The sequence below is a fragment of the Saccharophagus degradans 2-40 genome, assembly GCF_000013665.1.
Lineage (GTDB): Bacteria > Pseudomonadota > Gammaproteobacteria > Pseudomonadales > Cellvibrionaceae > Saccharophagus > Saccharophagus degradans.
The window spans coordinates 922,742-1,038,084 of record NC_007912.1; the positions used below are offsets into that span (position 1 = coordinate 922,742).

The following is a 115,343-nucleotide window of genomic DNA, read 5'->3' on the forward strand; positions in this document are numbered from 1 at the left end:
TTCAAAGTCTGAAGCTTTCTTGTTGTTTATTTCAGTATTTTTGAAAGTATACAAGTGGTTCTTCCTGATTTCTTAAGCTTCGATCTCTAGTAATGACTGTATTAAGCTAATAGCCTTGATCATCAGTAAATTGCGAGCGCAGCGAGTAATTTATCCGAGAGCTGCAACTTGCTATACCTATCTAGTGCTCAACCTTAGCTATCCACTGAGTGTGCTCTCTTGAAAAGGCATTTTCCGCATCTCTAACGAATTCAGAGAACAATTCGTCCGTATCTGGCTCAGTTATTTTACTCTCGATTATGCCGATTTCGTGCGCAGTTAGCGCATAAGCTGTACCAATTTCTTGAAACCGTTTTAATTGCATCCATGCTGTTACGGAACCGGCAGCGACCACAAAAACTTCTGTAGGCCATATTTTCCATTCAGGGAATGCAATTCTTGATAGAACTAAGCCAACAGCAATTACTTGAAACATAACTAGCAATACGAAAAAAAAAGTGCTTCTTTTTTTATTATATTTTGATTTTTCTGCATACCAGTTTCTTTGCTCTCTAATTCTACTTGCTAGATACAGTTGCCGTCTTTCAACAATTGGCTTTGCCCTTGTATCGCGCATAAATTGCGTAATTTGATCTCGCGCACAGTCATCTCCCCCAAGTAAATCACCAATTTGATTATTTGAAGATAAAATTCCCTCAAGTAAACGCCGAAAAATGTTATTTACTTCGCCGACAGATGATGTATCTAAAAAAGGATCAGCTCGCATCATGTATCGCCAAGTTGATGTTTTCACTGACTCAGCTACCGCTCGAGCGCTGTACCATGATTTTTCGTACCGTTTTGCAGCTATAAGTACTGATATTCCAAGAGCTGCCAGAAATACGCCAGCGTTTACTAGCGAGTACAGAGCCGTTGGTACAGGATTTATTGCAAGTGCAGCACCCGTAATGAGAGTAACTATATGCCACTGGAATGAGCTTAGATAAGCCGATTGTGCTTTAGCTGAGGCAGAATCTGCAGCTCTATATAAACCGGGATAATCCTGATGTTCCAAATGAAAGCCTCTTATCTTGTAGCTAAAGCTTGTAGATTAGCCTCGCTCCATGGGTGTACCTTTATGCCATTTTGGGATAAACAGTTAGGTATTTTTCCTTGGACACCGTTAAGTCTGATTGCATAAACAGGCTTGCGCCTATCCAATGTCATTTGAACCTCATGTGGCACCCAATAGCTTTTCCAAGTATCAGCACCGACAAAAACAATAGTTCTCGATGTTCCTGCTATACTTTTGGATATAGCTTGCTTAATTACGCTCTCATTTTCTGTTTGCCACCTTTTTAATAAATCTTTAACGCGGAAATTGAGAGGTGTATATTGGGGATTTACCGCACGCCCCTTAACGGTAAGAACAACTCCGCGATCCTGTTCCTTGAAACTAAAAAAAACAACGTTTGGCATCTGTTATTATCTCCTTGTTTTGAGAGGGCCATTGGATTCTGTGATTGGTATAACGCCTGTAGCGCTTGCACGAATTGCGCAGTACTTTAGTGTGTGAAATTGAGCGTAGTAATTTAAGTCGGGTGGCTACATTTGTTAGGTGTTTTCTCGTAGCTACAATGCACTATTAAGATCGATGTCCAGCCCAGCTGATTTCATTTCCCTTGCTAGTTTGAAGTGCCAACTATCACCACTGCCAAAAGGCATATAAATGACGCCCAAATAGTCGCTAGGTATTTCTACTTCATCTTTATATAGAACGCACACTTTATCTCTGCCAAGCGATCCACAAAAGTACCCAAGCTCTAAGACAACATTTTGCCTTGCTCGAGGCATAGTGTCTTCGGGGGTTGCTTTAGATGAAGCTATATCATCAGGTGTTAGTAAAACAATTGCAAAACCTACGTTAGAGGCATTGCTTTCGAATTTTTCAATTATTGTCTGCCCTTTGTCGGGTTGCTCATGAAGAATTATGGCTTTTAATCCAAGCTTCTCCACAAACCGTGCAACAGTAACTTTTGCAGCATCATCGTGACCATGAACGATAAACACTGAGCTTAGATCACCACTAGAAGTTTTAGTGGCTTTTTGAGAGAAAGAGGCTGTTGAACTCGGCTCAGGTATTAGCTCGAGCCTTTCTAAAATTGATTCCAAACTTGTAATCTGCTTGCCAATGCCATCTTTGAACATTTTAATTCGTTGCAGTGGACTTGGATTCATTACCAGCGCTGCCCAGCCCGACACGTTTGAATGCTCCTCAGAAATTGTTGGGACATCAAAACACCGTGATAAATATTCTATATTGTAGTCATTCCACTTATCCTGTTCGGCACGAACATCGCTAAGCTGCTCTATAGACTGGAAATTGGTTTCCTGAAGAGCACGACCTTTATCTATTCTTTCCTGAAGGGCTTTGGCTGCATTATCACGTGGCACTAGCAGATTTGGCTTTTTCTGTGAAAAAGGTTGCTCCTTCATTGGTCTTTTTCTTGCCACTTATATTTTCCCCTAATCTTTATCCATTAATGATGACGTATTAAATACGAATACCTAACATTGAATAAATCCCATTGCAGGTATTGCTATATGTGGCCGTATGCCTAAATGTAGGCATCCTTCTTCCCTCTTAATGCCTACATTATTAACGTATTCAATAATGTGAACAAGCGCAAAATGTTGTTAAGTGATTGTTGGTCGAAAGTGTTGAGTTTGCTGTGACGTCTAAAACATCGTATTGGCGGGCGGCGTTGTTTGTTGGGGTTGTGGAGAGCGGTCTTCCCAGAGTTAATTCAAATACCCTAAGGGGTATTTGAACCCTTCGGGCAGCGTCGCTGCGCTCCTTGTTCAAATTGCTTTCGCAATTAGTGAACTGGCCAGGGCGAACGAAGGCTAGGAAGGCCCACCATACACGCAAAAAAAAAGGCCACCCCTTCGGGTGACCTTTCTTTTTACTTGTATGGTGGGCCTTCCCAGACTTGAACTGGGGACCTGCCGATTATGAGTCGGATGCTCTAACCAACTGAGCTAAAGGCCCTTCTTTAAACTTGCCGCTAAGTGAAAGCTGTATAGTTTCAATCGCTTAGGGCGCGCAATATTACAAGGTTTGTTTTGTAATATCTAGCCTTTATGGCCCTTTTTGTGGGTATTGGGCTTTGTTTGCGTGAGGTTGGTTCTATTTTGTACGGGCAATAAAAAGGGCGCCGTTTGGGCGCCCTTGGGTTTTGCTGTTGGTTGTGTGCTTACTAGTCGTCTAGGAAGCCGCGCAAGTGGTCAGAGCGGCTAGGGTGACGCAGTTTGCGCAGGGCTTTGGCTTCAATTTGACGGATACGCTCACGGGTTACGTCAAATTGTTTGCCCACTTCTTCCAAGGTGTGGTCGGTATTCATATCTATACCAAAGCGCATTCTTAGTACTTTTGCTTCGCGGGCGGTTAGGCCTGCAAGTACCGAGCGAGTGGCTTCTGTTAGGCCTTGGATGGTGGCAGAATCGACGGGTGAGTCGATGGTGGTGTCTTCAATGAAGTCGCCTAGGTGGGAATCTTCATCGTCGCCAATTGGGGTTTCCATAGAGATAGGTTCTTTGGCAATTTTAAGTACCTTGCGAACTTTATCTTCTGGCATTTCCATGCGCTCGCCTAGCTCTTCTGGTGTGGGCTCGCGGCCCATTTCTTGAAGCATTTGACGAGAGATACGGTTTAGTTTGTTTATGGTCTCTATCATGTGCACTGGAATACGGATAGTGCGGGCCTGATCCGCAATAGAGCGGGTAATGGCCTGACGAATCCACCAAGTGGCGTAGGTAGAGAACTTGTAACCGCGACGGTATTCGAATTTATCTACGGCCTTCATTAGGCCGATGTTGCCTTCTTGGATAAGATCTAAGAACTGCAAACCGCGGTTGGTGTATTTTTTAGCAATAGAAATTACCAAGCGAAGGTTGGCTTCTACCATTTCCTTCTTAGCGCGACGTGCACGGGCTTCGCCAATGGACATGCGACGGTTAATTTCTTTAATGTGGCCAAGGCTTAAGCCAGACTCTTCTTGAATTTGCTTAAGTTTACGCTGCGCACGAATAATGTCCTCTGCGTAGGGCTTTAGCGAATCGGAGTAGTCGCGGCCTTTGCCAATGGTAGCTGGAATCCAATCTTCATCGGTTTCTTGGCCGGGGAATTCTTTCATGAAGGTTTTGCGTGGCATACCACCTAGGCGGGTACACAAGCGCATAATTTCACGCTCTTCTGCACGTACGCGGGTAAGTATTTGACGAATACCTTGGTAAATAGGGTCGAACTGGCGCGGTGGCAGTTTGAAATATTTGAATATTTCGCCCAACGCTTCCATTTCTTTGCCTGCTGCTTTGCTTTCGAAGCCGTGCTTGGCAATGGCTTTTTCTACTTTAAGCAGGGCGGCTTTTAGCTCGTCGAAGCGCTCGCGTGCGTATTCGGGGTCGATACCGGTGGACTCTTCTTCGTCCTCGGTGTCGGTATCGTCATCGTCGTCATCATCATCGTCGGAATCGGTGTCTTCTGCGGTTTCGGCGGCTACAACGGGGGGGGCTACGTCTTCGGCGGGGTCGAGCCAGCCGCTAATGACGTCTGCTAGGCGGCGCTCTTCTTTTTCGACTAGATCGTATTCGTTTACGTATTGCTGTACTGCCTCTGGCCAAAGGGCGATGGCGTGGTTTAGTTCGCGCAGGCCTTCTTCTATGCGTTTGGCAATTGCTATTTCGCCTTCGCGAGTAAGCAGCTCTACTGTTCCCATTTCGCGCATATACATACGCACAGGGTCTGTGGTGCGACCAGCTTCGGTTTCTACCGCCGCCAGTGCTGCGGCAGCTTCTGCTGCTGCTATTTCGTCCGCGGAAGAATCGCCATCGGTCATTAACAGCTCATCGGCATCGGGTGCAACTTCGTACACGCGAATACCCATGTCGTTAATCATTTGGATGATGTCTTCAACCTGATCGGGATCAGAAATATCGTCGGGTAGATGATCGTTTACTTCATCGTAGGTGAGATAGCCCTGTTCTCGGCCGCGGTTGATCAATTCTTTGATGCGGGACTGCTTTTTCGCCTGTTCGCTCATTCAGTTTCCTGTAGCGGTTTGGGGGGTGGTATTTAGAAAGCCGGCAATTATAACGATTAATGGTGTTAGTCGCTAGAAAATCAAGGGTTGCTGGCGGTTTTTTGTGCGTGTTTGTTATGTTTGTTGGTGTTGAAGACGCACTAGCTCGCGAAAGCGTTCTTTTTCTTCGTTATTTAGGTTGCCTAGGCCCTTGGCTTGTAATTTGGCCAATTCTTTTTGGTTGTTGGCTTTTTGTAGTTTTTGACCAATTCGGGCCAGGCTTTGTTCCAGTTCTTGTTCTGGGTTGTAGTTTTCTACACTGCGCACGCTGCCCATAAGCTGGTTTGCTACTAGGTCGGCGAGGGCTTGTTGTTGTTCTATGCCGTAGCGACCGCCCCAGTAACCCAATATGCTGTTAAAGCTGCAGTTTGGGCGCTGCTGTATGTATTCAATTAGGTCAAAAAGCCTTGTTAGCTCTTCGTCTTCGGTTTCGGCGCGCGCTGGAATGTTGTTAAGTGTAGCTACCAGCTTGGGGTATTCCAGTAGCAGTATGGTGCAAAGCCTTACAGGGTTAAGCGTTATGGATGAGCGCTTAACGGGCGCGGATTTTGGGGCGCTGGTTTGCGCTGTGCGGGCGACGTAATCTGGCTCTAGCGGTGGAATATGCGCGTAGCTTTCGTCTATATGGGGCGGCGTGCTGGCGCTTATGCTAGTGCCAATGTTGGCGCCCAAGTGCGCTGGCAGTTCGGGTTCGGGCTGCGGCTGCTGGCTTGGGTCGGGCTTTGCAGGCTCGGCAACTAGGCTTACTTTTTCTTTGGTTAGTTCTAGTAGCAAGTCTAGGCTTAGGCCGGTGCGCTTGGCCAGGTTGGCAAACATTAATTCGCGATAAATGCCGTTGGGCAGGGTGTTTAGTAGTGGCGCGGCCAGTTTGCCGAAGCGGGCGCGGCCTTCCATGCTGTTTACATCTATGCCTTCGGCTACGGCATCGAATAAAAATTCTTCTAGGGGTACGCCGTTTTCTATTTGTGCGGTAAAGCGCTCGGCGCCTATTTGGCGTACTAGGGTGTCTGGGTCTTGGCCTTCGGGTAAAAACAAAAAGCGTATTTGGCGGCCGTCTTCCATGGCGGGTAGCGCGTTCACCAATGCGCGTTTGGCGGCGGTGCGGCCGGCGTTGTCGCCATCAAAGCAAAATACCACTTCGTTTACATAGCGAAAGGCTAGTTTTAGGTGGTCTTCACCGCAGGCGGTGCCCAGTGTGGCTACGGCGTTGCGCATGCCGTATTGGGCGAGGGCTATTACATCCATATAGCCTTCTACCACTAGCAGCCGTTCTAATTTGCGGTTGCTTTGGCGCGCTTCGTATAAGCCGTATAGTTCGCGCCCCTTCGAAAACACCGGGGTTTCTGGCGAGTTGAGGTATTTGGGTTTGTCGTCGCCCAATACGCGCCCGCCAAAGCCTATTACGCGGCCGCGGGTATCTTTAATGGGGAACATTATGCGGTGGCGGAAGCGGTCGTACAGTTTGCCTTCGCCTTCTTTGCGAATAACTAAGCCGCTTTCTACTAGTAGGTGGCGATCTTCTTCGTTGGTGCCCAGTTTTACTAGTAGGTTATCCCAGCCGGGTGGGGCGTAGCCCATGCCAAAATCGCGTGCAATAGCGCCAGATAAGCCGCGGCCTTTAAGGTAGCTTACGGCGCGTTCGCGGCTGGAGTGTTCTTTAAGTTGTTTTTGGTAGTAGGTGCTGGCTAAACCCAGTATGTCGTATAGGCCGCGTTGTTTTTTTGCGTGCTTTACGTCTTTTTCGGTGGTTTCTTTGGGTACTTGCATGCCCGCAACGCGGGCGAGGCTTTCTACTGCATCTACAAACCCTTGGCGCTCGTATTCCATTAAAAAGCCAACAGCATTGCCATTGGCGCCACAGCCAAAGCAGTAGTAGAACTGTTTATCGGGGCTTACGGTAAACGAGGGGGTTTTTTCTTCGTGAAAAGGGCAGCATGCCGAGTAGTTTTTGCCCGCTTTTTTTAGCTTTACGCGATGATCTATCACTTCGACTATGTCGAGGCGATTAAGAAGGTCGTCGATAAAGGATTGCGGGATGCGGCTCATGGTTGGATTCTACAGTGTGCGGTAGAGGTGCTCTAGCGGTGAGCGCTACAAATCGCTATACCATGAGTGTACGAAGGCGTGTGGTGCAGGCTTACAGGTTAAGCGAAAGCGGCTTTAACTAGCTTGCTTACTTCGCCCATATCGGCACGGCCTTGTACCTGTGGTTTTACTACGCCCATCACTTTACCCATGTCGCCCATGCCTGCTGCGCCGGTAGAGGCAATGGCATCGTTAACTATTTGGGCTATTTCTTCGGCGGTTAATGCCTGGGGCAAAAAGTCAGAAATAACAGCAATTTCGGCGTGTTCGGTAGCGGCAAGTTCTTCGCGGCCGGCTTCTTCATACTGTTTAGCAGAGTCGCGGCGTTGTTTAACCATTTTATCCAATACGGCAAGCACACGTGCATCGTCGAGCTCTATGCGCTCGTCAACTTCAATGCGTTTAAATTCTGCCATTACCATACGTAAAACGCCCAAGCGGTCCTTTGCTTTTGCGCGCATTGCGTCTTTAACAGCGTTACTTATTGTGCTTTTTAGTTCACTTGCCATAACTGGATTCGCTTTGGTTCTGTCGCTGTAGCTTATTGGAGAGTCGTTTGACTCTCCAGCATACAGGTTTCGAGACTAAGTGGCGGGGTACGCGGAATTACCTAGTGCTTGAATGGTGGTGCTTTAAAACTGCAAAACGTTGTGTTGGCGTAAAACCTAGTACAAACGTTGGAACTTGCGGTTTTCGCGCTGAACCTTTTTAGCGTGACGCTTAACAGCAGCAGCTGCTTTACGCTTACGAACAGAAGTTGGCTTCTCGTAGAATTCACGACGACGTACTTCAGCAAGTACACCAGCTTTTTCGCATGAACGCTTAAAACGACGTAATGCTACGTCAAATGGCTCGTTTTCTTTCAGTTTAACTGAAGGCATTATTTCTACCTGTTGTTTGTATGGGTGTTACTTTGTTTGCTGCCGTAGATAAATGCGCCAAAGCGCGGTCAGCGGCCTGAAACAAAGCGTTGTAATTCAGGGGTGCGAAATTCTATACATATAGATCATAGCCTGCAAGCACTTTGTTTGCTTATTAACCATTAACATGCCATTGATTAGGCTATTGCTAGGGCGTTTGGCGTTGGTGCTCAGGTTTGCGCGGGCGGCAGTATAGAGAGGCTTGCCCGCGAAGGCAATCGCTTAGGTGCATGCTGTGGTGTGGGTGGGGTAATTAATGCGCATTATTTGCGTTACTTGGCGCATTTGTTGGGCTATGGTACTTTGCGCGCGCTAATCTTTTAGCCGTTAACAAATCCACTGAATGTAGTTAATTATTATGCGAGTTTTGGGAATAGAAACCTCCTGCGATGAGACCGGTGTAGCTATTTACGATAGTGAAGCGGGCTTGCTTGGCCACACCCTGTACAGTCAGGTGGCGGTGCACGCCGAGTATGGTGGCGTGGTGCCAGAGTTGGCCAGCCGCGACCATGTGCGCAAGTTGTTGCCGTTGGTGGATGGTTTGCTAGATAACACCGACTCGCGCAATAAAATAGATGCCATTGCTTATACGTCTGGCCCGGGGTTAATTGGCGCGCTTTTGGTTGGCGCGTGTTTTGGCCGCGGTTTGGCAATGGCGTGGGGTTGCCCCGCAATTGGCGTGCACCATATGGAAGGCCATTTGCTGGCCCCAATGTTGGAAGATGCTCCGCCGGCCTTCCCGTTTGTGGCGCTGTTGGTGTCGGGTGGCCACACCCAGCTGGTAGAGGTGCAGGGCATTGGTAAATATGTGCTGTTGGGCGAGTCGCTAGATGATGCTGCCGGTGAAGCCTTCGATAAAGCCGCCAAAATGATGGATTTGGATTACCCCGGTGGGCCAAATATTGCCAAGCTTGCTACCAAGGGCGATGTTTCGCGGTTTAAGTTTCCGCGCCCTATGACCGATCGCCCAGGGTTAGATTTTAGTTTTAGTGGTTTGAAAACTTTTACCCTTAATACCGTTGCCAAGTATGCAGATGAAACCGGCTTGCCGGACGATCAAACCTGCGCCGATATTGCCTGCGCGTTTCAAGAAGCCGTGGTGGACACGTTAGTTATTAAATGCCGCCGCGCGCTGCAGCAAACTAAATTAAATACTTTGGTTATAGCCGGTGGTGTATCGGCTAATGTTCGCCTGCGCGAGCGTTTAGAAGCCGCTTTGGCAAAAATTAATTCACAGGTTTACTATGCTCGCCCAGAGTTTTGCACCGATAACGGCGCAATGATTGCCTACGCCGGTTGCCAGCGTTTGCTTGCGGGGCAGGTAGAGCCGTTAGCTATTAACGTTTCGCCGCGTTGGGCGCTAGATACCTTGCCTGCTATTTAGCCAATATTAACTGCTGTTAATAATAAGCAAATCAATTTTGTTTTCTTCTATACCTATAAAGCGGTGTTTTGCTTTAAATCTTGTTGTGTTGCGCAAGGCTAGGTTAACTTTCTAGCTTTGCTGTGCATGTGTGTTGCTATTAATTGCCTGCTTGTTCCTCACTGTTAAAATTTTCTACTCCTTCCCTTCTGCAGTTTGCATCGCTGAATATATTTTTGTGTGTTAGTTTTCCGTTTGCAAGCTAGACTGTAACGCAATAAAAATAAATCAAAAGTGAATAACCCAATTTTTACCCATTGTTTGCAACACTGGTGCGGTTATTACTTGTTTACTCGGAGAAGTTCATTGAGCCTACGTTTATATATTGCCGCTGTGGTTGCATTGGCCGCATGCGAAGCAAATGCGCAAACAAAAGCATCAGCGCAAACAAAAGCAACCGAAGAAATAGAAACCGTACTGGTAACGGGGGCGCGCATAGAAGGTGCAAGTGCGGCTAGCGCCGAGGTAATAGATGCGCAAACACTCACTTTGCAAAACAGTGCTACAGCGTTGGAATTGCTGCGCAATCGCGTGGGTATAGATGTAGTGCAACCCGGTGGCCCGGGGGGCATAACCGAATTATTTATTCGCGGTGCCGAATCGAATTTTACTGTGGTGACGGTGGATGGCGTGCGCATGAATGACACAACCAATTCACGCGGTGGTGGTTTTGATTTATCTACCCTTAACCCCGATGAAATTGAACGCGTTGAAATTTTGCGCGGGCCGCTCTCGTCTATTTATGGCTCCGATGCTTTGGCCGGTGCTATTAACATTAAAACCAAAAGCCCGCGCAATGCCGCGCCGTTTAGCGCTCGTGTAGAAGGCGGCAACCATGGTTATGCTCGCGTGTATGGCGGTGTTGCATTTGGCGGCGGCAATAATACTGCCGCAAGTGGCCCGGCGGTGAATCTAAGCGTGGCGCATTTAGATGCTGGTGAGCCTGTACCTGGGTCCAGTGCGACTACCGAATCTTACGCTGCGGCGGTAGATTGGGTGGATAACAGCGAGCGCGCCGTGGATACGACTATTCGCAAGGTGAGCCGCGAGCGCACCGGTTATCCAAGTGCCAGTGGTGGTTACGAATTTGCCGCAAGTGACGAGTTAGAGCGTGCGCAAGCCGATGATTTAAGTGTGGGGTTTAGTTGGCGCGAGCAAGTAAGTAACAACGCAAAATTAAACTTAAATTTTACCCACTATAAGCGCGACGAATATGTAAATACACCTGCAGTAGATGGCGGTGTGCTGGGTTCGCCTATACCCGCGGCGGTAAGTGATTCTGCACTTGCGCGCACAAAAGTTGTGGGGTACTCCAGCTTTACATTGTCGCCAACACTGCAAATGGTTGCCGGTGTAAGTGCAGAGAAAGAAAAGGGCGAAAACAACACCGTATACGATTACGGCTTTCCGCTGCCAGCCGAATTTGATTTACAGCGCGATACGCAATCTGTTTTTGCCGAATTGAATTACAGTAAACCGCAGGCAATAGATGTATTTATAAGTACGCGTTTTGATTCTGCCGAGCAACTAGATAAGCAAACCGATGAACTCTCTTCGAAGTTAGCCTTTAGCTACCCGCTGTTTGCTAATGGTCGCGTGGGTGTTAGCTGGGGGCAGGCCTTTAAATTACCTAGTTTCTACGCAGTAGGTGATAGCCTAGTCGGCAACCCCGAATTAAAACCCGAAACAAGCACTACCAGCGAAGCGTTTATCGAGCATTTTTATAGCAACGGTAAGTTGCGGGTAAGTGGCGCGGTGTTTAAATCGGAGTACAAAAACTTAATCGATTTTGATTTTGCTACTTTTAAGATGGTTAACCTCGATGAAGTGGACATTTCTGGGGTTGAGGTGGAAACGCTTGCGCGTTTATCGCCAAATTTTGAGGTGGGTGGCCACATAACCTACACTTCATTTGATGTGCAAAGTGGCGAGCCATTAGATGGGCGACCCAATTGGCGCGGTGGCGTATTTGGTGAGTGGCGCAGTAGCAATTGGTCGGCGAGGCTGCACTGGGCATACACCGGTGAGCGGCCAAGTACATCTACGGCTACAGGCCAAGTAGAGCTGGCTGGCTTTAACCGTATGGATTTTGCCGTGGCGAGAGTTTTATCTAAGCGGGTAACACTCTCTATGAATATCGACAACGTATTCGATTCCGCTTATCAGGATGAGGTGGGGTTTCCATCCCCTGGTTTAGGTGGGCGTTTAGGTGTTTCTTACTCGCACTAAAACGCGTTTGCCGTTTAAAAGCGAGTGCTTTTACGCGCGGCGTTGTCGATTTTTGGGTTTTTCTCATAGCTAGAATAATTAACAAACGGGCTAATAATATGAAAACGTATTTATTGCGTGGGTGCTTTATTGTAATGGCGGTGCTCGTTACCGCCTGTGGGCAAGATAAATTCAACAACGCCGCTGCAACCGAAAAAAACGCTAAACGGGATGTAACTATTTTAGTGTTTAGCAAAACCACAGGTTACCGCCACGAATCTATAGAAACGGGTATAGAAGCATTAAACACCATTGCCCGTAAAAAAGGCTACCGCGTAATTGCCACAGAAGATGCCAGTTATTTTGTGGATGAGAAATTAAAAAATATTGATGCATTAGTGTTTTTAAACACAACAGGCGATGTGTTAGATAACCTGCAACAAGTAGCAATGGAGCGTTATATTCAAGCGGGCGGTGGCTTTGTGGGTGTGCACGCCGCGGCAGATACTGAGTGGAATGGTGACTGGTTTTGGTATCGCAACCTTGTTGGCGGCGTATTTAAAAGCCACCCAGATACCCCAAGCAATGTGCAGCAGGCTAACGTAAGTGTTGTGGATGCTAATTTTGCAGCAGGTGAAGCGCTACCCAAAACCTTTGCCCTTGCAGATGAGTGGTATAACTTTCGCGACCTTTATGAATTTACCAACCACATACTAACTGTAGATGAGTCGAGCTACCAAGGTGGCGAGCACGGCGACTACCACCCCATTGCGTGGTACCACAATTACGATGGTGGCCGCGCGTTTTATACCGGCTTAGGGCATGCAAAAACTACTTACAAAGATGCAAACTTTTTAGCCCACTTGGAAGGCGGCTTAGCTTACGCAATTGGCGACGGTACACCTAAAAATTACAGCAATGTGCGCCCCTACGATACCCAGCTTGAGCGCACCGTTTTGTTAGACCATTTAAACGAGCCAATCTCTTTTGATTTTTTGCCTAATGGCGATGTACTGCTGGCAGAGCGCCCCGGTAACTTAAAAATTATTGATGGCAAAACCCATAAGGCAACTGATTTAGGCTTCGCTAAAGATATTGCGTTTTTATCCCACGAAGAAATGGGGTTGGTGGGCGTAGCCGTAGACCCTAATTTTGCAACAACCGGTTGGGTGTATACCTATTACACGGCCTTTACTAAAAGTAACGACGTTATCGCACGAATAGCGCGCTTTGATGTTAAAAACCAAACCATTAATTTTGATAAACAAACCACGGTAATTGAATGGCCGGTAGAAAAAAACTGTTGCCATATGGGGGGCGATTTAGCATTTACGCCAACCGGTGAACTGTTTATTGCAACTGGTGATAACACCAGCCCGCGCGATCAAGATGGTTTTAACCCGGTGGATTTTCGTGAGGGCTTGCGCATGAATGATGCTTTGCGCACCTCGGGTAACACCAACGATTTGCGCGGTAAAATATTGCGTATTAAACCCTTGCCTGAAGGCGGTTATGCCATTCCTAAGGGCAATTTATTTAGTCATGCGAACGAAGGCCGGCCAGAAATTTACGCAATGGGTACACGCAATGCGTTTACGCTTACCTACGATGCAAAAACCGGCGATGTATTTTACGGTGATGTAGGGCCAGATGCCTCGGACGATAACCCAATGCGCGGGCCGCGCGGGTACGACGAAATTAACCGCTTAACTGGCCCTGCGCATATGGGCTGGCCTTGGGTAATTGGCGATAACTACCCCTACGTGAAATACGATTTTGTGGCCAAGCGCAGCACGGGTGAAGTTTTTGACCCGCAACATTTAATTAACTATTCGCCCAATAACACCGGTGCTAAAAAAGTGCCCGCCGCACAGGCACCGTTAATTTGGTACCCCTACGGTAATTCGGAGCAGTTCCCCGAAGTGGGTAGTGGCGGCCGCACCGCGCTGGTGGCCGATGTATATCGCGCAGATCAGTTCCCTGCGGCCACGCGTTTGCCAGATTATTACGATGGCAAATTATTTATTGTGGAATTTATGCGTAACTGGGTGAAGGTAGTTACCTTTGATGAAAATAACGGCGTGCGAAAAATAGAGCCGTTCGCGCCGCAAATTAACTATGTATTGCCCATTGATGCACGCTTTGGCCCAGATGGCGCGCTCTATGTGTTGGAATACGGCTCGGCGTGGTTTAAAGAAAACACCGATGCGCAGCTAAGCCGTATTACGTTTAACCCCAATAACCAAGCCGCCGCGGTTACAGCGGTGCAAACCGAGGCAGCGGCGGGGCATCAGTTTGCCGATGTACCCCATGCGGGCGAAGCGCTGGCTAAAAATAACGGTTGTATGGCTTGCCATAAGCTCGATTCAGCCTCTGTTGGCCCTGCGTTTAAGCAGGTAGCCGCTAAATACAAAGATGACCCCAATGCGGTGGCGTACTTGGTAGATAAAATCGCCAAGGGCGGCGGTGGCGTATGGGGGCCTGCCTCTATGCCGCCCTTTGCTTACCTAGACGAAGCCTCCCGTCAAACCCTCGCCGAGTATGTGCTAAGCCGCTAGCGCTTAGCTGGCCCTGTAGGTGGTGTAGCGCTACCGCAGGGCCTGTTTTGTCTTTTTTGCCTTTTATATTGTTCACTTCCTATACATTTTTACGTGCCTAGCTGCTTTGCTGGTATCGCTTGGCGAATCAAAAGGTGCGTGGGGCTTATCACTTGGTTAAGATAGCGGGCTATTAAGTCACTGCTAGTTGGACCAGTAATGGATATTGTTTATATAAATGATTTAAAAATCGAAACCATCATAGGTATTTATGATTGGGAGCGAGAGGTAAAGCAAACCGTAAGCCTCGATATTGAAATGGCTCACGACATTTCTCGCGCAGCCGAAACAGATGACATTCAATATGCACTCAATTACAAAGCTGTGGCCAAACGCTTAATTAGCTTTGTGGGTAACTCTGAATTTTTATTGGTGGAATCGCTGGCCGAACAAATTGCGGGCATTATCCAATCGGAATTTAATGTGCCTTGGTTGCGTTTAAGTTTAAGTAAACCCGGCGCATTGCGCGGCGCTAAAAATGTGGGTATCCGTATTGAGCGGGGGGCCAAATAGGGTGGCAAACGTTTATCTAAGTATTGGCAGTAACATAGATAGAAAAATGCACATTGGTCGCGGAATAGAAGCGTTGCGCAACGCTTTTGGCAATATTGAATGTTCTAAGGTGTACGAGAGCGAAGCGGTTGGCTTTAGTGGCGAAGATTTTTATAACCTTGTGGTGGCCATAAACACTTCTTTATGCGTTGGCGATTTAAGCAAAACGCTGCGCGATATTGAAAACGCTAACGGTCGCGATAGGCAATCCCCTAAATTTAGCGCGCGTACCTTAGATATAGATATTCTTACCTACGATAACCTCACCGGCGATATAGATGGCGTGCAGCTGCCTCGCGCAGAAATACTGCACAACGCCTTTGTATTGCGCCCCCTTGCCGAATTAGCCCCGCACGTTTTGCACCCTGTTTTAGGTGCAAGCTACAAGCAATTGTGGGCTGCGTATAACCAACAAAAACAAAAGCTGTGGCTTGCTGATTATCAAGTAACCCCATAGCGCTCGCCTTTTTATATTGCGGTAGCGCTTTTGGTGCTAATGCATGCAATATTTATCAGCAATTCGTCTAGCCCAGAGGGATCTGGGTGCCTAGGTTTGGGTCTATAATTTGGATGTATATGTGCTTTATTCAAGCGCTCTTCATCAAGCACCCAGCATTGGAGGCAAGCATGATTCGCCACTACTTTATTAGTGATGACCTAGACGACCTAAACGCAGTAGAGCAAGAACTACTGGAGGCCGGTATAGACCCCGCACAGCTGCGCGTGCTTAGCGACCACAACCAGAGCAATGCACACAAGGTAGATGAAGTGGATTCGCTAAGCCGACGAGACATTATTCATTCTGGCTTGGTGGGTGGTGTAATTGGCTTGGGGGTAGCAGCCATTATTATAGGCGTGGGGTATTACTCTGGCGCAAGCTCGCTGGAAACCTGGCTGCCGTTTATATTTCTTTCTATTGTTGTTGCGTGCTTTTGTACTTGGGAAGGTGGCTTGTTTGGGATTCAAGTTTCAAACATACAGTTTCGCCGGTTCGAATCTCTTGTGCAGCAGGGTTACCATGTGCTGCTGATTGACATGAAAAAAGTACAGGATGAAAACATCCGTCAAATTGTAGAAAAACACCCCAAACTACAAGACGCCGGCACCGGCCAAGGCCGCCCCGACTGGGTGGTTTCGTCTCATAAAAATATGAGTGCGTTTATAAAGGCGATGCCTTAGGGGATAGCTTACAGTTTACAGGGGGCAGCTTACAGCAGATTGGAGTGGGATTTGGCTCTTGCTGTAGCCTGTTAACTGATTGCTGTTAGCTCTCTCTAAACTAAACTGCCTCCTCCGTCCACTTTCAAAATTTCCCCCGTTGTATAGCCTGCTTTTTCTATCAAAAACAATACTGCGTCGGCTATTGCTTGGGGGCCGCCTATTTTTTTGGCGGGGATGGTGGCTAGGCGGGTGGGGTTTTCTATTTCGTTGCCGTTTTTATCTTCGGGCCACATTATGGCGCCGGGGGCTATGCCGTTTACTCTTACTTCTGGTGCAAGCTCACAGGCGAGCGATTGGGTAAGCATTATGTTGGCGGCTTTGGCCATGCAGTAAATTGTGTGCTGGGCCAGTGGCCTATACGCGTGAATATCGGCAATGTTAATAATAGAGCCTTGGGTCGCTTTTAATTGTGGTGCTAATGCTTGAGCTAAAAAAAAGGGCGCCTTGGCGTTGCTGGCAAATAAATCGTCCCAGTGTTGTTCGGTTGCTGTGCTTACTGGCGTTGGGTAAAAGCTAGAGGCGTTGTTGATAAGCGCATCGCAGCGTTGCCATTTAGAAAGTGCGGCTTCGGCAAGTTTGTTTACGCTTGGTGTATGGTTTAATTGCGCCTGTAAGCAAATTACAGAATCGGCGCGCAGGCTATTTAAATGCGCTGCTAGTTGCTCGGCTTCGCTGGCTGAGCGGTTGTAATGCAACACTATATTAAACCCAGCGTTGTGCAGTGTGGTTGCTATAGTGGCGCCAATACGACGGGCGCCGCCAGTTATTAACGCAACGGGTGGTTGTGTGCTCATTGTGCGTGGGCCTTTTTGTATGCGGTTAATGCTTTGGTTCTTAATGCGCGCAACTGCTCGCCAATTTCTGGGCCGCGTAAATCTGGCTGCTGGGCCAGCACATCTTTGGCGGTAACGTTACTTATGCAAGTAAATGCACCAGCAAGGTATTCGCGCTGCGGGTAGGCAACATTTTCTAAGTCGGTGCGGCCGCGGCTATCGCACATGCAGGCAATTAAAAATTCTTCAAAGCGTTCGGGCTTACGCAGTGCATCTAACCGCTCTAGGGTTTTTAGCAGCGTATCGGGGCGCAGTTCAAACGCGCGGTGGCTGTGGGTGTGAAACTCCGCAGTAAGCAGTGCTAAATCTCTGCAGGGGTTGGGTACCGCTAAACGTTTGCACAGTGCTTTTATTGGGGCCAAGCCCGTGGTTTCGTGGCCGTGGTGGCTGGGCCATTTTTCTTTGGGCGTTACGCCTTTGCCTAGGTCGTGCACTAATGCTGCAAAGCGTGCGGGGAGCGATTGTGTCACCCGCACAGCAGCGCGCAAGCTAAGTAAAGCGTGTACGCCGGTATCTATTTCTGGGTGGTGCTGCGGAGGTTGCGGTACGCCAAATAGTCGGTCTAACTCGGGGAGTACCCGCGCTAATGCGCCGCAGTGGCGAAGTACCTGAAAAAATATTTCTGGGTTGTCTTCTTCTAGCGCACGGCTCATTTCTTTCCATACGCGCTCTGGCACCAAGTGGTCGACTTCGCCATCGGCAACCATGCTTTTCATTAACATAAGTGTAGTGGGGGCAATGCTAAAGCCCAGCTTATGGTAGCGGGCAGCAAAGCGAGCAATACGTAAAATGCGTACTGGGTCTTCGGTAAACGCGTCGGATACGTGGCGCAGTATCCTATTATTTAAATCGGCTTGGCCGTTGTAGGGGTCGTAAAGGTTGCCTTGCTCATCTTGCGCTATGGCGTTAATGGTAAGGTCGCGCCGAATAAGGTCTTCTTCGAGGGTTACATCCTGTGCTGCGTAACACTCGAAACCGGTATAGCCAGCACCCGATTTTCTTTCGGTGCGGGCAAGGGCGTATTCTTCTTTGGTTTTAGGGTGTAAAAAAACAGGAAAGTCTTTACCCACTGGCACAAAATTTTGTGCAATAAGTTGCTCTGGGGTTGCACCTACCACCACCCAGTCGCGCTCTTTTACTTCAAGTTGTAATAGTGTGTCGCGTACCGCGCCACCGACTAAAAATATCTGCATTTTGTATGTTGACGTATTAAGAATATTAACGCACACTCTAAAGCAACTTTTCATCGATTTCTATTGGAACAACAAAATGAAATTTAAGGCTATGGTCAAGGCTTGGCATATTGCGCGCAAACTTTTGTGTGCGGTACGCGCGTGCGCTTGCTGTTGGCCTAGTTCATAGTCGAAAAGTATTAATCGAATTTGAGAGGCCGCAGCGTAAAACCTGCGGCCTTTTTCGTTTATGGCATGTAGGTTTTATTTTTTAAGAGGGTAGTAGAGATGAGGGTAGGATAATGCGCGTTGCATTGGCATACGCGTGCGTGGTTTTAATTTGGGCGACTACGCCGCTAGGGATAAATTGGAGCAACAGTACATTAAGCTTTGCGGCAGCGGTGGCGCTGCGTATGTGTTTAGCGTTAGCTATTTGTTGGCTGGCGCTTGTGGTTATGCGCGAGCGCTTAGTGCAGCAGCGCTCCGATTGGAAAGCCTTTTTTGCCGGTGCTATAGGTTTATACCCCAATATGCTTTTGGTTTATTGGTCTGCGCAATTTATTCCCTCGGGGTTAATGGCCGTAATATTAGGTTTGTACCCGTTTACTGCAGGTTTATTTACGTATTTTATTTTAAAAGAGTGGGTGTTTACGCCGCCGCGCATTGTTGCGTTGGCATTGGCGGTTACGGGCTTGGGCGTTATTCACTATGAGCACCTAGCGTTAGGCAGTGATGCCATTTACGGCATTATGGGCATGCTGGGCTCTACATTTTTATTTGGTTTAAGCTCGGTGTGGTTGAAGGCCAGTGGTGCGGCGGTAGAGCCATTGCGGCAATCCACGGGTACGTTGTTGTTATCTACCCCATTTTTTATTTTAAGTTGGGTGGTAACAGGGGTGAATATTCCTGCGGCAATAGATGTTAAATCTATTGTGGGGGTGAGTTATTTGGCGGTGGCAGGGTCGGCAATTGGCGGCACACTTTTTTTCTATGTGCTAAAAAAATGCTCTATGAGTTCTGTTTCGCTAATTACCTTAATGACCCCTATGATGGCGCTAACCATTGGTATGTTATTTAATAATGAGACAGTTACCCAATTAGAATTTATTGGCTGCATTATTATTTTATTCTCGTTGGCTATTTACCAAGGTGCATTGCGTGTTGTAGTAAAACAAATTAATCGCCTTTTAGCTGTTGGTAAGCAGCCAGTGCAGCTTCCCTAGCATATTTGTGGTCGACTATTGGCAGCGGGTAGGTACTGTTATTGCCAAGTGAAATACCCGCTGTTTGCAAAATATCTTGGGGGGCAAGCCAGGGGGCGTGAATAAACTTTGCCGGTAATGCGGCTAATTCGGGCACCCAGGTTTTAATGTATTCGCCTTGCTTATCAAATTTTTCGCCCTGTAATACGGGGTTAAATATTCGGAAGTAGGGCGCGGCATCGGCCCCGCAACCTGCTACCCATTGCCAGCCTGCTGTGTTGTTGGCGAGGTCGGCATCTACCAGGGTATCCCAAAACCATTTTGCGCCTTCATGCCAGTGAATACGCAAATGCTTTGTTAAAAATGAGGCGACTATCATACGTACGCGGTTGTGCATCCAACCTGTTTGCCACAGTTGGCGCATGCCGGCATCGACTATTGGGTAGCCGGTTGTGCCGGTTTGCCACGCGTGCAATTGTTTGGCTACATTTTTATTGCTGGCTTTTTGCCACGGAAACTTTTCAAATTGTTGTTTGAAGGCCTGCTGAGGTATGTGGGGCCAGTGGTGGAGCAATGCGTAGCTGAAATCGCGCCACATTAGCTGCCTTAAAAATGGTGCGCACTGTTCGCCATCCATTTGGGTTGCAACTTGCTGCCAAATTTGACGCGGGCTAATTTCGCCAAAGCGTAAGTGTGCAGAAAGCAGCGAGGTGCCGTCTACAGCGGGAAAATCACGATCGCGTGTGTAACTCGCAATTTTATCTTCTATCGCTTCGCGTAAATTTTTGTGCGCGCCTTCTTCGCCCGGTTGCCATTGGCTATTAAATTGATCTGCCCAGTTTAAGTTGGGTAGTAGCTTAAGCTTATTTAGTGCAACGCTTTTGGGTAATTTTTTTGCTGCCCACACTTTCGCTAAATTGCTGGGTATTGGTTTGGCGCGCGGTATGGTGTGTGTAGCCAATGCGGCTTTGTAATAAGGGGTAAATACTTGAAACGGTTTGCCCTGCTTATTTAAATGGGTGTCTGGGTTAAGCAGTAAGTGGCCGGCAAAGCGTTTGCATTCTATGTTGTGTTGTTTGCACCACTTATGGATATTAGCCTGCAGTTGCACTTCGTAGGGCTCGAAGCCCTGACTTAGGTATACGGCATCTATTTTGTTTTGGCTAATTAGCTCTGGTACCAGTGTTGCCGGGTCGCCCTCAAATAGTGATAACACGCCCCCCTTATTTTTTATACTGTTTGTAAATGCCGCAAGACTGTGGTGAAGCCACCAAGCTGCTGCACCCTGTATGGGCCAAGGGTTGGCTGTATCTTTTATGTAAGCAGGAAGCACCTCGCCGTTAGCGTCGGCACTGTCCACTGCTGCGTGTAGTGCGGGGTTGTCGCTGAGCCTGAGGTTGTTGCTAAGCCAGAGTAGTATTCGCAAAATAAGAGCCGCTTTAGGTTAAATTGATCTAAGGATATTAAAGTATCTACGGTGCCATTATACGAGCAGGCTAAAATTTTGGATTACTCGTGAATATGGCGGCGTAGTCTACATCTGAATGGTCTGTATTGGCCTAGACTTAACAGATGTAAATTGTGCGGTGAATTTTATGACTGGATTGTCGGGTATTTCGGGTGCGGTAGTACAGCGCAAAGGTGGGAATCGATTTATGGTGCACTGGCGCTGTCGCTTATTTATGGCAGACAAAAAAATCCACAATGCCGTAATAACCTCGGTGTTTGATAAAGGGTTTGGGTTGTTATTTTTGCAGGCTGTGCCTATGAATACGATTATGAATGTAGAGTTTGGCCTAAGCTTTAACGAGCGACCTCACAAAATACGGTTTAAGGGGGTGGTAGATTATTGCCTTATTCGCTCGGATAACACCGGCGCAGATATAGACTTGTTAACCACTAAAATTGCTAACGAAGACCAGCACACCATTAATAATATCTTACAGGCATTAGCTGAATCTAAAGAGTTTAATTTGAGGCTTTAGTGGGCGGTGCTTGCACACCGCCATTTGTTGAAAGCAAAAAAATGTGTGTTATACGATAATAGAGTTGCCGCTTGGTTGCGCTGGCTCCACTATGGGGGGCGGTTCTGGGCAGTGGAACTCCTGTTTAGTTGCGCCGCCTTCTACCGATAGCAAATGCACATCAAACCCCCACAACTGGTGAATATGTTTAAGCACTTCTTTTGCGCTAGGCTCGTTTAGTGGTTTGCGGTTGTGACGGGTGTGATGCAAAGTGAGCGATCTATCGCCGCGCACATCTACGTTAACTACTTGTATGTTCGGTTCGCGATTGCCTAAGTTATATTGTGCTGCCAGTGCATCGCGCACAATGCGATAGCCTCTGTCGTCGTGAATGGCATTCACTTCAATTTCTTTTTGGGTGTCGTCATCTAGAATACAAAATAGCTTTAAGTCGCGCATAAGTTTTGGCGATAAAAATTGCTGAATAAAACTCTCGTCTTTAAAGTTGCGCATGGCAAAATCGAGGGTTTTGTTCCAATCGCTACCGGCAATATCTGGGAACCATTCTTTATCTTCGGCGGTGGGGTTTTCACATATACGGCGTATATCGGTCATCATGTGAAAGCCGAGGGTGTAAGGGTTTATGCCGCTGTAATACTGGCTGTTGTAGGGTGGTTGATAAATTACCCCCGCGTGAGATTGCATAAATTCCATCATAAAACCGTCGGTTACCTTGCCGCGGTCGTATAGCTGGTTTAATAAGAAGTGATGCCAAAAACAGGCCCAGCCCTCGTTCATTACTTGGGTTTGCCGTTGTGGGTAAAAATACTGGGCAATTTTTCGCACAATGCGTACTACTTCGCGCTGCCAGGGCTCTAACAGTGGTGCGTTCTTTTCTATAAAGTACAGTAAGTTCTCTTGTGGCTCGCTTGGGAAGGTTGCCTTTTTAGCTTTAGAGGCCGTTTGCTCTGCACCGGGGATCGTGCGCCAGAGGTCGTTGATTTGTTTTTGCAAATATTCCTCGCGCTCTTTTTGACGCGCTTCTTCTTCGTAATGAGATATAGGGTGTGGGCGTTTGTATCTATCTACGCCGTAATTCATAAGCGCGTGGCAAGAATCTAAAATAGATTCTACGGCGGTGAGGCCATGGCGCTCTTCGCATTTGGCTATATAGTTTTTGGCAAATACCAAGTAATCGATAATCGATTCAGCATCGGTCCATGTTTTAAATAAGTAGTTACCCTTAAAAAACGAGTTGTGGCCGTAGCAGGCGTGGGCGATCACCAGCGCTTGCATGGTGATGGTATTCTCTTCCATAAGGTAAGCAATACAGGGGCTTGAGTTAATAACAATTTCGTAAGCTAAGCCCATTTGACCGCGGCGGTAAGATTGCTCTACCCCTAAAAATTGCTTGCCATAAGACCAGTGGCTATAGCCGATGGGCATGCCTACAGACGAGTAGGCATCCATCATTTGTTCTGAGCTTATTATCTCAATTTGGTTAGGGTAGGTATCTAAGCCGTATTCTCTGGCTATTTCGCCAATGGCGGCATCGTACTTTTCTATAAGGTCAAAATTCCATTCTGACCCTGTTGAGATTGGCGTATTTTTTTTCATGCGACCTGCTTCTGGAATAAGTCTCTGAAAACGGGGTAGATCTCATCTGCCCCCTCTAGTTGGCGCATTGCAAAACTTTTGGGGAAGTCGCGCAGCACACTTTCGTAGGCAGCCCACAGGGCTTGATGATCCCGCGGGGTGATTTCTATATACGAAAAGTATTGCACCTTGGGCATAATATTTTCGGTAAGCACCTTGTAGCAGGTGGTGGAATCGTCGTTCCAGTTATCGCCGTCGGATGCCTGTGCGCCATAAATATTCCACTGATTGGGTGGGTAGCGCTCGCGAATAATTTCATCCATTAAGTGTAAGGCGCTAGATACAATGGTACCGCCGGTTTCGCGGCTATAGAAAAACTCCTCTTCGTTAACTTCTTTGGCACTGGTGTGGTGACGAATAAATACCACTTCTATTTTTTCGTAGTTGCGCTGTAAAAATAAAAAAAGCAGCAAGAAGAACCGCTTTGCCACGTCTTTTGTGGCTTGGTCCATCGAGCCGGATACATCCATTAAACAGAACATTACTGCGCGCGAATGCGGAATAGGGTGCTTAACATGCAGGTTGTATTTTAAGTCGAAGGTGTCTAACCACGGCACGCGTTTTATTTTTGCGCGCAGCTTGGCGGCCTCGGCTTCTAGCTCTTCAAGTTCTGTGGCAGAGTCGGCTATGGGCTCGGCTTGCAGTTGGGCAATACGCGCTTCTAGCTCTTTAAGTTGTTTGCGCTTTTTGCTTGTAAGCGCAATGCGCCTAGAGTTGGCTGAGCGCAGCGAGCGCACCACGTTTATTTTGCCTGGCGAGCCTTCGTTGCTAAACCCCGCGCGTCGCATTTCGAACTCTTCTATGCCTGCAAGTTGGCGTTTGACTAAATTGGGCAGGGCTAAATCCTCGAACATAAAGTTGAGGAACTCTTCCTGGGTAATTTGGAATACAAATTCATCCATCCCTTCGCCGCTATCGCTGGCGCCTTTGCCAGAGCCGCCACCGCCTTGGCCCGATGGTGGGCGTTGAATTCTATCGCCTGAATGAAATTGATCGTTGCCGGGTAATACGCGTGTGTCGACGCCGCCGGAGTCGTGGTGAAATACGGGTTCGCTGATGTCTTTGGAAGGAATGCCAATTTTTTCGCCGCGATCCATATCTTGAATCGAGCGTTTATCTATCGCGTCGGAAACAGCTTTTTTGATGTGCTGTTTATAGCGTCGTAAAAAACGTTGGCGATTTACTGTGCTCTTCTTTTTGGAGTTGAGTCGTCTATCTATTATGTAGCTCAAGCTTCACCTCGCTGGAATAACGTAAACACATCCCCGCATTGCTGCGGGGCGTGAGCGACGGTTTAATCGCTATTGAGATTTTCTTACACGTAAATACCACTCAGATAACAAGCGCACTTGCTTCTCTGTGTAGCCGCGCTCTACCATGCGCGCTACGAAATCCTGATGTTTCTTTTTATCTTCTTTAGACGATTTAGTGTTGAAAGAAATAACAGGTAGTAAGTCTTCGGTGTTGGAGAACATTTTTTTCTCGATAACCGAACGCAGTTTTTCGTAGCTGCTCCACATGGGGTTTTTGCCCGCGTTGTTGGCGCGTGCTCGCAGTACAAAATTAACAATTTCGTTACGGAAATCTTTCGGGTTACTAATACCTGCAGGCTTTTCTATTTTTTCTAGCTCTTCGTTTAGCGAAGCACGATTAAATAGTTCGCCTGTTTCTGGGTCGCGGTACTCTTGGTCTTGTATCCAGAAATCGGCATAGGTAACGTAACGGTCAAAAATGTTTTGGCCGTATTCCGCATAGGATTCCAAGTAAGCGGTTTGAATTTCTTTACCAATAAATTCTACATAGCGCGGTGCTAAGAATTCTTTAATAAAGCGCAAGTAGCGGTCGCGCACTTCTTCTTGGTATTGCTCCTGTTCAATTTGTTGCTCTATTACATACAGCAAGTGAACGGGGTTGGCTGCAATTTCGGTGGTGTCGAAATTGAATACCTTCGATAGAATTTTAAAAGCAAAGCGTGTGGATAAACCATTCATGCCTTCATCAACACCCGCGGCATCGCGATACTCTTGCAGCGATTTGGCTTTGGGGTCGGTATCTTTTAAATTTTGACCGTCGTAGATGCGCATTTTGGAATAAATGCTGGAGTTCTCTGGCTCTTTAATGCGCGATAGCACCGCAAATTGCGCCAGCATTGAGAGTGTGTCGGGTGCACAAGGCGCACGGTTGAGCGAGCTGTTTTGCAGTAGTTTTTCGTAAATGTGTATTTCTTCAGAAACGCGCAAACAGTAGGGTACTTTAACAATGTATACCCTATCGATAAATGCCTCGTTGTTTTTGTTGTTTTTAAAGGTTTGCCATTCGGCTTCGTTAGAGTGAGCCAAAATTACGCCGTCGAAAGGAATAGCGCCTAACCCTTCGGTACTGTTGAAGTTGCCCTCTTGGGTGGCGGTTAACAGTGGGTGCAGTACTTTAATGGGGGCCTTGAACATCTCCACAAATTCCATAATGCCTTGGTTGGAGCGGCACAGGCCACCAGAAAAGCTGTAGGCATCGGGGTCGTTTTGTGGGTAATCTTCGAGTTTACGTATGTCTACCTTGCCCACCAAAGATGAAATGTCTTGGTTGTTTTCGTCGCCGGGCTCGGTTTTGGAAACGGCAATTTGATCGAGCACCGATGGGTGCTTTTTAACAACGCGGAATTTGCTGATATCGCCGCCGAACTCGTGCAGGCGCTTGGCCGCCCAAGGCGACATAATGGTTTTTACGTAGCGGTTGGGTATGCCGTAATCTTCTTTAAGAATGGTACCGTCTTCTTCTGGGTCGAACAGCCCTAGGGGCGATTCAAACACAGGTGAACCTTTTAGATAATAGATAGGGCGCTTTTCGATAAGCGATTTTAATTTTTCTGCCAGCGACGATTTACCGCCACCAACGGGGCCAAGCAAGTACAAGATTTGTTTGTTTTCTTCGAGGCCTTGGGCGGCGTGTTTGAAGTAGCTCACAATTTGTTCTATGGCTTCTTCCATGCCGTAGAAGTCTTCGAAGGACTTGTAGCGCTTGATTACTTTGTTAGAAAAAATGCGACTAAGCCTTGGGTCGCTGGCGGTATCCACCAGCTCTGGCTCGCCGATGGCTTCGAGTATGCGTTCGGCGGCGGATGCATAAACAGAAGGGTCAGTTTTGCAGAGATCCAAATACTCTTGGATGCTCATTTCTTCTTCTTGCGTGGTTTCGTATCGTTCTTGGAAATGACTAAAGATTGTCATTGTCAGCCTCCTAATCGAACTTGTTACGCTGCTATGAGTGTGCGGTTATTTATATATACGTGCCTTTTTTAATTTTCGGCTAATACATAAAGAAGTAGTTACTTTAAGCATAGTCGTTAGATTCTTGTCTTGGGTTTTAATTCAGCGTCGAATGTAAAAATTTGTGTCGTAATTTTGTCGCAATCGCGGCGCCATGAATGATCATTCAAAAAATGCGCCACTCGCTGGGTAAATTTAGGTAAATGTGTAACTGCCGTTACTTTGTAATCTATTTATGTGATAATTCGCGCCTTAATGAACAGCCAAATTAAGGGCAGGGTTTATGACAGTTTTAGTGACGGGTGGCGCGGGCTATATTGGCAGCCACACATGCATAGAATTAATTGAAGCGGGCTTCGATGTAGTGGTTGTGGATAACCTGCGCAACTCTAAATCTGAGTCTTTGAAGCGTGTAGAAAAAATAGTGGGTAAAACCATACCGTTTCACAAAGTAGATATTTGCGATAAAGCGGCGCTAAGCGACGTATTCGCTAGCTATAAGGTGTCGTCTGTTATTCACTTTGCGGGTTTGAAGGCTGTGGGTGAATCCTGCGAGATGCCACTAGAGTATTACCGCAATAACGTGGGCGGCACGGTAACCTTGTGCGAAGTGATGGATGAGCACAGCGTACACAATTTGTTGTTTAGCTCGTCGGCCACCGTATATGGCGACCCCGCAAGCGTGCCTATTTTAGAGAGCTTTCCCACAGGTGCTACCAACCCATACGGCCGCAGTAAGTTGATCGTAGAAGAAATATTGCGCGACGTATGCAAAATACCCAACAGCAATTGGCGCATAAGTTTGCTGCGCTACTTTAACCCAATTGGTGCACACATAAGTGGCACAATTGGCGAAGACCCGCAGGGTATACCTAACAACCTATTGCCTTATGTGGCGCAGGTAGCCGTGGGTAAATTGCCTAAGTTAGGCGTATTTGGCAGCGATTACGATACGGTAGATGGCACCGGCGTGCGCGATTACATTCACGTAGTAGACCTAGCCAAGGGCCATGTTAAAGCCCTGCAAAAGCTAGAGAAAAGCGAGCCTGCAGCCTACACCTATAACCTTGGTACTGGTCAGGGTTACAGCGTATTACAAGTGGTTGAAGCGTTTGAAAAAGCGAGCGGTAAGAAAGTACCTTACGAATTAAAACCCCGTCGGCCTGGCGATATAGCTGAGTGTTACGCCGACCCTGCGTTGGCGGCATCGGAACTGGGCTGGAAAGCAGAGTTTGGTATTGAGCGCATGGTGGAAGACACCTGGCGCTGGCAGTCTTCGAACCCACAGGGCTACGAAGGCTAGTTTGGAGCGAGTTACTAATCGCTAGTTGCTAGTGTTTAACTGCTAGCGGTTAGGGTTTGTTAACAAGGGCAATCTACCGCAAAAAATTGACCATCCTCAAGGCGCATCATAGTAAGGGCGCCGCCCCATACGCAGCCGGTATCTAGCCCTATAAATTGTTTGCTGCGTGTTTCTCCCATTAATGCCGCCCAGTGGCCAAATAATATTTTGGTGTTGCCCCACTTGTTGTGTTTGTGGGTGTACCAAGGCGCAAAACCTGTTGGTGGAAGGCTGGGGGCGTTTTTAGTTTGCAGTTCTAGCTTGCCGGTTGGGCTGCAAAAGCGCATGCGCGTAAGGTAGTTAGTAATTAGGCGCAGGCGCGCTGTACCTTCTAGCGATGGCTGCCACACATCGGGCTGGTTGCCGTACATATCTACAAAAAATGCCGCTGCCGTTTGGGTGGTGCTAAGTGCTTGCTCTACTTCTAAAGCGTAATTCAGCGCGTTTTCGATACTCCAAATAGGCGGAATACCGGCGTGCACTAGTACGGCGTCGAATTCGGCATCGTAGTGCAATAAAGGTTGCGCTTGCAGCCACTCTAACAGTTCGTCGCTGTCTTTGGCGGTGAGTATGGGGGCGAGGGTATCTTTGGGGTTAAGCGTGCGCACGCCGTATGCGTGAGCTAAAAGGTGTAGGTCGTGGTTGCCAAGCACTAAGGTGGCGCTGGGGCCAAGTTTTTTAATATAGCGCAGGCTTTTTAGGCTCTCTGGGCCGCGATTAACCAAATCGCCGGCTACCCAGAGGTGGTCGTTATCTGCATTAAATTTTACTTTTTTCAGTAAGAGTTTTAATGCGCGATAACAACCCTGTATATCGCCAACAGCGTAGGTAGCCACAATGAATTCCTAATGGTGAAGAGTGCCTAGTGTAATAAAGAGGGCTTCACTAATGCAAAGGCGGGAATGGTTGCGTTAAAGGTTTCGCCGCCTTCCCCCTGCATTTCGTAGTGGCCTTCCATTGTGCCGGTAGGTGTTTGCAATACCGCGCCGCTGGTGTAGGTATAGCTTTCGCTCGGTGCGAGGTGCGGTTGTTCACCTACCACGCCTATCCCCTGTACTTCTTGTATTTGGCTGTTTGCATCCACTATGCGCCAGTAGCGGCCAACGAGCTGTGCGGGTTGGTCGCCTTGGTTGGTAATTGTAATGGTGTAGGCGAACACGTATTTATTTTCCGCTGGGCGGGACTGTTCGCTAAGGTATTTGGTTTTTACTTCTATATTTATTGCGTGTGGCATAGTTGCTCTAGGGCCAAAGGGTGTTGCTTAGATTAACATATTCTTCGAGGGATAAACTCTCTGCGCGACGGGTTAGGTCTATATCTAACGCTTCTAAATCTAGCTCTTCGTCTAAATTTTTAAGGTTGTTGCGCAGTGTTTTGCGGCGCTGGGCAAAAGCTGTTTTTACCAGCTTGGCGAGTTTATCTGGGTGGGCCGCTACAAACGGCTGGGTGCGGTAAGGCGTAAGGCGCACTATGGCCGAGTCTACCTTGGGCCTTGGGTTAAAGCATTCTGGCGGCACTTCAAATAGGTTTTCTACTTGGCATACGTACTGGGTCATTACGCTTAAGCGCCCGTAGTTTTTATCCCCTGGGCCTGCCGCTAGGCGCAACACCACTTCTTTTTGCAGCATAAAGTGCATATCGGCTATGAGTTCGCCAAAGCTAAGCAAGTGAAAAATAAGCGGGGTGGAAATGTTGTAGGGCAGGTTGCCCACAACGCGCAGGGGCCGCTCTGGGGTTGCGAGTTGGCCGAAATCGAATTTAAGTGCATCGGTTTGATGAATGCGAAAATCGTTATAAATGGCAAATTGGGCAAGCAAAATAGGGATCAAGTCGCGGTCTAGCTCCACCACCTGCATACTGGGGCACGACTCGATAAGTTGCGCGGTAATGGCGCCTTTACCCGGGCCAATTTCAACTAGGTTGTCGGACGCTTTAGGGCCTATCGAGCGCACAATGGCGTTGATAATGCCTTGATCTTCTAAAAAGTTTTGCCCAAACCGTTTGCGGGCGCGGTGGCCCTGCATTGGGTCGGTGTTTTTGTTCTTCATGGGTTATCCGGCAATTTCGTTAATGGATGCCTGCTGCATCGCAAGGTTTTGAGCGTAGCCCAAGGCTACCTGTAGGCTGCCTATGTTGGCTTTGCCTGTGCCCGCTAGGTCTAGCGCTGTGCCGTGATCTACCGATGTACGTATAAACGGAAGCCCAAGGGTAATATTTACCGCGTTGCCAAACCCTTTGTATTTAAGCACGGGTAAGCCTTGGTCGTGGTACATGGCCAGTACGGCGTCGGCATCACTTAAGTATTTGGGGTTGAATAGGGTATCTGCCGGTAGCGGGCCAACTAGGTTGTGGCCGCGTGCGCGAAACTGCTCTAGTACCGGAATAATAGTATCTATTTCTTCCATGCCCAAATGCCCGCCTTCGCCCGCGTGGGGGTTAAGCCCGCACACCAGTACTCGCGGCTGGCTAAGGCCAAACTTTAGCTGTAAATCGGCCAGTAATATATTCAGGGTTTCGGTAAGGCTTGCGGTGGTAATGGCTGCGGACACATCTTTTAGGGGTAAGTGCGTAGTTGCTAACGCTACCCTCAAGCCCTCGGTTGCCAGCATCATTACTACGCGAGGTGTGTTGCTGTTATCGGCAAAATACTCGGTGTGGCCAGAGAAGTTAATACCCGCTTCGTTAATCACGCTTTTCTGCACAGGCCCTGTTACAACGGCAGCAAACTCGCCGCTTAAGCAGCCTTCGGTGGCTTGCTTTAGGGTTTCTATTACGTAGGCTGCGTTGGTGCTATCTAGTGTGCCGGCTTCGCACGGCGCGCCAAGGGGGATGGGCATTACAGATATATGTTGTGCGCTAGTGGTAACTGCGCTGCCTTGTATGTAAGTGCTTACTGTTAGTGGCAGGCCTAGTAATTTGGCTCTGTCTTTAAGTAATTGTGGGTCGCACAGGGCTACTAGGGGGTAATCGCGGGCTTGTTGGGCAGCCATAACCGTAAGGTCTGGGCCTATCCCGGCGGGTTCGCCGGGAGTGAGTGCAATAATGGCGGGGTGAGACAAAGTGTTCGCCTTAAATCTTAATGTCGATAAATGCTTCGTCGCGCAATTCCTGTAACCAGATTTGAGTTTCGTCTTCAAAGCGACGGCTCATAATCATGTTGCGTGCTTTTTGACGCAGCGCTTCTTGGGTCATGTCTTCTTCGCGGCGTTCTTCTACTTTCATAATGTGCCAGCCAAAGCGGCTTTTGAACGGCTGGCTAATTTCGCCTTCTTTGGTTTCGGCCATGGTCTTTTCGAACGCGGGTACGAAAGTGCCGGGTGTTGCCCAACCTAGGTCACCGCCAGACATGCGCGAGCCAATATCTTCGGAGTGGGTTTTGGCCAGCTCTGCGAAATCGGCGCCGTCTAGAATTTGCTGACGGATATCCTTCAATTTAGCTTCTGCTTTAGCGTCGTTTAATATTTCTGATGTTTTAACCAATATGTGGCGCGCGCGGGTTTGATTAACTATTTGCTTTTGGCCGCCGCGGCTTTCGTACAACTTAATAATATGAAAACCCGCTTGGCTACGCGTGGGCTTAGTTACGTCGCCGTTATTTAGCGAAGGTAAAAGCTCGGCAAATAAGGTGGGTAGTTCGGCAGATTTACGCCAGCCCAAATCGCCGCCTTGCAGTGCAGATGGGCCGTTTGACTCGGCAATGGCTACTTCTGCGAAGTTGGCACCGGCTTTGAGTTTTTCGTATAAGGCGTTGGCTTTTTCTTCTGCTTCTACAATGGCTTCACTGCTTGGAGAAGAGGGTAGTGCAACCAAGATGTGGCCTAGGTGGTAGTCGGGCGACACCCAAAATTGCGCGTCGGCAGATTTTAAGAAGTTATCGACTTCCTGCTCGGAAATACGAATACGACGGCTTACTAAGCCTTCTGTAATAGAGCGCATGGTGAGCTGGCGGCGAATGCTGGCGCGGAATTCATTAATACTCACGCCCTCGGAAGCCAGTTGTTGTACAAACTGCTGCTCGGTCATTTGTGCATTTTGGATAATATTGCCGATAGAAGCGTTTACTTCTTGGTCGGAAACCTGCACGCCGTAGCGATCTGCCATTTCGAGCTGTAGGGTTTCGGAGATAAGCTGGTCGATAATTTGTTTGTTGAGGATATCGGCCTCAGGCAGGCGCATGCCCGCTGCTTGGCTGCGCACTTGCACATCTTGCACGCGGCTATCTAGCTCGGTTTGAGTGATAGCGCGGTTGTCTACCACCGCGACCACGCGATCTAGCGGCACCACCTCGGCAGAGGTAAAGCTGGCGGCACCGGTAAAGGCGATGGCTGTAAATGTGGCGATAGTTGTTTTAATTATTTGCATGTTACTCACTGTTTGTTGCGACGTTCCCGCTCCTGATACCCGCGAATACTGTCTTCTAAAATACTGTTAACCTTGGCGCCAGAGCCGCCTAAGCCTTTGAAATGCACTTCAAAGAATACGCCTTGGTCGTGTTCTAGGTCGTGATTGTCTGTTAGGGACGCTATATTACTGTCCAGCCACTTTCGCGCCAAGAGGCGCACACGATAGCAGCAATCGTTATATTCGAACCCTAAAAAGGTCTCGAGTTCCTGTGCTTGGGTAAAGTCGTAGTTATACCGGCCCATTAAACTCCACTGTTTGTTAATGGGGGTAACGAACGACAGGTCTACTTGGTCTATATCTGTGGCCTCGGTGGTGCCTGCGGCTATCGACGATTGGCGGTAGTCGCGCACGTAAGAGTACGACAGGTTGGCCAGTGTACTTAAGTCTTGGGAATGGTAATACACCCCAGAGCTTGCGCGGGTGATTTCTGCCGCTTCGGTGTCGTATATAGAGTTGACGTAAAAGCGCGAGAGCGGGCCAAGCATTACCGATACATCGGCTGCCAGCTCAGAGGTTTGACCTGTGTTTAGCTCTTCGCCATTTAAGCCTACGCGGCGGTCGGCGTTGTGGAACACCTGACCAATACTGGCGCTAAACAATTCGCGGCCACTGTTGTTGCTGTACCAGCGCGAGGTTAAACCCACGGTAGTTTGGTTGGCATCGTCTAGTCTGTCGCGCCCGCCAAAGCGGCTATCGCGGAATAGCTGGCTATACGAAAAGGTGCGTATAGAGGTATCAAAATTCACATTTTGACCGTCTGCGGTTACGGCGTACAGATCGCTGTGATCGGTATAGGCGCGATGCAGGTAATAAACACGCGGTTCGATGGTCTGCATAATGCTGCCACCGCGGTGCTCAAATATTACCGACATATCTATGCTGGCCTGCGCCGCCCCTAGGGTTGGGCTGCTTTCTGCACTGCTGGCTAAGCCGTCTGACTCGAGCTGGTACCCTAACGCCTTGTAGCCCACTTCTGGTTTGATAAAACCCCAGCGGCCGCGTATTGGCCAAGCTGCGCGGTAATCGGTACTTAACCGACTACCCGTTATTAAGGTGTCGCCATTGCGCCATTCGTTTGAGGGGTGATCAAACCTTACCAGCTCGTTATCGAGTTTAAATTCAAACCCATTCACCGAGTAGTGGCCAATAGCGTTAAGCTGCGGCGCTCTGCGGTAGGGGGTATCGAGATCGTACAGCAGCACTTGGCGGTTTTGCGCCATGGCGCTTACTGTCCAGTGTTCGAACAGGTAGCCGAGCTCGGCGCGCTGATCTAAGTAGGATTGATTCTGCTCGCTAAACGACGAGGCACCCAAATCGCGAAAGTAATCTTGATCGCTAACTTTGGTGAAGTCGATGGTTGAATACCAGCCGCCATTACTGGCGCTGCCGCCCTGCTGGCTGAGGTGGCCGAGCCAGCGGTTTTGGCCCGTGTAGGGGTGTGCTTGGCTCTCGGTAATGTCGCCGTTGGACACCAGCGTGTCTAAGTCTTTATCTTGCCCGCCGTCATCGTTGGGCAAATAGGCAATATTCGATTCGGTATAGAAGCTTTTATTTAAATGGCGGCCTTCTACTTCTAGCATAGCGCCGCGGCCAGAAATAATGCGCGGCGTGATGGTGGCGTCGTAATTGGGGGCCATATTCCAATAGAAAGGCACCGCCGCATCTAGCCCGCCGTTGTCGCTGCTGCTAATAGATGGAAATAACAGGCCGGACTGGCGCTGATCGCCCAGAGGAAAGGCGATGTAAGGCACATACATGATCGGCACCTTACCCACTTTAAGGGTAATGTGTTTGCCGGTGCCTTGGCCTTTTTCGTTGTCTATTTTTATCTCGGCACCACCTAGGGACCAAGCGTTACTGCCCGGTTCGCAACTGGTAATGCTGCCGCCTTCCAGCACGATACTGCTGTCGCTTGTTTGTCGAATGGCATCAGCCTGGCCGCGAATATGTTGGCCGTGCAATACAAATATGGCGTTTTCGAAGGACGCTTGGTTGCGCGTGGTGGACATGCTGGCCTTGTCGCCACGAATAAGTAGGCCCGGGTTGCGAATGGTTACGCCACCGGCCAGGCTTGCTTCTTCTGTTTCGCGGCTGTAGGTCATGGAGTCCGCTCGAATAGAGCGCGCCCCTTGAGAGATTTGCACGTTGCCGTCTAGCTGGGCTTTTTGTGAGCCTGTCAGCACCGAGTCGTCGGCCTCTACAATAAGAGGGGTGTTTTCGGGGCTAGGGGCATTGGTTTGGTCGCCCAGCGGGTCTATGTACATACCCGTGCAGCCCGGCAACAGAGCCGACTGGGCGGCGGGGGTAAGGTTTTCTGCAGAAACAAAGTCGTAGGCATTAGGCGCTTGCTGAATTTGGCTGCGGCCTATAGGTAGATTGGTTTCGCTGGAGTATTCGGCGCAATCCCACTGGTTGGAGTCGGCTTGCGGGTAGCATCGCAAATAGGTTTTGCCCAAACTTAAACTATTAGTAGGGGTATCATCAGCAAATGTGCTTGTTGCAATTGCGGAGCATACTGCAAGCAGTGAAAAATAGCGTTTTGTCAAAATCTTCGGCTCGTGCGTTGGCGCAGAACTTGTGCGACAACTTAATTACAGTAAAAATGGCGGATTGATACGAGCGCATAATTGCGCCGCTATAAGTAGCTGTGAATTGTAGTCGACGATTCTAAACTGCCCGCGAACTGATTGCACCCGTCATGTGCGTTATTCCCTTTACCAACCCTAGAAAAATGCGATAAATAATGGTTTTTAGCGCAGTGTATTTATTCAATCGGCTAAACTGAATGTACTAGGTTTTATTGCGGCGAATAAAAACAGCTTTTAAGGAACGGCATGAGCCAACACGAAATTCAAAATATTGTGAGTGAACATTTGCCCACGCTTTTGCAGTGGGTACAAACACAGGCAGCGGAACATTTTGGCGAGCAGCTTAAAAATAAATCAGTTAGCTTGGTGCCGGTGCCCGGCGACGCAGGCTTTCGCCATTATTTTAGGTTGAATAATGCACCACAAGCGCTGCTGGCGGTATTTGCGCCGCCGGCAACCGAGAAAAATAAACAGTTTGTAGCAGTAGCCAATTACTTATCTGCGCAGGGTGTACGTGTACCTAAGGTGTTAGCGGCAGACTACGAGCGCGGTTATTTATTGATCGAAGATTTTGGCGATGCGTTACTGCAACCCTTGCTTACCGCCGATACGGTGCAAGGGTTATACGGTGAGGTGTTAATGGCGTTGCTACATATGCAGGCCGCCCCCGCGCAAACCGATATTTTTGTTAGCTATTCCGAGCAGCTGTTGCGTACCGAGTTGAACGTATTCCGCGAATGGTTTGTTGAAGGCATGCTTGGTTATGCGTTAACGCAAGCCGATGAAGGTATTGTGGGTGATGCATTTGATACTTTAGTGCACAGCGCTTTAGGCCAGCCGCAGGTAATTGTGCACCGCGACTTTCACTCGCGCAATATTCTTATCGCCCAAACACCTAGTGGCTGCGAAGCGCCCGCCTTTATTGATTTTCAAGATGCTGTGCTCGGCCCAATCACTTACGATTTAGTTAGCTTGCTAAAAGATTGTTATATCAAATGGCCTGCAGACCAAGTTGAGCAGTGGGCGCTGGCCTACGGTAATTTATTATTAGATGCGGGGCTTATTCCGCCTGTGTCGCAGGCTAAATTTTTAAGCTGGTTTGACCTAATGGGCTTGCAGCGTCACATTAAGGTGTTGGGGGTGTTTTCGAGGCTTTATTTGCGCGACGGTAAAGCGGCCTATTTAAAAGATTTACCCCTAGTGGTGGAATATGTGCGCACTACCTTGGTTAAATACCCGCAATTGGCCCCGTTTGCGGACTGGTTTGACGCAGCCCTAATGCCGCTTATAAAGCAGCGAGCGTGGTTTACCCAATAATAATGCGCTTAAGTCTCTAGCGCGAATACCGAGTTACACATGCAAATACGTACCGCAATGATACTGGCGGCGGGTGAAGGCCGGCGAATGCGCCCGCTTACCCTCACAACCCCCAAGCCACTGCTAGTGGCGGGCGATAAACCACTTATAGAGCACCACATTTGCAAGTTGGTGGCGGCCGGCATAACGCGCATTGTTATTAACTTGGCGTATTTGGGCAGTAAAATTGAGCAGGCGTTAGGTTGTGGGGAGCGCTTTGGTGCCCAATTGCTGTACTCCTACGAGCCCAATCCGCTGGAAACGGCTGGTGCTATTAATCACGCGCTGGACTTGTTGGGCAGCGAACCTTTCTTACTTGTAAATGGCGATATATATACCGATTTAGACTTCAACTTGTTATGTGCAGCGCCTCTGCCGGCCAATATGCTGGGCCGGTTGGTGCTTGTGACCAACCCATCGCACAACCCTAGTGGTGACTTTGAAGTGCTTGCCGACGGCTTGCTGGCAGCAAAAGGGGCGGGTGGTACGGCTGCGACATTTAGCGGTGTGAGCATTTTGGCGCCCGAGCTAATTCGCACTTATCCGCAGTGCCGAGAAACATTCCCTTTGAAAGAAGTATTCGATTACGGCATTAAGCGCGGGGTGCTGCAGGGGCAAATCTACTCGGGGTGGTGGACCGATGTGGGCACCCCAGAGCGACTGGCGCAAATTAATGCGCTGCTTAATAAGTAGCAGAGGCGTGCTGTTACAAATACGTCAGTCAAAACAGGTCTTTTTAGTTTTTTAACCTTAGGTGTTCGAACCTAAGCGCTAAAACCCGCCACTTAAAACAATAAAAATAATTGAATCCAAATACTCCCCCATACGCATCTAAAGATTAAATAGCGCGGTACTCGCGCAAATGGATTATTCATAAAGGTTTACTTCGGGAGAATCGGCATGGCTGTTGCCAATCATTTAAATTTAAGGGTATTACCGCGCGGCTTAGTTAGGGTTGTTGCCGCATTTATGTTGTTTGTTGGGCTTGCCGCTGCGGCGATTGCTGAAAATCGCGTAACTAAAGTAGTGCCTATAGAGGCTGTGGAAGCAATTACCTTAACCGGTGCTGCAGAGTTAATTATTCGGCAGGGTGAAGCTGCGAGTTTGGAAGTGCGCGCACCCGTGGATGTGCTTGCAAATATTAAGGTGGAGCAAGCTGATTCGCGACTGATACTGGGGCAAAAACAAAGCAAATCGTTTTGGTCGTGGTTTGGCTCTAAAAACGAAAGTAGCGACGTTACATTTATTGTAACGGTTAAAAATCTATCGGCCTTAAATGTGGCGGGTGCAGCAAGGGTTCGGCTAGATTCGCTCAACAGCCCTCAGCTAATGCTCGAGCTAACTGGCGCCGCCCAAATGCATATAGGCAACGCGGTGCTAGAGCGTTTACAGGTAAACCTTACCGGAGCGAGCCGTTGTAATATCGATGCGCTAAGTGCTCACTTCACTGGTATTCAGTTGGTGGGTGCTTCGCAAATGCAGGTGAATGGTGGCGATACCGTTGAATTGAATGTGGAATCTGTGGGGGCGAGTCGATTGCGTGCAGATGCTTTCAAAGCTGTGACAGCCAAGGTGCACGCGGTGGGGGCTTCGCAGGCAACGGTATATGCAAGTAAAGCATTAACTGCCAACGCAACGGGCGCGTCTAATATTCGCTATGCGGGGGAGCCTGTTAATGTTCAGGCAGACACTGCCGGGGCAAGTAAGGTGGGCAGCCTGTAGAGTATGGCAGCTTAGCCAGCTGCCATGTTGTAGCCAGATGTTTTGGTGTTGCCAAATCGGTTAAGCATGGAAAGTATGGTGTTTTCTTTGTGTGCGCAGTGAGTAAGCAGCGCGTAAATTTTGCCGTACTCGCCTGCATAAGCAAGGCCATCTTCACGGTAGTGAAACTGCATATAAAATTCGTGGATGGTTTTGCCTGTAACCTGCATATCCGCAGCAAAAATGGTAAATATACGCGCGAGCTGAGGAATATTTTGTGCTTCAAGCTGCAGCTGTGGGTAATAGTCCCTGTTAGATTTCATTATATGAGAAAGAATAAATGACTTATTCTCCATAAGTATTTCTTTTGCTTCCTCGCTTCTGAAACCTGCCTCTTTGATGCTTTCTATTAGCTGTGTCAAATGATTGTGGCTTAATTCGAAGTCCATTAAATTACTCATTCCCACCTCTTGTGTATCTACAAATTAATTGTCTATAAAACCAACAGTTGTGGAAAAGTGTAGTCGTAGAGTGAAGGCCGTGCAGTGGCTGCAGGCCTTGTAGTTAGCCGGTTTTTAGAACAATTAGCAGCAAAAAAAGGCTGCGCGCAAAAAAACTGGTTTTATCCACTGCTTTGGCATCTAACTCCTTTGCGCCAGTGCTAGCCATCAATTTCAACACCCTTCGCATACTTGTTTAAAAAGCCGCGCACACGACGGGTTAATCTGTTTTCTCCTTCCTGCCAGTTTGCCGATGGCTCGAGCAATTTGGATTGATGGTAATGGGCAATGCGGTTTTTCTTGGCGGCCATTTTGCGTTGGTCGGGTTCTGTTGCATCTAAAACGTGGTCGCCAAAAAAGATATCCATCACGGGTAGCGAGCGGTCTGTTAAATATTCCGTTAGGTTGTCATCTGCCCCTTCTATACCGTTGCGAGCATTTACCATAATAAGGGCTCGAATTGGGCGGTCGATAATTGCTGTCGCTCGGGATCGGCCGCCACTAGGTAGGTTGTTTGGGCGGCTAGTGGAAAGTTGAGATAAATATTGCACCGAACGCGAAGCCCCCACACCGTGAGCAAGAATCACAATATTGTATTGGCCGCGCTTGTTTAGGTAGCTCATAGCCGCTTTCATCCGCTCAATGACGATTGGCTCGGTAGGAGGAGGGGTTGGCTTAGAGGGCGGCGTTGTATCGCCTGATGGCCTAGCTGGCGGCGGTGTTTCGGCAGGATTAGGCAGCGAAATAGACAGTGTGGACCAGCCGTGATCTGGCAAAGATTGGCGCAATGCGCGAATGGTGTAGGGCCAGTCGGCGGTTTGCCCTTCGCCGTGCACAATCAAAATGGCGCCAAATGGGTTGCCGCTCCTATCAGGCTCCCAAAGCGAGATGAATTTCTCGCCTGCGGCATTTAGCCAAACAATGGCATCTTCGCCGAGCTCTTCTGAGAGCAAGCGTTCGGCTTGTTTGTTGGTGTCGGGTACGGCTCTGGGTGGTGGCGGCTTAGGTTTAGTCTGTTCTTGCTGGGCTGTGTCTTCCTCTTGGGCCAGTGCTAGATGTGATGTAGCGCTAAAGCATAGGGTGATGATAAGGGCGCGTGAGAAAAAGTGGTTTAGGCGTATCTTCATATTAAGTACAATGCTTTTACATTTATATTCTTAAGTATTGGTACACAGATGAGCATCCCGCAAGCGAAACGCGACTTTAAAATTGCCCCATCCATACTTTCTGCCGATTTTGCCCGTTTAGGCGAAGAAGTTGATGCCGTTTTAAAGGCAGGAGCCGATTTTGTACATTTCGATGTAATGGACAACCACTACGTGCCTAACCTCACGTTTGGCCCTATGGTGTGTAAGGCGCTGCGCAATTACGGTATTACCGCACCTATCGATGTGCACCTTATGGTAGACCCTGTAGATGATTTGGTGAAAACCTTCGCCGATGCGGGCGCTACCTATATTTCGTTCCACCCCGACGCTTCGCGCCATGCCGATCGTACCGTTAAACTTATTCGCGATTTGGGCTGCAAGCCGGGCGTTGTGCTTAACCCTGCAGTAACCCTTGAATCGGTTAAGCACCTGCTTGATCAAGTAGATATGTTGCTGCTTATGTCGGTTAACCCTGGGTTTGGTGGACAAAAGTTTATTCCTTACACCTTAGATAAGTTAAAAGAGGCGCGTGCACGCTTGGATGACGCTGGCTTAGAGGCGCGTTTAGAGGTAGATGGCGGCGTGTCGACGGCTAACATTGCCGATGTGGCGCGGGCGGGTGCCGATACCTTTGTTGCCGGTTCCGCTATCTTCGGCGCGCAGAATTACGAGTCCGTAATTAAGCAAATGCGTGATACACTCGCTCAGCTATAAGCAGCTCTCAATTGAGCTTCTATTTGGGCTAAGGCGTTTGTTTTAGCCTGAGCTTCACTCAAATAACTTGGTTTTGTAAAAATAGTCCCATGTGTATATGTCATAACCTTTCTCAATGCAGCAATTTACGTGTTTTACCCCGCCGTTGGTGGCGATGGCAAGGCTAATGCCACCCCTGTTTACAAGCCGTTTGGTAAAACAACTTTTTTGAGATTACATTATGACTCCTGAACTATTTGCTCAATATTGCGACGAGGGTTACAACCGTATTCCGGTAACCCGTGAAGTGCTCGCAGACACAGAAACACCGCTTTCCGCGTACCTTAAATTGGCCCATGGCCCATACACCTACTTGTTTGAATCTGTGCAAGGCGGTGAAAAATGGGGGCGTTATTCCATTATTGGTTTACCAGCTAAATATCGGCTTGAGGTGCGCGGTCGCACTGTTACTGAATTCAGTGGTAATGAGGTTGTTGCTACTGCAGAAGCTGCCGACCCGCTCGATTATGTATCGGCATTCCAAAAGCGATTTAATGTCCCCGAGCTTGAGGGCTTACCGGTATTTTCTGGCGGGCTTGTAGGTTATTTTGCTTACGACTGCGTGCGCTACATAGAGCCCAAGCTGTACCCCAGTGTGCCACACGATGAAATAGGTACTCCCGATGTACTGCTTATGGTGTCGGACGAACTACTGGTTTTTGATAACCTGCGCGGTAAGTTGCATTTAATTGTGCACGCAAACCCAGAAAACGGTGAAACCTTTGCGAGCGCGCAGGCGCGGCTAGATGCATTGGAAGCCGGTTTACAAAAAAGTTTACCCGCCTTGGCTAGTCATGTAACTACTGAGCAGGCGATGGGCAAAACCCGCTGCGAGGCAGACTTTGTGTCCAGTTACGGCGAAGAAAACTTTAAGCGCGATGTCGATAAAATTAAAGACTACGTATTAGCTGGCGATACGATGCAGGTTGTGGTGTCGCAGCGTATGAGCCTGCCTTTTACTTCCGAGCCGCTTAATTTATACCGCGCATTGCGCTGTTTAAATCCGTCACCTTATATGTACTTTCTAAATTTGGGTGACCACCATATTGTGGGCTCCAGCCCAGAAATTTTGGCTCGCTTGCAAAATAACGAAGTGACGGTACGGCCTATTGCAGGTACACGTCGGCGCGGTTACAGCGATGCAGAAGACAAAGCCTTAGAAAAAGAATTGGTTAACGACCCCAAAGAGATCGCCGAGCATCTTATGCTTATCGATTTGGGGCGCAACGATGTAGGTCGTGTTGCTCAAGTAGGAACAGTCGACCTCACCGAGAAGATGGTCGTTGAGCGCTTTTCGCATGTTATGCACATTACTTCTAATGTAACCGGCCAGCTAAAAGAGGGCTTGGATGCAATGGATGTGCTGCGCGCGACTTTGCCAGCGGGTACCTTGTCTGGCGCGCCTAAAATCCGAGCAATGGAGATTATTGACGAGCTAGAGCCGGTTAAGCGCGGTATTTATGGCGGGGCAGTAGGTTATTTATCATGGAAAGGAGATATGGATACTGCCATTGCTATTCGCACCGCTGTTATTAAAGATGAAAAGCTTTATGTGCAGGCTGGCGCCGGTGTGGTGGCCGATTCTCAGCCAGCACTAGAGTGGAAAGAAACCATGAACAAGGCGCGGGCAATATTTAGCGCAGTAGATTGGGTACAGAAGTAGCCTTTCGCGCATGTTTAGGTAAACGCGTAGCCAAAAAGTGCGAGCCGTACATATTTATTTGGTACACTTGGGCAGTTAGACAAGGTGACACAAGGAATGCGTTAGCATTAACACCTTTAAATCGACGATAGAGGACAGGTTTTGGAGCAGAAGGTTGCTAATATAGCTGGGGCAAAGGCATCCAGCGATGCGCGTATCGAAAAAATGTCGGAGATTCATCGGTTTAGCCATGCTGAGCTAGATAGCCTTAAAATTTTGTACCCCAGCGGTGCAAACGATCTTCGTCTTAAGGTTTTTCGCGATTTGCGCACTCGGGTATACGCAAGCGCGCCGGGTAAAAACTTTACCTGTATGGTTACGTCGGTTGTGCCAGATGGCGGTTGCACCTATGTGGTTAACAACCTAGCTGCCGCAATTGCACTGGATAAAACCCGCACTTCTCTAGTAGTCGATTGTAACTTCTACGCGCCATCTGCCGACTCGCTTATTGTTACCGATACCGATGTAGGGTTAACCGATTACTTAGATTCGGCAGACATGGGCGTTGAATCGATAGTTTATGCTTCGGGTATTCCTCGCGTGCGAGTGATTCCTGCTGGTGGCAATACCGAAGGCGCGACTGAGCGTCTTTCCTCTATGCGTATGCATGCTTTTTTGGATGAGCTAAAAACGCGTTATTCTGATCGCTATATTCTTATTGATGCACCTGCAGTGGGTGAGTACGCGGCAGATACTCGCATTATGGCGTCGCTGTGTGATTTCGTTCTATTGGTTGTGCCTTATGGCAAGGTGACCGAAGCACAGATCCGATCAGCCGTAGATGCAATTGGTGAGAAGCGTTTGGTGGGAATGGTCTTTAACCATATGTAGCTTAGGCCCATAGCCTACAGCTTAGTTAACACGTTATGAGGGGCTTGGCCCCTCATTTTGTTTGTATCATCTGCTCTACTTTGTTCGTGCCATCCTTGGCACAGAATGTTTTCATAGTGCTAACAGCTAACAGCTAACAGCTAACAGCCAAAACCCATTTAATGGGGCTTTTCCGGCTAACAATAGTTACTCGCCTATTGAAGACGATTGAATATTGTATTTCTTCATTAAATCGTAAAGCGTAGGGCGAGTAACGCCTAGCAATTTGGACGTAGCCGATATGTTGCTCTCGGTCATGGCGAGTGCACGCAATATAGCATTGCGCTCTGCAGTTTGGCGTACCTGTCGCAGGTTGATGGTAAGTTCATCGGAGTTGAGCAAGCCTAAGTCTTCCGAGCTTATTAACTTGTCATCCGCCATCACTACGCTGCGTTTAATACGGTTTTCCATTTCGCGAATATTGCCCGGCCAGTCGTAAGCTTCAATCGCTTCAATGGCTTCGGGTGAAAAGCCAGTAATATTATTGCGGCCCTGCTGCTCGGTAAAGGTAGATAAAAAGTGACGGGCTAAAAGGAGTTTGTCTCCAAAGCGGTCACGCAGCGGCGGAATGTTTATTTCCATCTCGCAGATTCGATAATACAAATCTTCGCGGAACGTGCCTTCTGCGACCATTTCTTTAAGGTTTTTGTTGGTGGCGCAAACCACGCGCACATCTACCGGTATTTCTTCGCGGCCACCTACACGCTCAATTACCCGCTCCTGTAAAAAGCGCAGTAGCTTGGCTTGCAGGCCCAACGGCATATCGCCAATTTCATCTAAAAATAAAGTGCCGCCTGCTGCGGTTTCTACCTTACCGAGTGTGCGTTTATTGGCGCCGGTAAATGCGCCTTTCTCATAGCCAAATAACTCGCTTTCCATTAGGTTTTCTGGCACTGCAGCGCAGTTAATGGCCACCATGCGTTTATCTGCTCGTGGGCTTAGCTTGTGCAGTGCTTTTGCTAATACTTCTTTACCGGTACCGCTTTCGCCGGTAAGTGTGCAAGTTACATTCGATGGCCCGAGCTTTTCTATGGTGCGGCAAATTTTTAGCATATTGGGATCGCATGCTATTACGCCGTCCAGCGGAGCTTGTTTTTGCTCCTGCAAAATGCGATTGCGCTGTTCTAATTCATGGATGTGAAATGCGCGTTGCAGTATTAGATCGAGTGTATCGGTGTTAACCGGTTTTTGATAAAAGTCGTAGGCGCCCATGGCAACTGCGCGCACTGCGTTCTCATAATCGGCGTTGCCGGTCATTACAATAATTTTTGTGGTGGGCGAAAGCGTGGATATTTCGCGTATACAGCGAAAGCCTTCATCTACGCCCTCATCATCAGGCGGCAGGCCGAGGTCTTGCAAAATAATGGCGGGCTCGTGCAAGCGAACCGCTGCAATAGCTTCTTCGCGGTTAGTTGCTGCAACCACTTCGTATTGATCAAAATGCCAGCGCAATTGGCTTTGTAAGCCAGAGTCATCTTCGACAATTAATAGTTTTGGTTTATCCGAACTACTCATATTTCCGTCACTTATTGCTGGTTTTTATAAAATAGGTAGGGTGATTATAAAGGTTGTGCCTTCGCCAAGGGTACTTTCTACCACAATATTGCCGCCTAAGCTTTGGATATATTCACGCGCTTGGAATACGCCAATGCCCATGCCCTTGCCGGTTTTAGTGGTTTCGAAAGGTTTGAAGAGTCGATTTTGAATAAAGTCTTCATCCATGCCCTCGCCGTTATCTTCTATGCAGATACGTACTAGCTGGTCTTCTTGGCTAGCGGATATGTCTACATAGCCGTCGCTCGAGGTGGCGTCTTGCGCGTTTTGTATTATGTGGGTAAATACCATGTTTAGGCTGTCGGGGTCTGCCTTTATTCGCCAGTTCGGGTCGATGCTCATAAGGGTCGGAGCTGGTTTGTATTTTTGGCAGCGTTTAATCGCGTCGACTAGGGCATCTTTAATTGAGAGTGTTTTAGCTTGCTCTGGCTCGCTGTGTTGTAGCTTGCGCAACAGGTTGTTCATGCGCGTTACGGAGTTGTTAATAGTGTTAATTACATCTTCAACGAATGCGGGGTTGTCTTTGTGTTTTTCGGCATTGGATACAACCAGCGATTGCTGTGCGATTAAGTTTTTAAGGTCATGCATTACAAATGCTGATAATTTGTTAAACGCGTCGAACTGGCGGGCTTCGGTTAGCAACTCTGATTGCTCATGGCGTACTATATAGCTGGCAACCTGGCGACCAACTGTTTTAATAAGGTCTAAATCCTCCCAGTTTAAAACAGATTCAGATTTAGGCGAGGTAAGTACCACAAACCCAATAAGAATATTTTCGTTAAGTAGGGGCAGTACCAGCCAAATATCATCGATAAGGTCGATCCAGTAGGGTAGGTGTTCGTTGTGTAAGGTTATGCCTTTATCGTTCGAGCGCAAACAAAACACCCATTCTTCTTGTTCTAGCGTGGCGCAAAATGGCGAGGTATTGGGTTCGAATGTTTCCGATACGTCGGCAATATGAATATTTACTTGGCGTGTGGGCACCATGACTTTACCGCGCTTTAGCCACAGGGCTCCGCCGCTACATTTGAAAAGGTCGGCAAGTACAATAATGGCGCGGGCGTGGGTTTCGCCAATAGAGGTGGGCTGCGAGAGTTGGTCAATAAGTCGCAACCACTCAGAGCGATAGTCGTACTTATGGGTAAATAAGTGTTTGTTAATTAATACGTTAAGGTTCTCTCGCGCATGCTTGGAGGCGAATACAAACAGTAGGCTGCCCAAGCCGCAAACCATTAATACGGTGTAAATAACGGTTCCCCAGTCACCACCGTACAGCCGCACGTAGTAACCGCCTATGGCCAAAATTGTCAGCAGGGCGCCTGCGAGCGTAAGCGAAGTTGAATAAAAAACGACTGGGCGAGAAAAGGTAAGTTTTGCCGATTGCATGCGCGGCTGATTGAGGGTCATCACTCCTATAGCCATAAATACACTTGTAGCAATAGATACAGCTGCGCGCGCTTGCCATAGGTCTGCATCTGGGTGACCCAGCACCAAGTGCTGGGCGAACAAATACGCGTCAAAGATAAATATTATGGCGAGGTTTAGGCATATTAATTTGACAAGCCGATAATCGGAAACATTTCTGTACAGTTGTTCAACACTTAATAGGCCGACAACGCTTAGCAGTATGCCTTGCCAGATAACCACGCCCGCAATAATTGCTGGGTCGAAGTCTGAGGTAAGTGCGAAGGCGGATGCGGAAAAGGTAGCTATGCTCACGCCCCAGATAAAAATGGTGTATACGCGTGGCAGTGAGGATTGGGTATAGCGCAGCGTGGCAAAGGTGAGGGCGAATATCCAGCTTATGTAGTGAGCAGCTTCTGCAACAAGTAGTGTGTTTACGCTAAGCGTACCTACTTTACCTGCCGACGCCAAAATAGCCAGCCAGCCGGTTTGAACTATAGCGGCAATAATGAATGCAATATGCAGTTTAGATTTAACGGCTTGATATACACACGTGGCGGTAAAGGCTAAAGACAAGACGCATGCACATAAAAAGGCTGTTTGAGTTACGCTGCTAAATTCCATTAATCTCCGGGGTTGCCCGACCTATACTTTTATTTTTAATTGAGGCTTACCATCTGAGCGTTAATTTGCGAACGATGGGGCGTGGATGTTGTTGCGCCTATTATGGCAGATAACGAACTAGAATAAATGTGAAGCGTGGAAAACTAATGAGTGGCAATTTGCTTGTTGTGGGGTGAAGTGCGGTGCTCGACTGTTTGTATGGGGCAGGCTGCAATAACTCATACATGGTGCAGAGCTATTGCAGGGGTGATAATGGTGTATGTTATGCGGCTTGCTTTAAGCGCGAAACCACAGACTCCATCACTCTTTCAAAAATCGGGCGCACATCCAAGGTTTTGGCTTTGTTAAATTGCATATCGTACGCAAACTGGCGGCGGCTTTTTTCAAGCGCTTTTAGGCCAAGTCTGTTTACAAATATGTAAGAGTCCGAATCGAGTTTGGCGCTTAGTTTGCAGCGCAACTGGCGACCGGTTTCTTCATCAAAATAATTTAACCAAGTGCCTTCTGGGATGTTTTTGGCAATTTGATAGTATTTGCTAGAAAGCTCTTGGTATTTAGACTGTTGACGCTCGAGTGCCGACATGTCTTCCCAGGCTTTTTCTTCGTTAGCGGTTTTGCCAAGCGTAATTCTTTGCTGTTCATCCAGAGTGCGGTAGTGAAGTTTTTCTGCTGGCGCAGAATCTAAAGCGACAACCGCGCGCTCGATTTCTGCAATTTTCTGCTGCCTTGTATCTTCAGCATCAATTGCTGCGGCAAGGCCCGTTTCTATGCGTTGCAAAATATCTGGTTGTAGGCGCGTTTTGCGTTGGCGCGAGCGCTCATCGGTATGCTGTTTACACAACCAAATTACATCGGCGACTAACTGTTCCATTTCTATCCAGTCGCTGCTGCCTTGCCCATGCTTTAAGTAGGTAATGATAAGAACTTGTAGCCAAGTATTAGTTAAAAAGCTGCTAACAACATCGGGTAGCGTGGCATCGCGCATTTTGTCATAAAGCGCGCCTTGCGCCGCTGCGCGAGCAAGTTTGATTCTATTTTTACCCGCTTCAGCCTGGGTGGTGCGTTTTTCTACCACGCGTGCACGCGAGGCTTCTTTTTTAACCATTTCTTCAATATCGTTATTCACCTCAGTGAACACGCAGGTATCTACTTTGAAAAGTCGGTTAACTGTTTGTACGCCATCAACAATTTTGCGGTAGAGCGGGTCTCGCTCTAGCGGTTTAGATTCGTCTAAGCCTAGGCCCGCTTCGGTAATGGTGTTGATAAGCTTGCGCGCGGGATGTTCGGAATCTGTTAAAAAGTTTTGATCGCGCAAAGCAACTTTTAATACGGGAATCTGTAACCGGCAAATAAGCGACTGGATGGCGATTGGTAAATTATCGTCTTCCAAAATGTTGTCGAAAAACATTGCAACCAAATTAATAACATCTTCAGATGTTTGGTCGAGTGCTTGTGGCGCCTTGGGGTCGCGTTTGGAAAGCAGCTGATTTACAACGTCCGATACTACATTGGTGGGTTTGCGGGTTGTGAGTTGCCTATCTATTACTGGCTGCGATTTAGTTAGCAGCGCAGATAGCTCCATGGCGGCCATAGCGGGGCCAGGGTTGGATGAGTACAGATAATAGGTGTAGTTACTACCGCTGTTTTGGCCGGTAGTGGCAAACATATTGGCTTGCGACGCGCGTGCAGCGGACATTAATGTGTTGAGTGAATTAATGTCTAGAGTAAAGTTTATTTGTGGCGCAGATGCGCGCTGTGCTTCTGCATTTGCATGTTGTTGGGCTTGGGGGTTGGCTTCGGGCGCTTCAGGTTGCGCGCTGGCAGAGTGGCCCCCTGATTCGCCTTTATTTAAGTTGCGAGGTACTTTGGGCAATATGCCAGAGTCGATAAGCACTTGGTTCGCATCGGTGTATATATGGCCTAACTGTTTAAGTACGTGTTTTTCAAAAAGCTTAAACAGAATTAAGCGAATTTTGATACCAACGTTAAGCTGCTTTAAGCACGCGCTAATGAAAGCCTGACCAACTTGCTGCGGGTCTAGCGGGTTGGTGTTTTCGTTTACTGTAACTTGCAGTAATAAGTGGTCGAGACGAATGGCAAGCTCATAGAGCTCTTCTTTGTATATTTCGCGGGTGCGGCCGGTCATATTGTTGAGCGCAAGCTCGATTTCTAAATCGTCGCCTTCAACAATTGAGAGGCTGCCAGATGTGATGTCGCCGTCGGTACGGTTGAGCTTGGCTTGAGATTGACCGGTTACAAGGTCATTAAATTCGTTAGTGAGCGCGCGCAAAAATTCGTTGGCTACGCCTTGTTTCTTTATGCGTATTTCACGCATTGATTCGAAGTAAAGGTTTTCTTCGTTGTTGGTAGAGGCTCTTTTCGAAAGATCATAAAACAAATCGTCCGCTGCCGAAAACATATGGTCGAGCAGCTGCACTGCGTTGTCGAGCGCAATGTTTTGTATGTGGTCTAGTACGCGCGGAGGGGCGACGCGTGGTCGCGCGCTGCTGCGCTGCACTTCATGAATACCAGGCCTTTGGTTATTGGGAGCCATTTTAAAACCTTAATAAATTTAGCTATGCGTGCTTGTTGTGCCTTTTGGGCTCAGCGTATTCTCCCGCTGCAAGCAAGCGTTCCATTAGATACAGGTTGTATACGCAAGATTCATTCCGGCGGGGCCGGCCTGCGTCACCTCGCATTGCTTATGTGATGCGTGTCACTTTTTGCCTGTATATCCATTCAAAAGAGGACTTTCCATCATTGGCTCCAAAAGGTAGTGGTAGGGGGAATATTGTTTTAAATCAATGAGTTACCGTGTTTTGTTGCCGGAGGCCTCATGTGAAAGTCTCGAGTGGGGATTATACCCTTTTATTTCGCAAAATTTGCAGTTGAGACGTGTTACCGGTGAGTATTTTATCGGAGTGTTAATTTATTCGACAGTGAGCCGCCGTCTGTCGGCTATATTAAGGCGATAATCAGTACAGTCTTGATTGTTATTTTTGCGTGGTTTGCTTGTGTGCACCAACACGGGCGTTCGCTAAATTTGGCCTTCACTTATATAATGCTTGGCCTTACTCATTCTATTACGCCCATTTGGATTGCTAGCCATGCTGTTGATGATCGATAACTACGATTCGTTTACCTATAACGTAGTGCAATATCTTGCCGAACTAAAAGCCGATGTGCTTGTAGTGCGCAACGACGAATTAACGGTAGAGCAAATTAAAGCCAAGCAGCCGGAGCGCATTGTTATCTCCCCTGGGCCTTGTACCCCCAACGAAGCAGGGGTATCGGTTGAGGTTATTAAACAGTTCGCCGGTGTGGTGCCTATTTTAGGTATTTGCTTGGGCCACCAAAGTATTGGCCAAGCATTTGGTGGCGACATAATACGCGCACGCCAAGTTATGCACGGTAAAACCAGCCCTATGTATCATGCAAATGTAGGGGTATTTGAGGGCCTGTCTAACCCATTTACCGCTACGCGTTACCACTCGTTGGTTATCGATAAAAATACTCTGCCTGAGTGTTTAGAGGTGACCGCGTGGACGCAAGATGAGGCGGGCAATATCGATGAAATTATGGGCGTGCGCCACAAAGAGTTGGCGATTGAAGGGGTGCAGTTTCACCCAGAATCAATTCTTAGCGAGCACGGCCACCAACTATTAAAGAATTTTTTAGAGCGCTAATGCCGCCTACAGCATGTATAAAAATAACGCGAGGGAGCAATAATGAACATTAAAGATGCACTGGCCTTGGTTGTAAACGGCAAGGATTTATCGGTTGAGCAAATGACCGATGTGATGCGTGAGGTGATGACCGGTAAGGCAACCGACGCGCAAAGAGGTGCGTTTTTAGTTGCGCTGCGCATTAAGAGCGAAACCCTAGATGAAATTACCGGTGCGGCTAAAGTTATGCGCGAGCTGGCCACAAAAGTTGTGGTGAATGCCGATAACCTAGTGGATACCTGCGGTACCGGCGGCGACGGCGCGAATCTTTTTAATGTGTCCACCGCCTCGGCTTTTGTGGTGGCGGCAGCGGGTGGCCATGTGGCGAAGCACGGCAACCGATCTGTTTCTAGCTCTACCGGCAGTGCCGATGTGCTTGAGGCGGCAGGTGTGAACTTGCAAATGCCCGCAGATCAAGTGGCCCGTGCCATCGAAACCATTGGCGTGGGGTTTATGTTTGCCCCAGCTCATCACAGTGCTATGAAGCACGCAATTGGCCCCCGTAAAGAGTTAGGCTTGCGCACCATATTTAACATGCTTGGCCCAATGACCAACCCTGCTGGGGTTAAGAATCAGGTTATAGGTGTGTTTACCAAGGCGCTGTGCCGGCCAATGGCTGAAGTATTGGGTAGATTGGGCAGTGAGCACGTATTAGTGGTGCACAGTGAAGATGGTTTAGATGAGCTGAGTATTGCTGCGCCTTCCCACGTTGCTGAATACCACAAAGGTAACGTTACCGAATACACCTTGTCGCCTGCTGATGTGGGCATTGAAATGCAAAGCCTAGAGGGCTTGGGCGTAGCTACCGCAGAAGAGTCGCTAGCGCTTATTAACGGGGCTTTTGCTGGCAGTGATGAACCCGCAGCCCAAAAAGCGGCGGCGATAATTGCACTTAATGCCGGTGCGGCTATTTATGTGTCTGGCTTGGCGACTAGTTTTAAAGATGGTGTTGCCATGGCGGAGGATGCTTTAGCCACTGGAGCTGCGCGTGAAAAATTAAAAGAGCTAGTGGAATTCTCTGCGCTGTAGGGCGCAAGCGCGGGCTTAGTTAAAATGGTGGCTTAGTTAAAAAAGCAAAAGCGAAAAGATAAAAGTAAACAGCAGAGATTATAACGGTATGACAGATACACCCACGGTATTAAAGAAAATTATTGCGCGTAAATGGGAAGAAATTGCCGAGCGCAAAGCGGTGGTGTCTGCCGAGCTGTTGCGCGAACAAGCGCTGGCTCAGCCTGCTTGTCGCGGCTTTGTTGCGTCGATTGAATCGCGTTTGAGTAAAGGCGAGTCGGCGGTGATTGCTGAAATTAAAAAGGCGTCGCCCAGCAAAGGGGTGATTCGCGAAGATTTTAACCCTGCGGAATTGGCGCGCAGCTACGAGCAGGGCGGTGCGGCCTGTTTGTCGGTTTTAACCGATGTGGACTTCTTTCAGGGGGCGGATGCCTACCTGCAGCAAGCGCGTGCAGCGGTTTCTCTACCGGTTATTCGCAAAGACTTTATTGTGGATAGCTATCAGCTGCTCGAAGCGCGTGCCATGGGCGCAGATTGCGTGTTGCTGATAGTGTCGGCCCTTAGCTTTGAAAAGCTACTAGAGCTAAATGAGCAAGCGTTGGCGCTGGGTTTGGATGTTTTGGTGGAAGTGCACGACGCGGTGGAATTAGAGCAAGCGCTGCAACTACCTAACAAGTTAGTGGGCATTAACAACCGCAACCTGCACACCTTTGATGTTACCTTGCAAACTACGTTCGATTTGTTGCCAGCCATCCCAAGCGATAAGGTAGTGGTAACAGAAAGCGGTATATTTACCGGAGAGGATGTTGCATCTATGCGCGAGCAGGGTGTGAACACCTTCTTAGTGGGGGAGTCTTTTATGCGCGCAGACGAACCTGGTGAAAAGTTGCGAGAACTGTTCTTTTAAGGCAGCGACCTAAGAGGGGGGACTAATAAGGGCAGTGTGGGGGCTGCCTCTTGGCAGAGCCCTGTGACACTGCCTGCAAGGCGGGGGTGGTTTTAGCGTGTGCCGTAAACCACCATGGTTTTACCTTTTACTGATACGAGGCCTTGGTCTTCGAGCGTTTTAAGTACGCGCCCTACCATTTCTCTCGAGCAGCCAACTATCCGTCCAATTTCTTGGCGTGTAATTTTAATTTGCATGCCGTCGGGGTGGGTCATGGCATCAGGCTCTTTACACAGGTCTAGCAAGGTTCTTGCTACACGGCCTGTTACATCTAAGAACGCTAAGTCGCCCACTTTACGCGTAGTGTTGCGCAGGCGGCGCGCCATTTGAGTGCCAAGTGCAAACAGGAACTCTGGGTGAGCTTCGGATACTTCCTGGAACTTTGAATAGGAGATTTCAGCTATTTCACATTCTGATTTGGCGCGAACCCATGCACTGCGTGCATCTGTTTCGTCAAATAAACCCATCTCACCAAAAAAATCACCGTCGTTGAGATAGGCGACAATCATTTCCCGCCCTTCTTCGTCTTCAATTAATACAGTAACCGACCCTTTAATAATGTAATAGAGTGAATCACTCTTGTCGCCAGCGTAAATTAAAGTACTTTTAGCGGGGTAACGACGCCGGTGGCAGTGGCTTAAAAACTCGTCCACATTTTGTATGTGAGGTGTGAGAGACACAGCAACCAATGGGGTACCCTCTGTTTCTTCTTAATAGTTTAAATTGTGTTGTTATAGCTCGCATTGATATTGCAGGCCAGTATTTAACATGATTTGTAGCTTGCGAAAGTGCAACGCCCAACGAGTATACCCTCTAGACGTCGAAAAACCGACACTTTCTAATGCATTAGTATAGCGCGTACTGCGGTATATTGAAGTAGCACACACTTTAAACCCTTAATTATAGCGGGCTTCGGGCATAAGCAAAGGTTTAAGCTTTGTGGTAGTCTGCGTTTTTCTCCGCAAGGGGTACGCTTTCTCGCTGGCGTGAGGTTAGAGATATTGGTGTATTATGTTACTTTTGGCGCCAAATTGTTAATGAGGTTAGATACATGCAAGCAACGGTAAAATGGGTAGACGGCAAAATGTTTCTTGGCGAATCCGGCAGCGGTCACACCGTTGTAATGGATGGCCCGCCCGACCATGGCGGTCGCAATATGGGCGTGCGCCCTATGGAAATGATTCTGTTGGGCTTAGGTGGTTGTGCCTCATTCGATGTTATTAGTATTCTTGAAAAAACACGTCAAAAGGTGTCCGATTGCCGCGTGGAGCTTTCAGCTGAGCGAGCAGAAGGCGTGCCCTCACCGTTTACTAAAATTCATTTAAAGTTTGTTGTAACAGGCGTTGCTTTAAAAGAAGTGCAGGTTAAAAAAGCAGTAGAGCTATCGGCAGAAAAATACTGTTCAGCTTCTATTATGCTAGGGGCCGCGGGTGTAGAGCTTACGCACAGTTTTGAGGTGGTCGAGGCAGCTTAATACTCGATGAGCGCTAGAACATCTTTCCCGCTAAAGCCCGCAGTTAAACGCGGGCTTTTTTGTGGCCGCGCCTAAAATAGCTTAAGTAAGTCGTGGCCGAGAAAAATAACAATTTCAACTGCAATTAACGCGATGATTATGCACTCTAAAAAGGACGAGTGGTGATGCTTTTGTTCGTCGCCTAGCATTGAAAGCAGAGCACCTAGGGTATCTATTTTTTGTTGAATTAGCGCTAATCTCGGCGGCAGTTCAAGGTAGCGCGATATGCTTTGGTAGTAGCTTTCAAGTTCGGGGTATTCCCAAAAAAACTCTGGCACGTCGAGTAAATCAAACTTTAAAATAATATCGCTCTTTGCTTTAAACAGCTGCCCGCGCAATTTGGCAATTTTTTTAGACGACATTTTAATGGTGCCATACTGCACAAGCTGGTCTGCAATTATGTCGTTTTCATTCAGTAGAGCGAGCACGCGCGACTCAAAACTGGCAAGTTTGCAGCTTTGCGCAATACCGTGGCTAACGGCCAAAAGGGTAAGCGGCTCGTTATTATCCATGTAGATATGATCTTCGTGGATACGGAACGTGTCGGAAGTGCTAAACGAAAACTGGTCGCTTTCTGCTTTGTCGAGTGGGTCTATTGCAAATGGCAGTAGCCAGTCGAATTGATCTAGGCAGGCTTCGGGTGAATCGCTAACGGGCTCACGGGGGTTGGACCATTCGACAACGGTGCCGTAATCGAAAATAAAAAGTGTGCCGGCTAAGCGGTTAACTACCCAGCAGTCTTTATAGCGCTTGGAATAATTCTCGTCGGATAGTTGCCTGCGCAACGCAGGCAGGTCGAATTTCTTCGCCAAACATTGGCCAATTATACGGTGAGTCATGGAAGTGCTTCCAATCAAGCGTGAAAAGGCCTAGGCAATAGGGCTGGGCCTAGGGGCTAACAATATAGAGAAACAGTCGCGGTGAGTGCTTGTCTATATTGTTGGGCTTGAGTGGGCGCAAAGCCTAAATGCTAGGCTAAGAGGGTGCGCTATATGTGGAAGCTGGTCTCTGTCATTACTTTAGACATTACGGTCATGCCCATTTTTACCGGTTTAGGAAAATTGTAACCACCTGCGGCGAGGGCCGTTTGCGCGTGCTTAGCTTCATCAATAAGCATTTGCTCTACAATAACGCGAGATGCTGCATCCTGCTGTGGTAGGCGTGCTAGGTGCTCTTGTAGATGCTTGCACACTTGATCTTCGGTGGCGGCTACAAACCCCAAGCTTACCTTATCGCTTATTAACCCTGCCGCCGCACCAATAGAAAACGAAAGCGTATACCAAACGGGGTTTAAAAAGCTGGTGTGGCTGCCTAGGGCTTTTACGCGCTCTTCACACCATGCTAGGTGATCTTGCTCTTCGTCTGCGGCGTTGTTCATTTCTTGGCGTATTTCAGGCAGTTTGGCGGTTAGGGCCTGGCCTTGGTATAGCGCTTGGGCACACACTTCGCCCGTGTGGTTTACGCGCATTAACGACGCCGACAAGCGCTTTTCTGCATCGCTTAGTTCGCCGCATTCTGCTTTGGGGCTGGGGCGGGAATGGGGTTTGGTGTCGGGCGATAAGGCTCGCAGTGCTTTATCTACTTCACCTACCAGCTTGTCGATAAAGCTAAGGTTTCTAGATGCGGCAGCATGGGTCATTGGGGGTGGCCTTTTCGATTAGGTGTAGTGAACTTGGTTGTACAATTTTAGCCCTGTAAGTGTACGACGCGCACTTTTAAAAGCAATCGTTAAAACAATATTTTTTGATATGGCACAATAGAGGGCTCTGGCTAACCCCAGACCCTATTAAATTTTATTTCACGCTGATTATCAGGGCCGAAACTGCATGAATAACCATGATTTAAAACTGGTGCTTAACTCGAATGTCGCGCTTGTTGTAATAGAAACCTACGACGAGTCACGGGCGTTAGAGCTGCTTAAAAACTATTTTCGCTCTACCAATATGCCGGTTTATAAGTGGTCCATTACCGAAGGGGTAAATGAGTTGGGCTATGGTTTGCAGCCCAGAGCCACCAATAATAACTGCGAGCCACAGGAAGCCTTGGCGCATATCAAGTCGCACAGCCGCGCAAGTGCGTTTATTTTGTGCGATTTTCACCCGTGGATAGAAGATGCCAAAATAACGCGTCAGCTAAAGGATATTGCCCTTAGCCATATGTCGTCGAGTTACGGTTCGGCCAAGCATAAACTTATATTTATTAGCCATAAGTTTAGCCTGCCGCCCGAGCTAACCCGCTATGCCGCCTGCGTTAGCCTTTCTATGCCTACCGATGAAGAGATTCTGGCCATTATTCGCGACGAGGCGCGTCTGTGGGCTAGCGAGAAGGGCGCCCTGCGAATTAAAACCGACAATGTCACCCTTAAAAAACTGGTTTCAAACTTGCGCGGTTTGCCTCACCAAGATGTGCGCAGGCTCGCTCACGGTGCTATCGCCGACGATGGCGCTATCACCGAAGCCGATTTACCGGAGGTTACCAAGGCGAAGTTTGCGCTAATGGAAATGGATGGCGTATTGCATTTTGAGTACAGCACAGCGCATATGAAAGACGTAGCGGGCCTAGAGAACCTAAAGGGCTGGTTACTAGATAGGCAGCACGCGTTAAAGCAAGCGGACGAAAGCAGCTCGTTAGATAGACCTAAGGGCGTGTTGCTGTTTGGTGTGCAGGGTGGGGGTAAGAGTTTGGCCGCCAAGGCTATTGCCGGCGTATGGGGCTTGCCTTTGTTGCGCTTAGATATGGCGAGTTTGTTTAACAAGTTTGTGGGCGAAACCGAACGCAACCTGCGCGATGCACTCAAGCTAGCCGATTTAATGTCCCCTTGTGTGTTGTGGATAGACGAGCTAGAAAAAGGCATGGCGTCTGGGGAAAGCGATTCCGGTACCCCCAAGCGTTTGCTTGGTACCTTGCTTACTTGGATGGCGGAGCGCAAAAGCCAAGTTTTTATGGTGGCCACCAGCAACGATATTAGTCAATTGCCGCCAGAGCTAATGCGCAAAGGGCGCTTTGATGAAATATTCTTTGTGGATTTGCCCAGTGCCGAAGTGCGCGAGGCGATATTCGCTATTCACCTAAATAAGCGAGGCCACGAAGCGGCAAAGTTTAATTTAAAGTATTTGGCTCAGTTGGCAGAAGGGTTTACCGGTGCCGAAATTGAGCAGGCGGTGGTATCTGCTATTTATGCGGCTATGGCTGCAAATGCCCAACTACAGCCGCGCAATATCGAGAAGGCTATTCAAAATACGCAGCCGCTATCGGTTGTTATGGCAGAGAAAATGGCAGAGCTTCGCCACTGGGCGCAGCAGCGTGCGGTTTTTGCTTAGCGGTTGTTGGTTGCTTTAACTGCTCAATTTGGCTGCCCAGTTTGGTTATCCGTTTTAGCTGTGTGCTGATAAGAGTAAGTAAAGGTAATAATAAATAGATTAGCCACAAAAAAGCCCTGCTAATGGATGTTAGCAGGGCTTTTTATTCGGCAATTACACCTTTGCATTTACAGTTGTTTGCCAATCGCTACGCAGCGTTCATCTTCTTGCTTGCTTATGCGCAACTGTTTGTTTAGCACTGGGTTAAGGTTGCTGTATTTTTCTATCGCTTTTTCTAGCTGTGCAATACTTGCCTCGGTGCAGGTGGTGGGCAGCAATGCTTTGCTGTAACGCGCTAAAAATCGCTCGTCCTTGGCGCGGGCCAAATCTGGTAAAGCTTGTATTAGCTTATCTGAATATTGCTCTAGCAACTCAGTTTGGTTTGCTGGGAACAAGTTCTCCATTACCTCGGTAATTTCTGCCAGTTTGTATCTGCCATCTATACCAATAATTTGATCGAACCACTTACTTTTGTTGCTATTGCCGGGGCGCGCTGCGTTGGCGGCTAGCGCTTTTAGTTTGCCTCGGTCGGATGCGTCGCGGTGGATCTCCTTTTTAGTGAGGGTTAAATAATCGCTAAATGCATAGGCGTTTAAGTTAACGATTATGTTCCAGCGTCTATCTTGGTCTAACTCCAATCCCTCAATACTTTTTTTGCCGGTAATTAAATTGCGCATATGGTTGAGGTGCTGTTTGCCGCTGGCAACACTTGTCCATGCGTCAAAGTAGGTTTTTTGCTCATCAGACCCTGGCGCTTGCTGAGCAATACTCTGCCACAAAAAGTCAGCAATTTTCGCCCGTTGTTGTGCATAGGTTTTACCGGTTTTATCTAACACCCAGTAGTAGTTGTTGGCGTGAATAAGCTGGCTAACTACCTGATTGGTAATACGCACTGAGTCTTCTTGCGTGAGTTTGCTGGTGGCAAAAGCAATAAACTCATCTAGTGTAATGTTGTGTTCGTGTACGCCGTCCCACAGGCTTTGCCACAGCATAATGCGCAGGTTATTGTCGTCGAATTGTAAAATATGCTGCTTGAGTGTTTCGCTGGAGGTGTTATCGAGAGCAACTTTTACGTAGGCCCAATCATCTAAATTGGGGTAAATTAAATCTGGGCAGGCAAGACTACTGGTTAATTCTACCTGTGTACTTTCACCTTTATACAGCACCGGAATAGCAGCAATTTGCTGGGCTTCTTGCCCTTCGCTTACGGTGTATAAACCCAATTGGGTGCGTTGGGAACGCAAAGTGGGTAAATCCATATCCTGCGGGCTGGTTTGAATAAGCGTAATGCTTTTTAGTTGCTCGCTCTCGCACGTAAACTCTGTACGCAGCGTGTTTACCCCGGCTTCATACAGCCATTGCTGTGTCCACTCGGTTAAATCTTTGCCGGCCGCTTGGCTAAGTGCACCTATAAAATCTTCGAGTTCGGTATTGCCATAGCTGTGCGTCTTTAGGTAGTTGGCAACGCCTTTGCGGAAGTTCTCTTCGCCTAAATAATAGGGTAGCTGTTTTAATACCGAAGCACCCTTGCCGTAGGTAATGCCGTCGAAATTGGTAAAAGCGTCGGCAGTGGTGTGCACCGGTAGTTCAATAGGGTGGGTGGTTACCTGTTCGTCGGTGCGATAAGCCCATTGTTTGGTGCGCGAGTAAAACGTGCCCCAGGCGCTGTCAAACTCGCTTGCTTGGGCAAGCTCTAGGTTGGCCATGTAGGTGGCGAAGCTCTCGTTTAACCACAGGCCGTTCCACCAATCCATAGTCACTAAATCACCAAACCACATGTGCGCCATTTCGTGGGCAATAACGTTGGCGAGTCGCGCGCGTTGCGCCTCTACTTTTTTGCCGCGGCTAACAAAGCGTTCGGTGAAGGTTACCGCCGCTAAGTTTTCCATGGCGCCGGCGTTAAAATCGGGCACGATTATTTGATCGTACTTGCCAAAGGGGTAGGGCAATTCGAAATAATCGTTAAAAAAGCCAAAGCTTTGTTTGGTGGGGGTGAACCAATCGTCTAGCACTACGTACTGTGCCAGCTCTTCTCGGGCAAATAATCGCAGAGGAATGGTAATGTCTTCGCTTTCGAATGTGTCTTCCCATACGTGGTAGGGCCCTGCATGCAGAGGAAATATATACGACGATATAGGCGCTGTAGTGGGGAAGCGCCAAATTTTAATGCCCTCTTGCTCGCTAACAGAGCTTTCGCGCGTAGCCGAAATAACTTGCCATTCGGTGGGTGCCGTTACTACTAGGTCGTAGCGCGCCTTGATATTGGGCTGATCAAAATGCGGGTACATTTTGTTAGCGTTGTAAGGCTCGAAGTTGGAATACAAATACACGCGCCCAGTTTCGCTATCTTGGTAGCGGTGCAAACCGTCGCCATCGGTTGAATACGGGCGTGAGTAGCCAATGCGCAGTATATGCTTACCTGCACTGACTTCCGCGGCTGGTATTGTGATGAACCACTTGTTGTAATCCCACTTTATGTCTTTGCCATCTAGGCTTAAACGCTTTACTTCGCCGCCGTTAAAATCAACGGTAATGTCAGATTTGTTGCCTTCGGCCAACTCGAACTCGATATTTGCCGAGCCTTCGAAGTTGGGTGAGGTTTTATCTAGCTCAAAACTAAGTGCGTAGTGCACATTGCTTATCTGGCTGGCGCGCATTGCTGCGTAATCTTGCTCTAAGTGTGCGTGTTGATTGCGCACCAACGCTTGGGTATGTGGCGCAGCCACTTTAGCGGGAGCTGGTGTTGTGTCGTCACTGCTGGAGCGCGTTTCGTGGCCGCCGCAGGCCGTTAACAGGCCCAAGCTAAAAAGCAGTGGCAGAGCGAGGGTTTTGGAAGTTTTACCTACCATGATCAGGTCCTTTGAGTATCTAAAATAAGGGGGTGATAGCTAAGCAAGCGCTGTTTTTGTTGTTGTGGCACTTTGGCTATTAGAAATTATTGCGCTCGATTATAACCACGGAATAGCTACCGCTGCTATGGTGTGCGTCTTAAGTTGGGCGATTAATAAATGCCATTTCTAAACGCCAGCGGGGTATATAAGTTATAATCCGCCCAGCGCACTCATTCAGCCCTTCAGCCCTTCAGCCTTCTGTTATTTGCCCTATCCTTAGGTGCGCAATTGTTTGGCCTGTAGGAGCGCCTCTTTTAAAGCTCGGCTGCTATACTTTTTACTAATGCAATTTACTAGTGCAATTTATTAGTTCAATGGTGTTAAATTGTTTGCCAGTAGCTGTATCTATCACCAAGAAAATAACATCCAATATTACAATCGAAGGTAAACACTTCCCATTATGCTGCTTAGCAATCTCTACCCAAGCCTACAAAACAAAGTTGTATTTATTACCGGTGGTGCAACCGGTATAGGCGCTGTATTGGTGGAGCAGTTTGTGAAGCAAGGGGCGCAAGTGGCCTTTGTAGATATCGCCGAGCAAGAAGCCAATGCGCTTGTTGAGCGCTGTACACAAGCGCACTGGTTAGCACCGCGTTTTTACCCTTGTGATATTACCAACGTAAAAGCGCTGCAGGCAGTTATAGCGCAAGTAAAACAGGACATAGGCGCAATAAGCGTGCTGGTGAATAACGCCGGCTCTGACGAGCGCCACGACTACACCCAAGTAACTGAAGAATATTGGGATAGCCGTATGCACGTAAACCTAAAGCACAGCTTCTTCGCTATTCAAGCGTGTGTAGAGCATATGAAGGCGCTGGGTGGTGGTTCTATAATCAATTTTGGTTCTGCCAGTTGGCATCAGCGCCAAGGTGGTATGCCGGGTTACACCTCGGCCAAAGCCGGTATTGAGGGGCTAAGCCGGGGTATGGCCGATGAGTTGGGGGCGCACCGTATTCGAATTAATACTGTGGTACCAGGCTGGGTAATGACCGAACGCCAAATGCGTATGTGGGTAGACAAAGCCACGCAGCAGCAAATTGAAAATGCCCAATGTATAGATGATCACCTGCAGCCAGCGGATATTGCCGCAATGGTGTTGTTTTTAGCATCTGACGATAGCCGCCTGTGCACGGCGCAAAAATTTATTGTGGATGGCGGGGCGATTTAACCTTCAAGTAAGCCGTTTCTTGTAACTTTTGTGAATTCTGTAAAAAGCATGCCTAAATTATTCTTCTTGCGACCTGCATCATTTATATCCGCTCGATTGTGCTTGATGGCACTGCTTATTGTTGGCTTGGCTAGCTGCGGTAAAAAGGTGGACTTAAAAGACCCTAAACACTACCAAAAGGGGCCGATAAGTTTTAATTACCCCGCCAATTGGAGTATTGATCAAGAGCAGGCCGATGACGATATTCAATATATTGTTATAGAAAGCCCCGGCAGTGGTTTGTTTGTTGTACAGGCACACACCAGCGCATACGCGATGGACCTTAACGACTTCGCGGAATGGTTCTCGGAAGAAGCGGCTGCGAATATGCCCATTGTAAAGCGCAGTATCGGCGAATTTACCCCTATTGAAGCTTTACCTAGTAAAGCCCTTAAGGCGGGCATAGCCGAGGATTTTTCGATTAGCCTATTTGGCCAGCAAGTACCCCACAAAGCCGCTTACTACCTAGCCGAAGAAGGCGATCTGCACGCTTTTATCATCACCCAATACCGCGAAGATATAAGCACCGAACTCGCCCCTGGCTACAAATTAATATTCGATACCCTAAAAGTTGCGCCACTGTAATATCTCTGCGCAACTATCTGTTATCTGTCTCCTCCCGCTTTGGCCCACTTCTTGCTCTAACCCTCTTGTCAGTCTGTAAATCTTTGATCGTCATCTCCCTTTGACCGTTAAAGCAGCTTTATACGTAATTTTTGCGCCCAGTTTGGGCGCGCTTTACCCGCTTTAGGTGAGAAATCGAAAAAATCACAGATTTGGCATTCGAATTTATGCTTTATTTTGGTGCGTCTTTAGCGGTATATGCGCCAAGTTAGTCGAGAGAGAGGTCCGGTTAGCCACAATGAATAACGCCAATCAGCAAAAAGCCCACTTAGTAATCGTTGGTAACGGTATGGCCACAGGCCGATTGTTGGACGAGCTGATAAAACGCGATGCCAACGCTTACAACATAACGGTAATAGGTGACGAGCCAGAGGGCAGTTACAACCGCATTATGTTATCGCCAGTGCTCGCAGGTGAAACCGAATTGGCGACGATTATTAACAAGCCTGCTGCTTGGTATGCGCAAAACAATATTCGCTTTGTTGCGGGTGTACGCGCTAATGCAATTAACCGCCAAGCTCAAACCGTGGCATTGGCAGACGGCTCTTGTATCGCTTACGACGAACTCGTAATTGCAACCGGCTCACGCCCTGCACTTATTCCTGCAACAAATCAGCACCTTCAAAATATTTTCAGCTTTCGCACCATTGAAGACGTAAACAGTATTGCTAGCTGTGCGCAAGCAGGGCGCAAAGCCGTGGTTGTGGGCGGGGGCCTATTGGGCTTAGAGGCCGCATACGGTTTAGCGCAAAAAGGTGTGCAGGTTACCTTGGTTCATCGCAGTAAAGGTTTGCTTAATCGCCAACTCGATAGTGGTGCGGGTGAGTTTTTGCAACAGGTTATGGCCAGCAAAAATATTCAGTTTGCACTAGGTACAGAGGTGGCTGCTTTCAATAGTGATGCGCTGGGTGGGTCGGGCTTTGCAAGTGAAACCCTTAAAAGTGCAACGTTAACCAATGGCGAAACAATAGAATGTGATTTAGCAGTAATCTCAACCGGTATTACCCCAAACAAAGAATTGGGGCAAGAAGCCGGGTTGGCGTGCGGTCGCGCCATTATTGTTGATGACTATATGACTAGCTCCGATAACTGCATTAGCGCCCTTGGTGAGTGCTGCGAACACAAAGGCGAAACCTTTGGTTTGGTGGAGCCCATTTGGCATCAGTGTATTAGTTTGGCTGAAAAATTATGTTTTAAACGCAATGTGGCGTTTGTAAACCCAGTAGTCGCTACAAAATTAAAAGTATCGGGCGTACAGCTTTTTTCTGCCGGCGAGCACCTAACTGGTGACGATTGTCGAGAAATAAAAATGGTGGATGTAAAAAATAAAATCTATCGCAAAATTGTATTGCGCAATAATCGCATAGTGGGGGTGGTGTTGTTCGGAGATACGCGCAGTGGTGCCGATTATTTTGAGCTTATGCAGCAAGCCGTAGATGTAAGCAGTGTTGCCGCTTTACTCGTAATGGGCAAAGCGTTTTATGCCGAGCAATTGCAGGCTGCACAAAACCTAAATCAATGCGCTAACCAAGCTGATTTTTCTCAAGCAGACTCTTTAAATACTGCTTCAGTTACCGTTAGCAAAAACGCAAATAACGACATCGCCGCTTAGGTGTTTCTCGCACAAATTACGTTAAACCTATTGAGTTAAACCGCCGTAATGACCGTTCAAAAGTCTCAACTTGCAAACGTAATCGCTTCCGATAACCGTGCCGATATTGCAAGCAAAACCGTAAAAACCACTTGCTGCTACTGCGGCGTTGGTTGTGGGGTAGAAGCCACCGTAGAAGATAATCGCGTTACCGCTGTTAAAGGCGATGAGCTGCACCCAGCCAATTTGGGCCGCCTATGTGTGAAGGGGTCTTCGTTACACGAAACACAAAGTAACCCCAATCGTTTACTGCAACCCATGTTGCATGGCGAAGCAACAGATTGGGAAACAGCCCTAAATTACAGTGCCGATAAATTTAAAGCGATCGTTGAACAATACGGCCCAGAATCTGTAGCGTTTTATTTATCCGGCCAATTACTTACCGAAGATTACTACGTTGCCAATAAGCTAATGAAAGGGTTTGTTGGCACTGCGAATATCGATACTAACTCGCGCCTGTGTATGGCTTCGGCGGTTGTTGCCCATAAGCGCGCATTTGGTGGCGACGTGGTGCCGGGCAATTATGAAGACTTAGAAAACACCGATTTAGTTTTACTTGTAGGCTCTAATACCGCTTACGCCCACCCAATTATTTATCAGCGCATAGTGAAGGCCAAAGCAGCGCGGCCAAACATGAAAGTTGTGGTTATTGATCCGCGTCGCACGGCCACCTGTGATATTGCCGATTACCATCTCGCTATACGCCCCGGCTCGGATGCCTTTTTGTTTAATGGGTTGCTTGGTTACTTGGCTGATAATAACGCGCTAGACAGCGAATTTATTGCCAACCATAGCGAAGGTTTTGACGAAGCCTTAAGCGTTGCCAAAGCGCAGGTTGCCAGCGTAGAGCAAGCCGCAGTAATGTGCGATGTAGCAAAAAATGATTTGACTGCAGTGTATGATTTATTTGCCAAAACAACTAAAGCGGTTACGGTATTTTCGCAGGGCGTTAATCAATCTTCTTCTGGGGTAGATAAAGGCAACACGATAATTAACTGCCATTTAGCCACGGGTAAAATAGGCAAGCTAGGCGCAGCACCGTTTTCTATTACTGGGCAGCCCAATGCGATGGGTGGCCGCGAAGTGGGCGGCTTAGCTAATCAGCTTGCTGCACATATGAGTTTTGATAACCAACCCGATATAGATCGTGTGGCCAGCTTTTGGCGGGCACCCAATATGGCGCAGGGTGAAGGTTTAAAAGCGGTAGATATGTTTCAAGCCGTACACGATGGCAAAATAAAAGCCATTTGGATTATGGCGACTAACCCCGTTGTAACCATGCCGGATGCAAACTTTATTCGCGAGGCTTTAGAGAAATGCGAGCTGGTATTGGTGAGCGATTGTATAGCCAATACCGATACAGGCAAGCTGGCCGATGTGGTGTTTCCCGCAACCACATGGAGCGAGAAAAACGGTACGGTTACTAACTCTGAGCGCAGAATTTCTTTACAAAAAGGGTTTTTGCCCGCACCTGGCCAAGCAAAGCACGATTGGCAAATAATCAGCGAGTTCGCACAAAAAATCGGTTTTGAGCAGGCGTTTAATTACACGCACCCTGTAGAAATATTTCGCGAGCACGCTGCGCTTTCTGGGGTAGATAACGGTGTAGATGTTGGCACTAATACGCGCCCTGTGCGTGGTTTTGATATTTCTGGTATGCAGCACATTAGTAAGCAGGCGTATGAAAACCTGCAGCCCATTCAATGGCCCGTAAATAGCCATAAGCCAAATGGCACCGCGCGCTTGTTTGAAGACGCTAATTTTTTTACTGCCAGTGGCCGCGCTAAATTTGTACCTATTAGTGCGCGCTTCCCACAAATGCCGCCGAAAGATAACCAAGTTATTATGAACACTGGCCGTATTCGCGACCAGTGGCACACCATGACCCGCACCGGCAGCGCCGCAAAATTATTGGGCCATATCGATGAGCCATTTATCGATATTCACCCGGCAGACGCCAAGCGTTTTGGTTTAGCGCATAAAGATATTGCTGTGTTAGAAAATCGCGGCGCGCGTTATTTAGGCCGCGTAAATGTAAGCGACAGTCAGCGCGTGAGTGAAGTTTTTGTGCCAATGCATTGGAACGATAATTTTGCATCCAGCAGTCGAGCCGATGCGTTGGTAAACGCAATTACCGACCCTCTGTGTGGGCAGCCGGAATTTAAACATAGCCCCGTAGAAATTAACCCCTATAACGCGCAGTGGAGTGGATTTATAGCGAGTGAGTTACCGGTTACGCCAAACGCTGATTATTGGGTGAAAATTCCAGTCGACAAGGGATACAAGTATCGAATAGCCGACACGGTTACCCCTAGTAATTGGAGTGAGTGGTTAACGGAGCAATTTCCGTTGGTGAGTGATTGGGTAGAGCTTACCGATTCTAGCCAAGCGTTTTATCGCAAAGTAGGTTTTATTGAGGGGCGCTTGGCGGTTGTGTTGAATATTGCGCGTGGCAATGAGCAACCTATAGAAAACCGCTGGCTAGAGCAGCAATTGGGCGAGCAGTGCGATTTAAATCAGCGCTTTGCGGTACTGGCGGGTGTGGCTGGTGAGGGCGTAGAAGATGAAGGCCCGATAGTGTGCTCGTGTTTTCAAATTGGTGCCAAAGCAATTCAAACAGCGATTGAAGGCGGTTGTTGCAGCGCCGAAGCCCTAGGCGAAAAATTAAAGTGCGGCTCTAACTGCGGCTCTTGTATTCCTGAGATTAACGGTATGATACGAGCGTTTTCGCCACAGCATGCAGCGAAGCAGGCGTAGCGAAAGAAATGAGCAGTGCGAAAGAAAGAGGCAGGGCGGTAAAAAGCGAGCCTAGGAATTGCTAAACCATTTAAAGCATAAATAATTTAGCAATTCTTTCGGCTCGTAAGGACCACTGAGTTCACGAGAAATAAAAAACTGGATAAGCTACTTTTACAGCTTAAAAATTTAAAAAGCTTATTGCTTTGTCTAGCAAGGTATCTTGCTTTTTAACTATTGCACGGTAGTGATCAATCATAAATTCTGATGGATCGACAAAACAGTGCACGGTTATTTCCTCAAAATGTTTTTTGCTGCCTATATCGGCAAACATAAAAATTTTATACAACCCCTGCGTTTTATCCAAGCGCGTAGAGTGCGAATCTACATGGGTGCGCAGCACGCTGTTACCGTAGCGGTAATTTGTTTCTTGCTCGCATATCATCGTCGCATCTAATTCGTCGAAAGGTATTTGAGCGTAATCACGTGTGGGGTCAAAATGTACTTTGGTGTGTTCCACGTGATTAATTAATTTGCTTATGAGCATTATGCTGGCAATAAAGCCGAACACACTGCATAACAATAACATTGCTCTGCCTTGCTGCGATTGTGGCAACCAATCGTCTATTTTTTCCCACAGCCAAGCCAGGTCTTCTTTTAATGCTGCCACATTAATTTTAATCGTCGTCAATTTGTTAGGCCTGCGAGCATGTATTAGCTAATCACCAAAGGTGATTGATGTTAATGGTGGGGAAGAGTAGACGGAGCAGCGTCGCTTTTCCCATTCGGTAACCGTTCGACCCAATCTTAAATTACAAGTAGTTGGGCACTGGCTTTGCGTCCCCACGTTACCGCGGGTTTGCCTTTATCGTTGAGCAGGCTAAACAGCGAGCGACGATACTCAAAACAAGCCGATACAGGCTGAAATGAGGAGCAGATTGTTTAAATAAACGTCTGCTTTGTATGGGTTAAAGTATGCGTAAGTCGCGTGGTCAGGTCAACAATAAGGCTTATTGTTACAAGAATAAATCGATCTAGATAATCCCAACTTCCAAACTTCTCGCGTTTTTCTCCCTAATTATGCATGTAAATCAGCACCTTAGCTAAAAGCTCTAGATTGCGATGGTGTTTGTATAAAATACGATAATTGCTTCATTTAAAATATTATATTATATTTGTATCTCGTTCAGATAATCGCGTGAATGCCACTTGCTGCCTTTAGGTTGCTAAGTGCGTGGGCGAGTGAATAACAAATAAATAATGAGGCGAATATGAATAATTCTACAAAAGGCCTAGCCCTTTGCGCACTACTCAGTGTTACTGGCGCGGCACAAGCGCTAACCGTGGGTTTTTCTCAGGTAGGCTCCGAAAGTGGCTGGCGCACAACATTTTCTGAGTCTGTGAAAGCCGAAGCCGAACGGCGCGGCATAGACCTCAAGTTCTCCGACGCCCAACAAAAACAAGAAAACCAAATTAAAGCAATTCGCAGTTTTATAGCCCAAGGCGTAGATGCCATTGTAGTTGCGCCCGTAGTAGAAACAGGTTGGAAGCCTGTATTTATGGAAGCTAAACGCGCGCGTATTCCTATTGTAATTGTGGATCGCAATGTCGATTTAAAAAATGATTCGCTTTATGTCACCCGTATTGCGCCAGATTTTACCGAAGAAGGTAAAAAGGCCGCGAACTGGCTTATGAATGCAACAGCGGGCAAATGCAATATCGTCGAACTACAAGGTACCGTTGGGTCTAGTGCAGCCATTGGTCGCATGGAAGGCTTTAACAGTGTTATTGCCAATTACCCCGAGGCAAAAATAGTGCGCAGTCAAACTGCTGAATTTACTCGCGCTAAGGGTAAAGAGGTAATGGAAAGTATTCTAAAAGCCGAAGGTGGCGGTGAGTCTATATGCGCACTGTGGTCGCACAACGATGAAATGGCGCTAGGTGCCATTCAGGCCATTAAAGAAGCGGGTTTAAAGCCGGGTAAAGATATTCATGTGGTATCTGTGGATGCGGTTGACGATATTTTCAAAGCGCTTGCGGCTGGCGAAGTAAGCGCAACCGTAGAAATGAGCCCCCATATGGGCGGCCCAGCATTCGACGTTATAGAAGAGTACTTAAAAACCAAAAAGAAATTCGATAAATGGATAGTGATGGATGGCAAAGTGTTCACCACAGAAAACTATCAACAAGAATACAAAGCTCGGTTTGTTAATCAGTAATCACTAATTGCTAATTGCTAGCAGTTAATGATTCAAAATTAGAGATTAATTATCAGCTGTTTACTATTTCTTAACCAAGAAGACTCTTATGACAGACCAAAATCCGCTACTTGCCCTTCGTGGTGTGGGTAAGGTATTCCCCGGTGTGATTGCTTTGCAAGGGGTAGATTTTACTTTGCGCGCGGGCGAGATACACGCCTTGCTTGGCGAAAATGGTGCGGGTAAATCTACCCTTATTAAAGTAATGACTGGTGTATATCAAAAAGATAGCGGCAGTATTGCATTTAAAGGTGAAAATATTCACCCCACCTGTACGGGCGATGCGCAAGCCTTGGGTATTAGTACGGTATACCAAGAGGTGAACTTACTGCCTAACTTAAGCGTTGCACACAACGTTTACTTAGGCCGAGAGCCGCGCAAATTTGGTTTGATTAATTGGAAAAAAATTAATCGAGATGCAGCAGAGCTATTAAAAGGTTACAACTTAAATATAGATGTTACCAAGCCCCTTTCACATTATTCGGTTGCCGTACAACAACTTATTGCTATTGCGCGCGGTGTGGATATGTCCTCCGGTGTACTTATTTTAGATGAGCCAACCGCAAGTTTAGATGCTGGTGAAGTGCAGGCTTTATTTAAAGTGATGCGCGAAATTGCTGCCAAGGGTATTGGTATTGTTTTTGTTACCCATTTTCTCGATCAGGTGTACGCCGTGTGCGACCGCATAACAATATTGCGCAACGGCACATTGGTGGGCGAATGGCTGGCCAAAGATTTATCGCAGCACGATCTTGTGAGCAATATGCTTGGTAAAGAAATTGCACATTCCAGTAAAACCACGCCTGTGCAGCAAGACGAAAACGAGCAGGGTGAGGCGCTACTTGCGTTACAACAAGCCGCAGCCAAAGGCTCGGTGGAGCCACTAAGTGTGTCGGTTAAGGCGGGCCAAGTGCTGGGTTTAGCTGGGTTACTGGGCAGTGGGCGCACAGAGTTATGCAAGTTGGTGTTTGGTGTAGATGCGCTAAATGAAGGCGACATTCTTTTAAACGGCAAACCGGTTAAATTTAAACACACGCGCGAAGCCGTATTGGCGGGTATGGGGTTGTGCCCCGAAGATCGCAAACACGACGGTATATTTGGGCCAATGTCCATCCGCGAAAACATGATTATCGCGCTGCAAAACAAGCGCGGCTGGTGGAAATATATTCCCCTTAAAAAACAAAAAGAGTTGGCCGAGCACTACGTTAAAGCTTTAAAAATTGCCACATCCGATATCGAAAAACCCATAGAGCAGCTAAGCGGTGGCAATCAACAAAAAGTCATTCTCGCCCGCTGGTTAGCGTCAGAGCCAGTACTTTTGTTATTGGATGAGCCAACCCGCGGTATTGATGTAGGCGCACACGCAGAAATTATTGCGCTTATTCGTCAGTTGTGTGAGCAGGGCCTGGGCCTTGTGGTGGCTTCTTCCGAGCTGGAAGAGCTAGTGGCCTTTAGCGATAAAGTATTAGTGCTGCGCGACAGAAAAAAAGTGGCAGAAATATCTGGCAGCCAAATTAATCAGCAAAACATTATGCAAGCCATTGCTGGCAGTTAATGTTGTTTAGTTGCATACCCCTAATAGGTAAATAATCATGCAGTCCCTTTCTATTTCACCCCATTTGCGCCGTTTTATTTGGCCGGTATTGGGTTTGATTTTTTTGCTGGCGGTAAACCTTATTATCGCGCCTGAATTTTTTCAGTTAGAAATAAAAGACGGTCGTATTTACGGCAGTTTAATTGACGTGCTTAACCGCGCCGCGCCCGTGGCTTTGCTCGCCATTGGCATGACATTAGTCATTGCTACTGGCGGTGTAGATTTATCCGTAGGTTCGGTCATGGCCATTGCCGGTGCGGTAAGCGCAAGTTTAATTGTTGCCGGTGTAGATAGCATGGTACTGGTGGTAGGTGCAGGTCTTACTGCTGGTGTGTTGGCTGGTTTGGTGAATGGTTTTTTAGTCGGCTACTTCGGCATTCAGCCTATTGTTGCCACGCTTATTTTAATGGTGGCTGGGCGCGGTATTGCGCAGTTAATTAATGCTGGTCAAATTGTTACGTTTAGCCACGAAGGTTTTGCCTATTTAGGCGTGGGTTACTTCTTAGGGTTACCGTTTCCTGTTGTGTTGGTTGTTGTAGCGTTTTTATTGTTTCAATTGCTCATGCGTCGCACGGCGTTGGGGTTATTTGTTGAATCGGTGGGCGCAAATAGCGGGGCAAGTTATTACATTGGTATTAACGACAAAATGATTAAGTTAATGGTGTATGCGGTGTCTGGTTTGTGTGCGGCCTTGGCAGGCATGATTGCCGCAGCCGATATAGGTGGCAGCGACGCCAACAATGCCGGTTTATGGTTAGAGTTAGATGCAATATTGGCCGTGGTTATTGGCGGGGCTTCATTGATGGGCGGCCGTTTTTCTATTGCGCTTTCTATTATTGGTGCGCTCATTATTCAAACGTTAACTATTACCATTATTTTAAGTGGCGTGCCGCCAAAGTTTAATTTAATGATTAAAGCCGCGGTGATTATTGCCATTCTATTGTTGCAGTCCCCACAGTTGCACCGTCAGCTATCGCGCTTTTCTCTTTCTCTTTCTCGTTCTAGTGCTGCCAGGGGGTAAGTGATGATAAACAGAAAGTTTTTACCCCTTTACGTAACATGCAGTTTATTTTTGGCATTATTTTTAGCCGGTTCTGTGCAGTTCGATAACTTCTTTACATTGCGCGTGTTTGTTAATTTATTTACCGATAACGCCTTTTTAATTATTGCCGCAGTAGGTATGACGTTTGTAATTTTGTCTGGCGGTATCGATCTTTCTGTCGGCTCTGTTATTGCGTTAACGGGTGTAGTGGTTAGTGTCTTGCTCGAAAATTATCAGTGGCACCCGCTGGCCGCCTTTGCAGTTGTATTAGTGGGTGGTACCGTATTTGGCGCAGCAATGGGGGCAATTATTCATTTTTATAAATTGCAGCCATTTATTGTTACCTTGGCAGGTATGTTTTTTGCGCGCGGTTTAAGCACTATTATTAGTGAAGAATCTGTGCCAATCACCCACGAGTTTTACGACGACGTAAGCATGTTTGGCTTTGAACTGCCCGGCAACGCTTGGTTAGATGCGTCCACCATTATCAGTATTGTTGTGCTAGTGGCGGCAATAATAATTGCCAATTACACCCGCTTTGGTGGCCGTGTTTACGCGTTGGGTGGCGATGCGCAGTCGGCGGGTTTAATGGGTGTACCTATCGCTCGTACTACCATTAGTGTTTACGCATTTAATTCTTGTTTGGCTGCGTTGGCGGGTATTGTTTTTTCTTTTTATACCTTTTCGGGCTATTCGTTGGCCGCAGTAGGGGTAGAGCTAGATGCTATAGCCGCAGTGGTTATTGGCGGTACGCTACTTACCGGTGGTTACGGCTATGTGGTGGGCACCTTATTTGGTGTACTTATTATGGGCGTTGTGCAAACTTACATTTCGTTCGATGGTACGTTAAGTAGCTGGTGGACGAAAATAGTAATAGGTGTGCTTTTGTTTTGCTTTATAGCATTGCAGCGAATATTGGTGGCGCCGGGCGCAAAAACTCGTTAGCCTTTGCGCTCATTACAACTCGCAGTTTTTTGAGGGTAAGCGCACATGGTATTAGATCAATATTCAGCCATTATTTTTGATATGGATGGCACCTTGGTAGATAGCGGCCAGCTGCACGAAGTGGCTTGGACGGAAACGTTAAATCGCTTCGCTATTCCTATCGATCGGCCTTTAATGCGCTCCCTAGCGGGTGTGCCCACTAAACAAACTATCGCCATGTTAATAGAGCGATTCGATTGTAAAGTGGACTCCCCCCTCGAAGAAATGAACCACTTTAAAGAGCAAGTGGTGCGCGACAATATTCACAAATACGTAAAGCCAACTCAATTGGCAGAGCTGGCCAAGCGTTATCACGGCGTGCTGCCTATGAGTGTGGGCACCGGCGCTTATACCGATGAAGCCGAAGTTATACTCGAGCTGTGCGGTCTGCGTAAGCTGCTCGATTATATAGTAGGTGCCGATCAGGTGACTAAACCTAAGCCCGCCCCCGATACCTTTTTGCGCTGTGCGCAACTTATGGGGCAACCAGCCCAGCAATGTGTGGTATTCGAAGATGCCAAGCTCGGCATTCAGGCGGCAATTGCTGCGGGTATGGATGCAATCGATGTGCTCACCGCCTTCCAAATAGAGAACGAATACTTTCTGTAAGCTCCTCCTTATTGCGCCTATGCGTGCGAATTTTGCCGGTTTGATATATTCTGGCTGCTCGACGTACCGTTGTGTGGCTTATGGTCACACCGATAATAAAAAGCGCTAGTGTATAAGCGCGTTCCTGTACTAGGTGCATGAGGAATACAGTGTGAATTTAACCAATCAATACCCCAGCCTAAAGGGCAAAGTGGTTTTGATTAGCGGCGGTGCCTCTGGCATTGGTGCTAACTTGGTCGATGCGTTTTGCCGGCAGGGCGCGACTGTCGCGTTTATGGATATTCTAGACGACGCCGCTGAGTGGTTGGTTGGTCATATCGGTGCACTTAACGGAGTCGATCTTCCTCATTACTATAAGTGCGATATGGTCGATATCCCCGCACTTCAGCGCACAATTGCGCAAATTCAGCAAGACTTAGGCCCAATTAACGTACTTGTCAATAATGCCGCCAACGATGAACGCCACGACTTTCGCGATGTAACCGTCGACTATTGGGATGAGCGCATGGCGGTAAACTTGCGTCATCACTTCTTTGCTTCGCAAGCGGTATACGCCGATATGCAAAAGCTAGGTGGTGGCTCCATTATAAATTTGGGCTCGATGAGCTGGTACGCCACCCAAGGCGGTATGCCTGCCTATACCAGTGCTAAAGCTGCTATAGAAGGCCTAACTCGCGGTTTGGCTCGAGATATGGGGCCGGATAACATTCGTGTGAACACTCTTGTGCCTGGCTGGGTAATGACCAAACGTCAATTACAAACCTGTGTAGACGATGCCGCGCGGCGCACTATTCGCGAAGCGCAGTGTTTAAAATCGATGGTAATGCCCGAAGATATCGCCGCAATGGCGCTATTTCTCGCCTCAGACGACAGCAAAATGTGTACATCGCAGCATTTTATTGTTGATGGGGGATGGGTGTAGGGCCTAGCTAATAGCCATTGGCTTACAGTGTTGCTGGTGCTAATGGCTGCCCATTTCAATTTTTTCATCGTCGTTTTGCCTTTCTTTTAGCCGCGTTGCGCGGTTTTTTCTTTGGATGTTGTTTCTAAAAAGCGCTTTTAAAACAGGCTGTTAGCTCAGCCGGTTGGCGCGTGTCTTTTTTCTTTCTGTGTGTAGCCCTCTCCCTTATTGACACTCTATTTACAAGGTATGATAATATTGTAATACAAATATAAAACATACCGACCCGTTCGGTGATGCAAGGTGATTCTATGGTTTCTTATGCTTTGGGCCTCGATTACGGCTCAGACTCTGTTAGAGCTCTTCTGGTAGATACCGCTACTGGCAGCGAAGTGGCAACAGCTACAGTGTTGTACCCGCGTTGGGCGAAAGGGTTGTACTGCAATCCCAGCGCCGATCAATTTCGCCAGCACCCGTTAGATTATTTAGAGTCATTAGAAACTGTACTGGCTGATTTGTGGCAGGCGGCTCCCGCTGGCGCTGCTCAACATGTGGTTGGAATCGCATTTGATACAACCGGTTCTACGCCTATAGCAATCGACAGCGAAGGCCAAGCGCTGGCATTAAAGCCAGAATTTGCCAGCAACCCCAACGCGATGTTCGTATTGTGGAAAGATCACACCGCAGTAAAAGAAGCGCAGCAAATTACTGCCGCAGCACAAGCGGCTAGCGAAAACTACCTTAAATACGAAGGTGGTATTTACTCTTCCGAATGGTTTTGGGCCAAAGCATTACACGTGCTGCGCGCCGACCCTGCGGTGCGGGATGCCGCCTACAGCTGGGTAGAGCACTGCGACTGGATGCCGGCTGTGTTAACGGGCACGACGCATCCAAGCAAGTTGCGAATAGGCCGCTGCGCCGCCGGTCACAAAATGATGTGGCACGAAAGCTGGGGTGGTTTTCCGCCCAATGGTTTTTTCAAAGCGCTCGACCCGGTATTAGATGGCTTGCGCGATACATTGCCTGCTCAAACTTATACCTCCGATCAAAGCGTAGGCGCATTAACTGCAGAGTGGGCTACCAAGCTGGGGCTACCAGCTGGAATTGCCGTGGGCTTTGGTGCATTTGATTGCCATATGGGCGCTGTGGCTGCACGGGTTAAACCAGGCGTGCTAACCAAAATTATGGGTACGTCTACCTGCGACATTACTGTAGCTACCTACCAAGAAATGGCCGATACCTGTGCGCGTGGCATTTGCGGTCAAGTAGATGGTTCTGTATTGCCTGGCATGGTGGGCCTAGAGGCGGGTCAGTCTGCCTTTGGTGATTTGTACGCATGGTTCCGCAATTTAATTAACTGGCCGCTGCAAAACATTGCGCTTAGCCAAACCGTGTTAGACGACACTACTCGCCAAGCGCTAATTAAAGAAATTGAAGATAAAACCTTAATAGCCCTAAGCGACGAAGCGGCCAAGTTGGCGCCGGGCCAAGCGAGTATTACTGCGCTGGATTGGGTTAACGGTCGTCGCACTCCCGATGCCGACCAAACCGTGGCTATGGCCATTGCCGGTTTAAAAATGGGCAGTCAAGCGCCGCAGGTATTTCGCGGCTTGGTAGAAGCTACCGCATTCGGTGCGCGCGCAATTATCGAACGCTTTCGCGCAGAAGGTGTGCGGGTTGATTCTGTTGTCGCTATTGGCGGTATTTCTAAAAAGTCTGATTTGGTAATGCAAATTTGCGCCGATGTATGGGGCTGCCCCATCGATGTATTAGAAAGCGATCAAAGTTGTGCGCTAGGTGCTGCTATTTTTGCTGCCACTGCTGCGGGTGTTTACCCCAATGTGGCGGCGGCGCAAGAAGTAATGGCGTCGTCTGTATGCAAAACCTATACGCCTAATAGTGATACAGCCGCAACGTACAACGCACTTTATCAAAACTATTTAGCCCTAGGGGCATTCGTAAACGGAGAAGCAAAGTGAGCTACTTAGAGTTAAAGCGCGAAGCTTACGAAGCCAACATGGAATTGCAGCGTCGCAATTTAATTATTTATACATGGGGTAACGTTTCGCAAATAGATCGGGCTAAGGGCGTTATGGCTATAAAACCAAGCGGCGTACCCTACGAAGAATTATTACCAGAGCACATGGTTATAGTGGATATGGAAAACAATATTGTAGAAGGGCAAATGCGACCTTCTTCTGATACTAAAACCCATACTCATTTGTATCGTCATTTCGAAACCATTGGCGGTGTTACTCATACACACTCCACTTACGCCACCGCGTGGGCGCAGGCCCAGGTAAGTATTCCCTGCTTCGGTACTACTCACGCCGATTTTGCCTACGGCGAAATACCTTGTACTGCGGTAATGAGCGATGAACAAATAGAGCGCGACTACGAAGAAGAAACCGGCGTGCAAATTACCGATGCATTTGCAGGTAAAAACCCCGATGAAGTGCCTATGGTAATTGTTGCCGGGCATGCGCCATTTACTTGGGGCAAAGATGCGGCTAAATCGGTTTATCACGCTGTGGTGCTCGAAGAAATTGCGCGTATGGCTTACCTGACTAAAACCTTAAATACCCAACAAGCTTCCCTTAAGCAGGGCATTTTAGAAAAACATTACCAGCGCAAGCACGGCAAGAACGCTTATTACGGGCAGTCTTAACGTTTAGCAAAAAGATTAAGGCGCGTAGCCCATACAACATTACCTGCGTTTAACAAAACGTATTGTTTAAAAAGAATAGTCAAAGCGAGATACAGTATGAAAATTTACGGCGAGAAAAAAATTTGGTTTGTAACAGGTTCGCAGCATCTCTACGGCCCAGGTGTATTGGCACAAGTAGCAGAAAATAGCCAAGCCATTGCGGCAGGTTTAACTGCCTCCGAGCATGTTTCTGCCAACATCGAATCGCGCGGTGTAGTTACAACGCCAAAAGAAATTTTGGATGTATGCCAAGCGGCTAACAGCGATGAAAATTGTGTGGGCCTCATTTTGTGGATGCATACATTTTCGCCAGCAAAAATGTGGATAGCTGGTTTAAGTGCACTCAACAAGCCTTATATGCATTTACATACCCAGTTTGGCGCAGCATTGCCCTGGGGCGACATAAACATGAACTATATGAACCTTAATCAAAGCGCCCACGGCGACCGCGAATTTGGTTACATTGGCACTCGTTTGCGTCAAGAGCGCAAAGTAGTTGTTGGCCACTGGCAAAAAGAAAGCGTGCAAATACAAGTAGACGATTGGGTGCGTGCGGCAATGGGCTGGGCGGAATCGCAAACCCTTAAAGTGGCTCGCTTTGGCGATAACATGCGTCAAGTTGCTGTAACTGAAGGCGACAAGGTATCTGCTCAAATTCAGTTTGGCTACGAAGTGCATGCTTTCGGTTTGGGCGATTTAGCAAAAGCGTGTGAGAAAATTACTGCAGAGCAAATTACTGCGCAGTTAGAACTATACAAGCAAGATTACGAAATAGATGCAGATGTATTTACCGACGTACACAGTTTAGAAATGCTGCAAAACGAAGCGCGTTTAGAGCTGGGTATGGAAGCGTTTCTAGAAGAAGGCAACTTTAAAGCCTTTACCAACTGTTTTGAAAACTTGACCGGCTTATCGGGTTTGCCAGGTTTGGCTACCCAGCGATTAATGAGCAAAGGCTATGGCTACGGTGGTGAAGGCGACTGGAAAACCGCTGCAATGTGTCGCATTGTAAAAGTGATGAGCTTGGGTAAGGCTGCAGGCACATCTTTTATGGAAGATTACACCTACAATTTCGGCGACCCAGATCAAGTATTGGGTGCGCATATGTTGGAAGTGTGCCCAAGTATTTCCAACGAGAAGCCCAAGGTTGTGGTAGAGCGTCACACCATTGGTATTAAGAAAGATATCGCCCGCTTAATCTTTACCGGCACCCCTGGCCCTGCTATCAATATTTCTACCATCGATATGGGCACACGGTTCCGTATTATTGCCAACGAAGTAGATACCGTAAAACCACCGCAGGATTTGCCAAACCTGCCTGTTGCAAAAGCACTGTGGGAGCCGCGTCCAAGCCTAGAGGTTGCTGCAGCCGCGTGGATTCACGCTGGTGGCGCACATCACAGCGTTTACACACAAGGTATTAACCTAGATCAGCTAAATGATTTTGCCGAAATGGCCGGTGTAGAAATGGTTGTAATCGGTGCCGATACCAACGTTAACGAATTCAAAAAAGAATTGCGTTTTAACGCTGTGTACTATCATTTAAGTCACGGTATCTAATTGCGTACTTGCCCAGCAATTAACGTGTAGCTATTCGGCGTGCCCTTTGCCTAAGGCCCAACTATTAGGGCCTAACTATTAAAGTCCTAATATATAGGCCCAAACATATAGGCCCAAACATATAGGCAAAGCAACATGCATAAGGTAATAACTCACGTAATAAATAGCTGCGCGATTTCTTTATCGGCAAAAAATATACTAGAGAAACATACAAGATAATGAGCAGTAATCAATTAGATCAACTAAAAGCGCTAACCACTGTTGTAGTCGACAGTGGTGATATCAATGCAGTGGCACGCTACCAGCCAGAGGATGCAACCACCAACCCATCGCTTGTACTAAAAGCAATCGAACAGCCTGAGTACAATCATTTAGTTGCACAAGCTGTAGCGTGGGCTAAAGAATTTGCAAAAGATAAACCTCTGGTAACGGCAACAGCCGATAAACTTGCGGTTATGCTGGGTTGCGAAATCCTTAAGCATATACCTGGTAGAGTATCTACTGAAGTGGATGCGCACTTATCGTTCAACACCGAAGCGACTATCGCCAAAGCATTAGAGCTGGTTGCAATGTACGAGCAAGCGGGTGTAGATAAGTCGCGTATCTTAATTAAAATTGCCTCCACTTGGGAGGGCATTCAAGCTGCGAAACAGCTAGAGAAAATGGGCATTCAATGTAACCTAACGCTATTATTCGGTTTTGCTCAAGCGCAAGCGTGTGCCGAGGCGGGTGTGTTTTTAATTTCGCCATTTGTGGGCCGTATTTTAGATTGGTACAAAAAAGACCAACCCAATGCCGATTTTACAGGCTTAAACGACCCCGGCGTTGTTTCAGTCACTAAAATCTATAACTTTTATAAAGCCTGTGGCTTTCAAACCGTTGTAATGGGCGCAAGCTTCCGCAATGTGGGTGAGCTTCAGTCGCTAGCAGGCTGTGATCGACTCACCATTAGCCCCGCCTTGTTAGACGAGTTGCAAAACCAAACTGCTCCTTTGGTAGCACTGCTTGTAGATAAAGGTGTAAGTGAAGAAAAGCCTGCGCCTCTTACTGAAGGTAGCTTCCGTTGGGCAATGAACGAAGACCCAATGGCAACCGAAAAGTTAGCCGAGGGGATTCGCAATTTCGCTAAAGATCAGGTTAAGCTGTACCGTCTTATTGAAAAAGTTGCAGGTTAATATTTTGTTTGCAGCACCTTACTTTTGGGTGCCGTTGAGGTATGAGCAAGCTAATTAACTTGGTTTTAAAAAAACAAGCACATAACTAGGTGTAAATAATAATGAACAGTGCAAAGCTTTCCGTTTTAGAAAAAGTCGGGTTTGGTGCCGGCGATATGGCCGTTAATGTAATGATTGCTGCCATGTTTTTCTTTATGTCTTACTTCTATACCGATATTTTTGGTTTAGACCCAAAAGACATGGGCACACTGTTCTTGGTGGCGAGGTTCGTCGATGCCTTCACCGACCCGCTTATGGGTATTATTACCGATCGCTTTAAATTTAAAGGAGGCCGCTTTAGACCTTATTTTCTATACTTATCTGTGCCCTATGGCCTGGCGGTAATTCTTTTATTTACTACGCCCGATCTCGAATACAACATGAAGCTTGTGTGGGCTTACGCAACCTACTTATTTGCCACCATGTTGTTTACCGGCGTTGCTATTCCTTATATCTCCTATATTGGTGTGCTTACCGCCGACCCGCAAGAGCGATTGTCTGCCAATGGATACCGCATGTTCTTCGCAAAAATAGCGAATGTGCTTATTGTGTGGTCGGTGCCGGTTATTGCAGGTTTGTTTGGTGCCGAGCATGTTGCCAAGGGGTATCAAGTGGCCATGATCATCATGTCTACCATTGGTGCGCTGCTATTGTATTTTTGCTACAAAACTACTCAAGAGCGCATCGAGCACGTAGTAGAAAAGCAATCTTTTTTCGTCCAGTTAGCGTTGCTACTTAAAAACGATCAATGGTTAGTGCTTTGTGCATGCTGCGTTTTGGGCACCCTGGGTTACGCTATTCGCGGCGCTGTTGCCCTGTACTACGCAAAATATTATTTGGGCATGAGTGCAGAGGCGGCGGGCAGCTTTACCGCTGCGGGTATTGCTGCATCAATTGGCTCTATGGTTGCCTCTACGTGGATTACAAAAAAATATTGTAAAGTCGACCTTTTCCGCTGGTCGCAACTAGCCGTTGGTTTGCTCAGCGCAGCGCTATACTTCTTGGTTGGGCAGGGCGATATATTTTTGGCATTCGCGCTATATATGTTGTTGTGCTTCGTTGTCGATCTACATGCTCCTATCTTTTGGTCTGCCATTGCCGAAGCAGTAGATTATGGCCACATAAAAAATAAACAGCGTGTATCTGGTTTGGCGTTTGGCGGTATTTCATTTTGCCAAAAAGCCGGTATGGGTTTAGCGGGCTTTGCTGTTGGTCACTTGCTTAGCTACTTCAATTACACCGCCAATACAGTACAAACCGATTTCACCCTTAATGGCATCGCGTTAATGCTTACCCTTATACCCGCGCTATTCCATGTGCTAATGGGGCTGGCAATGTTTAAGTACAAAGTAACCGACAAGTACTATAAAACAATGGTAGAGCATAAAACGCTACCCAGTATTTAACGCTACATCTTTAAGTTAGTATTAAGCAGGAATTACCCGTGAAAAAATTATCGCCTCTTATAGAGCAACGTGCAGACCCTTATATTTATAAACACACCGACGGCTACTATTATTTTACGGCTTCGGTGCCCGCCTATGATGGCATAGAACTGCGTCGCGCAAAAACTATACAAGCGTTAGCCACCGCAGAAACCGTTATGGTGTGGCGCAAGCCAAGCGAAGGTGATTATAGTGAGCTTATTTGGGCGCCAGAAATACACTTTAATATGGGGGCTTGGTATGTATATTTTGCTGCGGCTCCATCACGTGAAATTAAGTTCGATTTATTTCAACACCGCATGTATGCCATTAGCTGTAGCGATGCCAACCCGCTAACAGGTGAATGGATATTTGAAGGTAAAATAGATAGCGGCATAGATGCATTCTGTTTAGATGCCACCACCTTTACTCACAGCAATGAGCTCTACTATGTTTGGGCGCAAAAAGAATTAGATGTTCGCGGCAACTCTAATTTGATGATCGCAAAAATGGAAACGCCCACCAAGCTTGCCACCAAGCCCGTGCGTTTATCTAAACCCGAATACGACTGGGAGATTCAGGGTTTTTGGGTTAACGAAGGCCCATCCATTGTTAAGCACGGCTCACGTATTTTTATTTCTTATTCTGGCTCTGCTACCGATGAGCGCTACGCAATGGGTATTTTGTGGGCAGAACAAAGCGCAGACTTACTAGACCCAGCAAGTTGGACCAAGTCGGTAGAGCCTGTATTAGTTTCTGAACCCTCTGAAAAAGTATTTGGCCCAGGCCACAATAGTTTTACTGTGGATGAAGAGGGTAACGATATGTTGGTGTATCATGCTCGCAATTATACCGAAATTGAAGGCGACCCGCTGTGGGACCCAAATCGTCATACTTACGTTAAAAAATTGCGCTGGGATGAAACAGGCATGCCTATTTTTGGCAGCCCTGCGTTTGAAGAGTAGTTGCTTCACTCTGCGCCGCTAATTCTAGCCGCGCAGTGGTATTGGTATATTACACCTCTTTTTATCACCACTCTTATCGCTACATAGCAGCATAACTACATAACTACATAGCTACATAACAGCATAGCTGTCGCTGGCCACTCGCTACAACAATAATTCTGTCGAGCGCATCATGATTAAACAACCCTTTTTACGTACTTTTGTTTTTGTAATTACATTACAGGCATTTAGTTGGTGTAATGCTGCTGTAGCTTCTAAGCCGGTAGAGCTATTCCCCCTTGCGGATGTACGATTATTAGATAGCCCTTTTAAGCATGCGCAAGACAAAAATGTAGAATATGTTTTGGCCCTACAGCCAGATAAATTATTGGCGCCATTTTTAAAAGAAGCTGGTTTGCCAGTAAAGGCAGAAAATTACGGTAACTGGGAATCGCAAGGCCTAGACGGTCATATTGGGGGCCATTATTTAACCGCGTTAAGTTTGGCCTATGCCGCCACTGGCGATAAGCGTTTACTGGACCGCTTAAACTATATGCTCAACGAGCTTGAACGCGCGCAAAATAAAAATAGCAATGGTTATATTGGTGGCGTGCGCAACGGCAAAGCGCTTTGGGATAATATTGCAAAGGGCGACATTCGCGCAGATCTTTTTGCACTTAACGATTACTGGGTGCCTTGGTATAACCTGCATAAAATATACGCGGGCTTAAGAGATGCTTATATCTATACCGGCAGCGAGCAAGCCAAAGCGATGCTCATTGGCTTGGGCGAATGGACTATAGCGCTTACTGCCGATTTAAACGATGAGCAGATAGAAAAAATGTTAACCACTGAGTACGGTGGTATGAACGAAGTGTTTGCCGATATGGCCGCTATTACCGGCGATAAACGCTACCTTAGTTTGGCCAAACAATTTTCCCATAAAAAAATTCTTAACCCACTTCTACAAAAGCGCGATGCACTTAATGGATTGCACGCAAACACACAAATTCCCAAGGTGGTTGGCTATCAGCGGGTGGCAGAGCTAACGGGCGATGAAGAATGGCATAAAGCTGCAGATTATTTCTGGCATCACGTCGTAAACAACCGCACTGTCGCTATTGGCGGCAACAGTGTGCGCGAGCATTTTCACGATAGCGAAGACTTCGCCCCAATGATAAACGATGTTGAGGGGCCAGAAACCTGCAACACTTATAATATGCTGAAACTATCGCGCATGTTGTTTAGCGTTAACCCCAGCGTAGATTATGTAGATTACTTTGAGCGGGCGCTGTACAACCATATATTATCGTCGCAGCACCCTGAAACGGGTGGCTTGGTGTACTTTACGCCAATGCGCCCGCAGCACTATCGTATGTATTCCCAGGTGGACACTGCAATGTGGTGTTGTGTTGGCTCAGGTATAGAAAATCATGTTAAGTACGGTGAGTTTATTTATGCCAAGCAAAACAATAACCTTTACGTAAATCTATTCATTGCTTCCACATTGGTGTGGCAAGAAAAGGGTGTGCACTTAACACAAGAGAACACCTTCCCAGATAGCAATCGCACCACGCTAACCGTGGCGCTAGACAGCAAAGTAAAATCCTCCAAAAAACACGCAAAGTTTACGATGCATATTCGTTACCCGCGCTGGGCGCAAGCCGGTAAAGTGGTTGTTAAAGTAAACGGCAAGCCAATAAATGTAAAAGCAAAAGCTGGCGAATATATTGAAATTAATCGCCGCTGGCACAATGGCGATAACGTAGAGTTAAGTTTGCCTATGAATATTGCGTTGGAGGCGCTACCCGATCAATCAGATTACTATGCCGTACTTTACGGCCCCATTGTATTGGCGGCCAAAACTCAGCCTTTTAAAAATGAACAATTGAATGTTTTTGCCGACGAAAGCCGCATGGGGCATATAGCCCAAGCGCAAATGTGTTCATTAGACGCCGCCCCAATTTTTGTGAGCGACAGCAGGGATTTTATAAATAAAATAAAGCGAATAAATAGCGAGCAGCTAGTATTTAAAACGCAAGGCCTTATTCAACCGGCTGCGCTTAGCCAGGTAGAACTTATTCCGTTCTTTAGGTTGCACGATAGCCGCTATATGCTTTATTGGCCATACAGCTCGCCAGATGATTTGCAAAAACGCCAGCAATTGCAGGCGCAGGTAGAAGCAGAAAAACTGGCGTTAGCGCAACAAACCATTGATAAAGTTGCACCTGGTGAGCAACAGCCGGAATCGGATCACTTTTTTAAAGGTGAGGCAACCGAGGCTGGCGTACACAGTGGCAAACACTGGCGTCATGCACACCGTTGGTTTAGTTTTCAGCTTAACGACCCAAATAAAGAGGGTAAAATATTGCGTATTACCTACTATGGTTTAGATGCAGGGCGTAGCTTTAGTATTTGGCTAGATGATATAAAAGTAGCTGACGTAACACTTAATGGCGATAAGGGCGACGCTTTTTATAGTGTCGACTACATGGTGCCTAAGCGTGTGCTTGCTCAAGCGAAAGCTGGCAAGTATCGCGTAAAATTCCAAGCCGAAGAGGGCAGCGTAGCGGGTGGTGTCTACGGTGTTAGGTTAATGCGCTAGTACTGCGAATACAATGTGAGGTGTGGCGTACCATACCATTGGTATGCCCCGTAGCTATGCCCCATAGTTATGCCCTGTGCCTATGCATGTACGGGGCGTGTCACTTTTATGAACGTCACTTACTCAATTAACCCACCTACGCGTATTAATAACTTTCTTACGTATTGCCATTCTTACTTATTTCTTTCACCGAATAGTCAAAAACAGGTCATACCTGCGTAACCTTAAGCGACTAAAGTCTGCCTCTAATTTGCGTACTGCATACAATAGAGGATCGGCTCATGGCTCTGCTTTCTATAAAGCACGTTTTCAAAATAAATTGGCAGCAATTAATAGCTGCCGCTACATTAGCCGCGCTTGCGGGCACAGCGCACTCCGCTCCCTATGAGTGGAACTACCCCGCACCCGTTAAAACACCAAGCGCTGCTAACGATAACGGCAAGGTAGTAATATTTGATGTTTCCCACGGCGGCACAGAAGGTAATGCCGACTGGGTAATCGATGGTGCTTTTTCTGATTTCGCCGATGCTCTAGTAAATGCCGGCTACACCGTACACGAGTACCGTGGTGAAGATAAAAACAACGACGGTATTATTCAATTTGTAGATGATTACACCAACCCATCTGCAGCAGCCAGTGCCGCCAACGAAGCGGTAATTACCAGCGCAGGCATAAGCCACGCCGATGTACTGGTGTTAGCCGAAAGTAACCGCCCGTTTACGCAAGCGGAATTAACGGTTTTAGAAAACTTTGTTGCTGCCGGTAAAGGTATTTTCTTTGTGGCAGATCACTACAATGCAGATCGCAACCTAAATAGTTGGGATGCTACAGAAGTATTTAATGGCTACAACCGCTCAAACTTATCCCAGTTTAACGTAGGTGGCGCATATGGTGATTTACGCAACACCGGCAGTGCAAATATTGGCTGGTTGGCAGAAAACTTTGGTATTCGCTTTCGCTTTAACGCCGTTGATTGGAAGCCAGGCGCAAGCGGCATAGTAAGTACCAGCCAAAGCGAAGGCATTACCAACGGTGTAACACCAGTCCTTATGGCCGGTGGTGCGACCTTAGCTATTACCGATCCAACGCGGGCAAAAGGGTTGGTTTATTTTTCTGCTAGCGATAACCCAGTTCGCTGGAACCATGCAGTCGATTCTGGTTTGTATTTTGGTGGTATGGATGAAGGCCCGTACGTAGCGATCGCCAAATCCGGTATAGGTAAGGCTGCGTTTATTGGCGATTCCAGTCCTATAGAAGATATTACCCCGCGCTATCGCCGCCAAGATAACGGCAACACTAAAACCACTTACCCTGGTTGGACGGATGCCGGCAACGCTGCGCAACTTTCTTTAAATATTATTGATTGGCTTGCCACACCAGAAACCTATACCCATTTTAATACCACTGCCCACCCTGCAGGTATTGCCACGCCCAATCCAATGGCCACGGAAGAATTAACCGACCCAGATAACGGCCAACCTTGGAGCACGCCAAGCGGTGGTTACAACCCGTGGGACGACTCGACCTTCGCCAACGGTGCTTACGGTGCTCAAAACCCTGTGGGTGGTGCAAGTTCTAGTAGCTCTTCAAGTTCATCTAGCAGCTCTACGTCGTCTAGCTCTGGCGGTGCGCCCAGCGGCTCTGCAGTTTCTGTTGGCGACGCTTTAGCGCTTTCTGTGGGCACGCCGGTTACGGTAACGGGTGTTGTTACGCAGGCAATCAATGGCGAGTACGCATTAGAAATTGCCGATGCGGCAAACAGTGCAAACACCATTTTTATTAAATTAGAAAGCCAATATCGCGCCGATTTTAGCCCGCAAAACAACCCCGCCATTTTAGGTGAAACGCTACAAATAACAGGTAAGCGCGACAACTACATGAGCGCACCAAGCGTTGAATATGTTACCGACATGTTCGTTGTGCAAGCAGGCTTAAGTGTTACAGATGCTCTTGCACTGCCAAACGGTACAGACGTAACCGTAGTGGGTGAAATTACCCAAGCGGTGAACGGCGAGTACGCATTAGAGATGGCCGATTTAAATAATGCCAGCAGCACCATTTTAGTAAAGCTAGAAAGCCAATACCGCGCCGATTTTAGCCCGCAAAATAACCCTGCAGTGCTAGGTGAAACATTGCTAGTGACAGGTACTCGCGACACCTACACCAGCTTACCAAGTATTGAGTACGTTACCGATATGCAGTTACAGGGTTCCAGCTCTGGCGGGAGTTCAGGCGGGAGTTCGGGTGGCGGTACAGCTTGCGGTTCTGGTAATGCCGTATCGGTTAGCACTGCTTATTCCGCTTCTATGGGTACGCCGCTAGTCGTTATTGGTGAAGTGCAAAGTGGTATCAATAACCCCTATGCCTTAGAGCTAGCAGATTTAAATTCTACCTCTACTGTGTATGTAAAGCTGGAATCGGATCAGCGCGCTTATTTTAGCCCAGCGAATAACCCAAGCATATTGGGCAAAGTAATAGAGGTAACAGGCACGCGGGATTTGTACATGAGCTACCCAAGCTTGGAATCAGTTAGTCAGCTAGTAGAGCAAAGCAACTGTAATTAATTTTTAAAGCATTTTTAAATCAACTCTTAGATAAATTGTTACTACACAAGGAAGCACCATGATCCACAGTAAAAAAAGTTTGCCGGCATTAACACTTCTTTCGGCAGCCATAATGCTAAGCGCGTGCAGCGGCGACGACAACAAGAAGCCAGATGTCATTGCCGAAGTAGATTTGCGGTTAATGGAAACCACGGATATTCACGCCAACGTAATGGATTACAACTACTACAGCGGCAGTACCAATATTGGTATTGGCTTGGTACGCACGGCAACCTTAATTAAAGAGGCACGCGTAGAGCTTACCGAAATGGGTAACTCTGTATTGGTTGATAACGGCGATTTAATTCAAGGCAGCCCGATGGGCGACTGGAAGCAAGCTACGGGTATAGAAGCTGGTGAAGTTCATCCCGTTTACAAAGCCATGAATGAATTAGATTACGTAGTAGGTAACTACGGCAACCACGAATTTAACTACGGCTTAGAATTTTTGGCCGAAAGTGTAAACGATGCAAACTTTCCTTACATTAGCGCCAACATTTTTATAGACGATGGCGACGATAACCCAGATAACGACATGTTGTACTTCGACCCTTACCACCTAGAAACAAAGGCGGTAATGGATAAAGAAGGTAACACCCACGAAATTACCATCGGTTTTATTGGCTTTTTACCACCACAAATTATGCAGTGGGATAAAGCCAACTTAAGTGGCAAAGTTATTACTAAAGATATTAAAGCCATGGCTGAGCGTTTTGTACCGCAAATGAAAGAAGAGGGAGCCGATATTGTGGTTGCCATTCCTCACTCTGGTATAAGCACAAAAGCCTACAGTGCCGATGCACTTGCCGAGCACAGCAGCTGGTATTTGGCCGATGTAGAAGGCATAGATGCAATTATGTTCGGCCACAGCCACTTAACCTTTCCATCCTCTGCGTTTGCCGAAACTGAAGGGGTAGATTTAGAAGCGGGTACCATTAAAGGTGTGCCAGCGGTAATGCCGGGTTACTGGGGCAGCCACTTGGGTATTATCGATTTAAGTTTAGAGTACAACGTTACCCAAGATACATGGCAAGTCGTTGGCAGCCAAGTAGAGGCGCGTGCAATAGTGGTTGATGGCGAAGCCACCGTTGAGCCAGATGCAGTTATTGCAGCGAATTTAGAGCACGACCACCAAGCGACCATTGCTTATATGGGCACCCCTATTGGTGAATCTACCGACGATATATTTAGCTTTTTAGCATTGGTTAAAGATGATCCATCGATTCAAATTGTAAGCGATGCCCAAAAAGCCTACGTAGAAAACCTTATTCAAGGCGACGTTAACTTGCAGGATTTACCTGTGCTTTCTGCCGCTGCACCGTTTAAAGCCTGTAACCGCGAAGGCATATGTGCAGATGAAACAAGCTTTACTACCGTAGCTAAGGGTGAGCTTACATTAAGTAATGCTGCCGATTTGTACCTATACCCCAACACTTTAGTGGCTGTAAAAATTAATGGCGAAGAGTTAAAAGGTTGGTTGGAATGTTCTGCCTCGCAATTCTTCCAAATTGATACCACTACTACAGCCCAACAAGAGCTTGTTGATTATGCGGGTTTCCCTACCTATAACTTTGATGTTATGGATGGCGTAACCTACCAAATTGACGTAACACAACCACCGCGCACAGACCGTAGTTGCAGTGTTATTCATGCCGATGCAAATCGCATTGTTAACTTAAAGTACAACAACGAAGACGTGAGCGATGCGCAAGAGTTCATTGTTGCAACCAACAATTACCGTGCAAACGGTGGCGTATTCCCAGGTACGGGTAGCGATCATATTGTTATTAACTCGCCAGATACTAACCGTGAAGTGCTAGCCAATTACATTCGCGACAACAGCCCCGTTACGCCAACAGCAGATGGCAACTGGAGCTTTGCACCTATAGATACCGTTACAAATTTAACGATAGTGTTCCGTGTGCCTAACACCGACCGCGCCCGTAACTTTGTAGCGGCTCAGTTGCAAAATGCTGAGTTTATAGAAGTGAACGATGCTGGCGAAGCGGTATACGAGCTAATATTAAATCAATAATAATTGATAGATTAACGCTTAATAAAAACAGATAAAAAAAATAATTGATTACAAATAAAAGCCCGATGCGTTTTGACGTTATCGGGCTTTTTTATGTGTTGTTTATAGGTTTAATGCGTGTCTTACTTTGGGAGGGTGGGGTTACGCTCTTTGGAATTTTCCCTTAGTCTAGGAATGATCGAAGAGATATAGGCAAGAAATAACGCCGAGAACGCGCTGAAATGCAATAGATCTACAGTTGTTAGATTCCAATAAAAAGTTTCTACACTGGGAATAAGGTAGGATGCTACATAAGCGAAAAACGCATAACCTACAAGGCAAACCTCATGCTTTAACAAGCTGGGCCGATCTAAGCCACGTAATGACGGCAGGCTCAGAACTAGCCTTACCCAAAGTGGTTTCTCTATGTATTCATTTGTTGAAGTATTCATTGCATATAGCGCTTGCTCAAGGGCGTCGACGTTTATATTAAATGTCGCAGCAAGAACCCGAAGTGATGCATAGCTTACCCGGTGACCGGCTTCAACACGCTGGATAGTGCGAATGCTTAGTCCGGTTGCCTCAGCAAGCTGTTCTTGGGATATTCCTCTGTCTAGTCTAAGTTTTCTAATTAGCATATTAATCTCCTACTGCTACGCACTAAACCTAGACTATATTTTTTGCTGTCGGTGACGACACTACCCGCCAAATCACCCGCCAACAGTGATATTTAGTGAAAAGCGTAAGTTTTAGTGCATTGTGCGCTACTAAAAAATTCGCAGGGCCGTAATTGCAGCGGGTAACTTATTTGCGTCCACGCGGTGCGGTAGGGCGACCTGCATTGCCGCGACCGGCCCCCTTGTTGCCAGTGCGACCGCCCGTGGTAAGGTTTTTACTTTTAGCTCCGCGTTTTACCCCCGTGCTTTTGTTTTTAGGGCGGCCGTGTTTATCTAAATCTTTCGGCTCTTTTTTTACCTTGGGTTTCGCTACCCGAGGTTTTGTTGCCGTTGGGCTTGCGCTTGATTTTGCATTCGCACCTTTAATGGCGGTTTTGCTGGATTGGCTGGTGGCTTTGGTTAGTAGGTCTAGTTCTACCTTGGTAAGGCGGCGCCACTGACCGGGCTTTAATTTGCCCAGCTCTATATTCATAATGCGCGTGCGTACCAACTGTTTTACGTCGTACCCTAGGTAGTCGCACATGCGTCGAATTTGCCGGTTAAGCCCTTGGGTAAGAATAATCTTAAAGGTTGTTTTACCTATTACGCGTACTTTACACGGTTTGGTAATAGTGCCCAGTATAGGTAAACCCCTAGACATTTTCTCTGCAAAATTGGGGGCGAGGTTTTTATTTACCGTAACAATATATTCTTTATCGTGTGCGTTCTCTGCACGCAATATTTTATTTACTATATCGCCGTCACTGGTTAGCAGAATTAACCCTTCAGAAGGTTTATCTAATCGGCCAATTGGGAATATGCGCTCGTCGTGGTCTATGGCATCAACAATATTGCCCTTAACGGTTTGATCTGTTGTGCAGGTAATACCAAATGGTTTGTTATAAGCAATATAAATACGGTCGGTTTTATCGGCAGCGCTGGCTCTAAGGGGCTGGTCGTCTACGGTTACTACGTCGCCACTTTCTACCACAGCGCCCAACTCGGGCAGCAAGCCGTTAATTTTTACGCGATCACTCGCTATTAGCTTATCTGCCTCTCTGCGTGAGCAGTGGCCTGAATCGCTAATAAACTTGTTTAATCTCACTGCACTGTCAAACGTCACACTTATACCCTTATTAAAGATGGCAAGGGCCTAAGCCCTAATGGCGGCAAGTTTAGCATTATTTGCGTTAATTCGCGTCTACAACAGATGTGGCAGGTTCCGGCGCAGAGTTTAGGCTGGGGTTTAATAGCAGGCCTAACGCCAGGCAGGGAAGCCCTAGGGGTGACTGCTTGCTTACTTTGAGGTAATGTTTGGCCCTGTTAAGCCTCTTCTAACACATAAAAAGGACCTTTACGATGCGCCCACAACTACCCACTTGCTTATGCTTGGTGCTACTACTTATTACTGCCTGCGGTACGCAGCAGAGCAAACAGGTTGCTACACAACCGGATAAACCAAGTGTGGCCCACCATTTAAGCAAAGGGTACGAATACATATCTGCTGGAAGCGCTAAAAAAGCGGCGCATGAACTTGAAGCGGCACTGGCTATTTGCGATCTAAAGTACGCGGCTGCAGAGCAAACTATATACAGCGCACGCTCATCTACTGAGGCCCTGGCCTATTTGATGATTGCTGCCGCTAAAGATGAAGCAGCAGAAGTAGACAATACCGATTGTTCAGATTCACTCTACCTTATGGGGTATGTAAGTTTGGATTTTGGTCGAGTAGATGAAGCCGAAGCTTACCTAAAAAGAGCGGTTAACCTAGCCCCAAGTAATGCTATGTATTTATCCGAACTCGGTCACGTTTATCATTTACGTCGAGATTGGGAGGCCGCACTAGACATTTTTACTCGAGCCGAGCAGGCCGCAAATAGTTTCTCACCCGACGCTGTTAAAATTGGTGAACTATTACGCGCAAAACGTGGTGTTGGTTACACCCTTATTGAGCTGGGCGAATTGGATAAAGCAGAGGTAAAATTTAACGAATGTTTAGCCTTTGATAAAAACGATGCCGGTGCTATACGCGAACTAAAATATATTCAAAGTATTAGAAGCAACCCTGAGAAGCCATAACCTAAACCTAGAACTAGCCTTTAAAGCGAATAACGAGCCGATAATAATTGCGATGACGAACATTTACCAAACCCCAGCTAGTGGTTTAAATGAACAGCAATTAGCGTCCAAGCGAAATACAATACTTACGGTTATACGTTGGTGTTTTTTGCCTATAGCTTGTGTGGGGGCTTGGTTTGTTACTTGTTTCGCGGTGGCTTATTGTTATAGTTCTGTAGAAAAAATTTTAGACCTGAGTGCTGCGTCTATTTTTGGTTTGTTTGGCCTAGCTGGCCCAGCGGTAGTATTAACAGCATATTGGGTTGCCCCCAGTAAAAAGCTTGTTACGGCTTCATCCGCATACGCCTTTGGGGCCAGTATTTGTTTGGTTATTTTTTTGTCTACGCTTGATTACGATGCTTTAGGTTTTGCCTCGCAAGTAGCGGTTGTATTGGGCGCAGTAACATTGGCTGGCTTGTTTTATCGTGCGCGCAAAAAGCAAATTGCTTAATAATGTCGTAACAGAAAATTAGAGTGTATTGCTCCAAAAGTGCCTAACAGGCAATACGATTAATCAATATAAAATGGATGCCGTCATGCAACAGCAAGTAATTGATTTTTGGTTTGACGAGCTACAGCCCATGCAATGGTGGACAGTTGATAAAGCGTTAGATCAACAAATTGCTGAACGCTTTTTACCGCTGGTGCAACAAGCCGCAGCGGGCGAGCTACACAGCTGGCGCGTAACAGCCACAGGGCGATTGGCAGAAATAATTGTGCTAGATCAATTCTCCAGAAATATATATCGCAACACACCAACAGCGTTCGCGCAGGATGCAATCGCATTGGTGCTCGCAAAAGAAGCCGTAACGGCAGGTGCATTAAACCAGTTAAACACTACCGAACGCGGCTTCTTACTTATGCCGTATATGCATAGCGAATCTAAATTAATTCATGTTGAAGCAGAGAAATTATTTAAACAATATGCTTCGCCCAATAATTACGAATTCGAATTAAAACACAAAGCCATAATCGATCGCTTCGGCCGCTACCCTCATAGAAATGAAATACTGGGCAGAGATTCAACCCACGAAGAGCAGGAGTTTTTAACCCAGCCGGGTTCTAGTTTTTGATAGTATACTCGTACTAATCAGGCGAAGTTAATCACCCGTTTAGTGGGTTCAAGCTTATTGAGTTAATTCAATACTAACAAACTCATCCAGTTCTTTGGTATCTACAGTTGGCCAGCCGTCTTTATCCCAGTTTATTTCTAATATTTTTAGTTTTTGTAAACCGTTATCTGCAGATTCATAGGCGTGTAGCACAAGCCAATCTTTGCCGTCGAAGGTGTAGGCGCTGTTGTGGCCTAAGCCGGGCCAGTTTTTGTTGCCACTTATTAATAGGGTGCCACCACCTTGGGCGAGGTCTTTGCCGTTTTTATCTAAGAATGGACCGGTAGTATTTTTGCTGCGGCCCATTGCTAGGCGGTAGGTGCTTTCATCTTTGCGGCAGCATTTACCCCAACTTACAAACAAAAAGTAATCGTCGTTCTTTTTAAAAATAAAAGGAGCTTCTATTTCGCCGTCCTTTACTGCGTCGCCTGTGGGCATACTGCCTTTGGGTAAGGCTGCTATGGTATGCCACTGTTGAGGCTCAGCTATTTTTGTCCAGCTGCTGTCTAGTGCCACCATTTTTAAGCTTTGCCAAAAGGAGCCAAAAGCCATCCATGCGGTGCCGTTGTTATCTACCACAATATTGGGGTCGATAGCGTTCCACTCGTCGCGCTCAGGCACGCTGCGCAATACCATGCCTTTATCTTGCCAACCGTAATTGGGCGCGCGTGGGTTAAGCGTGGGCGATACGGTAACGCCAATGCCGGATGTGTTCTTTCCAAAAGCAGACACAGAATAGTAGAGGTAAAACAGACCATCTTTTTCAATGATGTCGGGTGCCCACAGGTGGCCTTTAAAATAGGGTACGGCGTTGGAGGCCCAACTAGGGGCTTGATTAAATACTTCGCCTTCGCGGCGCCAGTTTTTCATATCGCTAGAGCTATACATTGTTATGCCGGGGCCAGTGCTAAACAAGTAGTAGGTGTCACCTTCTTTAATCATTACTGGGTCGTGGATGCTTACTTGTTTTGCCTCGCTGCAGCCTGCAAGGGCAAGCAGGGCTAAGAGGCTAACGACTAAAGCGAATGTAATTGGGCGTTTGTTTTTGTTAAGCATAAAAGGGCCTTGGCAACGATTTATAGCTGGTTATCAGTATTGAATATATACGCCCTTATTGGCTACTGCTTAGTATGTAATCAGTAAGGGTCGCATTTGCATGTTTCGTATTGTATTATAATAATATTCAAAGTAAAGCGCGCCCGACGGCAGCCTAGTTTTGCTTTGCATTTCAAACAGCTAAAAATCTATTAATCTAATTAAATCAAAGGGTTAGATGGATGTTTGTTTGATAGGCAATTTGGGGCATATAAGCGTTTGTTTCATTTAAGAATAACTAACAACATAAAAATGAGTACCTTCATAATGGATAAAAGCCAGCTACAAAGTGGTTTTGCGTTTAAAACAAGTGGTTTTAACGTGCTGATTGTTGTCACATTTTTGGCATTGCTTGCAGCGCTTGTTGGCTGCAGCAGCGCCAAGCTCGCACCCGTCGCCTCTCCTAGTTTACCGCAGCCATTAGTGGCCCAACGGGCAGACCCTTGGGTGCACAAGCACAGCGATGGTTATTACTACTTTATAGCAACGGTACCAGCATACGACCGCTTAGAAATGCGTAGGGCCACAACCATAGCAGGCTTACGTAGCGCGCCCGCTGTAGTGGTATGGCAGCGCAATACTATTGGAGGTATGAGCGCGAATATTTGGGCGCCCGAGCTGCATTTTATTGATGGTAAATGGTACATCTATGTAGCGGCTGCCACCGATCACAACAAGCCGTGGACAATTCGTATGCACACGCTTTCCAATGCATCGGCCAACCCTATGCAAGGTGAGTGGCAAGAAGAGGGGCGCTTTCATACACCGCTAGATACTTTCTCGCTAGATGCCACAACCTTTGAGCACAGGGGTAAACGCTATTTAGTATGGGCGCAACAGAATGAAGCCCGTACTTATAACTCGGCGTTACTTATAGCGCAAATGGATAGCCCTACAAGTATTACTGGCCCCATTGTTACCTTAAGTGAACCGACATTACCGTGGGAAATTATTGGCCATAAGGTTAATGAGGGTGCGGCAGTAATTAAACACGGTAAGCGTATTTTTATAAGTTATTCCGCCAGTGCGACCGATCATAACTATGCGATGGGTTTGTTATGGGCAGACGAAAACGCTGATTTGCTCGACGCAGCAAGCTGGACCAAGTCACCCGAGCCTGTATTTTACTCAAACGAACAATTAAAGCGCTTTGGCCCTGGCCATAATTGTTTTGTTAAAGCTGAAGATGGTGTTACCGATTTAATGGTGTACCACGCGCGTGATTATAAAGAGATAGATGGTGAGCCATTGCGAGACCCAAACCGCCACACGCGGGTGCGCAAAGTGTATTGGGATGAACAGGGCATGCCGGATTTTCGTCAACATGAAGCAGACCTATAGCAGCGTTATAGGGTTGGGTTAAAACATAAGTAGAGCGACACAGAGAAATGAAAAATATCACAATTACCGAAAGCCCTTTTGGCCGCCTGGATGATGGCACGCCCATTTCGCTTTTTACGCTAGGTAACAGTAAAGGCATGCGCGTGTCTGTGAGTAATTTTGGCGGAGTGATAACAAATCTTTTTTGTGCCGACAAAAATGGCGAGTTTGCCGATGTGGTACTCGGTTTCGACACGCTTGCACCTTATCAATCACAGTCTCCGTATTTTGGTGCCCTTATTGGGCGTTTTGGCAACCGAATTGCCAAAGGGATTTTGCCTGTGCAGAATAAAAAAATTCTGTTAGATGTAAACGATAACGGCAATCACCTACACGGCGGTTTATATGGGTTTGATAAAGTTACATGGCGACCCTTTATAGAAACCGTTGACGGAGAGCCAGCATTAGTACTGCAATACTTAAGTCGTGATGGCGACCAAGGTTACCCAGGTAATCTAACCGTAGAGGTAACCTACCAGCTTACCGATAACAATGTGCTGTATACCCGTTATCGCGCTACCACCGATATGGCAACCCACGTTAATCTCACTCAGCACAGCTATTTTAATTTAATCGGTAGCCAGCACAGCGATAGCAACGTGCTAAATCATCAACTAATGATAAATGCCAACAGCATTACTCCGGTAGGCGCAGGCCTTATACCCACCGGCGAATTTGCCGATGTCGCTAATACCCCGTTTGATTTTCGATCGCGTAAGGCAATTGGCAAAGATATAAATGCCAATAATAATCAGCTGCTACTTGGCCGTGGTTACGATCACAACTTTGTACTTAATAAAACGGCAGCAAAGGCGTTTGAACTGGCTGCCCGAGTAGAAGAACCAGCCACTGGGCGTGTATTAGAGGTAAAAACTACTGAGCCGGGTTTACAGTTTTACTCTGGTAATTTTCTAGATGGTACCTTGCAAGGCAAAGGGCGAGTGTTTAATCACCGCAGTGGCTTTTGCTTAGAGCCGCAGCACTTTCCCGATGCGCCCAATCAGCCCAATTTTCCGTCCACGTTATTGCTGCCGGGTGAAGAATACACGTCCACCATGAGTTTTGAGTTTTCAACCCTATAGCATTGATTGGCCATTACTTAAATTATTACAACGCATTAAATAAAAACATAAAAAATACTTGAAGAGGTGAGTATGTTTAATAAAAAAACACTAGCAGCCGGTATTGTAGCTGCATGTTTAACTAACGTAAGTGCAAGCTATGCTGCCAACCCCGCAATTACCGATACTCACACGGCCGATCCCGCTGCGTTAGTGCACGGCGATACCGTTTATTTGTACGTGGGTAACGATGAAGCGAAGGATAACCGCGTATTTTACGATCTTAAAAAATGGTTGGTGTATTCATCAAAAGATATGGTGAACTGGACCAATCACGGTTCGCCGTTAGCTGCAACGGATTTTAAGTGGGCCAGCGGCGATGCGTGGGCGGCGCACACGGTAGAAAAAGATGGCAAGTTTTATTGGTATACCACGGTGCGTCACGCAACCATTAATGGTTTTGCCATTGGCGTTGCAGTAAGTGATAGCCCTACAGGGCCATTCAAAGATGCTTTGGGTAAAGCACTAATAAGTAATGACATGACCACCGATACCGATATTGATTGGGACGATATAGACCCAGCAGTATTTATTGACGACGATGGCCAAGCGTATATTTTTTGGGGCAACACCAAACCGCGCTGGGCCAAGTTAAAACCCAATATGATTGAACTAGATGGACCTATTCACGCAATCGATATTCCACACTTTACCGAAGCGCTATACGTGCACAAACACGGTGAATATTACTACTTAAGCTATGCGACAGGCTTTCCAGAAAAAACAGCTTACGCTATGAGCAAATCTATAGAAGGGCCGTGGGAATACAAAGGCATTCTTAATGAATTGGCTGGTAACTCAAATACTAATCACCAATCTGTCATCGATTTTAAGGGCAAGTCATACTTTATTTATCACAATGGTGGCTTGGGTCAAGATGGCGGTAGCTTCCGTCGCAGTGTATGTATCGATTATTTGAACTACAACGCGGATGGTACTATCAAGCGAATTGTAATGACATCAGAAGGTGTAGACCCAGTTAAATAAGGGTGGCAATCGTTAATCGCTAATTGTTAATTTCTAGTTAGAAATAAAGAGCGGTGTCTTTATGACACCGCCATTAAAATGCGCTCGTAGAAAACGCACAAATATAAAAGTACACAAGCCTATAAGTGTATCAATCATAAAAATTAAAAAATATTCAAAGTTTCCGTAAGAGTACCGAGTGGATAACATAATGAAAATGATAATAAAATTAGCATTGGCCGTTACCCTAGCGGTATGGGTGGCAGGGTGTACCAATCAGGCAGGGTTAAATGCAGAGAATAAAAATATAGAAAGGCAAACTATTAACAGCCCAGACAAAAGCCTAAAAGTACGTCTAAGTTTAGATGAAAGCGGTAAAGTATTTTACAGCATTAGTCGCAATGGCGAGCAAGTTATGCTGCCGTCGCAATTGGGTGTTGAGCTAAATTCACAGGCATTTACAGACGGCTTAACAATTACAGATGTAGACGCAGGTAAGGTGAATGACAGCTACACCCTGTTACATGGCAAGCAGCGAGACATAACCTATAACGCCAACGAAAAAATATATAGCCTAAAAAATAAACAGGGCGATAAACTTATCATTGCCTTTCGCGTGTCTAACGATGGTGTGGCCTTTCAGTATCGCTTCCCCAACACGGCAAAGCAGTTGCTTGCGGTTAAAAAAGAGATTACCAGCTTCGCATTCGAACACACCACAAAAGCCTGGTTGCAGCCCATTGCCGTAGCGCAAACAGGTTGGGCCAATACTAACCCCAGCTACGAAGAACATTATCAAATGAATATTCCGGTAGACACCGTATCGCCATCACCGGCTGGTTGGGTATTTCCTGCATTATTTAAAGCGAATAAACATTGGCTGCTTATTACCGAAGCGGGTATGAATGGCGATTACCATGCGTCGCGACTGCACGCAGAATCGCCTAACGGTGAATATTCTCTGGGCATACCTATGGCGGCAGAAGTTTTTGAGCAAGATGGCAACAAAGGCGCTTTATTGGCTCAGTCGAATACAGCCTTCCACTCGCCATGGCGAGTTATTTTAGTGGGCGGTTTAGATACTATTATTGCCTCTACGCTAGGCACCGACTTGGCTGACCCAGCAATTGCAAAAATGGATTTTGTAAAACCCGGAACGGCCTCTTGGAGCTGGGCACTATTAAAAGATGAATCAGTTAACTACGAAACCTCGCTCGAATTTATTGATTACGCAGCCGAAATGGGCTGGGACTATACCTTAGTAGATGCCGACTGGGACCGCCGTATTGGCTACGAGCGCACTGCACAACTTGCGGCCTACGCACAAAGTAAAAACGTTGGCTTGTTAGTGTGGTACAACTCGTCTGGCGATTGGAATACCACAGAGTACTCACCGAAAAGCGCCTTACTAGATAGAGACAAGCGCCGTGCAGAATTTGCTCGTTTACAAAATATGGGTGTAAAAGGTGTAAAAATCGATTTCTTCCCCGGTGATGGCAAGTCGGTAATGGCTTACTACAATGACTTAGCGAAGGATGCCGCCGACTACAATTTGCTAGTAAATTATCACGGCTCATCGCTACCGCGTGGTTTGCATCGTACCTACCCGAATATTATGACAATGGAATCGGTACATGGCTTTGAAATGATTACATTTATGCAACCATCGGCCGATAAAGCCGCAACGCATATGGCCATACTGCCATTTACGCGCAATGCTTTCGATCCTATGGATTTTACCCCCACCACATTTTCAGATATTCCCAATATTGAACGTCGTACCAGTAATGGCTTTGAACTTGCGCTGCCGGTGTTGTTTTTATCGGGCCTTCAACACATAGCCGAAACCGCACAGGGAATGGCGACTAACGCACCGGACTATGTAAAAGCGTATATGCGCGATATTCCCGTATTGTGGGATGAATCTAAGTTAATTGATGGTATGCCTGGTGAGCACGTTGTAATTGCGCGCAAGCACGGCGAGCGCTGGTTTGTAGCGGGAATAAACGCTACCAACGAAGCCATTAACTTAGAAATGAATTTCGATTTTGCGTTAGGTAAGCAAGGCACGTTAATTACTGACAGCAATATAAATACAAAAGGTGTGGAGAGTTTTACCAGCCACACAATAACTGCAACCAAGAATAATGCACTAACAGTTAAAGCCAATGGTGGCTTTGTGATTGTATTTAACTAGTGGCCGCAGGCCAAATAATTTCACTGGAGGTTAAAGTGAAAAAGATAGAAGAAATAATGAAACACACAGCGCGCACTATAGCGCTAGGTGCAACAGGTGCCGCCTTGCTAACGGGGTTAATTGCCTGTAACGGTACCAATGTGAATACAAACGGGGATACCCAACAAGCAAGCATTAAAAAAGCGCCAGAAGGCATGTTTGCCAACCCGTTGTTCGCCAATGGCGCAGACCCTTGGTTAGAGTATTACGATGGCAATTACTACCTCACTACCACCACATGGACATCGCAACTTGTTATGCGTAAATCACCCACGTTGGATGGTTTGTCTACTGCGCTGCCGGTGAATGTATGGTCCGATTCAGATTTAACCCGCTGCTGTAACTTTTGGGCGTTTGAATTCCATCGCTTAAACGGCCCTAACGGCTGGCGTTGGTATTTAATGTACACCTCGGGCCAGCACGGCACTTTAGATCACCAACACTTAAGCGTATTAGAAAGTGTGGGTGACGACCCTATGGGGCCATACACCTACAAAGGTGAAATGATGCCCAATACATGGAATATAGACGGCAGTTATTTAGAGCATAATGGCCAATTATATTTGTTGTGGTCTGAATGGGTAGGTGACGAGCAGCAAAACTTTATATCTAAAATGACCACCCCATGGAGCATTGAAGGCCCGCGAGCACTGTTAACTCGGCCGGAAGCAGAGTGGGAAAAAAGCGGTCGCAAAGTTAACGAAGGCCCAGAGATTCTAAAAAAAGATGGTCGTACCTTTTTGATTTACTCGGCGAGCTATTGCGATACGCCAGATTATAAACTGGCAATGAAAGAGCTAACGGGCGACGACCCAATGAACTCCGAGCACTGGACTAAATACGATAAGCCCGTGTTTGAAAGAGGGAACGGTGTGTTTGCCCCAGGCCACAATGGTTTCTTCAAATCGCCCGATGGCACAGAAGATTGGATTGTGTACCACGGAAATTCGAAAGAAGAGCACGGCTGCGGTGCAACGCGCTCTGTGCGCGCACAGAAATTTACTTGGAACACAGACGGCACCCCAAATTTTGGTGAGCCAATACCAGAAGGCCAATTTTTGCCCTTACCTTCTGGCGAAAACGGTCCTTTAGTGACTGCACTGCAAGGTGCACGTATTCAGTTGCGCAATGGCGAAAGCTGTTTATTAGCCGAAGGTAAAGAGCTGAAGCAGGGCAGTTGCCAAGCAGAAGCCAGTTTATGGGTAATGGATAACACGGCAGATAATCACTACCGCTTTGGCAATGTAGCCAGCAATTTATTTTTAACGGCAGACGAAGGCCTTAGTCAGAGTGCCTGGGTTAATACTGCAAGCCAGCGCTGGGCACTTAATGCAGGCGAAGGTAACTTTGTTGCGTTTACAAACAAGTACACCGGCGATGCGCTTATGCAAAATAATTGGCAAATACTACCGGTTGGCAAAGTGGCAATTAGCAGCATTCAAAGTGGCCGCGTATTACAGGCGTGCGATAAAAACAGCGCGAATGTAAACCAAGGCGGCTGGCAGGGTAGGGCTTGTCAAGCATGGCAATTTAACCCAGCAAGTGAAGGCCATGTGCAAATTAAAACGGGCAACCAATGTTTAACCGTTGAGAATAAATCCATAGTGCCTGGCACCAATGTTATTGCCGGCGAGTGTGAATCAACTAGCAGCCAATGGCTTTATCAATTAGATAAAGAAGGCCGCGCAACCTTCACAAACCGCGAAAGCAAACAGCGTTTAGATTTAGCAAACTGCGGCCTAGCCGACGGCACCAACTTCGCACAAGCCCCTGCGTTAGATACTATTTGCCAAGCATTCCAAGTGCGTTATTTACCGTAAATATTTTCCAAATTGTTTACACGCTTAAGCCTCCACATGAGGGCTTTTTTATACACCATCGTATGTACTCACTATACTGAACAAACAAAAAAGGCTTGACGAATTACCGCCAAGCCCTTCTTTTTCCTGTATTCTGTTCTTTGGCAAACACTTAAATCCCTATAGCAATATAAAGCAATTAGTGATTAACTCTAACTTTAAAATTTTGCGTTGCGTTGCGAGGCGAGAACTAACATGGCGATTAAAATAAACGACGATGCACTGCATGCACTCAAAATAGCTTTCAGCTATATGCCTAAGGCGATAGAGGTTACTAAGTACGAGTACGGTGAGAGGTATCAGCAGGTACTTGACCACATAGAAGCCGTGCGAGAAATTCTATTAATAAATGATGTAGACCCAGATGAGGTATATGGCGAAATCCACCCAGATGACTCGCCTAACTCTAGCTATTAAGTTAGCGCTTAATAGTATTTACGTTGCAAGAATCTTCTTTATTCGGGAAATGCCATAGCGCGCGGTTATCTAACTGCGCGCCTTCGGGTATGTAGGTGTTACACAAATAAATTTTGGTGCGCTTTTCAAAGTTTAATACGGCCAAGCTTTGCGCTATATCTGGGCTGTTGTAAAAAAGCTTGTCGAATTGACCGTTGTTTACCAGTGTTATAAGCCCCTTTTCTATGCGTTTGGCTAGCTCTGGGTTTTGGGGGCTAACATAAAAAAATACTGGTAAAGGGTAAATTAACACTATGTGTTCGTCGTAGGTTATGTCTTTGTCGCTGTGCAGCTCTAGTTCCGGTAACGCTTCTGAATAGCCGCGCGATAATAAGTCGTACCTACCTGCGTCGAGCATTTTAAATAGTAAGTCGTAATGTGCTGCGGTAGTAATTTTTAAACCGTTATATTTTAAAATATAGGTGTCTGGCCAAGATTCCCCTAAACCAAAAACAAAGGGCTTTAAGTCTTCTACCGTTTTTACATTTTTTAGTAAGTCTTTATTTTCTTTTTTAAGCAGTAAAATTCTGTGGCCCATTAACCCCTTTAATAGTGGAATTTTAATGGCGCGCAGCTGCTTGTCTCTTTCTGATGATGCTGAAGCCCAGTTTAAACCAATAACTTTGTTTTGGTTTAAATATGCAGCCACACGTGCGGATGAAAGTGGCTGTTTATAAAAGGTTAGTTCACATGGACCGAATTCTTCTTCGGTAACAGCTAATATTTGGGGTAATAGTGTGAGAAAAAATTGATTGTGTACCAGCTTAGTGGGTTCCTGTAGGGGAATAACCAATTTAGCAGGTTGCCCGTTGGGTTGTTCAAAGCAAGCCATAGCGCTGTTGGTTAATGCTAGGAATGTGGTAAGCACTATCAATTTATACAAGCTGTGGCCCTTTATTGGTGTTTCAGTTGTAGCGGGTATCGCTTAGTTATTCTAGTGGTATTGGCTTGGTTGTAGGTTAGTGTAAATCTAATAGCGGTATCTGGCTAATTTTTTACCCTATCATGCTGCTTATTCTAGTGTTAACCGCTATAAACAATAGCAATTTTACTGCGGGGCAGCACCAAGGTAGGTGCCAGCCCGCGAGTATCAACACAATTAATCTGGTTAGTTTAATCCGTAATAACGTAGTCGCCCAATGCCCCTAGCGAAACCACCTCAATATTGGGGTAGTGAGTTTGGGTGTAGTGTTTTAATGGTAGCAGGTCGTAGGTGTAGGTTGTCTGAATGATATTGCTGCACACTCCTGCGTTTTGTGGTTTCCAATACCAGGTGGCACGGGGTGGAATAGTTTCTAAAAAATAAACGCTAACATAAAGATCTATTTGCTGCTCCCGGCACATACTTTGTTGCAAGGTAACAGTAAGCTCATCGCCAACTAGCTCTGCACTGTTAATTATAATTTGATCGTTAACATTGTCGGGGGGCGTTTCATCCTCTAGTAGTCTTACGGGTACGCTGTTATTGCGGCTTAATGTGTGATTTAGCTCACCGCATTCATCGTTAAAAGCAATGCTCGAAAATGCATGCTTTGCCGCGCAAGCATTGTTGAAAGTGATGTATCTATCAGTGCCTGTTTTCGCGCAAACTTTACTTATTGTTTGTTCACAGGGTTGGAAGAAAGTGACTACTTCGGTGCCTCCGTATAGATTGCACTCATCTCCAAACCAAAGAAACTCGTTGGTGCCCGTAGTGGCGGCACAGCTTGTGGATGGTGTTGAAATGTAACCTGGGCAGCTATCAGCAGAGTCGCAGGGGGCGATTTTTTCAGTGGCTACGCATGTGGCCACACCTTCTGATTCATTGGCGCAATTGGGGTGGTAACTAGATTGACTGACAAGTTGAATGTCACCATCTGGTCGAATTACGGTAATAGAACCGTCTTCATTTAATTCAATTGATTCCGGCGAGGTATCGTTTTGGTTGTAATGCAGGTGCAGTACGCCAGCGCTGCAATCGAAAATGCCTAATTGGCTTTCGCCATCTTGGCGGATATGCACTTTTTGTATTGGGTCAAAAATCAATGCCAAGTCAGGTTCCGATACGGCTTGATGTTCGGTGCTTAACGATGCAAATACAGTGTCTACAAAGGTCGAATTCTTAATTTGGGTATTAAGATTTTGGCAGGCATCGCTTGGCTCCGTTGCTGCACGAGTAAATGTGACTTCATCTTCGCCCAAAATTACACCGCTTAATTGGCTTGCATCCTCGATAATTGATAGCTCAACGTTTTTATCTGAAAACGCTAGGGTTGTGATGCCCGCGTCGCACGTTACATCTGCAAAAATCACAAAGTCACTTTCAATAAATTTTGCTTGGTTATTTTCGAACGTTAAATACCAATGTTGTTTAAAACCGGAAGGGATAAAATCGCCCGAGTGGAGTGTGTCGGAACGGTAACTAGAATCATTTAAATCTGGGCATGCTGTTGGCTGTACTAGCAAGTTGTTGTTAGTGTTGTCTCCCTTATTCTTATTGTCGCCACCGCATGCAGCAAGTATAAAGCTCAATAAAAGGGTGGCGAGTAAGGTAGGTAGTTTGGTCATTCTCAATCCTTGCTAATGATGGTTAATGTATGCGTTGTGAGTGTTTGCAGTGGTAAAACTCTAGTGACAGACTGGTTAACAAGCAATTTAGAAAATGCAATAAAGTGTAAAACTTGCGAGCTTCTAACCGGGGGCGCCGAGTTATATCTTCTATACTTACACGATGAACTAAGTTGGATTCATAATAAATGCCAAAAGTAATAACACCGGTGCGCTTTGCTGCTTTTTTGTTCTTTCAGGCTATTGCTACTACGGCAGCAGCGGCTGACGAAGGCTTGGTGGGTCTAAGTTTAGAAGAGCTGCTGAATATAGAAGTAAGCACAGGCAGCTTACTTAAAAACTCTACAGACGATGCGCCTGCTGCTATAACCATTATTCGTAAAGATCAAATCGAAATATCCGGTGCTAAAAACCTAGCTAATTTATTGGAGCAGCATGTGCCGGGCATGATGCTTATGAGCCACTCCGAAGGCGACAAAATTGGCCTGCGCGGTTTAATTGCTGCCGAAAACTACAAGTTACTACTGTTAGTAAACGGTAAAAATATTACCAATATGGTGTACGAAGGCGCCATTTTAGAAATAGACCAATGGGACATGGGCGATATTGAACGGGTAGAGGTTATACGTGGCCCAGGCTCGGTAACCTATGGTACGGGTGCCATTGCAGGCATCATTAATATTATTACTAAAACCCCGCATTCAGATTCGCCTGCATTTAGTGTTGGATTGGCAAGCAATAACACCTATCAAAGCCGAGGCATTAGTGCACAATTCAATAAAAGTGTTAACCAATTTGGTGCCTACGGGTTTTTATCTTACAGAAAAACAGATGGGTACCAAAAACCTGACTATTTTTCTATGTCGCCCAGCGATGAGACGGATATACGTTTTGTGGGTAAACGCCCTACGGATACGCTCGGCCCGCAAGCATACCTTGCCGATGGCGTAGATAGGCCGCAAATTAAAGCGCATTTGGGGCTAGAGTACGGCGAAAATTTTAGTTCATGGCTGCGCTATACCCAATCTGGTCAAACGCGTTTTTTTATACAGCAAAGAGCGAAAGAGGATGCGCAGGGTTATGTGGTTGGAACGGTAAATCGCCGCAGTCCAAGCACGCGTAGTTTGGTCTTTTCTACAACGTATAATTTGGTTTTGTCGGATGTGTCTAATGTTGCTAGCTCGCTGACTTACGATAGCCAAGAATATATTCGTCACGATTATCTAAACCCTCGTTGGAGCCTTACGCATGAAAATAATGTGCGCGATTACGGCTTCGCACAAAATAGGTTACGCGGGACTGTTTTATACGAATATACCCCTGATGATAAGTTTAATATTGTTGCAGGTTACGAGTATGCCAATATTGATGTGCACGCCCCTTGGGGAAAAAGCAGCGATCATTTGCTCATTCAAGAGGGTGTGCATTTTGTAAGTGATGTTGATTCAAGTGTGTATCTGCAAGACTTAACCTTAAACAACAGACCAAACCCCGATAGGGTGTTGGAGGTCGGCTCAGGGATAAATTCAGAAACTCATTCGCTTTTGCTAGAAACACGTTTTAATGTGTCTGAGCGCAATCAGCTTTTTTATGCACACAGGGTCGATTTTCCCGATGTAGCAGAAACAATGTTCTCCCCCAGGTTGTCGTGGGTGAATAAAGTTAACCCAGAAAACACCCTTGTAGCCACTGTTCAGCGCGCACAAAGAATGATGCCCCTGCGTGCACAATATCAAAATCATTTAATGCAAGAAGAGTCTAAGTTAGAAACGTTAGATGGTGCCGAAGTGTCATACACCAACCGCTATTACAGTAATACATCGTTAAATGTGCGCAGCTTCTATAACGATATTTCTGCGGTTGGCTTTACCGGTAGTAATTTAGAGTTTTTAACAGATGTAAAAATAGGCGGGGTTGAGTTCACTGGTAGCTATACAACCCAAACAACGGAGCTAACCTTTAGTCACGCCTATCTGGGTGTGTTAGATGTAGCAATGAATGAGAGTTTAAAAACGGGCGCATCGCGCAATAATATTTCATTTGCAGACTATTATTACATCCCTCGTGGTGATATTCCCGTGTTACTGGAGAGCTACGGCAATGGTTTAAATAATATTGTTAGCCATACTTCTAAATTTCTAATCAGCAAAAAGTTTTTAAATAATCGTTTAATTGCCCACGCAAATGCACAGATATTTTGGGATTTCGATGGTTCTTACGACGAGATGGAAATGTATCAACGCGCATACGATACCTTCAATACGGCAGAGCTGCCTGCTGAAGATTTAGCTTTGTTCACTGAACAAAAGCGTCAGTTCGAACGCGAGCGATACTTATTGGATAAAACCGACAGCTATAAGCTCGACTACGCATTAAATGTTTCGCTTAGTTATACCCACTCTTTGAATAAAAAAGCCGATGTTCGAGTGAAGCTATTTGCCGAAAATATTTTGCACTCTAAAAATCGCTACAATGTAAGCACCGGCTCTAGCCGTTTCTACCCAGAGCGCTTTAATTTTATGGTAGAACCGGTAGCTATTGGTATGTCGGTTACTCTCGATTTAAATTAGATAACCGTTTTATTCTTGCTTGCTACTATTGGTATTGGTATTGCAATTAACTACGCGGCTTGCAAACCATACCGCAGGTATATAGGCATATAGGTGGCAGTAGTTAGAATAGCTAACCAAACAAGGTGTGGTGCAGCTAGCAAATTAGTCATACTTGCTAGCGTGAGTGCAGCGCCAAAAAAATTAAGCGATACACGCGCATTGTCAAACTGCGACACAGCGTTGTTTCTGCCTTATTGACAAAGGGAACGGCACTAGCTCGGCAGGCCGCTTGCTTTTTAGGTAAGTAAAGCCTGAAATAATACCGTTAATGACGCAATGTTGGTTTGATAGTCAATAATACGTCAGACGGATATACGGTATAACTTTGTCGCCTTGGTTGTGACAAATATTTGTCAAGTACTCTGTTGGGTCTCAGAGAGTCTACTCATTTTGTAAGATCATATTAATCTAAATAAAGTCCTTCACAAGCTGGCGGATCGCCAAAACGGTTATATACTTTCAAGTACCATAGTACTACTTTCTACGCTAGGGGCTATGTTGAATTGAAAGTAAAAGATGGAAATCTGTTGCCTTCTTTTAGTGTTTTGTTTCTTATTTGTGCTTCCACGTCTATCTAACGAGGTTTTCGCTTAAGCATTATGTTGAACATATGTTGTGTAGTTTGAATCGTTTTTTAATTCTATTATTTGTTGTATCCGCCTTAGGGGCGTCTCCTTTGCATGCAAGTGTGAAGGTAGGTGAGTTTAAAAATTTTGATGCGGTTTTGACGTTAGAGGAGTTGGGTAATCAATACCAAATAGGCGAACACAATACGGTGGTAAAGGTTACTAACCGTTTGGTTGTTAAGGCTAGGCGAGGTATAGACGCCAAGGCGTTGATCAATATTAGCCCGCATATTATTAACCCAGTAACTATATTTGAAATGCAATATAGTAAATATTGGTTGGTAGGAATAAGCGATGTAAATCTACTTGGTATTGTTATTACTGAATTAGAAAGCCATGCAGGAATAGAGCTTGTTCAGCCTGATTTACTGCAAATTTCCAGAAAAACGAGTAGGGCTGATATATCTAGAGAGAAGAAAATAGATGAACATTATTTTAGCGCGCTAGGATTGGGCGCGGAAAGTGCGCGTGGACGTGGAGTAAACGTTGCCGTTATTGATGATGGTGTTGACCTTGCTCACCCTGCTTTAGCTAAAACAGATGTGCGTTTTTCTTATGATACAGAGTCTCGGTCGTTAATGGCTAAACCCGTTTTAATTGAGGATACGCACGGTACAAAAGTGGCAGGGGTCATTTTTTCTCGCTCAGATACGTTCTCTGGATTGGCGCCTAACGCTAGCTTGATATCAATACGTCAACCCAGCTCTTGGACATCTGAGACTTTGCTAAGTTTTTACTTGGCAAAACTCAATAATGCCGATGTTATAAATTGTAGCTGGCACACTCAATTATTATTAGAGCCGATAGCTGATGTCGTTAATGATTTGGCTGCTTTTGGCAGGCAAGGTAGAGGAGCTGTTGTTGTATTTGCTGCAGGTAATGACGGTGTGGTTATTGGTCCTGGTATGACCGAGGCAAGTATTGATTCCGCATTTGTAGTGGGTGCAAGTGATATTTACGGGCGGCCTAAAAAGTTTTCCAACACAGGAAAGTCGGTTGATTTTTATGTTTACGGTGGTCGTTACAAAACCACCGCTGTAGAGGGTGGGGATACCTATTTTTCAGGTACTTCGCTTTCTGCTGCAATAGTTTCTGGTTTAACCGCAAGTTTGTTGTCTGATAACCCTGAATTATCTTTATCACAAATATCTAAAAAACTAAGCGCACTTTCAAAGGTTAATGATTAATGTCTTTATCTGCTGAAAAAATACCAAAAGAAGATGAAATGACGATTGGTGGTCGGTTGTCTGATGAAATGGATTTTGGGTGTGAGTATAGCGCTAATCTTCCTAAAATATTTCAATCATTAAATATCTCCTTGGCTTTTACATCTTACCAAGCTGGTCGTTTGATGTTAGTTCGAAGTGATAGTGAATCATTAGATGTAAATTTTAAAAGCTTTGTTAGGCCAATGGGGCTTACAGCAACAGAAAATGGGTTCACGCTGGGTGTGTATACACAAGTAATCCAATTTCATAGGGAAGATGGGCTTATCAATAAATTGAAAATGCCCTTGCAGCGAATTGAAGATGATGTGACCGCTAAGAAAGTGGCGGCAACACCGGAAGAGCAAATATCTTTGAATGTTGGTAAAGGGTTTTCTGATGAAGATAATAAAAAAATTAAGGAAGAGAAAGAGGCGTTTGATGAGTATCAAAATAAATTGTACGAACCTGTGGATAGCAGGGTAGATGCTTGTTTTATCGTGCGTTCTTCCCACTATACAGGAATGATTAATATCCACGATATTGAATGGGGCGATGAAGGGTTGTGGGTTGTCAATAGTAGCTTTTCTTGTGTGTCTACATTGGACCCGAATTACAGTTTTGTACCTCGTTGGAAGCCGCCTTTTATTTCAGATCTAGCTCCCGAAGATCGTTGTCATCTAAATGGAATGACATTGAAAGATGGTAAGCCAGCATTTGTTACTACATTTTCCAAGTTTGATACACCTAATAAATGGCGTAAAAATACGGTTTTCGATGGAACATTGATTGACGTTTCATCAAATGAAATCGTTGTGGATGGTTTGGCTATGCCCCATTCCCCTCGCTGGCATAACGGGAAAGTGTACTATTGTAACTCTGGGTTAGGACAGTTGTGTTGCTATGACCCTAATACTAGAGTTAACCGTGTTCTTGCTGAGGTTCAAGGGTTTACTCGCGGAATAGACTTTGTGGGGAATATTCTAATATTGGGCTTATCTAAAGTTCGTGAGAGTACAGTAGAAAAGCCGGCACCATTATCTGAAAAATATGCAGAAACATTTTCTGGTATTTGGCTATTTAATTTAGCTGATAATACAGAGATTGGGCATGTGAAGTTTACTGGTAATGTGGACCAAATATATGACGTTGCCGTTATCCCCAATTGTACATTTCCAGAAGTTATAGAGGCTAACCACCCTCGCGTTCGCAATCATTTTTGTTTTCCTAGCTTGCAGCCAATTTAGTGCGCACTGTTTAATATTTGAGGTTTATGATGAGTTCTAACGTAGATTCAGAAAATAAATATTTTTCTAAAAAATATCTAACAGTTAAAAAAGTTGCACAAATTGCATTGCCCGTTTTGGCTGCGTTTTCTGGTTCCGCTAGTCGCGGCTCCAATGTAAGTTCAGTAGGTAGGTTTTCTAGCGTAGCTACCAAAAGCTATGCTTTAAATGAAGTTCGGCTTGATCCGCAGTCTAGTGCGAAAGATGGCGCTGGTTTATCGGAGGATTCTGATCGTCGTTCAGTTTTTTCCGCTTTTACCTATAGGCAAAATAGTACTCAGCGGATAGAAAAAAAGAATGAAGTTAACGACGCTATTTCTTATTTGGAAAAAAGTGGTTTGCTTACACCCGCAGATAGCGTTCGCTCCAATCTAAGCGGCGATGTTTACGGTTTGGTAGGTAGGAAATCATTCGCACATGAGAGTCAATTTGATCATTGTCACGGATCATTTGGTAGCACATACAATACCAATACAACCACAGTTACGGAGGTAAGCTGCACTGCCTCTTGGGGCGGGGTATGGGAAACTGCTTCCCCCAACCCGGTTGTATCCGCTACTTCAATTCAGAATAAGACAGCTACGAGCTTCGATGTAGCCGTAACAATGAGTAAGGCGAGCACTGTTTACGCGGTATTGCTGGAGTCCTCTAAGCCTGCACCCACCAATGCTCAAGTTGAGGCAGGTACGGATGGTAGTGGATCTGCTGCTGCGACTACTAAAAGTGCAGCGGCAAGTAACAGTGTTACATTATCGTTTACAGGCTTAGATTCTAATAAAAATTATCTCGTTTATTTAATTGGGAAAGACGGAAGTAATAATGTTACAACGACTCCAGCCCAAGTTAATCCTGCATATGAAGCGGGGTTGATCTCGAATGCTGGTACCTGGAAGTTTCCCAAGACTCGTGTTGATAGTAGCGGAAATATATATTTGGCTCACGCGTCATCTGGACAAATTAATTTTTTAGAGTGGAATGGTTCAGGTTTTTCTGCTGTAACCACCATTACAGCAGCAGATGTTGCAGGCCGAACGAATATGGGCTGGGGGAATGAGCATCGAGTTGATTACGAGCTCGATTCATCCGGAAATATTCATGTTGTTTTTAATGCAAGTACTAGTCAGTGGGCAGTAGATAACGATCCTTTTTACGGCGTGTACGATGGAGTGAATTGGACATTTACAAATATTGGCGAAACCGGATATCAGGGAGGGCGATTTGATCTGTTTCTAGATGAGAATGATAAAGCGCACTTATCTTTTACGCTTACGCCAAATGCAGACCAAGTTAAATATGCTACTAACGCTTCCGGCTCTTGGGTTATAAATGATGTGATTACTGCTACAAATGACGGTACTGACGAGATTCATGATACTTATTGTGTGGTGGATAGTAGTGGCGATGCCCATATTTTTTATAGGCGTGAGGATTTGCAGAACTCTAGCCAAGATAATTATTATTACACATCTTCTTCCGATAATTTTGCGACGCATACGAAAGTAATTGACGGTAAAGCGGATGCAAAATATTACTTAATGGCAAATGTTTCTATTGATAGTAGCGATAAAATTCATTATGCATACAGCAATGAAACTGACGGCGATTCTTTCTATGTAACAAATGAAAGTGGAAGTTGGGTTTCTACAGAAATAACGCACGCATCCCATTCCATTCTTACGGTATATGATATGGAGGAAGAGGGGGGCGTTTATTATTTTGCAAGTGCAAGCGGGTCTACCTATTTTTTTAACTCATACAATGGTACGGATTGGGTTGATGGATTTGACTTTTCATTAACGGGTAGTCTAAATGATCGAGTGGCGGTGAGTGATGCTGCCGATAGAATAATGGTTGTTTCGGAATCCAGTGCAGGATGGGAAATTCATTATCATTCGGCAACAATTGCCTCCTATATTACTCCACCTGTCTCCAATGAAGCGCCGACTATTACCGGTTTATCGGCAACATTTAGTACAAATGAAGACGCAGCTGCATATTTAGATATGTCTGCGGTAACGTTAGCAGATACCGAAGATGATACTGTCACGCTTACTTTAGCTGTAAATTCAGGCGCTCTCGCTGCTAGCGATGGAGACGGAACTACAGCTGGTGTAACTATTGCAAATTCCGGTAGCGCTAGCATGACATTAACTGGTGCTGTCGCAGATTTAAATACTTATTTGGACACCACGACCAAAATTCAATTTACTCCCACAGCAAATATAAGTGGTGCTGTAACCTTCACGGCAACTCCCAGTGATGTAACCAGCTCAGGTACTGCGGGTACTAGCAGTATAACGGTGAGTGCTGTAAATGATGACCCTACAGCCACTGGAGTTCCAACTGACGTAGCTGTTACAGAAGATGTGCAGAGCAATATAGATTTAAGTGCGATTACCTTCGCCGATGTAGATGCGGCTAGTGGCAATGTTGTGCTATCTATCGCTGTTACTGCGGGTACATTGGTTGCATCGGATAGTGGAGGGGTAACCGTAGGTGGTAGTGGCGGCAGTACAATTACGCTCACGGGTACGGTTGCGAACATAGATACTTATTTAAATACAGCAAGTAATGTGCAGTATACCAGTGCTGCAAACGCGAATGGTAACGATGCAGCAACGTTATCTTTAACAGCTAACGATGGTGGCAATACCGGTAGTGGCGGAGGGGGTGATGTTAGCTTAGGTACGATAAACTTAGATATTACTTCCGTAGACGATACGCCAAGTGATATTACCCTTAATGCGAGTAGCATAAACGAAAGCGATACTTCAGCTGGAGCGGATGTTGGCACACTTTCTTCTACCGATGCAGACAGTGGCAGCTTTACCTATAGTCTTGTAAGTGTTGGAGCAGCTGATACCGGAACTTGTACATCAGATACGAATAACTCGTCATTTCAAATTAATACTGTCACATTAGAAACAGCGAATGTACTGGCAGCAGGAAATTACGATATTTGTGTGCAAACGAGTGACGGTAATACGAGCTTCGAAAAAAGTTTTAGCGTGACAGTTGTTGATAATATTGCACCGATAGTAACTATTACTAGTTTATCTACGGCTGATAGTACACCAGCCTTGGCGGGTACAGTTGACGACACGGCAGCAGCAATACAAGTGACGGTAAATGGTGCAAATTATGTTGCAAGCAATAATGCAAACGGCACTTGGAGTTTGGCTGACAACACAATTGCGGCGTTAACACATGGCACCTGGGATGTGGCTGTTACAGCTACAGATGGTGCTAGTAATGTAGGGAGTGATGCCACCTCCAACGAACTAGTCGTTGATTTAGAAGCTCCAGCAAGTCATTCCGTTTCAATCGATCAAGCAAATATTGATGCGACGAACGAAAGCGCAATGAGCTTTACCTTTGCCGGCGCAGAAGTGGGAGCAAGCTTTAGTTATAGCGTTTCTGACGGAAGTACAAATGTAACGGGCTCAGGTACTATTGCAAGCTCGGGGCAGCAGGTAACTAATATAAATGTAAGCGGTTTAAATGAAACAACACTTACTCTTAGTGCCATCTTAACTGACGTATTGGGCAATGCTGCTACTGCGGTTACAGATACGGTTGTAAAACAATATAACAGCGCTCCGGTTATTACCGAGGGAGCGAGCACGTCAGTAAATATGAGTGAAGATGCTAACCCAACAGCATTTGCGCTTACACTTAATGCAAGTGATAGTGACGCTGATACCATTACTTGGAGTATTGCTACTAACGGGTCAAATGGTACTGCTACTGTAACTGGAACGGGAATGACTAAAGCTATTAGCTATTCACCAAATGCCAATTACTTTGGCGTAGATAGCTTTATTGTGGAAGTTAGTGATGGCGTTGCGACGGACCAAATAACCGTAAATGTATCGATTGCAAGTATTAATGATGCTCCTGTTTTCTCGTCCACCGCTATTGTGAGTGTGAACGAAGACAGTGGTTACAGCTACAGCATTACTACTACAGATGTAGAGGCTGACGCCCGTACAGTGGTGGCGACAACTAAACCCTCGTGGCTAACGTTTACCGATAACGGTAACGGAACCGCGAGCTTAAGCGGTACGCCAACTAACGATGAAGTAGGAAATCATAGCGTTTTACTGACGCTAAGTGATGGCAATGCTAGCGCTACTCAAAGCTTTATTGTTACTGTTGCTAATACCAACGATGCTCCTGTTATCAGTGGCACACCTGCCACCACAATTAATGAAGATAGTGCTTACAGCTTCACTCCAACTGTGAGTGATGTGGATGTAGGAGATAGTTTCGTCTACAGCATAACCAACCAACCCTCATGGGCAAGTTTTAGCACGAGTACTGGATTATTAAGTGGTACACCCGGTAATGATGATGTAGGGACAACTACCGGAATAATAATTGGTGTTAATGATGGCACCACAACTGTAAATTTGGCTAGCTTCGATTTAACCGTTGTGAATACAAATGATGCCCCAGTTATTAGCGGTACGCCGCCCACCAGTGTTGATGAAGACAGTGCTTATAGTTTTACCCCAACCGCTAGCGATGTTGATGTCGGTGATGTATTAACCTATAGCGTCGCAAACGCGCCAAGCTGGGCAAGTTTTAATACTAGTAACGGTGAGTTAAGTGGTACGCCTGATAACGATGATGTTGGAACTAGTAGTAATATTATTATTAGTGTGAATGACGGTACTGTTTCCGAAAGCTTAGCAAGCTTCAACCTTACCGTTGTTAATACTAATGATGCTCCTGTTATTACCGGTACTCCGTCTACCAGTATCAATGAAGACAGCGCTTACACTTTCACCCCAGCGGTGAGCGATGTGGATGCTGGTGATACTCTCGTCTACAGCATAACCAACCAACCCTCATGGGCGAGTTTTAGCACGAGTACTGGATTATTAAGTGGTACACCCGGTAATGATGATGTGGGGACAACTACCGGAATAATAATTGGTGTTAATGATGGCACCACAACTGTAAATTTGGCTAGCTTCAATTTAACCGTTGTGAATACAAATGATGCCCCGGTTATTAGCGGTACGCCGCCCACCAGTGTTGATGAAGACAGTACTTATAATTTTACCCCAACGGTTAGCGATGTTGATGTGGGTGATGTATTGACCTATAGCATTACAAATGCACCAAGCTGGGCAAGCTTTAGTACAAGTACTGGACAGCTAATAGGCACACCAGAAAACACTGATGTAGGCATGGACAGCAATATAATTATTAGTGTGAGTGATGGTGCGGAAACCGTCTCTTTAGCTAGTTTTGATATTGAAGTTTCTAATGTTAACGACGACCCTGTTGCGGCTAATGATACTGCAGCGACAGTAGAAGATGCTGCCGTTATTGTTTCTGTTTTAACAAACGACAGTGACGTGGATGATGCGTTGAATCCTGCTAGTGTTCTAATTGTATCTTCTCCTGCAAACGGGACTACTAGTTTAAACGCTGGTAGTGGAGCCATAACTTACACGCCGAACGCAAATTTTAATGGGTCCGATAGCTTTACTTACACAGTAGAAGATGCGACCGGTGCCACGTCAAATACAGCCACGGTGACTATTTCAATTAGCGCCGAAAACGACGCTCCGGTAGCAACTTCCGATACGGCAAGTACCCCAGAAGACACACCGTTTACTATTGATGTACTGGTCAATGATAACGATATTGATAATGGCGATAGTGTTGATGGAACCACACTAGCTATTGTTTCTCAGCCGGTAAATGCAACGGCAAGTGTTGTGAGTGGTGAAATTTATTTTGAGCCTAACGAACACTTCAATGGGAGTACGA

General features: G+C 46.7%; 86 protein-coding genes, 1 tRNA gene and 1 riboswitch (1 of these 88 cut by a window edge). Of the genes, 52 read left to right on the forward strand and 35 right to left on the reverse strand.

The genetic code is table 11. From position 1 onward, the window contains the following. Nucleotides 1-181 precede the first annotated feature (181 nt). The 8 genes from SDE_RS03795 to rpsU all read right to left on the reverse strand — a co-directional run bounded on the left by SDE_RS03795 (nt 182) and on the right by rpsU (nt 8,086). Nucleotides 182-1,054 carry a DUF4231 domain-containing protein gene (locus tag SDE_RS03795; RefSeq protein ID WP_011467197.1) on the reverse strand — a complete coding sequence of 291 codons (873 nt, stop codon included), beginning with the start codon at nt 1,052-1,054 and terminating at the stop codon, nt 182-184. 11 nt (nt 1,055-1,065) lie between these two features. Beyond that, nucleotides 1,066-1,458 (reverse strand): TIR domain-containing protein, encoded by a 393-nt coding sequence (locus SDE_RS03800; protein ID WP_041324166.1) that lies wholly within the window; start codon nt 1,456-1,458, stop codon nt 1,066-1,068. 153 nt (nt 1,459-1,611) lie between these two features. Beyond that, complete coding sequence (locus tag SDE_RS03805) at nt 1,612-2,493, reverse strand: TIR domain-containing protein (RefSeq protein WP_226986467.1); 882 nt, start codon at nt 2,491-2,493, stop codon at nt 1,612-1,614. Between the two features lie 461 nt (nt 2,494-2,954). Continuing rightward, nucleotides 2,955-3,031, reverse strand: a tRNA-Ile gene (locus SDE_RS03810). A gap of 208 nt (nt 3,032-3,239) precedes the next feature. Next, a complete protein-coding gene (gene rpoD, locus SDE_RS03815) occupies nt 3,240-5,081 on the reverse strand; it encodes an RNA polymerase sigma factor RpoD (protein WP_011467199.1) in 1,842 nt (613 codons plus the stop codon). Between the two features lie 114 nt (nt 5,082-5,195). Then, nucleotides 5,196-7,166 (reverse strand): DNA primase, encoded by a 1,971-nt coding sequence (dnaG, locus tag SDE_RS03820; RefSeq protein WP_011467200.1) that lies wholly within the window; start codon nt 7,164-7,166, stop codon nt 5,196-5,198. Nucleotides 7,167-7,264: 98 nt separating this feature from the next. Then, complete coding sequence (locus tag SDE_RS03825) at nt 7,265-7,714, reverse strand: GatB/YqeY domain-containing protein (protein ID WP_011467201.1); 450 nt, start codon at nt 7,712-7,714, stop codon at nt 7,265-7,267. A 156-nt stretch (nt 7,715-7,870) separates the two neighbouring features. Then, complete coding sequence (gene rpsU, locus SDE_RS03830; protein ID WP_011467202.1) at nt 7,871-8,086, reverse strand: 30S ribosomal protein S21; 216 nt, start codon at nt 8,084-8,086, stop codon at nt 7,871-7,873. A 397-nt stretch (nt 8,087-8,483) separates the two neighbouring features. On the opposite strand from rpsU, the gene tsaD reads away from it, so the two are divergent. The 6 genes from tsaD (at nt 8,484) to SDE_RS03860 (ending at nt 16,084) form a co-directional block, all read left to right on the forward strand. Further along, the gene (gene tsaD / locus SDE_RS03835; RefSeq protein WP_011467203.1) at nt 8,484-9,509 is read left to right on the forward strand and encodes a tRNA (adenosine(37)-N6)-threonylcarbamoyltransferase complex transferase subunit TsaD; all 1,026 of its coding nucleotides are present in this window, start codon (nt 8,484-8,486) and stop codon (nt 9,507-9,509) included. Between the two features lie 345 nt (nt 9,510-9,854). After that, complete coding sequence (locus SDE_RS03840; protein WP_011467204.1) at nt 9,855-11,777, forward strand: TonB-dependent receptor plug domain-containing protein; 1,923 nt, start codon at nt 9,855-9,857, stop codon at nt 11,775-11,777. A 98-nt stretch (nt 11,778-11,875) separates the two neighbouring features. Beyond that, nucleotides 11,876-14,314: a ThuA domain-containing protein gene (locus SDE_RS03845; protein ID WP_049762580.1), complete on the forward strand. Its 2,439-nt coding sequence runs from the start codon at nt 11,876-11,878 to the stop codon at nt 14,312-14,314. Between the two features lie 198 nt (nt 14,315-14,512). Beyond that, nucleotides 14,513-14,866, forward strand: coding sequence for a dihydroneopterin aldolase (gene folB, locus SDE_RS03850; RefSeq protein WP_011467206.1), 354 nt, complete (start codon nt 14,513-14,515; stop codon nt 14,864-14,866). A 1-nt stretch (nt 14,867) separates the two neighbouring features. Continuing rightward, nucleotides 14,868-15,362 (forward strand): 2-amino-4-hydroxy-6-hydroxymethyldihydropteridine diphosphokinase, encoded by a 495-nt coding sequence (folK, locus tag SDE_RS03855; protein ID WP_011467207.1) that lies wholly within the window; start codon nt 14,868-14,870, stop codon nt 15,360-15,362. A 170-nt stretch (nt 15,363-15,532) separates the two neighbouring features. Further along, on the forward strand, nt 15,533-16,084 hold the full coding sequence (locus tag SDE_RS03860; protein WP_041324169.1) for a hypothetical protein: 552 nt from the start codon (nt 15,533-15,535) through the stop codon (nt 16,082-16,084). A 95-nt stretch (nt 16,085-16,179) separates the two neighbouring features. On the opposite strand, the gene SDE_RS03865 is transcribed toward SDE_RS03860, so the two are convergent. Both SDE_RS03865 and SDE_RS03870 read right to left on the reverse strand, forming a co-directional pair. Then, nucleotides 16,180-16,920 (reverse strand): pteridine reductase, encoded by a 741-nt coding sequence (locus SDE_RS03865; RefSeq protein WP_011467209.1) that lies wholly within the window; start codon nt 16,918-16,920, stop codon nt 16,180-16,182. Next, entirely contained in the window at nt 16,917-18,152 is a 1,236-nt protein-coding gene (locus SDE_RS03870) for a multifunctional CCA addition/repair protein (protein WP_041324173.1), read from the reverse strand. Before SDE_RS03870 ends, SDE_RS03865 begins: the two co-directional genes overlap by 4 nt. 281 nt (nt 18,153-18,433) lie before the next feature. Between SDE_RS03870 and SDE_RS03875 the strand changes: the two genes are divergently transcribed. After that, nucleotides 18,434-19,354, forward strand: coding sequence for a DMT family transporter (locus SDE_RS03875; RefSeq protein WP_011467211.1), 921 nt, complete (start codon nt 18,434-18,436; stop codon nt 19,352-19,354). Here SDE_RS03875 and SDE_RS03880 read toward each other — a convergent pair. Continuing rightward, nucleotides 19,308-20,759, reverse strand: a complete 1,452-nt coding sequence (locus SDE_RS03880; protein ID WP_011467212.1) for a cryptochrome/photolyase family protein — start codon at nt 20,757-20,759, stop codon at nt 19,308-19,310. The genes SDE_RS03875 and SDE_RS03880 overlap by 47 nt on opposite strands. Nucleotides 20,760-20,928: 169 nt before the next feature. On the opposite strand from SDE_RS03880, the gene SDE_RS03885 reads away from it, so the two are divergent. After that, complete coding sequence (locus SDE_RS03885) at nt 20,929-21,318, forward strand: hypothetical protein (protein WP_143710844.1); 390 nt, start codon at nt 20,929-20,931, stop codon at nt 21,316-21,318. A 48-nt stretch (nt 21,319-21,366) separates the two neighbouring features. On the opposite strand, the gene SDE_RS03890 is transcribed toward SDE_RS03885, so the two are convergent. The 3 genes from SDE_RS03890 to SDE_RS03900 form a co-directional block, all read right to left on the reverse strand. Further along, nucleotides 21,367-22,914, reverse strand: a complete 1,548-nt coding sequence (locus SDE_RS03890; RefSeq protein ID WP_011467214.1) for a SpoVR family protein — start codon at nt 22,912-22,914, stop codon at nt 21,367-21,369. Then, nucleotides 22,911-24,185 (reverse strand): YeaH/YhbH family protein, encoded by a 1,275-nt coding sequence (locus tag SDE_RS03895; protein ID WP_011467215.1) that lies wholly within the window; start codon nt 24,183-24,185, stop codon nt 22,911-22,913. The genes SDE_RS03890 and SDE_RS03895 overlap by 4 nt, the downstream gene beginning before the upstream one ends. 69 nt (nt 24,186-24,254) lie before the next feature. Continuing rightward, nucleotides 24,255-26,177 carry a PrkA family serine protein kinase gene (locus tag SDE_RS03900; protein WP_011467216.1) on the reverse strand — a complete coding sequence of 641 codons (1,923 nt, stop codon included), beginning with the start codon at nt 26,175-26,177 and terminating at the stop codon, nt 24,255-24,257. 322 nt (nt 26,178-26,499) lie between these two features. Here SDE_RS03900 and galE point away from each other — a divergent pair, with 322 nt between their 5' ends. After that, entirely contained in the window at nt 26,500-27,519 is a 1,020-nt protein-coding gene (galE, locus tag SDE_RS03905) for a UDP-glucose 4-epimerase GalE (protein WP_011467217.1), read from the forward strand. A gap of 59 nt (nt 27,520-27,578) precedes the next feature. Here the strand turns inward: galE and SDE_RS03910 are convergent, their stop codons facing one another. Genes SDE_RS03910 through SDE_RS03935 form a run of 6 tightly spaced genes read right to left on the reverse strand, consistent with a single transcriptional unit; the run spans nt 27,579 to nt 34,508 of the window. After that, on the reverse strand, nt 27,579-28,394 hold the full coding sequence (locus tag SDE_RS03910) for a symmetrical bis(5'-nucleosyl)-tetraphosphatase (RefSeq protein ID WP_011467218.1): 816 nt from the start codon (nt 28,392-28,394) through the stop codon (nt 27,579-27,581). Nucleotides 28,395-28,420: 26 nt separating this feature from the next. After that, nucleotides 28,421-28,792: a Co2+/Mg2+ efflux protein ApaG gene (gene apaG / locus SDE_RS03915; protein WP_011467219.1), complete on the reverse strand. Its 372-nt coding sequence runs from the start codon at nt 28,790-28,792 to the stop codon at nt 28,421-28,423. A 7-nt stretch (nt 28,793-28,799) separates the two neighbouring features. Beyond that, nucleotides 28,800-29,606, reverse strand: coding sequence for a 16S rRNA (adenine(1518)-N(6)/adenine(1519)-N(6))-dimethyltransferase RsmA (rsmA, locus tag SDE_RS03920; protein ID WP_011467220.1), 807 nt, complete (start codon nt 29,604-29,606; stop codon nt 28,800-28,802). Nucleotides 29,607-29,609: 3 nt separating this feature from the next. After that, a complete protein-coding gene (gene pdxA / locus SDE_RS03925) occupies nt 29,610-30,617 on the reverse strand; it encodes a 4-hydroxythreonine-4-phosphate dehydrogenase PdxA (protein ID WP_011467221.1) in 1,008 nt (335 codons plus the stop codon). Nucleotides 30,618-30,627: 10 nt separating this feature from the next. Next, nucleotides 30,628-31,920, reverse strand: a complete 1,293-nt coding sequence (locus SDE_RS03930) for a peptidylprolyl isomerase (protein WP_011467222.1) — start codon at nt 31,918-31,920, stop codon at nt 30,628-30,630. A gap of 5 nt (nt 31,921-31,925) precedes the next feature. Then, nucleotides 31,926-34,508: an LPS-assembly protein LptD gene (locus SDE_RS03935; RefSeq protein WP_011467223.1), complete on the reverse strand. Its 2,583-nt coding sequence runs from the start codon at nt 34,506-34,508 to the stop codon at nt 31,926-31,928. A gap of 288 nt (nt 34,509-34,796) precedes the next feature. Here SDE_RS03935 and SDE_RS03940 point away from each other — a divergent pair, with 288 nt between their 5' ends. The 3 genes from SDE_RS03940 (at nt 34,797) to SDE_RS03950 (ending at nt 37,628) form a co-directional block, all read left to right on the forward strand. Beyond that, nucleotides 34,797-35,867 carry an aminoglycoside phosphotransferase family protein gene (locus SDE_RS03940; RefSeq protein WP_011467224.1) on the forward strand — a complete coding sequence of 357 codons (1,071 nt, stop codon included), beginning with the start codon at nt 34,797-34,799 and terminating at the stop codon, nt 35,865-35,867. A gap of 39 nt (nt 35,868-35,906) precedes the next feature. Further along, a complete protein-coding gene (gene murU / locus SDE_RS03945; protein WP_011467225.1) occupies nt 35,907-36,599 on the forward strand; it encodes an N-acetylmuramate alpha-1-phosphate uridylyltransferase MurU in 693 nt (230 codons plus the stop codon). 207 nt (nt 36,600-36,806) lie between these two features. Then, a complete protein-coding gene (locus tag SDE_RS03950; protein WP_011467226.1) occupies nt 36,807-37,628 on the forward strand; it encodes a GIN domain-containing protein in 822 nt (273 codons plus the stop codon). Between the two features lie 11 nt (nt 37,629-37,639). On the opposite strand, the gene SDE_RS03955 is transcribed toward SDE_RS03950, so the two are convergent. Both SDE_RS03955 and SDE_RS03960 read right to left on the reverse strand, forming a co-directional pair. Next, complete coding sequence (locus SDE_RS03955; protein ID WP_041324180.1) at nt 37,640-38,068, reverse strand: hypothetical protein; 429 nt, start codon at nt 38,066-38,068, stop codon at nt 37,640-37,642. Between the two features lie 200 nt (nt 38,069-38,268). Continuing rightward, the gene (locus tag SDE_RS03960; RefSeq protein ID WP_011467228.1) at nt 38,269-39,234 is read right to left on the reverse strand and encodes an alpha/beta hydrolase family protein; all 966 of its coding nucleotides are present in this window, start codon (nt 39,232-39,234) and stop codon (nt 38,269-38,271) included. A 48-nt stretch (nt 39,235-39,282) separates the two neighbouring features. Here SDE_RS03960 and rpe point away from each other — a divergent pair, with 48 nt between their 5' ends. The 3 genes from rpe to SDE_RS03975 all read left to right on the forward strand — a co-directional run bounded on the left by rpe (nt 39,283) and on the right by SDE_RS03975 (nt 42,541). Continuing rightward, entirely contained in the window at nt 39,283-39,969 is a 687-nt protein-coding gene (rpe, locus tag SDE_RS03965; protein ID WP_011467229.1) for a ribulose-phosphate 3-epimerase, read from the forward strand. 220 nt (nt 39,970-40,189) lie between these two features. Continuing rightward, nucleotides 40,190-41,671, forward strand: a complete 1,482-nt coding sequence (gene trpE / locus SDE_RS03970; RefSeq protein WP_011467230.1) for an anthranilate synthase component I — start codon at nt 40,190-40,192, stop codon at nt 41,669-41,671. 141 nt (nt 41,672-41,812) lie between these two features. Further along, entirely contained in the window at nt 41,813-42,541 is a 729-nt protein-coding gene (locus SDE_RS03975) for an XRE family transcriptional regulator (RefSeq protein WP_011467231.1), read from the forward strand. Between the two features lie 186 nt (nt 42,542-42,727). Here SDE_RS03975 and prsR read toward each other — a convergent pair whose 3' ends face one another. From prsR to SDE_RS03990, 3 genes are all read right to left on the reverse strand, one after another. Then, on the reverse strand, nt 42,728-44,095 hold the full coding sequence (prsR, locus tag SDE_RS03980) for a PEP-CTERM-box response regulator transcription factor (protein ID WP_011467232.1): 1,368 nt from the start codon (nt 44,093-44,095) through the stop codon (nt 42,728-42,730). A gap of 24 nt (nt 44,096-44,119) precedes the next feature. Beyond that, nucleotides 44,120-46,162: an XrtA/PEP-CTERM system histidine kinase PrsK gene (prsK, locus tag SDE_RS03985; RefSeq protein ID WP_011467233.1), complete on the reverse strand. Its 2,043-nt coding sequence runs from the start codon at nt 46,160-46,162 to the stop codon at nt 44,120-44,122. 262 nt (nt 46,163-46,424) lie between these two features. Continuing rightward, on the reverse strand, nt 46,425-48,716 hold the full coding sequence (locus tag SDE_RS03990) for a DUF1631 domain-containing protein (RefSeq protein ID WP_011467234.1): 2,292 nt from the start codon (nt 48,714-48,716) through the stop codon (nt 46,425-46,427). A 553-nt stretch (nt 48,717-49,269) separates the two neighbouring features. Between SDE_RS03990 and SDE_RS03995 the strand changes: the two genes are divergently transcribed. The 3 genes from SDE_RS03995 (at nt 49,270) to trpC (ending at nt 51,802) form a co-directional block, all read left to right on the forward strand. Beyond that, the gene (locus SDE_RS03995; protein WP_011467235.1) at nt 49,270-49,848 is read left to right on the forward strand and encodes an aminodeoxychorismate/anthranilate synthase component II; all 579 of its coding nucleotides are present in this window, start codon (nt 49,270-49,272) and stop codon (nt 49,846-49,848) included. A gap of 42 nt (nt 49,849-49,890) precedes the next feature. Further along, nucleotides 49,891-50,916: an anthranilate phosphoribosyltransferase gene (gene trpD, locus SDE_RS04000; RefSeq protein ID WP_011467236.1), complete on the forward strand. Its 1,026-nt coding sequence runs from the start codon at nt 49,891-49,893 to the stop codon at nt 50,914-50,916. 88 nt (nt 50,917-51,004) lie between these two features. Continuing rightward, nucleotides 51,005-51,802 (forward strand): indole-3-glycerol phosphate synthase TrpC, encoded by a 798-nt coding sequence (gene trpC, locus SDE_RS04005; RefSeq protein ID WP_011467237.1) that lies wholly within the window; start codon nt 51,005-51,007, stop codon nt 51,800-51,802. Between the two features lie 92 nt (nt 51,803-51,894). Here the strand turns inward: trpC and crp are convergent, their stop codons facing one another. Continuing rightward, nucleotides 51,895-52,530, reverse strand: a complete 636-nt coding sequence (gene crp, locus SDE_RS04010) for a cAMP-activated global transcriptional regulator CRP (protein WP_011467238.1) — start codon at nt 52,528-52,530, stop codon at nt 51,895-51,897. A 362-nt stretch (nt 52,531-52,892) separates the two neighbouring features. On the opposite strand from crp, the gene SDE_RS04015 reads away from it, so the two are divergent. Beyond that, on the forward strand, nt 52,893-53,315 hold the full coding sequence (locus tag SDE_RS04015; protein ID WP_011467239.1) for an OsmC family protein: 423 nt from the start codon (nt 52,893-52,895) through the stop codon (nt 53,313-53,315). A 71-nt stretch (nt 53,316-53,386) separates the two neighbouring features. Here SDE_RS04015 and SDE_RS04020 read toward each other — a convergent pair whose 3' ends face one another. Together SDE_RS04020 and coq7 are read right to left on the reverse strand one after the other, a co-directional pair. Next, nucleotides 53,387-54,193, reverse strand: coding sequence for an RMD1 family protein (locus tag SDE_RS04020; protein ID WP_011467240.1), 807 nt, complete (start codon nt 54,191-54,193; stop codon nt 53,387-53,389). Between the two features lie 149 nt (nt 54,194-54,342). Continuing rightward, a complete protein-coding gene (coq7, locus tag SDE_RS04025) occupies nt 54,343-54,993 on the reverse strand; it encodes a 2-polyprenyl-3-methyl-6-methoxy-1,4-benzoquinone monooxygenase (protein WP_011467241.1) in 651 nt (216 codons plus the stop codon). Nucleotides 54,994-55,180: 187 nt separating this feature from the next. On the opposite strand from coq7, the gene SDE_RS04030 reads away from it, so the two are divergent. After that, on the forward strand, nt 55,181-56,674 hold the full coding sequence (locus tag SDE_RS04030; protein WP_011467242.1) for an AAA family ATPase: 1,494 nt from the start codon (nt 55,181-55,183) through the stop codon (nt 56,672-56,674). Nucleotides 56,675-56,841: 167 nt separating this feature from the next. Here SDE_RS04030 and pepN read toward each other — a convergent pair whose 3' ends face one another. Continuing rightward, nucleotides 56,842-59,562, reverse strand: a complete 2,721-nt coding sequence (pepN, locus tag SDE_RS04035; RefSeq protein ID WP_011467243.1) for an aminopeptidase N — start codon at nt 59,560-59,562, stop codon at nt 56,842-56,844. A gap of 442 nt (nt 59,563-60,004) precedes the next feature. On the opposite strand from pepN, the gene SDE_RS04040 reads away from it, so the two are divergent. From SDE_RS04040 to SDE_RS04055, 4 genes are all read left to right on the forward strand, one after another. After that, complete coding sequence (locus SDE_RS04040; protein ID WP_011467244.1) at nt 60,005-60,772, forward strand: SDR family NAD(P)-dependent oxidoreductase; 768 nt, start codon at nt 60,005-60,007, stop codon at nt 60,770-60,772. Nucleotides 60,773-60,802: 30 nt separating this feature from the next. After that, nucleotides 60,803-61,396, forward strand: coding sequence for a hypothetical protein (locus SDE_RS04045; RefSeq protein WP_143710845.1), 594 nt, complete (start codon nt 60,803-60,805; stop codon nt 61,394-61,396). 277 nt (nt 61,397-61,673) lie between these two features. Then, entirely contained in the window at nt 61,674-63,047 is a 1,374-nt protein-coding gene (locus SDE_RS04050; RefSeq protein ID WP_011467246.1) for an NAD(P)/FAD-dependent oxidoreductase, read from the forward strand. A 48-nt stretch (nt 63,048-63,095) separates the two neighbouring features. Further along, a complete protein-coding gene (locus SDE_RS04055; RefSeq protein ID WP_011467247.1) occupies nt 63,096-65,843 on the forward strand; it encodes a nitrate reductase in 2,748 nt (915 codons plus the stop codon). A 160-nt stretch (nt 65,844-66,003) separates the two neighbouring features. Here the strand turns inward: SDE_RS04055 and SDE_RS04060 are convergent, their stop codons facing one another. Further along, nucleotides 66,004-66,513: a hypothetical protein gene (locus tag SDE_RS04060; protein WP_011467248.1), complete on the reverse strand. Its 510-nt coding sequence runs from the start codon at nt 66,511-66,513 to the stop codon at nt 66,004-66,006. 93 nt (nt 66,514-66,606) lie between these two features. Further along, nucleotides 66,607-66,696: riboswitch (cyclic di-GMP riboswitch) on the reverse strand. A 397-nt stretch (nt 66,697-67,093) separates the two neighbouring features. Between SDE_RS04060 and SDE_RS04065 the strand changes: the two genes are divergently transcribed. From SDE_RS04065 to SDE_RS04135, 15 genes are all read left to right on the forward strand, one after another. Next, nucleotides 67,094-68,041: an ABC transporter substrate-binding protein gene (locus SDE_RS04065; protein WP_011467249.1), complete on the forward strand. Its 948-nt coding sequence runs from the start codon at nt 67,094-67,096 to the stop codon at nt 68,039-68,041. An 88-nt stretch (nt 68,042-68,129) separates the two neighbouring features. Further along, the gene (locus SDE_RS04070; RefSeq protein ID WP_011467250.1) at nt 68,130-69,635 is read left to right on the forward strand and encodes a sugar ABC transporter ATP-binding protein; all 1,506 of its coding nucleotides are present in this window, start codon (nt 68,130-68,132) and stop codon (nt 69,633-69,635) included. Nucleotides 69,636-69,672: 37 nt separating this feature from the next. Further along, nucleotides 69,673-70,695, forward strand: a complete 1,023-nt coding sequence (locus tag SDE_RS04075) for an ABC transporter permease (protein ID WP_011467251.1) — start codon at nt 69,673-69,675, stop codon at nt 70,693-70,695. A 3-nt stretch (nt 70,696-70,698) separates the two neighbouring features. Then, nucleotides 70,699-71,661, forward strand: coding sequence for a galactofuranose ABC transporter, permease protein YjfF (gene yjfF / locus SDE_RS04080; protein WP_011467252.1), 963 nt, complete (start codon nt 70,699-70,701; stop codon nt 71,659-71,661). A gap of 45 nt (nt 71,662-71,706) precedes the next feature. Then, nucleotides 71,707-72,309: a beta-phosphoglucomutase family hydrolase gene (locus tag SDE_RS04085; RefSeq protein WP_011467253.1), complete on the forward strand. Its 603-nt coding sequence runs from the start codon at nt 71,707-71,709 to the stop codon at nt 72,307-72,309. 151 nt (nt 72,310-72,460) lie between these two features. Beyond that, entirely contained in the window at nt 72,461-73,231 is a 771-nt protein-coding gene (locus SDE_RS04090) for an SDR family NAD(P)-dependent oxidoreductase (RefSeq protein ID WP_011467254.1), read from the forward strand. A 290-nt stretch (nt 73,232-73,521) separates the two neighbouring features. Continuing rightward, the gene (locus tag SDE_RS04095; RefSeq protein WP_011467255.1) at nt 73,522-75,189 is read left to right on the forward strand and encodes a ribulokinase; all 1,668 of its coding nucleotides are present in this window, start codon (nt 73,522-73,524) and stop codon (nt 75,187-75,189) included. Then, the gene (locus tag SDE_RS04100) at nt 75,186-75,878 is read left to right on the forward strand and encodes an L-ribulose-5-phosphate 4-epimerase (protein ID WP_011467256.1); all 693 of its coding nucleotides are present in this window, start codon (nt 75,186-75,188) and stop codon (nt 75,876-75,878) included. Before SDE_RS04095 ends, SDE_RS04100 begins: the two co-directional genes overlap by 4 nt. 96 nt (nt 75,879-75,974) lie before the next feature. Then, nucleotides 75,975-77,477 (forward strand): L-arabinose isomerase, encoded by a 1,503-nt coding sequence (araA, locus tag SDE_RS04105; protein ID WP_011467257.1) that lies wholly within the window; start codon nt 75,975-75,977, stop codon nt 77,475-77,477. A 218-nt stretch (nt 77,478-77,695) separates the two neighbouring features. Continuing rightward, nucleotides 77,696-78,652, forward strand: coding sequence for a transaldolase (tal, locus tag SDE_RS04110; RefSeq protein ID WP_011467258.1), 957 nt, complete (start codon nt 77,696-77,698; stop codon nt 78,650-78,652). A gap of 101 nt (nt 78,653-78,753) precedes the next feature. After that, on the forward strand, nt 78,754-80,097 hold the full coding sequence (locus SDE_RS04115) for an MFS transporter (RefSeq protein ID WP_011467259.1): 1,344 nt from the start codon (nt 78,754-78,756) through the stop codon (nt 80,095-80,097). 38 nt (nt 80,098-80,135) lie between these two features. Then, nucleotides 80,136-81,080: a glycoside hydrolase family 43 protein gene (locus SDE_RS04120; RefSeq protein WP_011467260.1), complete on the forward strand. Its 945-nt coding sequence runs from the start codon at nt 80,136-80,138 to the stop codon at nt 81,078-81,080. Between the two features lie 172 nt (nt 81,081-81,252). Then, entirely contained in the window at nt 81,253-83,664 is a 2,412-nt protein-coding gene (locus SDE_RS04125; protein WP_011467261.1) for a glycoside hydrolase family 127 protein, read from the forward strand. A 281-nt stretch (nt 83,665-83,945) separates the two neighbouring features. Beyond that, on the forward strand, nt 83,946-86,228 hold the full coding sequence (locus tag SDE_RS04130; protein WP_011467262.1) for a DUF6359 domain-containing protein: 2,283 nt from the start codon (nt 83,946-83,948) through the stop codon (nt 86,226-86,228). A gap of 58 nt (nt 86,229-86,286) precedes the next feature. Next, nucleotides 86,287-88,302, forward strand: coding sequence for a bifunctional 2',3'-cyclic-nucleotide 2'-phosphodiesterase/3'-nucleotidase (locus tag SDE_RS04135; RefSeq protein ID WP_011467263.1), 2,016 nt, complete (start codon nt 86,287-86,289; stop codon nt 88,300-88,302). 122 nt (nt 88,303-88,424) lie between these two features. Here SDE_RS04135 and SDE_RS21145 read toward each other — a convergent pair whose 3' ends face one another. Both SDE_RS21145 and SDE_RS04145 read right to left on the reverse strand, forming a co-directional pair. Then, nucleotides 88,425-88,919: a helix-turn-helix domain-containing protein gene (locus SDE_RS21145; protein WP_011467264.1), complete on the reverse strand. Its 495-nt coding sequence runs from the start codon at nt 88,917-88,919 to the stop codon at nt 88,425-88,427. 166 nt (nt 88,920-89,085) lie between these two features. Continuing rightward, nucleotides 89,086-90,060, reverse strand: a complete 975-nt coding sequence (locus SDE_RS04145; RefSeq protein ID WP_011467265.1) for a pseudouridine synthase — start codon at nt 90,058-90,060, stop codon at nt 89,086-89,088. Nucleotides 90,061-90,296: 236 nt separating this feature from the next. On the opposite strand from SDE_RS04145, the gene SDE_RS04150 reads away from it, so the two are divergent. The 3 genes from SDE_RS04150 to SDE_RS04160 all read left to right on the forward strand — a co-directional run bounded on the left by SDE_RS04150 (nt 90,297) and on the right by SDE_RS04160 (nt 92,128). Continuing rightward, nucleotides 90,297-91,016 (forward strand): tetratricopeptide repeat protein, encoded by a 720-nt coding sequence (locus tag SDE_RS04150; RefSeq protein ID WP_011467266.1) that lies wholly within the window; start codon nt 90,297-90,299, stop codon nt 91,014-91,016. A 52-nt stretch (nt 91,017-91,068) separates the two neighbouring features. After that, nucleotides 91,069-91,506 carry a hypothetical protein gene (locus tag SDE_RS04155; RefSeq protein WP_011467267.1) on the forward strand — a complete coding sequence of 146 codons (438 nt, stop codon included), beginning with the start codon at nt 91,069-91,071 and terminating at the stop codon, nt 91,504-91,506. Nucleotides 91,507-91,591: 85 nt separating this feature from the next. Further along, nucleotides 91,592-92,128, forward strand: a complete 537-nt coding sequence (locus SDE_RS04160; RefSeq protein WP_041324195.1) for a DUF924 family protein — start codon at nt 91,592-91,594, stop codon at nt 92,126-92,128. A gap of 54 nt (nt 92,129-92,182) precedes the next feature. Here SDE_RS04160 and SDE_RS04165 read toward each other — a convergent pair whose 3' ends face one another. Then, nucleotides 92,183-93,223, reverse strand: coding sequence for an arabinan endo-1,5-alpha-L-arabinosidase (locus SDE_RS04165; RefSeq protein ID WP_011467269.1), 1,041 nt, complete (start codon nt 93,221-93,223; stop codon nt 92,183-92,185). 291 nt (nt 93,224-93,514) lie between these two features. Here SDE_RS04165 and SDE_RS04170 point away from each other — a divergent pair, with 291 nt between their 5' ends. The 6 genes from SDE_RS04170 (at nt 93,515) to SDE_RS04195 (ending at nt 101,241) form a co-directional block, all read left to right on the forward strand. Continuing rightward, on the forward strand, nt 93,515-94,603 hold the full coding sequence (locus SDE_RS04170; protein ID WP_011467270.1) for a glycoside hydrolase family 43 protein: 1,089 nt from the start codon (nt 93,515-93,517) through the stop codon (nt 94,601-94,603). A 47-nt stretch (nt 94,604-94,650) separates the two neighbouring features. Beyond that, nucleotides 94,651-95,724: an aldose epimerase family protein gene (locus SDE_RS04175; protein WP_011467271.1), complete on the forward strand. Its 1,074-nt coding sequence runs from the start codon at nt 94,651-94,653 to the stop codon at nt 95,722-95,724. 72 nt (nt 95,725-95,796) lie between these two features. Beyond that, nucleotides 95,797-96,750 carry a glycoside hydrolase family 43 protein gene (locus SDE_RS04180; RefSeq protein ID WP_011467272.1) on the forward strand — a complete coding sequence of 318 codons (954 nt, stop codon included), beginning with the start codon at nt 95,797-95,799 and terminating at the stop codon, nt 96,748-96,750. A 190-nt stretch (nt 96,751-96,940) separates the two neighbouring features. Further along, nucleotides 96,941-98,926 carry a glycoside hydrolase family 97 protein gene (locus SDE_RS04185; RefSeq protein WP_011467273.1) on the forward strand — a complete coding sequence of 662 codons (1,986 nt, stop codon included), beginning with the start codon at nt 96,941-96,943 and terminating at the stop codon, nt 98,924-98,926. A 35-nt stretch (nt 98,927-98,961) separates the two neighbouring features. Continuing rightward, nucleotides 98,962-100,785, forward strand: coding sequence for a family 43 glycosylhydrolase (locus tag SDE_RS04190; protein WP_011467274.1), 1,824 nt, complete (start codon nt 98,962-98,964; stop codon nt 100,783-100,785). A gap of 234 nt (nt 100,786-101,019) precedes the next feature. After that, a complete protein-coding gene (locus SDE_RS04195) occupies nt 101,020-101,241 on the forward strand; it encodes a hypothetical protein (RefSeq protein WP_011467275.1) in 222 nt (73 codons plus the stop codon). 1 nt (nt 101,242) lies between these two features. On the opposite strand, the gene SDE_RS04200 is transcribed toward SDE_RS04195, so the two are convergent. Next, nucleotides 101,243-102,163, reverse strand: a complete 921-nt coding sequence (locus SDE_RS04200; RefSeq protein ID WP_226986468.1) for a substrate-binding periplasmic protein — start codon at nt 102,161-102,163, stop codon at nt 101,243-101,245. 230 nt (nt 102,164-102,393) lie between these two features. Continuing rightward, entirely contained in the window at nt 102,394-103,827 is a 1,434-nt protein-coding gene (locus SDE_RS04205; RefSeq protein ID WP_011467277.1) for a hypothetical protein, read from the reverse strand. Between the two features lie 188 nt (nt 103,828-104,015). Here SDE_RS04205 and SDE_RS04210 point away from each other — a divergent pair, with 188 nt between their 5' ends. From SDE_RS04210 to SDE_RS04225, 4 genes are all read left to right on the forward strand, one after another. Further along, the gene (locus tag SDE_RS04210; RefSeq protein ID WP_011467278.1) at nt 104,016-106,397 is read left to right on the forward strand and encodes a TonB-dependent receptor plug domain-containing protein; all 2,382 of its coding nucleotides are present in this window, start codon (nt 104,016-104,018) and stop codon (nt 106,395-106,397) included. An 838-nt stretch (nt 106,398-107,235) separates the two neighbouring features. Next, nucleotides 107,236-108,252 carry a S8 family peptidase gene (locus SDE_RS04215; protein WP_158303853.1) on the forward strand — a complete coding sequence of 339 codons (1,017 nt, stop codon included), beginning with the start codon at nt 107,236-107,238 and terminating at the stop codon, nt 108,250-108,252. Continuing rightward, nucleotides 108,252-109,517 (forward strand): TIGR03032 family protein, encoded by a 1,266-nt coding sequence (locus SDE_RS04220; RefSeq protein WP_011467280.1) that lies wholly within the window; start codon nt 108,252-108,254, stop codon nt 109,515-109,517. Before SDE_RS04215 ends, SDE_RS04220 begins: the two co-directional genes overlap by 1 nt. 26 nt (nt 109,518-109,543) lie before the next feature. Further along, nucleotides 109,544-115,343 carry the 5' portion of a tandem-95 repeat protein gene (locus tag SDE_RS04225; protein ID WP_041324201.1) on the forward strand. It continues 4,628 nt past the right edge of the window, so only the first 5,800 of its 10,428 coding nucleotides appear in the window; its start codon is at nt 109,544-109,546; its stop codon lies off the right edge, out of view.

What these genes read in the sequence shown, in the direction of transcription:
- SDE_RS03800 (WP_041324166.1), bottom strand. Translation starts at nt 1,458, where the DNA reads ATGCCAAACGTTGTTTTTTTTAGTTTCAAGGAACAGGATCGCGGAGTT.
- rpoD (WP_011467199.1), bottom strand. Translation starts at nt 5,081, where the DNA reads ATGAGCGAACAGGCGAAAAAGCAGTCCCGCATCAAAGAATTGATCAAC.
- dnaG (WP_011467200.1), bottom strand. Translation starts at nt 7,166, where the DNA reads ATGAGCCGCATCCCGCAATCCTTTATCGACGACCTTCTTAATCGCCTC.
- SDE_RS03825 (WP_011467201.1), bottom strand. Translation starts at nt 7,714, where the DNA reads ATGGCAAGTGAACTAAAAAGCACAATAAGTAACGCTGTTAAAGACGCA.
- rpsU (WP_011467202.1), bottom strand. Translation starts at nt 8,086, where the DNA reads ATGCCTTCAGTTAAACTGAAAGAAAACGAGCCATTTGACGTAGCATTA.
- tsaD (WP_011467203.1), top strand. Translation starts at nt 8,484, where the DNA reads ATGCGAGTTTTGGGAATAGAAACCTCCTGCGATGAGACCGGTGTAGCT.
- SDE_RS03845 (WP_049762580.1), top strand. Translation starts at nt 11,876, where the DNA reads ATGAAAACGTATTTATTGCGTGGGTGCTTTATTGTAATGGCGGTGCTC.
- folB (WP_011467206.1), top strand. Translation starts at nt 14,513, where the DNA reads ATGGATATTGTTTATATAAATGATTTAAAAATCGAAACCATCATAGGT.
- SDE_RS03860 (WP_041324169.1), top strand. Translation starts at nt 15,533, where the DNA reads ATGATTCGCCACTACTTTATTAGTGATGACCTAGACGACCTAAACGCA.
- SDE_RS03865 (WP_011467209.1), bottom strand. Translation starts at nt 16,920, where the DNA reads ATGAGCACACAACCACCCGTTGCGTTAATAACTGGCGGCGCCCGTCGT.
- SDE_RS03870 (WP_041324173.1), bottom strand. Translation starts at nt 18,152, where the DNA reads ATGCAGATATTTTTAGTCGGTGGCGCGGTACGCGACACACTATTACAA.
- SDE_RS03875 (WP_011467211.1), top strand. Translation starts at nt 18,434, where the DNA reads ATGCGCGTTGCATTGGCATACGCGTGCGTGGTTTTAATTTGGGCGACT.
- SDE_RS03885 (WP_143710844.1), top strand. Translation starts at nt 20,929, where the DNA reads ATGACTGGATTGTCGGGTATTTCGGGTGCGGTAGTACAGCGCAAAGGT.
- SDE_RS03890 (WP_011467214.1), bottom strand. Translation starts at nt 22,914, where the DNA reads ATGAAAAAAAATACGCCAATCTCAACAGGGTCAGAATGGAATTTTGAC.
- SDE_RS03900 (WP_011467216.1), bottom strand. Translation starts at nt 26,177, where the DNA reads ATGACAATCTTTAGTCATTTCCAAGAACGATACGAAACCACGCAAGAA.
- galE (WP_011467217.1), top strand. Translation starts at nt 26,500, where the DNA reads ATGACAGTTTTAGTGACGGGTGGCGCGGGCTATATTGGCAGCCACACA.
- apaG (WP_011467219.1), bottom strand. Translation starts at nt 28,792, where the DNA reads ATGCCACACGCAATAAATATAGAAGTAAAAACCAAATACCTTAGCGAA.
- rsmA (WP_011467220.1), bottom strand. Translation starts at nt 29,606, where the DNA reads ATGAAGAACAAAAACACCGACCCAATGCAGGGCCACCGCGCCCGCAAA.
- SDE_RS03930 (WP_011467222.1), bottom strand. Translation starts at nt 31,920, where the DNA reads ATGCAAATAATTAAAACAACTATCGCCACATTTACAGCCATCGCCTTT.
- SDE_RS03940 (WP_011467224.1), top strand. Translation starts at nt 34,797, where the DNA reads ATGAGCCAACACGAAATTCAAAATATTGTGAGTGAACATTTGCCCACG.
- murU (WP_011467225.1), top strand. Translation starts at nt 35,907, where the DNA reads ATGCAAATACGTACCGCAATGATACTGGCGGCGGGTGAAGGCCGGCGA.
- SDE_RS03950 (WP_011467226.1), top strand. Translation starts at nt 36,807, where the DNA reads ATGGCTGTTGCCAATCATTTAAATTTAAGGGTATTACCGCGCGGCTTA.
- SDE_RS03955 (WP_041324180.1), bottom strand. Translation starts at nt 38,068, where the DNA reads ATGAGTAATTTAATGGACTTCGAATTAAGCCACAATCATTTGACACAG.
- SDE_RS03960 (WP_011467228.1), bottom strand. Translation starts at nt 39,234, where the DNA reads ATGAAGATACGCCTAAACCACTTTTTCTCACGCGCCCTTATCATCACC.
- rpe (WP_011467229.1), top strand. Translation starts at nt 39,283, where the DNA reads ATGAGCATCCCGCAAGCGAAACGCGACTTTAAAATTGCCCCATCCATA.
- trpE (WP_011467230.1), top strand. Translation starts at nt 40,190, where the DNA reads ATGACTCCTGAACTATTTGCTCAATATTGCGACGAGGGTTACAACCGT.
- prsR (WP_011467232.1), bottom strand. Translation starts at nt 44,095, where the DNA reads ATGAGTAGTTCGGATAAACCAAAACTATTAATTGTCGAAGATGACTCT.
- prsK (WP_011467233.1), bottom strand. Translation starts at nt 46,162, where the DNA reads ATGGAATTTAGCAGCGTAACTCAAACAGCCTTTTTATGTGCATGCGTC.
- SDE_RS03990 (WP_011467234.1), bottom strand. Translation starts at nt 48,716, where the DNA reads ATGGCTCCCAATAACCAAAGGCCTGGTATTCATGAAGTGCAGCGCAGC.
- SDE_RS03995 (WP_011467235.1), top strand. Translation starts at nt 49,270, where the DNA reads ATGCTGTTGATGATCGATAACTACGATTCGTTTACCTATAACGTAGTG.
- trpD (WP_011467236.1), top strand. Translation starts at nt 49,891, where the DNA reads ATGAACATTAAAGATGCACTGGCCTTGGTTGTAAACGGCAAGGATTTA.
- trpC (WP_011467237.1), top strand. Translation starts at nt 51,005, where the DNA reads ATGACAGATACACCCACGGTATTAAAGAAAATTATTGCGCGTAAATGG.
- SDE_RS04015 (WP_011467239.1), top strand. Translation starts at nt 52,893, where the DNA reads ATGCAAGCAACGGTAAAATGGGTAGACGGCAAAATGTTTCTTGGCGAA.
- SDE_RS04020 (WP_011467240.1), bottom strand. Translation starts at nt 54,193, where the DNA reads ATGACTCACCGTATAATTGGCCAATGTTTGGCGAAGAAATTCGACCTG.
- coq7 (WP_011467241.1), bottom strand. Translation starts at nt 54,993, where the DNA reads ATGACCCATGCTGCCGCATCTAGAAACCTTAGCTTTATCGACAAGCTG.
- SDE_RS04030 (WP_011467242.1), top strand. Translation starts at nt 55,181, where the DNA reads ATGAATAACCATGATTTAAAACTGGTGCTTAACTCGAATGTCGCGCTT.
- pepN (WP_011467243.1), bottom strand. Translation starts at nt 59,562, where the DNA reads ATGGTAGGTAAAACTTCCAAAACCCTCGCTCTGCCACTGCTTTTTAGC.
- SDE_RS04040 (WP_011467244.1), top strand. Translation starts at nt 60,005, where the DNA reads ATGCTGCTTAGCAATCTCTACCCAAGCCTACAAAACAAAGTTGTATTT.
- SDE_RS04050 (WP_011467246.1), top strand. Translation starts at nt 61,674, where the DNA reads ATGAATAACGCCAATCAGCAAAAAGCCCACTTAGTAATCGTTGGTAAC.
- SDE_RS04055 (WP_011467247.1), top strand. Translation starts at nt 63,096, where the DNA reads ATGACCGTTCAAAAGTCTCAACTTGCAAACGTAATCGCTTCCGATAAC.
- SDE_RS04065 (WP_011467249.1), top strand. Translation starts at nt 67,094, where the DNA reads ATGAATAATTCTACAAAAGGCCTAGCCCTTTGCGCACTACTCAGTGTT.
- SDE_RS04070 (WP_011467250.1), top strand. Translation starts at nt 68,130, where the DNA reads ATGACAGACCAAAATCCGCTACTTGCCCTTCGTGGTGTGGGTAAGGTA.
- SDE_RS04075 (WP_011467251.1), top strand. Translation starts at nt 69,673, where the DNA reads ATGCAGTCCCTTTCTATTTCACCCCATTTGCGCCGTTTTATTTGGCCG.
- yjfF (WP_011467252.1), top strand. Translation starts at nt 70,699, where the DNA reads ATGATAAACAGAAAGTTTTTACCCCTTTACGTAACATGCAGTTTATTT.
- SDE_RS04085 (WP_011467253.1), top strand. Translation starts at nt 71,707, where the DNA reads ATGGTATTAGATCAATATTCAGCCATTATTTTTGATATGGATGGCACC.
- SDE_RS04095 (WP_011467255.1), top strand. Translation starts at nt 73,522, where the DNA reads ATGGTTTCTTATGCTTTGGGCCTCGATTACGGCTCAGACTCTGTTAGA.
- araA (WP_011467257.1), top strand. Translation starts at nt 75,975, where the DNA reads ATGAAAATTTACGGCGAGAAAAAAATTTGGTTTGTAACAGGTTCGCAG.
- tal (WP_011467258.1), top strand. Translation starts at nt 77,696, where the DNA reads ATGAGCAGTAATCAATTAGATCAACTAAAAGCGCTAACCACTGTTGTA.
- SDE_RS04115 (WP_011467259.1), top strand. Translation starts at nt 78,754, where the DNA reads ATGAACAGTGCAAAGCTTTCCGTTTTAGAAAAAGTCGGGTTTGGTGCC.
- SDE_RS04125 (WP_011467261.1), top strand. Translation starts at nt 81,253, where the DNA reads ATGATTAAACAACCCTTTTTACGTACTTTTGTTTTTGTAATTACATTA.
- SDE_RS04130 (WP_011467262.1), top strand. Translation starts at nt 83,946, where the DNA reads ATGGCTCTGCTTTCTATAAAGCACGTTTTCAAAATAAATTGGCAGCAA.
- SDE_RS04135 (WP_011467263.1), top strand. Translation starts at nt 86,287, where the DNA reads ATGATCCACAGTAAAAAAAGTTTGCCGGCATTAACACTTCTTTCGGCA.
- SDE_RS21145 (WP_011467264.1), bottom strand. Translation starts at nt 88,919, where the DNA reads ATGCTAATTAGAAAACTTAGACTAGACAGAGGAATATCCCAAGAACAG.
- SDE_RS04150 (WP_011467266.1), top strand. Translation starts at nt 90,297, where the DNA reads ATGCGCCCACAACTACCCACTTGCTTATGCTTGGTGCTACTACTTATT.
- SDE_RS04155 (WP_011467267.1), top strand. Translation starts at nt 91,069, where the DNA reads ATGACGAACATTTACCAAACCCCAGCTAGTGGTTTAAATGAACAGCAA.
- SDE_RS04160 (WP_041324195.1), top strand. Translation starts at nt 91,592, where the DNA reads ATGCAACAGCAAGTAATTGATTTTTGGTTTGACGAGCTACAGCCCATG.
- SDE_RS04165 (WP_011467269.1), bottom strand. Translation starts at nt 93,223, where the DNA reads ATGCTTAACAAAAACAAACGCCCAATTACATTCGCTTTAGTCGTTAGC.
- SDE_RS04170 (WP_011467270.1), top strand. Translation starts at nt 93,515, where the DNA reads ATGAGTACCTTCATAATGGATAAAAGCCAGCTACAAAGTGGTTTTGCG.
- SDE_RS04175 (WP_011467271.1), top strand. Translation starts at nt 94,651, where the DNA reads ATGAAAAATATCACAATTACCGAAAGCCCTTTTGGCCGCCTGGATGAT.
- SDE_RS04180 (WP_011467272.1), top strand. Translation starts at nt 95,797, where the DNA reads ATGTTTAATAAAAAAACACTAGCAGCCGGTATTGTAGCTGCATGTTTA.
- SDE_RS04185 (WP_011467273.1), top strand. Translation starts at nt 96,941, where the DNA reads ATGAAAATGATAATAAAATTAGCATTGGCCGTTACCCTAGCGGTATGG.
- SDE_RS04195 (WP_011467275.1), top strand. Translation starts at nt 101,020, where the DNA reads ATGGCGATTAAAATAAACGACGATGCACTGCATGCACTCAAAATAGCT.
- SDE_RS04205 (WP_011467277.1), bottom strand. Translation starts at nt 103,827, where the DNA reads ATGACCAAACTACCTACCTTACTCGCCACCCTTTTATTGAGCTTTATA.
- SDE_RS04210 (WP_011467278.1), top strand. Translation starts at nt 104,016, where the DNA reads ATGCCAAAAGTAATAACACCGGTGCGCTTTGCTGCTTTTTTGTTCTTT.
- SDE_RS04220 (WP_011467280.1), top strand. Translation starts at nt 108,252, where the DNA reads ATGTCTTTATCTGCTGAAAAAATACCAAAAGAAGATGAAATGACGATT.